Source organism: Arthrobacter sp. fls2-241-R2A-172, from assembly GCF_030208885.1.
GTDB lineage: Bacteria > Actinomycetota > Actinomycetes > Actinomycetales > Micrococcaceae > Arthrobacter.
Genome location: NZ_JARVTB010000007.1, coordinates 1 through 87,548, shown reverse-complemented (window position 1 = coordinate 87,548; position 87,548 = coordinate 1). Strand labels below are relative to the sequence as shown.

General features: G+C 63.4%; 91 protein-coding genes, 1 tRNA gene and 1 rRNA gene. 42 read left to right on the top strand and 51 right to left on the bottom strand.

The window, feature by feature from the left end:
• The coding region (locus tag QRM57_RS12815) for a CLIPPER-2 domain-containing protein (RefSeq protein ID WP_502868647.1) at positions 1–3,216 on the bottom strand (3,216 nt) is incomplete at its 3' end.
• Positions 3,217–3,470: 254 nt separating this feature from the next.
• Positions 3,471–5,108 (bottom strand): sigma-70 family RNA polymerase sigma factor, encoded by a 1,638-nt coding sequence (locus QRM57_RS12810; protein WP_284986896.1) that lies wholly within the window; start codon positions 5,106–5,108, stop codon positions 3,471–3,473.
• A 181-nt stretch (positions 5,109–5,289) separates the two neighbouring features.
• Here QRM57_RS12810 and QRM57_RS12805 point away from each other — a divergent pair, with 181 nt between their 5' ends.
• Together QRM57_RS12805 and QRM57_RS12800 are read left to right on the top strand one after the other, a co-directional pair.
• The gene (locus QRM57_RS12805; RefSeq protein WP_284986895.1) at positions 5,290–5,841 is read left to right on the top strand and encodes a hypothetical protein; all 552 of its coding nucleotides are present in this window, start codon (positions 5,290–5,292) and stop codon (positions 5,839–5,841) included.
• A 64-nt stretch (positions 5,842–5,905) separates the two neighbouring features.
• On the top strand, positions 5,906–6,505 hold the full coding sequence (locus QRM57_RS12800) for a hypothetical protein (RefSeq protein ID WP_284986894.1): 600 nt from the start codon (positions 5,906–5,908) through the stop codon (positions 6,503–6,505).
• Between the two features lie 4 nt (positions 6,506–6,509).
• On the opposite strand, the gene QRM57_RS12795 is transcribed toward QRM57_RS12800, so the two are convergent.
• The 4 genes from QRM57_RS12795 to QRM57_RS12780 all read right to left on the bottom strand — a co-directional run bounded on the left by QRM57_RS12795 (position 6,510) and on the right by QRM57_RS12780 (position 10,928).
• Entirely contained in the window at positions 6,510–6,866 is a 357-nt protein-coding gene (locus tag QRM57_RS12795; RefSeq protein ID WP_235520283.1) for a GNAT family N-acetyltransferase, read from the bottom strand.
• Positions 6,863–8,224: an acyltransferase family protein gene (locus QRM57_RS12790; RefSeq protein WP_284986893.1), complete on the bottom strand. Its 1,362-nt coding sequence runs from the start codon at positions 8,222–8,224 to the stop codon at positions 6,863–6,865. Before QRM57_RS12790 ends, QRM57_RS12795 begins: the two co-directional genes overlap by 4 nt.
• An 83-nt stretch (positions 8,225–8,307) precedes the next feature.
• Complete coding sequence (locus QRM57_RS12785) at positions 8,308–9,516, bottom strand: amidohydrolase (protein WP_284986892.1); 1,209 nt, start codon at positions 9,514–9,516, stop codon at positions 8,308–8,310.
• Entirely contained in the window at positions 9,513–10,928 is a 1,416-nt protein-coding gene (locus QRM57_RS12780; protein WP_257370253.1) for an MFS transporter, read from the bottom strand. Before QRM57_RS12780 ends, QRM57_RS12785 begins: the two co-directional genes overlap by 4 nt.
• Positions 10,929–11,040: 112 nt before the next feature.
• Between QRM57_RS12780 and QRM57_RS12775 the strand changes: the two genes are divergently transcribed.
• Entirely contained in the window at positions 11,041–12,090 is a 1,050-nt protein-coding gene (locus tag QRM57_RS12775) for an Lrp/AsnC family transcriptional regulator (protein ID WP_284986891.1), read from the top strand.
• Between the two features lie 2 nt (positions 12,091–12,092).
• Positions 12,093–12,512 (top strand): VOC family protein, encoded by a 420-nt coding sequence (locus QRM57_RS12770; RefSeq protein WP_284986890.1) that lies wholly within the window; start codon positions 12,093–12,095, stop codon positions 12,510–12,512.
• A gap of 73 nt (positions 12,513–12,585) precedes the next feature.
• On the opposite strand, the gene QRM57_RS12765 is transcribed toward QRM57_RS12770, so the two are convergent.
• Genes QRM57_RS12765 through QRM57_RS12755 form a run of 3 tightly spaced genes read right to left on the bottom strand, consistent with a single transcriptional unit; the run spans position 12,586 to position 15,359 of the window.
• The gene (locus QRM57_RS12765) at positions 12,586–12,978 is read right to left on the bottom strand and encodes a DUF1304 domain-containing protein (protein WP_284986889.1); all 393 of its coding nucleotides are present in this window, start codon (positions 12,976–12,978) and stop codon (positions 12,586–12,588) included.
• Between the two features lie 39 nt (positions 12,979–13,017).
• Positions 13,018–13,893, bottom strand: coding sequence for a class II fructose-bisphosphate aldolase (locus QRM57_RS12760; protein ID WP_284986888.1), 876 nt, complete (start codon positions 13,891–13,893; stop codon positions 13,018–13,020).
• Positions 13,893–15,359: a GntP family transporter gene (locus QRM57_RS12755; RefSeq protein ID WP_284986887.1), complete on the bottom strand. Its 1,467-nt coding sequence runs from the start codon at positions 15,357–15,359 to the stop codon at positions 13,893–13,895. The genes QRM57_RS12760 and QRM57_RS12755 overlap by 1 nt, the downstream gene beginning before the upstream one ends.
• A 5-nt stretch (positions 15,360–15,364) precedes the next feature.
• Here QRM57_RS12755 and QRM57_RS20985 point away from each other — a divergent pair, with 5 nt between their 5' ends.
• Entirely contained in the window at positions 15,365–15,496 is a 132-nt protein-coding gene (locus tag QRM57_RS20985; protein WP_350309846.1) for a hypothetical protein, read from the top strand.
• Here QRM57_RS20985 and QRM57_RS12750 read toward each other — a convergent pair.
• Both QRM57_RS12750 and QRM57_RS12745 read right to left on the bottom strand, forming a co-directional pair.
• On the bottom strand, positions 15,462–16,364 hold the full coding sequence (locus QRM57_RS12750; RefSeq protein ID WP_284986886.1) for an NAD(P)-dependent oxidoreductase: 903 nt from the start codon (positions 16,362–16,364) through the stop codon (positions 15,462–15,464). The two genes, QRM57_RS20985 and QRM57_RS12750, sit on opposite strands and share 35 nt — an antisense overlap.
• A 25-nt stretch (positions 16,365–16,389) precedes the next feature.
• On the bottom strand, positions 16,390–17,871 hold the full coding sequence (locus QRM57_RS12745) for a four-carbon acid sugar kinase family protein (RefSeq protein WP_284986885.1): 1,482 nt from the start codon (positions 17,869–17,871) through the stop codon (positions 16,390–16,392).
• A 131-nt stretch (positions 17,872–18,002) separates the two neighbouring features.
• Here QRM57_RS12745 and QRM57_RS12740 point away from each other — a divergent pair, with 131 nt between their 5' ends.
• The 4 genes from QRM57_RS12740 to QRM57_RS12725 all read left to right on the top strand — a co-directional run bounded on the left by QRM57_RS12740 (position 18,003) and on the right by QRM57_RS12725 (position 20,646).
• Positions 18,003–18,800: an alpha/beta fold hydrolase gene (locus tag QRM57_RS12740; protein ID WP_284986884.1), complete on the top strand. Its 798-nt coding sequence runs from the start codon at positions 18,003–18,005 to the stop codon at positions 18,798–18,800.
• A gap of 77 nt (positions 18,801–18,877) precedes the next feature.
• The gene (locus QRM57_RS12735; protein WP_257370262.1) at positions 18,878–19,579 is read left to right on the top strand and encodes a FadR/GntR family transcriptional regulator; all 702 of its coding nucleotides are present in this window, start codon (positions 18,878–18,880) and stop codon (positions 19,577–19,579) included.
• Positions 19,580–19,663: 84 nt separating this feature from the next.
• Positions 19,664–20,266, top strand: a complete 603-nt coding sequence (locus QRM57_RS12730) for a nucleotidyltransferase domain-containing protein (protein ID WP_284986883.1) — start codon at positions 19,664–19,666, stop codon at positions 20,264–20,266.
• Positions 20,267–20,484: 218 nt separating this feature from the next.
• Positions 20,485–20,646 (top strand): hypothetical protein, encoded by a 162-nt coding sequence (locus tag QRM57_RS12725; RefSeq protein WP_284986882.1) that lies wholly within the window; start codon positions 20,485–20,487, stop codon positions 20,644–20,646.
• Positions 20,647–20,653: 7 nt separating this feature from the next.
• On the opposite strand, the gene QRM57_RS12720 is transcribed toward QRM57_RS12725, so the two are convergent.
• Positions 20,654–21,577, bottom strand: a complete 924-nt coding sequence (locus tag QRM57_RS12720; protein ID WP_284986881.1) for an AraC family transcriptional regulator — start codon at positions 21,575–21,577, stop codon at positions 20,654–20,656.
• A gap of 205 nt (positions 21,578–21,782) precedes the next feature.
• On the opposite strand from QRM57_RS12720, the gene QRM57_RS12715 reads away from it, so the two are divergent.
• The 7 genes from QRM57_RS12715 to QRM57_RS12685 all read left to right on the top strand — a co-directional run bounded on the left by QRM57_RS12715 (position 21,783) and on the right by QRM57_RS12685 (position 29,959).
• Positions 21,783–21,932: a hypothetical protein gene (locus QRM57_RS12715; protein ID WP_257370268.1), complete on the top strand. Its 150-nt coding sequence runs from the start codon at positions 21,783–21,785 to the stop codon at positions 21,930–21,932.
• 121 nt (positions 21,933–22,053) lie between these two features.
• Positions 22,054–22,842, top strand: a complete 789-nt coding sequence (locus QRM57_RS12710; RefSeq protein WP_284986880.1) for an SDR family oxidoreductase — start codon at positions 22,054–22,056, stop codon at positions 22,840–22,842.
• 36 nt (positions 22,843–22,878) lie between these two features.
• Positions 22,879–24,117 carry a styrene monooxygenase/indole monooxygenase family protein gene (locus QRM57_RS12705; protein WP_284986879.1) on the top strand — a complete coding sequence of 413 codons (1,239 nt, stop codon included), beginning with the start codon at positions 22,879–22,881 and terminating at the stop codon, positions 24,115–24,117.
• A gap of 27 nt (positions 24,118–24,144) precedes the next feature.
• Positions 24,145–25,872, top strand: coding sequence for a flavin reductase (locus QRM57_RS12700; RefSeq protein WP_284986878.1), 1,728 nt, complete (start codon positions 24,145–24,147; stop codon positions 25,870–25,872).
• Positions 25,873–25,897: 25 nt separating this feature from the next.
• Positions 25,898–27,502: a phytoene desaturase family protein gene (locus QRM57_RS12695; protein ID WP_284986877.1), complete on the top strand. Its 1,605-nt coding sequence runs from the start codon at positions 25,898–25,900 to the stop codon at positions 27,500–27,502.
• 7 nt (positions 27,503–27,509) lie between these two features.
• Positions 27,510–28,286, top strand: coding sequence for a cyclase family protein (locus tag QRM57_RS12690; protein ID WP_284986876.1), 777 nt, complete (start codon positions 27,510–27,512; stop codon positions 28,284–28,286).
• The gene (locus tag QRM57_RS12685) at positions 28,283–29,959 is read left to right on the top strand and encodes a thiamine pyrophosphate-binding protein (RefSeq protein WP_284986875.1); all 1,677 of its coding nucleotides are present in this window, start codon (positions 28,283–28,285) and stop codon (positions 29,957–29,959) included. Before QRM57_RS12690 ends, QRM57_RS12685 begins: the two co-directional genes overlap by 4 nt.
• Positions 29,960–30,039: 80 nt before the next feature.
• Here the strand turns inward: QRM57_RS12685 and QRM57_RS12680 are convergent, their stop codons facing one another.
• A complete protein-coding gene (locus QRM57_RS12680; protein ID WP_284986874.1) occupies positions 30,040–30,471 on the bottom strand; it encodes a universal stress protein in 432 nt (143 codons plus the stop codon).
• Positions 30,472–30,629: 158 nt separating this feature from the next.
• Between QRM57_RS12680 and QRM57_RS12675 the strand changes: the two genes are divergently transcribed.
• Together QRM57_RS12675 and QRM57_RS12670 are read left to right on the top strand one after the other, a co-directional pair.
• Positions 30,630–31,436, top strand: a complete 807-nt coding sequence (locus tag QRM57_RS12675) for an SDR family oxidoreductase (RefSeq protein ID WP_284986873.1) — start codon at positions 30,630–30,632, stop codon at positions 31,434–31,436.
• 103 nt (positions 31,437–31,539) lie between these two features.
• Positions 31,540–31,749, top strand: a complete 210-nt coding sequence (locus QRM57_RS12670; protein WP_211710990.1) for a dodecin — start codon at positions 31,540–31,542, stop codon at positions 31,747–31,749.
• Between the two features lie 51 nt (positions 31,750–31,800).
• On the opposite strand, the gene QRM57_RS12665 is transcribed toward QRM57_RS12670, so the two are convergent.
• Positions 31,801–32,679: a helix-turn-helix transcriptional regulator gene (locus tag QRM57_RS12665; RefSeq protein ID WP_284986872.1), complete on the bottom strand. Its 879-nt coding sequence runs from the start codon at positions 32,677–32,679 to the stop codon at positions 31,801–31,803.
• 186 nt (positions 32,680–32,865) lie between these two features.
• Between QRM57_RS12665 and QRM57_RS12660 the strand changes: the two genes are divergently transcribed.
• From QRM57_RS12660 to QRM57_RS12640, 5 genes are read left to right on the top strand one after another with little or no spacing between them, the layout of a single operon-like run.
• Positions 32,866–33,687, top strand: coding sequence for an aldo/keto reductase (locus tag QRM57_RS12660; RefSeq protein WP_284986871.1), 822 nt, complete (start codon positions 32,866–32,868; stop codon positions 33,685–33,687).
• 31 nt (positions 33,688–33,718) lie between these two features.
• The gene (locus QRM57_RS12655; protein ID WP_284986870.1) at positions 33,719–34,690 is read left to right on the top strand and encodes an aldo/keto reductase; all 972 of its coding nucleotides are present in this window, start codon (positions 33,719–33,721) and stop codon (positions 34,688–34,690) included.
• Positions 34,687–35,718, top strand: a complete 1,032-nt coding sequence (locus tag QRM57_RS12650; RefSeq protein WP_284986869.1) for an NAD-dependent epimerase/dehydratase family protein — start codon at positions 34,687–34,689, stop codon at positions 35,716–35,718. The genes QRM57_RS12655 and QRM57_RS12650 overlap by 4 nt, the downstream gene beginning before the upstream one ends.
• 15 nt (positions 35,719–35,733) lie before the next feature.
• Positions 35,734–36,564, top strand: a complete 831-nt coding sequence (locus QRM57_RS12645; protein ID WP_284986868.1) for an aldo/keto reductase — start codon at positions 35,734–35,736, stop codon at positions 36,562–36,564.
• A gap of 2 nt (positions 36,565–36,566) precedes the next feature.
• Positions 36,567–37,610: a lactonase family protein gene (locus tag QRM57_RS12640; protein ID WP_284986867.1), complete on the top strand. Its 1,044-nt coding sequence runs from the start codon at positions 36,567–36,569 to the stop codon at positions 37,608–37,610.
• 72 nt (positions 37,611–37,682) lie between these two features.
• Here QRM57_RS12640 and QRM57_RS12635 read toward each other — a convergent pair whose 3' ends face one another.
• From QRM57_RS12635 to QRM57_RS12620, 4 genes are all read right to left on the bottom strand, one after another.
• Complete coding sequence (locus QRM57_RS12635; RefSeq protein WP_257370284.1) at positions 37,683–37,913, bottom strand: hypothetical protein; 231 nt, start codon at positions 37,911–37,913, stop codon at positions 37,683–37,685.
• Positions 37,910–38,107, bottom strand: a complete 198-nt coding sequence (locus QRM57_RS12630) for a hypothetical protein (protein WP_235520313.1) — start codon at positions 38,105–38,107, stop codon at positions 37,910–37,912. The genes QRM57_RS12635 and QRM57_RS12630 overlap by 4 nt, the downstream gene beginning before the upstream one ends.
• 148 nt (positions 38,108–38,255) lie before the next feature.
• Entirely contained in the window at positions 38,256–39,230 is a 975-nt protein-coding gene (locus tag QRM57_RS12625) for a hypothetical protein (RefSeq protein WP_284986866.1), read from the bottom strand.
• A gap of 59 nt (positions 39,231–39,289) precedes the next feature.
• A complete protein-coding gene (locus tag QRM57_RS12620; RefSeq protein ID WP_284986865.1) occupies positions 39,290–39,799 on the bottom strand; it encodes an RNA polymerase sigma factor in 510 nt (169 codons plus the stop codon).
• A 118-nt stretch (positions 39,800–39,917) separates the two neighbouring features.
• Here QRM57_RS12620 and QRM57_RS12615 point away from each other — a divergent pair, with 118 nt between their 5' ends.
• Positions 39,918–40,895, top strand: coding sequence for a serine hydrolase domain-containing protein (locus QRM57_RS12615; protein WP_284986864.1), 978 nt, complete (start codon positions 39,918–39,920; stop codon positions 40,893–40,895).
• Here QRM57_RS12615 and QRM57_RS12610 read toward each other — a convergent pair.
• The 8 genes from QRM57_RS12610 to QRM57_RS12575 are packed head-to-tail and all read right to left on the bottom strand — an operon-like array spanning position 40,892 to position 47,067.
• The gene (locus QRM57_RS12610; RefSeq protein ID WP_284986863.1) at positions 40,892–41,935 is read right to left on the bottom strand and encodes a HoxN/HupN/NixA family nickel/cobalt transporter; all 1,044 of its coding nucleotides are present in this window, start codon (positions 41,933–41,935) and stop codon (positions 40,892–40,894) included. The genes QRM57_RS12615 and QRM57_RS12610 overlap by 4 nt on opposite strands.
• A complete protein-coding gene (locus QRM57_RS12605) occupies positions 41,935–42,879 on the bottom strand; it encodes an urease accessory protein UreD (RefSeq protein WP_284986862.1) in 945 nt (314 codons plus the stop codon). The genes QRM57_RS12610 and QRM57_RS12605 overlap by 1 nt, the downstream gene beginning before the upstream one ends.
• Entirely contained in the window at positions 42,876–43,493 is a 618-nt protein-coding gene (gene ureG, locus QRM57_RS12600) for an urease accessory protein UreG (protein WP_284986861.1), read from the bottom strand. The genes QRM57_RS12605 and ureG overlap by 4 nt, the downstream gene beginning before the upstream one ends.
• 21 nt (positions 43,494–43,514) lie before the next feature.
• Complete coding sequence (locus tag QRM57_RS12595; protein ID WP_284986860.1) at positions 43,515–44,195, bottom strand: urease accessory protein UreF; 681 nt, start codon at positions 44,193–44,195, stop codon at positions 43,515–43,517.
• The gene (gene ureE, locus QRM57_RS12590; protein WP_284986859.1) at positions 44,176–44,652 is read right to left on the bottom strand and encodes an urease accessory protein UreE; all 477 of its coding nucleotides are present in this window, start codon (positions 44,650–44,652) and stop codon (positions 44,176–44,178) included. Before ureE ends, QRM57_RS12595 begins: the two co-directional genes overlap by 20 nt.
• A 7-nt stretch (positions 44,653–44,659) precedes the next feature.
• On the bottom strand, positions 44,660–46,390 hold the full coding sequence (gene ureC, locus QRM57_RS12585) for an urease subunit alpha (protein WP_284986858.1): 1,731 nt from the start codon (positions 46,388–46,390) through the stop codon (positions 44,660–44,662).
• Positions 46,387–46,755, bottom strand: coding sequence for an urease subunit beta (locus QRM57_RS12580; protein ID WP_257370294.1), 369 nt, complete (start codon positions 46,753–46,755; stop codon positions 46,387–46,389). The genes ureC and QRM57_RS12580 overlap by 4 nt, the downstream gene beginning before the upstream one ends.
• A gap of 9 nt (positions 46,756–46,764) precedes the next feature.
• The gene (locus tag QRM57_RS12575) at positions 46,765–47,067 is read right to left on the bottom strand and encodes an urease subunit gamma (protein WP_235520323.1); all 303 of its coding nucleotides are present in this window, start codon (positions 47,065–47,067) and stop codon (positions 46,765–46,767) included.
• Positions 47,068–47,266: 199 nt separating this feature from the next.
• On the opposite strand from QRM57_RS12575, the gene QRM57_RS12570 reads away from it, so the two are divergent.
• On the top strand, positions 47,267–47,788 hold the full coding sequence (locus QRM57_RS12570; protein ID WP_284986857.1) for a flavin reductase family protein: 522 nt from the start codon (positions 47,267–47,269) through the stop codon (positions 47,786–47,788).
• Here the strand turns inward: QRM57_RS12570 and QRM57_RS12565 are convergent.
• The gene (locus QRM57_RS12565) at positions 47,785–48,885 is read right to left on the bottom strand and encodes a D-TA family PLP-dependent enzyme (RefSeq protein WP_284986856.1); all 1,101 of its coding nucleotides are present in this window, start codon (positions 48,883–48,885) and stop codon (positions 47,785–47,787) included. The genes QRM57_RS12570 and QRM57_RS12565 overlap by 4 nt on opposite strands.
• A gap of 168 nt (positions 48,886–49,053) precedes the next feature.
• Here QRM57_RS12565 and QRM57_RS12560 point away from each other — a divergent pair, with 168 nt between their 5' ends.
• Positions 49,054–49,428 carry a hypothetical protein gene (locus QRM57_RS12560; protein ID WP_284986855.1) on the top strand — a complete coding sequence of 125 codons (375 nt, stop codon included), beginning with the start codon at positions 49,054–49,056 and terminating at the stop codon, positions 49,426–49,428.
• A 59-nt stretch (positions 49,429–49,487) separates the two neighbouring features.
• Positions 49,488–50,132, top strand: coding sequence for a class I SAM-dependent methyltransferase (locus tag QRM57_RS12555; protein WP_284986854.1), 645 nt, complete (start codon positions 49,488–49,490; stop codon positions 50,130–50,132).
• Between the two features lie 70 nt (positions 50,133–50,202).
• Here the strand turns inward: QRM57_RS12555 and QRM57_RS12550 are convergent.
• Positions 50,203–50,275: transfer RNA gene (locus QRM57_RS12550), tRNA-Lys, on the bottom strand.
• A gap of 134 nt (positions 50,276–50,409) precedes the next feature.
• Here QRM57_RS12550 and QRM57_RS12545 point away from each other — a divergent pair.
• The gene (locus QRM57_RS12545; RefSeq protein WP_235520328.1) at positions 50,410–51,069 is read left to right on the top strand and encodes a hypothetical protein; all 660 of its coding nucleotides are present in this window, start codon (positions 50,410–50,412) and stop codon (positions 51,067–51,069) included.
• Between the two features lie 231 nt (positions 51,070–51,300).
• Here the strand turns inward: QRM57_RS12545 and QRM57_RS12540 are convergent, their stop codons facing one another.
• Positions 51,301–52,038 (bottom strand): hypothetical protein, encoded by a 738-nt coding sequence (locus QRM57_RS12540; RefSeq protein ID WP_284986853.1) that lies wholly within the window; start codon positions 52,036–52,038, stop codon positions 51,301–51,303.
• A gap of 198 nt (positions 52,039–52,236) precedes the next feature.
• On the opposite strand from QRM57_RS12540, the gene QRM57_RS12535 reads away from it, so the two are divergent.
• Both QRM57_RS12535 and QRM57_RS12530 read left to right on the top strand, forming a co-directional pair.
• Positions 52,237–52,854: a DUF47 domain-containing protein gene (locus tag QRM57_RS12535; RefSeq protein WP_257370300.1), complete on the top strand. Its 618-nt coding sequence runs from the start codon at positions 52,237–52,239 to the stop codon at positions 52,852–52,854.
• A 1-nt stretch (position 52,855) separates the two neighbouring features.
• Positions 52,856–53,878 carry an inorganic phosphate transporter gene (locus QRM57_RS12530; protein ID WP_284986852.1) on the top strand — a complete coding sequence of 341 codons (1,023 nt, stop codon included), beginning with the start codon at positions 52,856–52,858 and terminating at the stop codon, positions 53,876–53,878.
• 95 nt (positions 53,879–53,973) lie between these two features.
• Here QRM57_RS12530 and pstB read toward each other — a convergent pair whose 3' ends face one another.
• From pstB to pstS, 4 genes are all read right to left on the bottom strand, one after another.
• Positions 53,974–54,753 (bottom strand): phosphate ABC transporter ATP-binding protein PstB, encoded by a 780-nt coding sequence (pstB, locus tag QRM57_RS12525; RefSeq protein WP_235520333.1) that lies wholly within the window; start codon positions 54,751–54,753, stop codon positions 53,974–53,976.
• Positions 54,754–54,815: 62 nt separating this feature from the next.
• Positions 54,816–55,919 carry a phosphate ABC transporter permease PstA gene (gene pstA, locus QRM57_RS12520; RefSeq protein ID WP_257370302.1) on the bottom strand — a complete coding sequence of 368 codons (1,104 nt, stop codon included), beginning with the start codon at positions 55,917–55,919 and terminating at the stop codon, positions 54,816–54,818.
• Positions 55,920–56,852 (bottom strand): phosphate ABC transporter permease subunit PstC, encoded by a 933-nt coding sequence (gene pstC, locus QRM57_RS12515; protein ID WP_235520335.1) that lies wholly within the window; start codon positions 56,850–56,852, stop codon positions 55,920–55,922. It lies immediately after the preceding gene.
• A gap of 138 nt (positions 56,853–56,990) precedes the next feature.
• Complete coding sequence (pstS, locus tag QRM57_RS12510) at positions 56,991–58,112, bottom strand: phosphate ABC transporter substrate-binding protein PstS (protein ID WP_235520336.1); 1,122 nt, start codon at positions 58,110–58,112, stop codon at positions 56,991–56,993.
• Between the two features lie 237 nt (positions 58,113–58,349).
• Here pstS and QRM57_RS12505 point away from each other — a divergent pair, with 237 nt between their 5' ends.
• The 5 genes from QRM57_RS12505 to disA all read left to right on the top strand — a co-directional run bounded on the left by QRM57_RS12505 (position 58,350) and on the right by disA (position 64,292).
• Entirely contained in the window at positions 58,350–59,477 is a 1,128-nt protein-coding gene (locus QRM57_RS12505; RefSeq protein ID WP_284986851.1) for an FUSC family protein, read from the top strand.
• A gap of 47 nt (positions 59,478–59,524) precedes the next feature.
• Positions 59,525–60,907: a DNA repair protein RadA gene (gene radA / locus QRM57_RS12500; protein WP_235520338.1), complete on the top strand. Its 1,383-nt coding sequence runs from the start codon at positions 59,525–59,527 to the stop codon at positions 60,905–60,907.
• A gap of 83 nt (positions 60,908–60,990) precedes the next feature.
• Positions 60,991–62,223 (top strand): glycoside hydrolase family 26 protein, encoded by a 1,233-nt coding sequence (locus QRM57_RS12495; protein ID WP_284986850.1) that lies wholly within the window; start codon positions 60,991–60,993, stop codon positions 62,221–62,223.
• Between the two features lie 86 nt (positions 62,224–62,309).
• Positions 62,310–62,933: a Pr6Pr family membrane protein gene (locus QRM57_RS12490; protein WP_257370305.1), complete on the top strand. Its 624-nt coding sequence runs from the start codon at positions 62,310–62,312 to the stop codon at positions 62,931–62,933.
• A 282-nt stretch (positions 62,934–63,215) separates the two neighbouring features.
• A complete protein-coding gene (gene disA, locus QRM57_RS12485) occupies positions 63,216–64,292 on the top strand; it encodes a DNA integrity scanning diadenylate cyclase DisA (RefSeq protein ID WP_235520341.1) in 1,077 nt (358 codons plus the stop codon).
• Between the two features lie 40 nt (positions 64,293–64,332).
• Here the strand turns inward: disA and QRM57_RS12480 are convergent, their stop codons facing one another.
• Complete coding sequence (locus tag QRM57_RS12480) at positions 64,333–65,040, bottom strand: hypothetical protein (RefSeq protein ID WP_284986849.1); 708 nt, start codon at positions 65,038–65,040, stop codon at positions 64,333–64,335.
• A 136-nt stretch (positions 65,041–65,176) separates the two neighbouring features.
• On the opposite strand from QRM57_RS12480, the gene QRM57_RS12475 reads away from it, so the two are divergent.
• The 3 genes from QRM57_RS12475 (at position 65,177) to QRM57_RS12465 (ending at position 68,522) form a co-directional block, all read left to right on the top strand.
• Positions 65,177–66,127 (top strand): iron-sulfur binding domain-containing protein, encoded by a 951-nt coding sequence (locus tag QRM57_RS12475; RefSeq protein WP_284986848.1) that lies wholly within the window; start codon positions 65,177–65,179, stop codon positions 66,125–66,127.
• Positions 66,128–66,150: 23 nt separating this feature from the next.
• Entirely contained in the window at positions 66,151–66,633 is a 483-nt protein-coding gene (locus QRM57_RS12470; RefSeq protein ID WP_284986847.1) for a hypothetical protein, read from the top strand.
• Between the two features lie 497 nt (positions 66,634–67,130).
• Positions 67,131–68,522, top strand: coding sequence for a cation:dicarboxylate symporter family transporter (locus QRM57_RS12465; RefSeq protein WP_235520345.1), 1,392 nt, complete (start codon positions 67,131–67,133; stop codon positions 68,520–68,522).
• On the opposite strand, the gene QRM57_RS12460 is transcribed toward QRM57_RS12465, so the two are convergent.
• A complete protein-coding gene (locus QRM57_RS12460; protein ID WP_284986846.1) occupies positions 68,476–69,270 on the bottom strand; it encodes an AraC family transcriptional regulator in 795 nt (264 codons plus the stop codon). The genes QRM57_RS12465 and QRM57_RS12460 overlap by 47 nt on opposite strands.
• A gap of 85 nt (positions 69,271–69,355) precedes the next feature.
• On the opposite strand from QRM57_RS12460, the gene QRM57_RS12455 reads away from it, so the two are divergent.
• Positions 69,356–69,868, top strand: a complete 513-nt coding sequence (locus QRM57_RS12455) for a VOC family protein (protein ID WP_284986845.1) — start codon at positions 69,356–69,358, stop codon at positions 69,866–69,868.
• A 19-nt stretch (positions 69,869–69,887) separates the two neighbouring features.
• Here QRM57_RS12455 and QRM57_RS12450 read toward each other — a convergent pair whose 3' ends face one another.
• The 15 genes from QRM57_RS12450 to lysS form a co-directional block, all read right to left on the bottom strand.
• Positions 69,888–70,250 (bottom strand): VOC family protein, encoded by a 363-nt coding sequence (locus QRM57_RS12450; RefSeq protein ID WP_235520348.1) that lies wholly within the window; start codon positions 70,248–70,250, stop codon positions 69,888–69,890.
• A gap of 3 nt (positions 70,251–70,253) precedes the next feature.
• Entirely contained in the window at positions 70,254–70,514 is a 261-nt protein-coding gene (locus tag QRM57_RS12445) for a DUF4235 domain-containing protein (protein WP_257370313.1), read from the bottom strand.
• Between the two features lie 87 nt (positions 70,515–70,601).
• Entirely contained in the window at positions 70,602–70,778 is a 177-nt protein-coding gene (locus tag QRM57_RS12440) for a CsbD family protein (RefSeq protein WP_018780110.1), read from the bottom strand.
• A gap of 89 nt (positions 70,779–70,867) precedes the next feature.
• Positions 70,868–71,551 carry a dihydroxyacetone kinase phosphoryl donor subunit DhaM gene (gene dhaM / locus QRM57_RS12435; RefSeq protein ID WP_284986844.1) on the bottom strand — a complete coding sequence of 228 codons (684 nt, stop codon included), beginning with the start codon at positions 71,549–71,551 and terminating at the stop codon, positions 70,868–70,870.
• Positions 71,548–72,201: a dihydroxyacetone kinase subunit DhaL gene (gene dhaL / locus QRM57_RS12430; protein ID WP_284986843.1), complete on the bottom strand. Its 654-nt coding sequence runs from the start codon at positions 72,199–72,201 to the stop codon at positions 71,548–71,550. Before dhaL ends, dhaM begins: the two co-directional genes overlap by 4 nt.
• Positions 72,202–72,203: 2 nt before the next feature.
• Positions 72,204–73,205: a dihydroxyacetone kinase subunit DhaK gene (gene dhaK, locus QRM57_RS12425; RefSeq protein ID WP_284986842.1), complete on the bottom strand. Its 1,002-nt coding sequence runs from the start codon at positions 73,203–73,205 to the stop codon at positions 72,204–72,206.
• A 148-nt stretch (positions 73,206–73,353) separates the two neighbouring features.
• The gene (locus QRM57_RS12420) at positions 73,354–73,530 is read right to left on the bottom strand and encodes a hypothetical protein (protein WP_284986841.1); all 177 of its coding nucleotides are present in this window, start codon (positions 73,528–73,530) and stop codon (positions 73,354–73,356) included.
• A gap of 27 nt (positions 73,531–73,557) precedes the next feature.
• Positions 73,558–75,006: an FAD-binding oxidoreductase gene (locus QRM57_RS12415; RefSeq protein WP_284986840.1), complete on the bottom strand. Its 1,449-nt coding sequence runs from the start codon at positions 75,004–75,006 to the stop codon at positions 73,558–73,560.
• Between the two features lie 160 nt (positions 75,007–75,166).
• Positions 75,167–75,676 carry an amino-acid N-acetyltransferase gene (locus tag QRM57_RS12410; RefSeq protein WP_257370319.1) on the bottom strand — a complete coding sequence of 170 codons (510 nt, stop codon included), beginning with the start codon at positions 75,674–75,676 and terminating at the stop codon, positions 75,167–75,169.
• Positions 75,677–75,836: 160 nt separating this feature from the next.
• Entirely contained in the window at positions 75,837–77,954 is a 2,118-nt protein-coding gene (locus QRM57_RS12405) for a S9 family peptidase (protein WP_284986839.1), read from the bottom strand.
• Between the two features lie 50 nt (positions 77,955–78,004).
• Entirely contained in the window at positions 78,005–79,213 is a 1,209-nt protein-coding gene (locus QRM57_RS12400; protein WP_284986838.1) for a glycosyltransferase, read from the bottom strand.
• A 148-nt stretch (positions 79,214–79,361) separates the two neighbouring features.
• On the bottom strand, positions 79,362–81,854 hold the full coding sequence (locus QRM57_RS12395; protein WP_284986837.1) for an ATP-dependent Clp protease ATP-binding subunit: 2,493 nt from the start codon (positions 81,852–81,854) through the stop codon (positions 79,362–79,364).
• A gap of 370 nt (positions 81,855–82,224) precedes the next feature.
• Positions 82,225–82,551, bottom strand: coding sequence for a histone-like nucleoid-structuring protein Lsr2 (locus QRM57_RS12390; RefSeq protein ID WP_211711044.1), 327 nt, complete (start codon positions 82,549–82,551; stop codon positions 82,225–82,227).
• Between the two features lie 129 nt (positions 82,552–82,680).
• Positions 82,681–82,854, bottom strand: coding sequence for a hypothetical protein (locus QRM57_RS12385; protein ID WP_235520368.1), 174 nt, complete (start codon positions 82,852–82,854; stop codon positions 82,681–82,683).
• A 2-nt stretch (positions 82,855–82,856) separates the two neighbouring features.
• Positions 82,857–84,386 (bottom strand): lysine--tRNA ligase, encoded by a 1,530-nt coding sequence (gene lysS, locus QRM57_RS12380; RefSeq protein WP_284986836.1) that lies wholly within the window; start codon positions 84,384–84,386, stop codon positions 82,857–82,859.
• A gap of 75 nt (positions 84,387–84,461) precedes the next feature.
• Here lysS and QRM57_RS12375 point away from each other — a divergent pair, with 75 nt between their 5' ends.
• The 3 genes from QRM57_RS12375 to QRM57_RS12365 all read left to right on the top strand — a co-directional run bounded on the left by QRM57_RS12375 (position 84,462) and on the right by QRM57_RS12365 (position 87,118).
• Positions 84,462–85,358, top strand: a complete 897-nt coding sequence (locus QRM57_RS12375; protein ID WP_284986835.1) for an alpha/beta fold hydrolase — start codon at positions 84,462–84,464, stop codon at positions 85,356–85,358.
• Positions 85,359–85,367: 9 nt separating this feature from the next.
• Complete coding sequence (locus tag QRM57_RS12370; protein ID WP_284986834.1) at positions 85,368–86,222, top strand: alpha/beta fold hydrolase; 855 nt, start codon at positions 85,368–85,370, stop codon at positions 86,220–86,222.
• Between the two features lie 62 nt (positions 86,223–86,284).
• Positions 86,285–87,118 (top strand): alpha/beta fold hydrolase, encoded by an 834-nt coding sequence (locus QRM57_RS12365; protein WP_257370329.1) that lies wholly within the window; start codon positions 86,285–86,287, stop codon positions 87,116–87,118.
• A gap of 117 nt (positions 87,119–87,235) precedes the next feature.
• Here the strand turns inward: QRM57_RS12365 and rrf are convergent.
• A 5S ribosomal RNA gene (gene rrf / locus QRM57_RS12360) occupies positions 87,236–87,352 on the bottom strand.
• Positions 87,353–87,548 lie beyond the last annotated feature (196 nt).

Here is an 87,548-nt window from a genome sequence, read left to right as displayed (position 1 = left end):
CGTAGCCGTCACCGATTGGCCCGGAAGCAGTTCGCCCGCAGCACCCGGCCAGGTGTAGGTCAAAGCCGACAGACCTGCCAGCGGGTCATCAATGACGACGCCGGTGAGCTTCACGTTGCCCGTGTTCGTGGACGTGAACGTGTAGGTGATCTTGTCACCCACAACAGACGGGTTCTGGATTGCGGACGCGTCAGCGGACTTGCTGAACTTCATGGCCGGAGCCGGGGTCAACGGGGTATCCGTGGTTCCCGGAGGAGGCGTTACGGACGGTCCTGATGGCGGTGTGCCGGTTGTGGTTGCCGCATTGGCGACGTGACCGGCGTCGATGTCGGCCTGGGTGATGGCGTACGTTGCCGTAGCGGTCACGGTTTGGCCGGGAAGCAGCTCGCCCGGGGTGCCGGGCCAGGTGTAAACCAGCGGCGAAAGCCCAACCAAGGGGTCGTTGATGGACACGTTGCTCAACGGGACATTGCCGCTGTTCTTCGAGGTGAAGGTGTAGGTGATCAGGTCGCCAACAACAGACGGATCCTGGATAGCCGAAGCATCAGCGGACTTGCTGAACTGCATGGCCGGAGTTGACGTCAGCGGCGTATCGGTGGTTCCAGGAGGAGGAGTCACCGGAGGGCCAGTGGGCGGCGTACCCGTGGTCGTTGCAGAGTTTGCGACGTGGCCGGCCGTAATGTCGGCCTGCGTGATGGCGTACGTTGCCGTGGCCGTTACGGTCTGGCCGGGAAGCAACTCGCCGGGAGTGCCGGGCCAGGTGTAGGTCAGAGCCGACAGCCCAGCCAACGGATCGTTGATGGAGACGTTGGTCAGTGGAACGTTGCCGGTGTTCTTCGAGGTGAAGGTGTAGGTGATCTTGTCACCAACAACCGACGGCGACTGGATAGCCGAAGCGTCAGCAGTCTTGCTGAACTCCATGGCCGGAGCCGGAGTCAGCGGGGTGTCCGTACCAGCCGGGGGCGGGGTTACCGCGGGGCCCGTGGGCGGAGTACCAGTGGTAGTCGCCGTGTTGGCGACATGGCCGGCATTGATGTCGGCCTGCGTGATGGCGTACGTTGCCGTAGCTGTGACGGTCTGTCCGGGCAGGAGGGTTCCTGCGACACCCGGCCAGGTGTACGTCAAAGCAGACAGGCCAGCCAACGGGTCGTTGATGGAAACGTTGCTCAGGGACACATTGCCGCTGTTCTTCGCGGTAAAGGTGTAGGTGATCTTGTCACCCACAACCGACGGCGACTGGATGGCCGAAGCGTCAGCGGACTTGCTGAACTCCATGGCCGGAGCCGGGGTCAGCGGGGTATCGGTACCTGCAGGCGGCGGGGTAACAGGAGGACCTGTCGGAGGATTACCCGTGGTGGTGGCAAGGTTGGCTACGTGTCCGGCATCGATGTCGGCCTGCGTGATGGCATATGTAGCCATTGCGGTCACGGTTTCACCCGGCAGCAAGGTGCCAGGAGTTCCCGGCCACGTGTAGGCGAGCGGGGACAGTCCAGCCAGGGGGTCGTTGATGGTGACACCCGTCAGCGGTACGTTGCCCGTGTTCTTCGATGTGAAGGTATAGGTGATCTTGTCGCCAACAACCGCCGGTGAGTTGATAGCCGAAGCGTCAGCGGACTTGGTCAATGCCAGTTCCGGTGCCGGTACGGCCGTATTGGTGAGAACACAACTGATGTCGGCGCCAGCAACCGGCACCAGGGAGTAAGCGCCATTTACGACGGCGCCGGTGGGCAAGCCTGCCTGGAGTCCGTTGGCGTCAACACAGCTGATCACCTTGCTGTAGCCGGACAGGTTGGTTCCGGACTCCGTCAGGTAGTACGTTGCACCTGCGTCAGCGACGTATTTTCCGGTAACACCCGTACCCGCAGTAACAGTGGATCCCGTACCCGACGTCGTCGCATTGGCAGTGTTGCTGACAACAGGTCCCGTCGCGGATCCGGTACGGATTTCAGTGGTGAACTGGTCCGAATCCATCAGGCGGGTGGCGTCCAGCGCCTTGCTCAGTTGCAGGCGCGGGGCCTTGACCACCAGGGTGGCATCTGCCGGAGGGTTCAGATTGGTGACGATGTTGGCCGGACCATTGACGTAGGTGCCCTCGGCCGCAGCCGTGACGTCCACGGTGATGGTGCACGAAGCCATGGCGTCAGCCAGGTCGCCGCCGGTTACGGCGAGGATGTCACTGCCTGCAGCGGCGGTCCGAATAAACGGGTTGGTTCCCGCGGCCTGGACACAAGTGCCGCCAATGTTCGGCGCGTTTGCGATTTTCAGCCCGGCAGGAAGGGTATCCGTGACGGACCAGTCGGTCTTTGCCTTGACGTCATCGGTGTTGGTGACCGTGAGCGTCAACGTGGAGGTTCCACCGGGCCCAATGAGCGCGGGAGAGAACGACTTGTCCAGTTGCGGGGTAACGTCCACGATCTGGGGAAGGTCGAAAGCGACGTCGTTGCCCGAGCCACTGGTGGCTTCGTTGCGCACTTCCAGGCCCAGCGAAGGAGTCGTGCCTTGCGGGACCTGGTAGGCCCCGGACTGCAGTTTGGTGATTTCGGTGACTCCACCGTTGGTGGTGTTGGTTCCACAGGGATCCAGCCCGGTACCCAGGACAAGTGGTGTGCCGTTGACGAGGAGGCTGAATGTCTCCTTGGCGTGGGCGGCGTGACAGTTGACCTGCGCAAAGTAGGCCGAAACAGCGTAGTAGTGGCCCGCAATGGCCGGGATCGTGTTGGACTTCGTGCGGAATTCTGTTCCAGCCGTGATCCTGCCGTTGCTTGCGTTGGTGTACTCAGACAGGACCTGGTTTTTGGCGGCCTCTGCTGCTGTCATTCCCTGCGCAAGGCCCAGTTTGACGGCCATGTCACGAATCTGTCCCCAGCCATCAGGCTGGTTATTGACACAGCCAGCGTCCGACGTGGGCAGTGGGGTGGATGAATTCAGGATCCACCCGTCGCACTGCCCGCCAGCTGGCGTGTACGGGGTATCAGCCGTGTACGTTTCATTGGCCGCCTTCGCCCCGCCCGTGTAATTGAGGAGGCTGATGGCGCCGCCGGTGGCGTCTTGGTTGGAGAAGTCCTCCGTGTAGACCGGAGTTCCTGGTTGGGTAATTCCCGGCGACCCCGGGACAGTCGCCAAGGAGGGCGGGGCCAAAGCGCCACCTACCCCCAATGACATCACTGCTGTAGCGACGACAGCCGCCAGCAGTTTCTGTGGACGTGTGTGTTTCATGGGTTCTCTTGTTTTCTTTCGGTCACATGGGGCGCCGGCCCTAGGAGGGCTTCGACGTCCCGTTTGGGCTACTCACCAGTAGTCCAGTACGCGCAATAGACGATTCGTGTCGCTGAAAGCCCAGGCTGTTCAGCGGGGACCCCGATACGCGGTGACCCAAACGCCTAGTGGAGGTTGCCGTCAGTTCGTGACGCGAAAAACAAGAGAATTTTTAGAAAGTTTTTTGAACCGCTCAGATGCTCGGCCAGGGACGCTTATCCGTACTGGTTCGCAAACGTCTTGGTGACGATATTCTGCCCGCCAAAAAGGTAGTTCAGTGTTCCGCTGTTGGCCTTCGCAGGCATGGACACTCCCAGCTTGAACGCGAGACTCCCGCGGTCAAGGGAGTCAGTGGTGCATCGGATCCGACGCATCGTGGTATCGGTGGCGGCGCATGTCCATCCCGCCGGAGCCAACGTACTGCCTGCCACGAACGTCGACTGATCCGGCAACGCAAAGACAGCCTCGGCCGACGTCGGAGTTCCGTCGCCTTGGAGGGAGAACGCCACCCGAAGCTCCCTGCCTGTTGGGGTGGAACCAACAACGGCACTGAACGTCGCATCAACCGTTTGGCTCGGAGACGCCGCCGGAGCGGATGCTGCGGGCGCCGTCGTCGAAAACACCGTACCGGAGCCCACCACAACGGCACCCCGCGAGGGTGTCGCCGCCGAGGGAACCCCGACGGCGGGTGGTTCCGGCGCTGCTGCCACAGGCAGGTCCGATTCGGGAACCGGTTCTGGGTCCTCCGCTGCGGCGCTGGGCTCAACAGGCGGCCTTGCCGACTCAAGCGGAGCTGCCGACTCCTGTCCTGGAGGAACAGTGGCAACTGCCTGGTTTTCAACTGTCGATTGTGAACCGGTATTCATCTGCAACAACCAGACAAGGAGTCCGGCCAGCGCGACTGCTCCCAAGACAATCGACGCCGTCAGCTGCCATGCTTTGCTGATCCCACGGAGTCCCGCCGTGGAAGCATTGCCCGGCACTGCGGTGCTGCCGGCACCCGAAGATGCAGTCCCGGACATTGCTCCGGCTCCGATAGCGGCAATGGCACCAGGTGTGAAGGCCAGCCCAGTGAACAGCGGGAACAGGATGGCACGCATGCCGCCTTGGACATCGTTGAGTTCAATCAGCAGGGCGGTGCACTTGGCACAACTATCCAGGTGGGCCGCGACCTTTTCCTGCGAAGTGCGCTTCAGCGCATTCCGGGCATACTTACCCAGCTGGCTGGCGTACTCATCACAGGCCCGGTCAACTGTCTGGCTGATGTGGTGCTGCAAGTAGGCCTGCCGAAGGCCCTCCCTGGCCCGGATAGCCAAGGACGAAACGCCATTTGGCGTGAGCCCGACGAAGGGCGCGGCCTGCGAGGGTTTCAACCCCTCGATATCCAAGTGCCACAGCACGGCCTGCCAGCGCTCAGGCAGCGATTTGAACGCCTTCGCCATGATGGTGGACTCGAGAGCGCCGATGACGGGGTCATCATCCAGCACCGGAGAATCGAGAATGGCGTCATCCGCCGCGGTTGGCATCCGGCGGGCCTTGCGATTCCTGTCGTGGGCAGTGCGCCGCACCACGGTCAAAAGGTACGAACGGAAGAACTCCTTTGGGCCCTTGCCTTCCTTCAACAGCTGGAAGATGGCGGCGAATGACTCGGCAACAACGTCATCGGCGTCACTTGGGTTGTCAGTCTGTGCACGGGCAACGTACTGGGCAACTTTCAGGTGCCGTTGATAGAGCACATCGAAGGCCTCCGTGACGCCTTGCCGCACCAACGAGATGATCTGGGGATCACTGCCTGAGGCCTCTGCGGAAGTCAGGGACGCCCCTCCGGCCCCACCCGCTAATACTTGATCCATAAACAATAGTGTGCCATCACAAGCTGTGTGACTTGAATCGGCGACCGCTGCCCTGTAGAGAACTTGGTTTTTCGCATCACGATCCGGGCCCTCGCATTACTTGTTAGGCGAGAACTTCCCATCCCCAGAAGCCAAGCGAGGATCCATGGTCGTCAGGCGCCCACGCCCTTTCCTGAAATTAATGCGTGCCACCCACAAGAACCTGCTCGAACAACAGAACGAGATTGTCCGGTCTTTGCCCACCAATCGTTCAGGGCCGTTGGCCCGGAAGAAGAACGCGGGGCATGTCGCCCTCGTCTACGGAGCGGACCGGCCAGTGGCCATACCCGGCGATACCGTTATCTTTACGGCTTGGATCACCAACGACTCCACAAGTCACGTCCGGGATATCACACTGGTGCCAAGGTCCTTCACAAATGAGGGGATGGAGATGCTGGCATACACGTCGGCGCCGGTGGAACGGGACCTTTGCATCGGACTCCTGGCCCCGGGCCAGTCAGTCATGCGCAGTTTTTCCTATTTGGTGACGGAATCCGATCACGTTCACGGCGGCAGCATCATCAGTGCCATGCAGGTGCGCGGTACGTGCCGCGGCCTCGCAGTGCTCGATGAGCACGATGCCATCGTCTCCCTCAGCGGGACGCGAAAGGACTGGCCTTTTGGGCCCACAGGATACCAAGCCCCCGCCCGGACCTCCGGATACCAACCCCAGGCCCACCTTGCCGGGGCCTAGCTCCGAGCTATACCGTGGCTAGGGCAGGAGGCAATCAAAAAGCAGTAAGCAGGGGGAATTCCGCGTGCCGGAGACGATTGCACGCCGGACCATCTATGACCAATTCATGGTGGCCCTGGGTGATGGGTATTGTCCTGAGGAAATGGCCGAGCTACTGGGGCTTCCGATTGCCACTGTTTCGCTTTGGCTGTCACGGCTCGGGAACCTGGCGTCTGACTTTGCCGCCAGCGCCGACGCCCCGCCGCCGCAGGCTGCAACTCCCGACACCCTCCCAAGTCTGACCTTGGTCTACACGCCGGATGTCCTGGAGGCGTGCGCGGGCCAAGTGGTAACTTTCACCGCGAACATCCTTAACGATGACGTAGAGACGCTGCTGGAAACCAGCCTGCTTCCGGGACGCCCCCTCGAGGCCACAACTGAGGTAGGCGCCGTCATCTTCGCCGCCATCACGTCACCTTTCGACATGGGCGACCTCCCCGCGGGCGGCATGAGCTCCATCTCGTTCAGCCACAAAGTCTCCGAGCATGAGGCCCGCAGCGGAGGGGAACTTGTGAGCCGCCTTTCCGTCAGAGCCACGAGCACCGGAAGCAACGCCGAAGTCACCGACCAATGCTGTGCCCGTGTGAAGCTCAGTTCAGGCGGTTACATCAGGGCGGCCGGCTAACCCGCTACTCGTTGTCGGGCTCGCCGGTGGGCGGCTCTGCAGGCCAATCGACATCCTGTTCGTAACCTTCGTGCTTCTTCAGGTAGGCCGCGATATAGGGGCAGTGCGGAATGATGCGTTTGCCGGACGCCACTACGTCGTCCAAGGCAAAGTGGGCGAGCACTTTGGCCAAGCCCTGTCCGTTGAAGCCGGGCTTGGTTTCGGTGTGAATGAAATCGATGTGGCCGGGCCTGTCGAGGAACTGGGAGATCACCGCCAGCTCGCCGTCTACGTGAAGCTCATAGCGGTGAAATTTGTCGTTGCGCACCGTAGTGACGCCAGCGCGGAACGACTCTGCCAGTGAATCCGTGTACTCGGTCATGGTTCGAGATTGGCACTTAAATCAGGCGCTGGCAACGTGGGCGCCTGGGCCTCACTCCTTTCCGTAGCGTTTGCTTCCGGCTCGGCCTGCTGCGGCGTCGGAACCCTGCCCAGCAGCAGGACAGCGAGCGCGAAGCAGGCTGCTCCCCCACCCAGGAGGGAAAGCGTCAGGCCGTTGAAAGCGGCATCAGCGACCGGCACGAAAACCACGACGGCGGCCGTCACCACAGCGACACGTGAGGGACCACGCGCGTGGCTGGCCGCCGTCGGACGTTCCTCAAGCCGACCGAAAAGCCACACGACCGGGACGAGCAACGTGACGACCGCGGCGAAGACGGGAATCCGCGCCCACCACCAGTCGGAAGTGCTGGCGTCGGGTATCGGCAGGTCCGTCAGCAACAGCAGGCCCGAGAATCCCACCAGCAGCGGAAGATGCCACAAGTAGATGGTCATGGACCTGCGGCCGGCGAGCGCCATTACGGTTTGGACCCATCGGGCACTGGCGACCCACCGCACGGCCGGCTGGAGCAGCTGGAGCGTTGCTGTTTGGGAGATGCCCAAGAGAAGCAAACAGAGGTTGGGTGGGTTGATGTTCACCACCATGTTTCCCGGATAAACAGCCACGCCGGTGACGAGACCCAGCAGGAGGTTGCTGGTCACGACTGCGCCCACGAGCCACGTGCGGCTGCGTCGCTTAAAGAAGCCGTCGGCCATCAGGAAACCCAATTGCTGGACGGCGCACCAAACGAAAATCATGTTGGTGAACGCGAGCACGGGAATGGCTCCGCGGAGGGAATCCACAGTGATAATCGCTGCCACCAGGACACCGAAAACAACGAACGGCGACTTTTGATGCAACCGGGCCATCAGCGGAATGCTCAGTTGCGCGGTCAGGAATGCCGCAAGGAACCACAGAGGCATCGCGGCGCCAGCGGTCATGAGCTGAATGACCTGGGGATGTACCCCCATGAGCAACGCCACCCATAGACCGCCCCACATCAGTGCAAGCAAGGCCATGGCGGGGCGCACCAGGCGCAGGAGCCGGAGCTGCGCGAAGTCGAAGCCCGTTCCCCCGCGGGCCACAAGCCGCCGCCACGACTGAAGCCCGGTCACCCCGCCCATCACGAAGAACAACGGAACAATCATGAGGAGCCAGAGCACTGGCGTGAACCAGCTTTGGTCCATGAGGACGTTATGCGTCTCAACCGTGCCGTCTTTGTGCAGGACAGGACTGACCATCATGCAGTGCGCGGCAACAACCAAGAGCAGGCAGGTGAAACGGACAAGGTCGATCGCCGGATCCCGCCGCACAGCCTCATACAGGCCGGTGGCAGGGTGTGTTTGCCTGGCTCTATCCATGGCTCTCCCTACGAGCGCACCGCGCGCTGCCTCCATTGTCCGCCCGCTTAGGACAGGGGGCCAGCAGGCGTGCCGCTTGAGCCCTACCCGGGTGTCTTATGCAGCAGGCGCTTCCGCTGCTCCGCGTCCATGGCCGCAGCGCACGCCGCAGCGGCCATGCCGAACGATCCATCAAGGACCGCCTTGTCGGCGCCCGCAGAGGCGCCGAATGCTGCGAACTCGGCCGTGTGGTGCACAGCGCCCCGGACGTCGTAGCCCACTATGGGGTGAATGGATGGCACCCTTTGGGAGACGTTGCCCATGTCTGTGGAAGCTACAGGGTCGGTGTTGAACACTACGTCCCTTCCCGTGGCCTTCATTGCTTCCTGGTACGCCCCGGACAGGAACGGATCCTGCTGCAGTTCTGCGTAGTCGTTGCCTTGGGAGTTCAGTTGCAGGGTGCAGCCGCTCGCGTGCGCACCGGCTTCGAGGCAGCGCCGGACCTTGTCCTGGATGAGGCGCAATTGCCCAATACCGGGTGCCCGCATTTCCACACTTGCCCGGGAGCGCTCCGGAATGACGTTGACGGCGCTGCCACCCTCGGTGACGATCAGCGACACGATCGAGCCAACGGGCAGCTGCTGCCGGGCCAAGGCAATGGCCAACTGCGCCACCACCAGCGCGTCCAACGCGTTGACGCCCTCGGACGGCGCTGCTGCGGCGTGCGCCGGGCGGCCTTCGAAGACGACGTCCCACATGGACATGGCCAATGACGAGCCGCCCACCACATCCGCTGCGCCGGCGTGGACCATCATGGCCAGTGAGACGTCGTCGAGGAAGCCCGCCTCGATCAGGTCCACCTTTCCCCCGGTGGTCTCTTCCGCCGGAGTTCCCAGGACCTTGACGGTGATGTCCAGCTCTTTGGCCACAGCGGCCAGAGCCAACGCTGCGCCCACCGCGCAGGCCGCGTTGACGTTGTGACCACAGGCGTGCCCAATATCGGGCAACGCATCGTATTCAACGCAGAGTGCTACCACCAGTTGACCGCATCCTAAGCGCGCGCTGAACGCGGTGGGCTGTTCCGGCTGTTGTTCGTCGAAGGTGAACCCGGCCTTTCGGAGCACCCGCTTGACCCGTTTGACCGCACGGAATTCCTGGCCACCCAGTTCCGGGTCGGCGTGGATGGCGTGGCTAAGGTCCAGAATGTCCGGTTTCCATCGCTGGACTTCGCGCTCCACTACAGCCTGGACGTCGGCCAGGGAGGCGGGCACGACGGCGGACCGTGCAGTTTCGCTGTCCAGCCCGGCGGTCATGCCGTCACCTCGGCGGCCTGTCGCTTCGGGTACCGGGCACTGGCCCCTGCGGCGATCAGTGCCGCCACGGCGAGGGCTCCCCAGATGGTCAGCAAACCGGTTTCGGTGATCCGTCCGTTGGCCACAGAGGCGGACGACAACAGCTTGACCACTGCTGCGCCCACGGCGATGCCGACTGACAACGCCAACTCGTTGAGTCCGGCGGCTGTTGACGTTTCTTCCAAGGGCACTCCTTCCACGGACAGCGAGCGGGTGCCCGCTTGGTACATGCCCAGGCTGAGGTTGAACATGGCAAAGCCGACGCAGTATCCGGCGAACGAGTCGTGCGCGAACATCATGACCAGGAACCCTCCAGCCAGCAGAACGCCGGCAAAGACCAACGTGGGCCGCTCTCCGAACTTCCGCAGCGCCCGTGCCGTCAAAAGGGACGCAACCAAGGAAAGTACGGATGCCAGGGCAAGGACAATCGCGATCATCAGCGGACTGAGAGCGAACCCGTACCCTGTTTTGTCCGGGTTGGAGTGCAGGAAGATGCCGTTAGTGCCGAAGTAGCTGATAGAAGCGAAGCCGAAGAAGAACGTTGCCACGGAAATGGCGCGGATCCGCGGCGTGGCCAGCATTCGGAGGTCCATGAACCGCCCACCGGCGGCACTGCCGTAGTCTCGCTTGACCCAGAAGGCCAGCAGGATAAGCCCCAACAAGCCAGCCCCAAGGGTGCGGGCGTCCAGCCAACCCCATTCAGGCGCCATGGAGAGCGCCACCACGAAGCCGATCAGCCCCATTGCGCAAGCCAGCAACGGCGCAAGGGCCATTCCCTCACGGGTCGGGACTCCGGCGTCGGGCAGCAGGAACGAGCAAACAAAGGCGATGACCGCGAATGGCACCGCCACCCAGAATCCGAGTGTTGGGTTGGTGACACCAACGATTCCGGCCAGCAGTCCGCCGGCTCCCACCATGATCATGAGCATGCCGATCATGACACTGACGCCAGTGCGTATGTGGGCGGGGCTGGTGACTCGAAGGATACCCATCATGAGCGGGATGAAGCCCACCACGCAGGTCAACATCACTACACCTAAGGTCACCGTCCATAGCGTCGGCCACAACGCCATCTGCAAAACACCGACCGTCACTACACCCGTGGACCAGCGGAGTATGAGTCGGTAGCCGTAGCTGTCGCCGAGCCTTGAAATGATGGGCGTGAGGACGGCAAAGCTCACATTTGAGATGAGGAAGATGCCGTTGATGGTGGGATCATCAATCTCGAAGACCGGTCCCAGTGCGGGCAGGATGGGGTTTAGATACCCCTGGGTGACACCGCTGAGCGATTCAATGAGAGCCATCGCCAGGATCATGCCTGCGATGGTTTTGCGCGTAGTGGCCGCTGCCGGTGGTGCTGTCTTGCTTGCCATGAGCTTCCTAGGGTCCTGGGCGGATTCGCCGGTGGTGATGCGAGTCACAACGCTATGGCTGTCAGTTATGCTGACGTTCAAATTGTTTGAAACCCACACGAGGAAGTGCGTATTGAACGAATCGGCCATAGTTTCCGAGCTGGACCTCGAAATCGTGAATGCCCTCCAGATCAATCCGCGGGCGGAATGGAGCCGGATTGCGGATGCCCTGGGCCTGTCCGGCCCTACTGTGGCGAGGCGTTGGAAGGCGCTGGCCGAACAAGGACTGGCATGGATCACGCCGTCTCCGGGACAGCGCTACCTCAGTGCCGGATGGTCCGCTTTCATCCAGCTCTCGTCTCTGCCCGGCGAAAGCGAAGCCCTGATACAGAGGCTGTGTGAGGTGCCGGCGTTCGGCACCGTTTCCATGGTCACAGGCTCCCACGATGTCTTCATGGATTGCTTTGCGTCCAGCCACGAGGAACTTATGGACATCGTGACCGGAGCCTTTCCTGTGCTGCCTGGCCTCACCCATCGGGAGGTCGTCTTCGTCACCAAGCTTTACCGGCAGGCCTCGGAATGGCGCAGTGGAACACTTGAACCCGCACGCGCGCGGCTGGTCTCAGCTGAAGCCAAGACAGCACCGGCAAGCTACTCGCCGGATCACCTGGACGCCTCGTTGCTTGAGGAACTGGCCAACGACGGACGTGCCTCATGGGCTGAACTGGGAGAAGCCTGCAACGTCTCGCCGCAAACTGCCCGACGCCGCGTGGAACGCTTTCTGGCGTCCGGCTACATCACGCTGAGGTGCGATGCGTCCACTGCGGCGAACCGGGGCCTACGGGAAGTGACGCTTATGCTCAATGTTCCGGCACAGTACGTGGAGGACGTTGGCCGCTACTTCGCTGCACAGACGAACTGCAGGCTCAGCGCCCAGGTGCTCGGTTCGCACAACCTGGTGGTCACGTTGTGGGTCCGGGACTACCTGGAGGCACAGGCATTTGAGCGCGAATTGGCCGAGCGGGCACCAGGCAGCACGGTGATCTCCCGGCAAGCGGTAGTCCGGACATACAAGCGCCTTGGCCATGTCCTCGACGAATCCGGGCGAAGCCTCAGGGTTGTGCCGTTGCCGCTCTGGAGAGAAGGGTCTGGACGGGCTACGGAAACACCGGCAGGATCATAGCCATGACTACCTCTATTTTCGTGAATTTGCCTGTCAGCGACCTCGAGGCTTCCAAGTCCTTCTACACAGCACTTGGCTATTCCATCAACCCCAACTTCACAGATGACACTGCTGCCTGCGTTGTCTTCAGCGACACCATCTACGCCATGCTCCTGACGCACGCCAAGTTCAGCGAGTTCACCAAGCAGCCCATCGCGGACACCAAGAATTCGACGGCGGCCATTGTCGCCATTTCAGCCGAGAGCCGCGAAGATGTAGATGCTTTGGCGAACAAGGCCCTCGAGGCCGGCGGATCAGAGACTTATGACGCCCAGGATCTCGGATTCATGTACAGCAGGGCCTTCCGCGACCTCGATGGCCACCACTGGGAGGTGCTGTGGATGGATGACGCCGCAGCCCAGGCCGGTCCCCCGGAGCACTGATTTCAACACGCACGTCGCGGCACCGCTGTTCCGTCGTTGCCCAACAGCGGAACAGCGGGCCACCAACGGTGTTCTAGCCGAGCGTCACGGCCAACACGCCCAGGACGACGGCGAGCAGCGGCGTAATGCCTTGGGTGGTGGCTGCGCGGAGGTACTTTTTCCCGCTGGCCGCGAGGACCAGCGCTGCCAGGAGCATCGACCCACAGCTGCTGAACACGAGGGTCCAACCTACCTGTGGAGCCCCGGCCCAGACTGCGATGATGCCGATCAACGCGCCTATGGCCAGGAAGAGGTTGTAGAACCCCTGGTTGTAGGCGAGCGGCTTGGTGGTCTCGGCGTCGGCCTGCGAGGTGAGGCTGAAGCGTTTCCACGTGGATGGCTTGGTCCAGGTGATGGACTCCATGGTGAAGATAAATACGTGAAGCAAAGCCGCAATCAGGGCGAAAATCAGGGAGGCCAGAATCATGGTCTGATCCTAGCCTCCCGTGTTGTTGGGACCGGGCCGTCAGGCGCTCAGCAGCTCCAGCGTGGCGCCCGCGAATGAGCCCGCAGTGCCGTTCCAACGCGCCAACAAACCCTGGAGATTCTCGCCATCTGCCCGGTATGCCGCGGTTTCCGCCTCAAGCGTAGACAGGATGCCGGTGCGTAGTTCAGTGTTGAAGTTCACCTTGCCGACCCGCAGCGAGGGAGCTTTGGCGAGCTCGTCCGCCGGGATGCCCGAAGCGCCGTGCAGTACCAACGGGACGCCGGTCTTCGAGGCAACGTCCTGCAGTACATCCCAACGAATATTGGGCTCACCCTTGTACTTGCCGTGCACATTTCCCACCGCGATGGCCAGCAACTGCGCACCCGTCCGCTCCACGAAGTCGGCCACCTGCGCGGGGTTGGTGAGCCCCTCAACCGGAGTACCGGCGTCGTGCGTTTCACGGGCGGTACCGAATGCCCTGTCCTCATCGCCGGCCAGCCCGCCCAGTTCCGCTTCGATCACGACGTCGGTGCGTCCGGAAGCGTCCAGCGCGGCACGGACTTTGCGGACCAGGGCAATGTTGTCCTCGAACGGCAACGACGAACCATCGGCCAGGACGGCGTCCGCACCGGCGGCCACGGAATCGCGGATGACCTTGAGATCCGAAGCGTGGTCCAGCTGGACGGACACCGGGACGCTTGCGGAGTCCGCCAGGCCGCGGAGGGCTTTGATCAGGCGGAGTCCGTTGGGAGTGGAAGCCGTCTTGGGCGCAACCAGCAGGATGACGCCCAGCCGCGCTTCCTCGGCAGCCGAAACCACGGCCAGGGCGGTGGTGAAGTCGTAGCACGTGAAGGCCGGAACTGCGGAGCGGGAGGCCAGTGCAGAGGCGACCATTGAGTCCAGGAAAGCGCGCATCAGTGGCCCAGGCCTCCCACCAGGATCCAGGCCACGTAGGTGAGGACAAAGCCGGCCAAGCCAAGGATGGTGGTGAGGACGGTCCAGGTCTTCAGGCCGTCGGACACTGTGAGGCCGTAGTAGCGGATGACTGTCCAGAAGCCTGCGTCGGTCACGTGTGACAGGCCCAGTGCGCCGAAGCCGATGGCGATCACGATCACTGCGATCTGGGCGGGCGTGTAGCCGCCTTCCATGACGGCGGACGTGAGCAGGCCGGTGGTGGTCACAATAGCTACGGTTGCCGAACCCTGGGCGGCGCGAAGCGCCAGGGAGATGATGAAGCCGAGCACAATCACCGGCAGGCCAAGGCTGTCCAGCGTATGGGACAGCGCGGCACCGATACCCGAGGTGCGGAGGACTTCACCGAACACGCCACCGGCTGCAACCACCATGAGGATGGAGGCGATGGGAGGCAGCGCGCCTTCGAAGATCTCACCGGTTTCCTTGAGCGACCAGTTGCGGCGAACAGCCAGCAGGAAGAAGGAAAGGGCCACGGCCACGAGGAGCGCAAAGAACGGGTTGCCGATGAACGAGGCCACCCCGTACCAGTAGTTGTCCTTGGCGATGGTGAGGGTGCCAACGGTACCGAGGAGGATCTGCACAATCGGGGCGGCGATCAGGAACATGATCAGTCCGGGGCGCGGCGGAGCGATGGCGCGGGCGCCGGGGCCGTCGTGGCCGATGCGGACCAGTGAATCGGAGCCGAATTCTTCAACCTGGGCTTTGACGCCGGGAAGGAGCTCGTAGTCCTTGCGGTTCATGATGCTGGCAACCCAGTAGGACAGGAAACCGAGCGGCACGCAGATGATCAAGGAAATCATGGTGATGAGGCCGATGTCGGCTCCGAAGACACCCGCGCCCGCAACGATGCCCGGGTGCGGTGGGACGGCTACGTGGATGGAGAGCATGATGCCGGCCATCGGGAGGCCGAACTTAACGGGGTGGACCTTGGCGATCTTCGCGAAGGCGTAAACGATGGGCACCAGGACGATCACGCCCACTTCGAAGAAGACCGGGATGGCAACCAGGAAGCCGACGGCGGTCAACGCCACCGCAACGCGCTTGGCCCCGAGCTTCTCAGTGAAGTGGGTTGCCAGAGACTGCACGCCGCCCGAGACTTCGATCATCCGGCCAAGGATGGCGCCGAGGGCAATCAACAAAGCGACCTTGCCCATAGTGCTGCCCACACCGTTGGTGACCACGGTGAAGATGTCCTTCAGCGGAATCTGCGCGGCGACAGCCACCAGGATGCTCACTGCGAGGAGGGCTACGAAAGCCTGGATCTTGAAGCGGATGATCAGCACCAAGAGCAGTGCAATGCCTGCAGCTGCGATGGTCAGCAAGAGGGGTGTTCCCAGCTCCACTGCGGGTTTGATGGCGGGGGCATCGGCCGCCCGAACCATCAGCGAGTTAACGAGGGGGTTCATTGGGGGTGTCTCCTTTGACAAACCAGTCTGGAGAGAAGACCGGCGGGAGGTGGCGACGACGGCGGAGGGGGGACCGCCGTCGTCGCGGGTTATCTGGGGTGGTTAGGCGGTGCGCTTGGTGGGCGCGACAACCTTGATGACGGCGGAGTCGTCTGCGGCGGCGAGGCCCTGGGCCTGGCCGAGCAAGTAGAGCTGTTCAGCAGCTGCGGCAACCGGTGCGGCCAGACCTGCGGCGCGGGTTGCTTTGCCCACGATGCCCATGTCCTTGACGAAAATGTCCAGGCGGCTAAGGACCTCGGCTCCGTCCTCCGTGTAGGCCTCGAGGATGCGCGGGCCGCGGTTGGAGAGCATGAAGGAACCGGCGGCGCCGGCTTCGAGTGCGGCCAGGGTCTTGGCCTGGTCCAGTCCGAGGGAATCGGCGAGTGCCATGGCCTCGGCGGCGGCCGCGATGTGCACTCCGCAGAGGAGCTGGTTGACGGTCTTGAGTGCCTGTCCGTCGCCGGGCTTGTCGCCGACGATGCTCAGGGTGGAAGCCAGCAGTTCCAAGGCGGGCCGGGCCTTTTCGAGTGCCTCGGGCTCTGCACCGACGACGATCAGCAGGTCGCCTTCGCCTGCGCGCTTAGGGCCGCCGGACAGTGGAGCGTCCACCAGGGCCACGCCGTATTCAGCGAGCTTGGCAACGGTGGCCGGGATGGCTTCGGTGCCAACGGTGCTGCCGAGGATCACGACGGCGCCCGGCTTCAGTACCGACGCAACGCCGTTCTCGCCAAAGAGGACATCGTTGAGCTGCTCGCCGTTGCGGACTGCAAGGAGCAGGGCGTCGGCGTCCTGGGACGCTTCGCGGGCCGAGGCGAAGGTCTTGATGCCGGCGGCTGCGGCAAGTTCCAGGCGGGGCTCGGCGATGTCGAAGCCGTGGACGGTCAGCTCGGACGCGAGGCGGGTGGCCATAGGCAGGCCCATGGCGCCGAGGCCCAGGACGGTGACGGTGTAGTTGCTGCTGGTCATGGTGTTCTCCATTGAAATTTTGCTGTTAGAAGGTGGCGCTGAGCTTGCGGGTGACCTGGGTCAGGGATTGGTCGTCGCCGACGTTGCCGGCAAAGACGATGTACGGGATGCCCTTCGCGGGACCATCCACCGGCTCCCAGAGCGAGACGATGCCCGGAAGCATGGGCCCTCGGACGATTGCGTGGCGGATTTCCAAGCCGTGCGCCGCGACGTCCGAGGACGTGATGCCGCCCTTGGCAATAACGAACCGCGGCGGGAACGTTTTGAGCGTGCGGTTCACCACGGCCACGACGGCGGCGGAGACGGTGCGGGCGATCTTCAGGCTCGCCGCGGCGTCGTCGGTCTTGATGAGGAGGCGGCTGGTGTGGACGATCACGTCGCCTTCGCGAAGAGCGCTGACGACGTCGGACACGACGGTTCCGATGTAGGCATCGGCCTCCGCACCGAGCAGCCGCTCTACATCGATTTCGATGGTCCGCGCCGAGCTGTGCTCTGCGGTGAGGTTGTTCAGTTGGCGGGTGGTGACGCCCACATGGGAGCCCACAACGATCAAGCCGCCTGCAGTAGAGGGAGTGTTGCCGGCGTAGGCTTCCTCGGCGGTGAGGGCCGTGCGGATCTCCTGGCCAATCCGGCCACGGACGAACGGCGGACCAACGCGGTAGAGGAGCTTCTTGCCGCGTCGTTCTGCTTCTTCCAGGCCCAAGGCCAAGGCACGGAAGTCGTTCTCGGTGACGATGTCGGCCACGATCGGGGTGGAGTTGGTGGCAGACTCCAAGGCGTCGGCGATGGCCTTCGCGGAAATGGCGGGGTCCTGGGCAGAGGCACCGGCGCGGATGGTGTTCAGGTCCAGGACGATCACTCTTTCTGCAGCGAAGCGGCCCTGCGACTTCTCCTCCACATACTTGGCCATCTCCGAGTTGGCGAAGCCGAAGCTTGCGTCCTTGGCGAATTCCGTCTCCGCCACCGGGGTGAGCGATCCGGCATCGCCGCGCATGTAGTGCACACCGCCGATGGTGACCCGGCCGGCGTCGGGGAAGGCCGGAACGATGACTACGCCGTCGGTTGCTTCACCGGTTTCAGCGGCGACGGTAGCGGCGATGACGTCGGGCTCCAACGGGTAATGGCCGCGGAGGGTGGAGTCGCTGCGGCTGACGAAGCCGAGCTTCACACCGGCCGGTCCGGCCGCGGCCAATGCATTGCGCACGACCTCTTCGTTACGGGATGCGGCTTCGGCGGGGTCCAGGCTGCGGGTGTTGGTGAGGACGTAGACGGCAGGCTTGGTGTTGTTTTTACTGATGCGGGTGAAGGCCCACGTGAAGTCCTGGACATCCCAGCGGGTGAGGACCGCGAGGTCTGCGACGGACTGCGTGCCGGTGGGGTCGTCGTCGAGGACCACCAGGATCTTCGGGGCAACGGCGGAGGACGCTGCAACGGCGTCGGCCACGAGCTGCGCGGGGATCTGAACTTCCGCCGGGAAAGCGGCCAGAACGTCGGCTTCAAAAGTCACTGTGCACTCCATCGTGGGAAATCTCTGTTGCTGTTTGGCGAATGTAAGATGTCAGACATCTAACATTTGAATGCCAGTGTGACACACAGCTCTTCCCTGCGCAAGATGCCCTGCATCACTAGGCTGGGGCCATGGCTGACAGTGCGGTTCCGCTCCCCTTCGTGGACGTTCGCACGCCTGCCGACACCGGCGATCACGTGCCGGCAGTACTGATCCACGGCTGGGCATCCAGTTCGTCGTACTGGGAACCGCTGGTGGAGAAACTGCTCGACGGCGGCCGGTCGGCGTGGATTCTGGATCTCCCCGGGTACCACCCGGGTGAGGATTTGTCCGGCTTCGATTGGACACTGGACTCGGCTGCGGAATCCGTTGCGGCGGCCATCAAGAAGCGCTGCGGCAAGCCGGTGCATTTGGTAGGGCACTCCATGGGCGGAAGCGTCGCCCTGACGGTTGCGGCCAACTATCCGGAGCTGGTGGCGACTGTTGCGTTGGTGGGAATGGTGCCAGCGCCGCCAAATGAGGGATTCAGGGCCATGCTGGTGTCCCAGTTGGAACAAGGATTCTTCGATGCGGCCACCAAGGCGAAGCTCATGAAAGCCTGGTACGGGCCACTGACCCACCAAGAGATGGCAACGCTGGGCAAAGGCTTCGACGTACCCTTCCCGGTGCTGTCCGCCAGCGCACTGGCGGCGATATCCGGCGTCGAACCGTCAGTACCCGGGCGCGTCCAGGCGCCCTTGCTGGTCATCGCCGGAACCGGGGACCGGGTACGGTCCATCGACCAGATGCGTGACTTCGTGGCCGCAGGCCGCAACCGGCAGCTGAAGGCCATTGCCGATGCGGGTCACAACGCGCACAGGGAACGGCCGGATGAGTGCGCCCAAGCGTTACAGGAGTTTTGGAATACGAGCTGGCAGCCGCCAGCGTAAGATGTCTGACATCCATCCGGTCCCGCGGGAAAGCCCACAGGGAGCCGGGCGGAGCGAAGGACAGGAAACGGGGAAATATGGCACGCAAGTCGCTGGTCGGCGTCGTAGCTGATGAGTTGCTGGACCGCATTGTGGCGGGCGAATTCCCGCCCGGAACGGTGGTCCCGGGCGAGCTGGAACTCAGCGCCAAGCATGAGGTGAGCCGCATGACCGTGCGTGAAGCCATGAAGACCCTTGAAGCGCAGCGGATCCTCAGCGTGGAGCGAGGCCGTGGCACGTTCGTGAATCCCTTGAATCAGTGGGCCTCACTCGAAGCTGTCTTGCGCGCAGCTTCCGAAGGAACCAAGGACGCCGCGGCTGCCATCCAGCTGATCGAGCTTCGTCGGATGCTCGAGACCGGCGCTTGCGAGCTGGCCGCCGAACGGATTTCGGACGATGAACTCGCGGCCCTCAGGGAGCACGTGGAAAAGATGCAATCCGCACACGAAGTCAACGACCTCGCCGGATTTGTGGAAGCCGACCTCGCCTTCCATGACGTGATCCTCCATGCTTCCGGCAACGTGTTTGTGGCCGTCCTGTTCGAACCCCTGCACCGTGTCCTTGAAGCCCGACGCACGGAAACCTCGGCATTCCCCGAAATCCAGGAACACGCAATCGGGCACCACCGGAAGATAGCCGCCGCCCTGTCCTCCCGGGATCCGCATGAAGCCCGGCTCGCCATGGACGCCCACATGCAGCAGACCCTGGACGACCTGAAGACGTACGTACTGGAGGCGTAGCCGTTCCGCGCGGCCGGTGTCTACTATTGTGCATATAAGTGCACAATAGTAGACCCGAAGGCTGTTATGAGGCTGCAAAATCCATTGAGTGCCATCAGCCCGACGCTCGATATGAGCGTGCTGTACGTTCTCGCACGTGCGGACGCAGAGTTTACTGCGCCCACCATCAACACCCTGCTGCCCGAAGGCGGCTCGCTGGCAGGAGTTCGCAAGGCCCTGACAAGGCTCGTGGAGCAAGGCATTGTCGCGGACAAAGTTGCCGGGCGAACACATACATACAGGCTCAACCGCGAACATCTGCTCGCTGGGGCTGTTCTTGTACTGGCGTCGGCGAGGGATCGGCTCTACGAAAGAATTCGCCACGCTATCGACCTGTGGGAATTCAAGCCAACCGTCGTCACAATCTTTGGTTCGGCTGCACGTAAAGACATGCGGAATGAAAGTGATATCGACCTGTTTATTGGCCTCTCCGATGAAACGGATGACGTACTGGCGCAAACGTGCGTTGCCGAACTCGCCCGAAACGTCAGCATCTGGACCGGAAACGATGCCCGTCCCCTTGTATACCGGGCATCGGAAATCGCGCCAGCGCCGATCTTCGATTCCATCGTCACCGAGGGGCACACCGTCTACGGAGACACGAATTGGCTGGGTCGCAGGCTGCGCGAAGCAAAGGCCGCGTCCTGAAGACGTCGACGGGGAATGACAGCATCCGCAGGGGTCGCCTGGGCAAAGCCCTACAGTTCCAGCGCGTTGCCATGGATGCGCTGGATCTCGTGGACGAACATCGCGAGGTAGCCGATGCCGTGGTGACTCTCTGTGTGCACGCGGGCATCGCTGCTTCAGATGCAATCTGCATAGCGGGTCTCGGCCGCTTCTCCCAAGGTCAAGACCATAATGATGCCGTGAACCTGCTGAAGTCCGTGGACGGCAATGCAGCGAGGCACCTCGCGGCGCTCCTGCACATGAAGACCCGCGCAGGGTATGGGTTTGACCCGGTGACACCTGACCAGTTGAAGAGGGCGACCCGGGCAATGGACACGCTCATCGAACGAGCCAAAGCTTAGCGCCAACTCAGCGGCGCAGGCTCTCCGACGGCAACTCGCCGAAAGTCTTAAGGTACAGCGCCGAGAACCGCCCCTGGTGCGTGAATCCGCAGAGCTCCGCCACCGCCGTGACGCTCTGCTCGCGGGGGTCGGCTTCGAGCAGCATCTCCCGCGCCCGGTCCAGCCGGATAGAACGCAGCAGCTCCGAGGGCGTAGCGCCGGTCTCCGCCCTGAGCGCGGTCTGCAGGGTCCGGACGGACACGCCCAGGCATTCCGCAATGTCCGGGACGGTGAGTTCTTCGAAGGCGTGGCGCTCCAGTAGCTCACGGCACTCACGCACCAGCCTGCTCTCGGCTTCGGGATCGCGGACGTCGTCACCTGGGCGTTCCATGGCCATCAGCAAACGCGACACCATGCTGTCCGTCAGGAGCCCCTGGACAAACACAGGAGCGGCACTAGCCGGCCGGCTGATCATATCGTCGTGAAGTTCGACGACGGCCCTCAGGAAGGCGCGACCCGCCCCACCGCTAAGGTCCATACCGTACCCCAGGTCCACGGCCCCATCGCCGTACAACTGCCCGGCGACGCGCTCCAAGGCCGGGCGGCGCACATAGACGATCAGGTGCGGGCTGCCACCGTCCCAGCTCATGGAGAACGGCTCATCGATCGGAGGGACGCTGGCCATAGTGGGACTGGACTCCACAATGGTGGACCCCACCTGCATGGTCGCATGGCCCGCCAACGGAATCTGCACAAGGTGGAAATCCTGCAAGCCCTCGGGGTCGATTCGGACGTCCGCGCCGTAATCCAGGAACTCGATTCCAACATCGGCCCGATGAAGGGACCGCAACTTCATGTCCACGGCGGATGTCCTGGTCCGCGGCGCCAGCTCGTGGCTGCAGAACAGTTCGGCAATCTTCGCGTGGGCTTCGTCCACGTCCTTGGTGGCCATTGTCGGTCGTCCCCGCAGAACGTCCCGGGGAAGAATCCTCACCATCCGCCACCTACTTCACAGGGTTTTTTGCAGCTTTCGCCTTTCGGATGATCCCCGCGCCATGTGGATATTCCGGAGTGCAGCGGCTGTCTAGAGTCGCTTTTAGGACAAGTATGACCCAGCTCACAGCACCGAAACAACGCTCGAAAGGCAGGTGGGGAAAGTGAAGAACATCAAGCTCGTACACGATCGTCGCGAAGAGCGGGACGTGAACCACTTTGACTTGTGGGCCGCGGAACTCCTGGCAAGGGAAGCGCGGCTGACATCGGCGGCGTGGGTGGGCTGGCACGAGGAAGAGGACGAGCCTGCGTAATCCGGATGATGCCTGCGCCTAACGGATATTCACGCGGCCACGCGCTACCTAGAGTCGCAACCAGAACAAATATGACGCACGTCATAATTCCGCAACAATCCACCAAGGAAAGGCTCAAGCCATGTCAGCACTGAAGGGCAGGACGGCAATCGTCACCGGGGGCGTCACCAAGGTAGGCCAGGGAGTGGTTACCGCGTTGCGGGATGCCGGCGCCACCGTGGTGGTTGCGGACATAGCGTCCGACGGCGGAATGGTCACCAAGGAGCTCGGCGAAAGTATCCACTACTCCCACACGGACATCACGGACGACGCCGCCGTCACGGAACTCGTAGAGAACACTGTCAGGGAGCACGGAGGCCTGGACATCCTGGTAAACCTCGCCTGCACCTACAAGGACGACGGCGCATCCTCCGGCAGGGCCGACTGGCTCGAAGCCCTCAACGTCAACCTGGTGAGCGCGGTAATGGCGGCCAACACGGCCCGGCCTCACCTGGCAAAATCCGGGCACGGAGCCATCATCAACTTCACCTCCATCTCCAGCTCCGTAGCCCAGACCGGCCGCTGGCTGTACCCGGCCAGCAAGGCAGCCTTGGTCCAGATCACCCGCAGCATGGCCGTGGACTTTGCGGCCGACGGCATCAGGGTGAACTCCGTCAGCCCGGGCTGGGTATGGAGCAACATCATGGACTCCCTGAGCAACGGCAGCCTGGAAAAGACGGACTCCGTCGCGGCCCCGTTCCACGCACTGGGGCGGGTCGGCCGTCCGCACGAGGTGGGCGACGTCGTCGCCTTCCTTGCAAGCGACCAGGCCAGTTTCGTGACGGGAGCCGATTGGGCGGTCGACGGCGGCTACTCCGCTTTGGGGCCCGAACGCGCCGAAGAGACCATCCCGCTGCTCGCAGCCAACTGACAACAGCGATCCGAACCAACAGAAGAGGACACCACCATGACGCAACGCCACATCACCATCGTCGGTGCCGGCCAGTCCGGGCTGCAGCTGGGCATCGGCCTGCTGGACGCCGGTTTCCAGGTCACCACGATTTCCAACCGCACACCCGAAGAAATCCGGGACGGCAAAGTCGCTTCCAGCCAGTGCATCTTCCATGACGCCTTGGAAAATGAGCGGGCGCTGGGGCTGGATTTCTGGCCGGACGCACCCACCGTGGACGGGATCTCATTCACCATCCCCCACCCCGAGGTGCCTGGCGAGAAGGCCATCAGCTGGGCCTCCCGCCTGGACAATCACGCCAAGTCGATCGACCAACGGGTGAAGTTCCCGCGCTTCATGGAAGAGTTCGTGGCGCGCGGCGGCGAGCTGGTCTTCGAAGATGCGGGGGTTGACGAGCTGGAAAGGTACACGCTGAACTCGGACCTGGTGATCGTGGCCGCCGGCAAGGGCGAGATCGCGCAGCTCTTCACCCGCGACGCCGAACGCAGCACCTATGACGCACCGCAGCGGGCGTTGGCCTTGACCTACGTGAAGGGCCTGACACCACGGGAAGACTACTCGGCAGTGTCGTTCAACCTCATCCCCGGTGTTGGGGAGTACTTCGTTTTCCCTGCACTCACCACCACCGGCCCTTGCGAAATCATGGTTTTCGAGGGCGTCCCCGGCGGCCCGATGGACACGTGGAAAGGCCTGACGCCTGAGGAGCACCTGGCGAACTCCAAGAACATCCTGCAGACTTTCCTGCCGTGGGAAGCCGAGCGCGCCACGGACGTGGAACTCACGGATCCCAACGGCATCCTCCAAGGCCGATTCGCGCCCACGGTCCGGCACCCGATCGCCACGCTCCCGAGCGGTCGGCAGGTACTGGGCCTGGCCGACGTCGTGGTTCTCAACGATCCCATCACGGGCCAGGGGTCCAACAACGCCAGCAAGTGCGCGGCGTCGTACCTGGACAGCATCGTCCAGCACAGTGGCGCCTTCGACGCCGGGTTCATGCAGGCCACGTTCGAGCGCTATTGGGATTACGCCCAGCACGTTGCACACTGGACCAATGCGCTCCTGGCCCCGCCACCGCCGCACGTCCTGGAGCTTCTGGGCGCGGCCAACCAGGAACCCGCCATCGCCCACCGGTTCGCGAACGGCTTCAACCATCCACCGGAATTCCAGGAGTGGTTCATGTACCCCGACAAGGCAGCCGGCTACCTCGCCGAACTCGCCACCGCCAAAGTTTTGTAGCATACCCCTGCCAGCAAGGATTCAACCATGCGAAAAATAGCAATCGTCGGGGCCGGCGAATCCGGCGCCCAACTGGCCCTTGGCCTGCAACGGGCCGGCTATGAAGTGACGCTGCTGTCCGACCGCTCGGCCGCGCAGATCCGCACGGGCAAGGTCATGTCCAGCCAGTGCATGTTCTCCACGGCCCTCGACGCCGAAGCGCAGATGGGCACGGCGCTCACGGAATTTTATGATTCGGGGGCCGTCCCTGGCATCAGGTCGATCCGGCTACACGTCGGGGCCGAACAAGCCATTGAATGGGAGGCACCCCTGGATGGGCCCGCCCGTTCCATCGACCAGCGGATCAAGAGCGCCCTGTGGATCGAGACGTTCGTTGCCAACGGCGGTGACTTCCGGATCGAGAAAGTCACCCCGCGCATGCTGGAAGAACTCGCCCGGGATTACGAGCTGGTCATTGTGAGCACAGGCAAGGGCGAAATCGGCCAAATCTTTCCGCGGGACAAGGCAAAGTCGCCCTTCGATCGCCCACAGCGGGTCTTGGCCCTGAACTACGTCACGTCTTCCGACAGCATGGACACCCACGGAGACGCCATCCGCATGTCCATGGCCCCCGGCATCGGCGAGTTCTTTACGTTCCCGGGCCTGACCGTCTCCGGCCCCTGCCGCATGATGGTTTTCGAAGGCGTGGTGGGCGGCCCCATGGACTGCTGGACCGACGTCGGAAGCCCTGAAGAGCAGCTGGAACGCTCCCTGCAGATCCTGCGTGAACACTTCCCGCATGAGGCCGAAAATTTCGCCAACGCGCAACTGACCGATAGCGGGGCCACGCTCCTGGGGCGCATCACGCCGACCGTGCGGTCCGCCGTCGGGGAACTCGGGAACGGGGACCTGGTGTTCGGCCTGGGCGACGCCGTGGTCCTCAACGATCCCCTCACCGGGCAGGGCTCCAACAATGCAACCCTGGCCGCAAAGTACTACCTTGATTCGATCGTCCGCCGGGGCCAGCAGCCCTTTGACCGCGCATGGATGGAGCGCACTTTCGATGAGTTCTGGCGCGGATGGGGCCAATGGGCGGTGGAGTGGACCAACGATCTGCTCAAGCCACGCAGGGACCACCAGAAAACACTTCTGGCAGAGGCCGCCGAGCACCCCGCACTGGCGGCAGGAATTGTGGCCGGCTTCGACGACCCCCGAACCTCATACCCCTGGTGGTTCGACCCCACGGCCGCCGCGGACTTCATGCAAGCCCGGAAGGAGGACGATACCTCCGCCTTCGACCTCCGCGATTTCCGGGGCGCCTTGGGCCAGTACGCCACGGGCGTTACCGTGGTGACCACTGTTGCCGCCGACGGCAGGAAGGTAGGCATGACCGCGAACTCCTTCACGTCAGTCTCCATGGAACCCCCGCTGGTGCTGTGGTGCCCCAGCAAGCGGGCGCCCAGTCTGGGCGACTTTGAGGATGCCACGCACTTCGCCATCAACATCCTCGCCAGCGACCAGCACGTCCTGTCCCGCCAGTTCGCAACGCCCGCCACGGACAAGTTCGCGGGGACGGAAACCACCGAGGGCATCGCCGGTGTGCCGCTCCTCAACGGTGCCGTCGCTACGTTCCAATGCAGGACAGTCTCCCGGCATGACGCCGGTGACCACGTCATCTATGTGGGTGAAGTGGAGAGTTACAACCACGACGGCGGCGCTCCCCTGGTGTTCCATGCCGGCAAGTACCACGCAACAGCCAACCACCCGGATTTCTGACACCTCCTGAAAGGAGCGGTTCCGTATGAACGATCCCGTTGACGTCGCCATCATTGGTTCGGGCATCAACTCCCTGGTCGCCGCGGCCGAACTTGCCCTGGACGGGAAGCGCGTGTGTGTCATCGAGCGCTCGGACCGGCTGGGTGGTTTCATCGACTCATCCGAGCGGACCCTTCCGGGTTTCATCCACGACACTTTCTCCTCCTGGCATCCCCTGTTCGTTTCCGGCGGCGCTTACGCAACCTTGGGCAAGGAACTGCAGGCCAGGGGCTTGGAGTACTGCAACACCACCGGGCCCGTGACGGCGAGCGTAGCGACGGACCCGGCCACCGGAGCCCACCGCGTGGTCATTGCGCACAGGGATCCAGCGGAAACGGCCGCAGCATTCAAGGTCGCCTCGGACCAGGCTGCGTACTCGGCCATGCTGGATGACTTGGGCAGCAACGCCGGCACGGTCTTCGGAGCCTTCGGCGCGGAGCTGCGTTCCTTCAAGGAGGTCGCGAAGATCGCCTTCGGGACCTTGCGGCGGGGCCGGCTGGCAGGGACTGAAGCCTTCCTCAGGGACTCGGTGATGAGCGGACGGAACTACGTCCGCAGCCGTTTTGATGGCTGGGAAACCGACCAGTTGTGGTCGCCATGGCTCCTCCACGCAGGGCTCGGCCCGGACCAGGCGACCGGCGGCGTCATGTTGCCGGTGATGGCCATGAGCATGCACGGCTTTGGACTTCCGGTGGTCAAGGGCGGTGCTTCGCGGTTTGTTGCGGCGTTCGAGTCGCTCCTGAAGGACAACGGAGTGCAGATCATGCTGGGTACTGAGGCAGAAGAGGTCCTTGTCGGAGCAGGGTCGGTTAAGGGTGTTCGGACCTCGAATGGCGTGGTCCCCGCCGGGACCGTCCTGGCGAACGTTTCACCGCAGGCCCTCTACACCCAACTCCTCCGCCGGCCGCCTGCCGCCGCTGCCGCGGCGGCTGAAAAGTACCAGAACGGCCGCGGAGCCATGCAGATCCACCTCGCCCTCGACAAACCTGTGGAGTGGCTGGACGCGCGCCTGAACAAGGTTCCCTTGGTGCATCTCAGCAATGGCTCGGACAGCACGGGAATCGCTTGCGCCCAAGCCGAAGCCGGACTGCTGCCCGCTGAACCTACGGTGGTGGTGGGCCAGCAATGCGTGTTGGATCCGTCGCGGGCACCGGAAGGCAAGGCGACGCTGTGGCTGCAGTTGCAGGAAGTGCCATTCAGTCCCGTGGGTGACGCAGCGGGGCAACTCGCAACGGCCGATGGCTGGACGGACGAGCTGAAGCAGGCCTACCTGGACCGTGTTCTTGACCGGCTGGAACCGTTCGCGCCCGGGACCCGTGACACCGTCCTCGCCTCGGACATCCTGGCACCCACGGACCTGGCCGCTACCAACCCCAACGCAGTCAAGGGCGACCCCTACGGCGGATCGGCCGAGCTGTTCCAGAACCTTTTGTGGCGGCCCTTCCCCGCGGCGGCAGGACATCAAACCGCCGTCGAAGGTCTCTGGCATATTGGAGCGTCCACCCACCCCGGGCCGGGACTGTCGGGCGGCTCAGGGCACTTGGTGGCACAAAAATTGATCAAAAAAGCACTGAAACCACGCAAGCGATAGGAGAACAATGTCTGTTCTGGCCGGGCTCACTGCAGCCCTTTCGAATGGCTCGGTGGAAATCATCGACCTCACCACCCCGCTCAGCTCCGAAACCCCCATCCTGAACCTGCCGCAACCGTTCGCGAATACGGTTGGGCTGTCCGTCTCGCCAGTGAGTAATTTCGACGACGCCGGTCCGGCCTGGGCATGGAACGACGTCACCGTTGGCGAGCATGCGGGGACGCACCTGGATGCTCCCGTCCACTGGATCACCGGCAAGGACGGTAAATCCGTGGACCAGATCGAACCCCACCGCCTGATTGGGCCCATCGCGGTGATCGACAAGACAGCGGAGGTCGCTGCCAACCCCGATTTCCTGCTGGAACCTGAACACTTCGAGCAATGGCAGGAAGAGCATGGCGCGTTCCCGGAGAACTGCTGGATCGTTTTCCGCACCGGATGGTCGGCCCGGGGCGCCGACGCTGCGGCTTTCGTCAACGCGGACGACGCCGGACCGCACACTCCGGGGGTGTCTGCGGCAGGTGCCAAGTGGCTGGCCGGCAACGCCTCACTCAGTGGCTTCGGGGTGGAGACGGTGGGCATCGACGCAGGTCAGGCAGGTGCACTGGATCCGATGTTCCCTGTCCACTCGTTCCTCCTCGGAGCAGACAAGTACGGGGTAACGTCCCTTCGCAACGTGGATCGCCTGCCGGTCACAGGGGCCACCATGGTTGTTGCCCCGCTGCCGATCGTCGGCGGCACAGGCAGCCCGAGCCGCGTGTACGCCTTGGTGGAGCGCGCATGAGTGAGCAGGTGAGGGTTTCCACGCTCGTTGGGCGGATGCTGGCGAAGCTCGGCGTCGGGCATGTCTTTGGAGTAGTGGGCAGCGGCAATTTCGATGTGACCAGCACGCTCATGGAGGCCGGAGTCCCGTTCACTGCAGCCCGGCACGAGGGCGGCGCGGCAACCATGGCGGACGCCTACACGCGAATGTCGGGCAAGGTTGGCGTGGTGACGACGCACCAGGGCTGTGGCCTCACGAACGCCATCACCGGCGTTGGCGAGGCGGCCAAGAGCCGCACCCCCATGATCGTGCTCACTGCAGATACCCAGGCCGCCGCGATCCGATCGAACTTCAAGATCGACCAGGATGCCCTGGCCCGCAGCGTCGGGGCAGTCGCGGAACGGATCCACTCCCCCGCCACCGCCGTCGCGGACACCGTCCGGGCTTTCCGCACTGCTGTGAATGAGCGCCGCACGGTGGTCCTGAGCTTGCCGCTGGACATCCAAAGTGGAGCCGCCGGAGACGAGGTGGATGCCGTCGTCGTACCTCAACCGCTGAAGGTGCGGCCGGACGCCGCCGGAGTTGAACAACTGGCGACGCTGATCGCCGCGGCGGAACGCCCGGTCTTTGTTGCCGGACGTGGTGGGCGCGGCGCCCGGGAGGAAATCCTGGAGTTGGCCCGGCATGCCGGCGCGTTGGTGGCGACGTCGGCGGTAGCCAACGGCCTGTTCAACGGCGATTCCCACAACCTCGGAATTTCGGGTGGGTTCTCTTCGCCGCTGACAGCAGAGCTGATCAGCGGCGCGGATCTGATCGTGGGCTGGGGTTGCGCGCTGAACATGTGGACAATGCGCCATGGGCGGTTGATTTCTGCCGATGCGAAAGTGGTGCAGGTCGACGTCGAAGATGCTGCGCTGGGCGCCAACCGGCCCATCACGCTGGGAGTACTCGGCGATTCCGCGCTCACTGCCTCCGACGCCCTGGCGGCGCTCAAGCAAGCACAGCCCGAGCCGGCCGAAAAGTACCGCACCGAAGCCAACGCCTTGGCCATCAAACAGGGTGCGCGGTGGCGCGATGTCGCCACCGAAGACCTCTCCACCGCCACGTCCATTGATCCGCGCGTGCTGACCCGCGAACTCGATTCCATGCTCCCAACAGAGCGGGTAGTGGCCGTGGACTCCGGAAACTTCATGGGTTATCCCAGCCAGTACCTGGCGGTGCCGGACGAGTTTGGTTTCTGCTTCACGCAAGCGTTCCAAGCCATCGGGCTGGGGCTGTACACGGCGATCGGCGCGGCTGTTGCCCAACCGCACCGGCTGCCGGTCCTGGGGGCCGGCGATGGCGGTTTCCTGATGGGCATCAGCGAACTGGAGACAGCAGTCCGGATGAAGCTGCCGCTGGTGTGCATCGTCTATAACGACGCCGCCTATGGGGCCGAAGTGCACCACTTTGCGTCAGAACATTCGCCGGAGGACCTGTCCAGCGTGGTGTTCCCGGACACGGATATCGCCGCGATTGCACGCGGCTTCGGGGCTCACGGAGTCACCGTCAGGACCGAAGCGGACCTGGACGCCGTGCGCCCTTGGATCGCAGCCTACGAAGCCGGGACCCAGGACCGGCCACTGGTCATCGACGCAAAGATCGCCTCAGACGGCGGCTCGTGGTGGCTGGCGGAGGCATTCCAAGGGCACTAGCGTCCGGGCTGTCCACGCGGGTACAGAAGAGGCCGTTTTGAACACTCAAAACGGCCTCTTCTACTGCTTACATGGGCGGGTTATGCGTCCACGTCCGTGTTCACGATGTACACGTCGCACGGAGCACCGTGTGCCACGCTGTTGGCGATGCTGCCCAGGACGCGTCCCAAGCCCTTCATGCGCTTGTTTCCCACCACGATCAGCGAGGCACCATTGGTCTCGGCGTAGTTGATCAGGGCGTTGGCCGGCGTGCCGCGTGCAGCGAAGTACTTGACGTTAGCGGCAGGAATGTCCAGCTCCTCGGAGACCTTGCGGGCAACGTATTCTGCCGAGTCCGCCGAAGAGACAGTGATGCGGTCGCTCCCGCTGCCGAATTCTTCGATGCGGTCGTCGGAGAAGCCGCTGATCACGTGCAGTTCGGCACCGAGCGCGGTGGCGAGCTTCGCTGCTGCCACTGCCGCCCGTTTGGCCGTTTCGCTGTTATCGACGCCGACCACAATTACTTCTGACATGAGTACTCCTGGTTCAGGGGATTTACTGGGTGCTGCTGCTAGAAATCTACACTCCATCCGTATCCGCCGGGGCAAGTACAGGCATACGGTGTTTACGGCGCGGCTGGTCCGGGTAGGGATAGGTCATCGGAACGATCACACGACCGAAGGGCAGGACCATGAGCGACGCACCATTTTCCCCGCAGACCGCCATCGTCACGGGATCGGATTCAGGCATCGGACGGGCTACCGCGGTGGCTTTGGCCCAGGCCGGCATGGATGTAGGGATTACCTGGCATTCGGACCAGCAGGGCGCCGAAGAAACCGCGGGGGAAGTCCGCGCACTGGGCCGCAAAGCCGTCGTCCAACAGTTGGACACCACGGACATCCGCGCAACGGCAGCCGCCATCGGGAAGCTGGCCGATGAGCTCGGCGGCGTCGACGTCTTCGTCAACAACTCCGGCACCGGCGACGGCACCAAGTTCCTGGAGCTCGACTACGACACCTGGATATCCACCCTGGACACCAACCTCAACGGCGCATTCGTTGCCATGCAGACTGCGGCTAAACGCATGGTCAAGGCTGGTCGCGGCGGACGCATCATCGCGGTGACCAGCGTGCACGAGTTCCAACCCCGGGTGGGAGCCTCGGCCTATGACGCCTCCAAGCATGGCCTGGGTGGACTGATTAAGACCATGGCCTTGGAACTGGCCGAGCATGGGATCACAGCGAACAACGTCGCGCCCGGCGAAATTGCGACCCCCATGACGGGGCAAACCGACCAGGACCCGGAGCAGGAGGAACGGCCCGGAGTACCGCTGGGACGGCCAGGAGATGCCAGGGAGATCGCCGCAGTCATCGCGTTCTTGGCGTCCCCGGCAGCCAGTTACGTCAATGGCGCATCGTGGCCTGTGGACGGCGGAATGCTGCAGATGGGACCGCAGGCGGGATCGCACATCACCAGCAACGACTGGCGGGAAAGCTAGGCCCCGGCAAGCTCTGGCCGCCCGGAGGCCAGTGGGCTAGTCTGCTTGGACGGCCTGCCTGGCGGGCCGGATTCAAGATTCAGGAACGACGATGAGGAGCACCATGGCTGGCCACACATATAGCGTTTCCGAAATTGTAGGAACTTCCAGCGAAGGCGTTGACGACGCGATCAAGAACGGCATCGCCACCGCATCCCAGACCCTGCGCAACCTGGACTGGTTTGAGGTCAAGGAGATCCGCGGTCACCTCGAGGACGGCGCAGTGGCCGACTGGCAGGTCACCATCAAGCTTGGTTTCCGCCTGGAGCGCTGAAACGCTCTGCGAGATGACAGTTAATGCCGATGTTTCGGAGGAACATTGGCATTAACTGTCATCTCGGCGCGCAGGCTCGGGCACCTGCGAGGCAGTGCCCACGTCGCCGAAGTTGAGCAACGTCAAAGCGTCCGACGACGGTGAACCGGCCTTCGCCGAATACACCCTTAGCAGCTGGTCGGGGTCGTCCGGGAGACTGAGGGTTTCAAAGTTCAGTTCCAGGTCCCCCACCACGGGGTGGTGCAGCCGGACTGCGCCGGCGGACCTGGTGGCCACACGGTGACCGGCCCACCATTGGCGGAAGTGTTCGCTGTGCACGGCAAGTTCACCCACCAGCTGGTTGGTTTGGGGATCGTTGGGATGCCTGCCGACGTCCATCCGCAGAGCTCCGACGGCTTCGGCGGCTACCGTTTTCCAGTCCCTGAACAGGCTCCCCGCTGCTGGATCCAGAATGATCCACCGAGTCAGGTTGCGTTCGGGTGCGGGCAGCGCGGAGAAATCGGTGAAGAGCAGGTGCGCCATCCGGTTGGCGGCCAAGACGTCCGCCCGCCTGCCCAGCAGCATTGCAGGAACATCGCCGACGGCGTCCAGGAGTTGCCGCAACGCCGGACGCACCTTTTGCACCGGGCCCGGGTTGCCGGAGGAGCTGGCACAGTGTTCCAGCAGGTCCATCATGTGTGCCTGCTCCCCCGCGTCAAGGCGGAGCGCCCGTGCGACGGACTCCAGGACTGCCTTGGAGGGGTGGATGTTGCGGCCCTGTTCCAGCCGCGTGTAGTAGTCGGTGCTGACGCCCGAGAGCCTGGCCACCTCTTCACGGCGGAGTCCGGGGACACGGCGGGAACCGCCCGACTCCTGCGTCCCGGCGTCGTCGGGTGAGAGGCGGGCACGCATGACTTTGAGGAATTTACCGAACTCCGCGCTTTGACCCATCCGTCCATTCTGCCGTTCCGGGTGCTTGAAAGACCACCATTTTGGGTAGGACTACCAGACCTAGGAAAAACAGGATCAGGCAGGATTGCTGACTCAGCCCCCAAAACTGCATAGGCTCAGTATCGAGCCCCCGAAAACGCTTTCTGGAGTGTCACCACCCAAACCATCCAGTCGAAGGAGACCGTCATGCCAGAGCTGACATTGAACAACGGCGTCACCATCCCACAGCTGGGATTTGGTGTATTCCAAGTGCCTGCGGATGAAACGCAGAAGGTGGTGGAAGATGCATTGGAGGCCGGCTACCGCCACATCGACACCGCGGCCGCGTACCGCAACGAGGCCGGAGTCGGCGCGGCCGTCGCGGCCTCGGGGATTCCCCGCGAGGAACTTTTCATCACCACCAAGCTCCGCAACGGCGAGCAAGGCGAGGCTTACGACGCGTTCCAGCGCAGCAGGGACGCACTGGGCCTGGAGGTCATAGACCTCTACCTGATCCACTGGCCCGTCCCGTCACAGGGACTTTACACGCAGGCATGGAAGGAGATGGAGAAGCTGTATCAGGACAAGCAGATCCGGGCGATAGGCGTCTCGAACTTCCTCTCCGACCATCTGGACACCCTCCTCCGGGAAACAGAGGTGGTGCCTGCCGTCAACCAAATCGAACTCCACCCCACGTATCAGCAGGGTGATCTGGCGAACAAGTGCCGCGATCTGAGCATCGCCGTCGAGGCTTACAGTCCGCTGGGACAGGGCAAGGACTTGAACGCCGAGCAGGTGGCGTTGGTGGCGGCGGCGCACGGCACCACTCCTGCCCAGGTGATCCTGGCCTGGCACCTGGCCCAAGGGACCATCGTGATCCCGAAGTCCGCTGACTCCACCCGCATGCGCGAGAACTTCGGCGCGGCAGACCTCACCCTGACCGAATCGGAATTGGCAGCAATCACCGCACTGGAGGCGGGCGCCCGCATCGGCTCCGATCCCGCCGTCGCCGCTTTCACCCAAATGTAGCCACTCAACGAGACAAAAGGACCCCGCAGCTATGCAGTACACCCACTTGGGCCGCTCCGGCCTGAAAGTTTCACGTCTCTGCCTGGGCACCATGAACTTCGGTCCGCAAACCGACGAAGCGACCGCCCACTCGATCATGGATTCCGCACTGGATTCCGGCATCAACTTCTTTGACACCGCCAACGTCTACGGCGGAGCCGAGCACCGCGGCTGGACCGAGGAAATCATTGGCCGCTGGTTCGCGAAGGGCGGCGAGCGCCGCGAACGGACCGTCCTGGCCACCAAGTTGTACGGCACCATGACAGACCGCCCCAACGAGTCCAAGCTGTCCGCGCTGAACATTCGCCGGGCGCTGGACGCAAGCCTGAAACGGCTTCAGACGGATTACATCGACATCTACCAGTTCCACCACATCGACCGCGATACGCCCTGGGACGAGATCTGGCAGGCGATCGAAGTTGGAGTCCAGCAGGGCAAGATCCTCTACTCGGGCAGCAGCAACTTCGCGGGCTGGCACATCGCGCAGGCCCAAGAGGCCGCGCGCCGGCGGAACTACACCGGACTGGTCAGCGAGCAGTCCATCTACAACCTGTTCAAGCGCGAACTGGAGCTGGAAGTCATCCCGGCCGCGCAGCAATATGGCCTTGGCCTGATCCCCTGGTCACCGTTGCAGGGTGGCTTGCTGGGCGGTGTGCTGAAGAAGGAAGAGCAGGGTGTGCGCCGCACAGAGGGCCGTGCGCTTGAAACCCTCAAGAAGCATGAGGACCAGATCCGCCTGTACGAGGATTTCGCGGACGAGCTCGGCCACGCCCCTGGCGACGTAGCACTGGCCTGGTTGCTCCACCAGCCCGCCGTGACGGCACCGATCGTGGGGCCCCGCACGCAGGAACAGTTGGACGCCGCCATCCGGGCAATGGATGTAACGCTGAACGAGGACGCGCTCAAGCGGCTCGATGACATCTTCCCGGGCCACCGTCCCGCCCCTGAGGACTACGCCTGGTGAGCAGCCCCCTCATAAACAGTCTCGGCCAAACTGCGGATACGGTCGCACCACGGAACATCCTGTTCATCGGTGGGACCGGGGTCATCAGTGCGTCAGCGGCTGAACGCGCCGTCGCACTGGGCCACCGGCTGACCATCCTCAACAGGGGACGGTCAGCCGGCCGGCCGGTCCCTGATGGCGCTGAGGTGCTGCATGCCGACATCCGCGATCCCCGTGCTGTGCGTGAGGTACTTCAGGGAAGGGAGTTCGACGCCGTTGCGGACTTTATCTCCTACACCCCGGACCAGGCGCTGGCCGGCGTGGAGATGTTCCGCAGGCGGACGGGGCAGTATGTATTCATCAGTTCCGCTTCGGCGTACCAGAAGCCGCCCACCACACTGCCCATCAGGGAATCGACGCCCTTAAAGAACCCGTTCTGGCAATACTCGCGGGACAAGATCGCCTGCGAGGAAGTGCTGTTCGAGGCGTACCGCGAGCAGGACTTCCCGCTGACGGTGGTGCGGCCTTCTCATACCTATGACCGGACCAAAATTGCCATGGTGGGTGGCTGGACGGATATCCACCGTATGCGTGCGGGGATGCCGGTCATGGTCCATGGTGATGGCACCTCGCTGTGGACTGTGACCCACAGCCGCGATTTCGCCAAGGCCTTCGTGGGCCTCCTTGGACGGCCACAGGCTGTTGGCGAAAGTTACACCATCACCTCCGACGAGTACCTGCCGTGGAACCAGATCTACCGCTTGTTTGCACGGGCGGCCGGGGTTCCGGAGCCCGTGCTTTTCCACGTATCCTCCGAAACCATAGCCGCCCACAGCCCGGAGCTGGGGCCCAATCTGCAGGGCGACCGCTCCCACTCCGTGGTTTTCGACAACTCCAAGATCAAAGCCCTCGTTCCGGACTATCGGGCAACAATCCCCTTCGCGGACGGTGCAAGGGAGATCGTGGCGTGGCATGATCAGCATCCTGAGCTTCAAGTGGTGAACGAGGACTACATGGAGCTCAGCGATCGGCTCCATGAGGCTCTATGAAAGGAACAGACGGCCATGACATTTGCCCCGCTCATCGAGCTCAACGACGGCAACAGGATTCCCCAACTGGGACTGGGCACGTGGCCCCTGAATGACGCACAGGTGGCGGATGCCGTTGTGGAGGCTGTATCCCGCGGCTATCGCCATATCGATACCGCCGTGAAGTATGGCAATGAGAAGGGCGTGGGCAACGGCATCCGGGCCTGCGGGGTGGACCGCGGGGACCTCTTCATCACCACCAAGCTGGACGGGGAATTCCAAGGTTCCGGCAAGGCCGTTGCTGGTCTGGACGGCTCGTTGGAACGCCTGGGGTTGGACTACGTGGACCTGCTCCTCATCCACTGGCCGCTCCCCCGCCGCGACGAATTCGTCTCCACGTGGAAGACCTTCGAGGAACTCCGGGCGTCCGGCAAAGCACGCTCCATCGGGGTTTCCAACTTCAAGCCCGCGCACCTGGACCGCCTTTTCCGGGAAACGGACGTGGTTCCCGCCGTCAACCAGATCCAGGTCAGCCCTTCCATTCCCCGGCCCGCCGCACGGGCTTTCAACGAACGCCACGGCATCATCACCGAGTCCTACAGTCCATTGGGGGCCAGCAGCGAGTTGTTGAACGCCCCTGTCCTGGCTGCGGTTGGCGAGAAACACGGAAAGAGCCCGGGCCAGATTGTGCTTCGCTGGCACGTGCAGCAGGGCCTGGTTGCCATTCCCAAGACCGCCAACCCGGAACGGATGAAGGAGAACCTGGAGGTGTTCGACTTCGAGCTGGACCAGGATGACCTCAGCAAACTGCAAACACTCGACGCCGGCCCGGACGCGGGCGTCGACTCGGACGTTCAGGGGCACTGACCATGGAAACAGCAGAAACACTCATCTGGACCGGCTCCTACACTGCCGACAGGAACGGAAACGGGAAGGGCATCACAGCCCTTTCCGCCGATGACAACGGCCAGCTAACCTCGGTCGGTCTGGCCATCGAGGCAAACTCGCCGTCGTTCCTTGCGCTGCACCCCACGCTCCCGGTGCTCTACGCCGTGGCGGAGGAGGGCAAGACTGTGCAGGCCTATCGCAGGACGGGTGCCGCTGAGCTGGAGGCTTTCGGTGAACCGTGGCCCGCGGGCGAGGCCACGTGCCACGTCGCTGCGGATCCCCAAGGCCGTTTCATCGTGGCCACCTGCTGGGGCGACGGCCAGGTCATCCTGTACGAACTGGACGACGACGGCGCCATCACCTCGCGCACCAGCGCGGAAGCCGCCGTCGATCCCCACACCGCAGTGGCTCCGGAGCCGGGCCGGCCCAGCCGCGCCCATTCGAGCCTGATGCTTCCCGATGGCCGCGTCATGACCACTGACCTTGGACATGACCTGGTGCGCATCTGGAAGTACACGGTGGGTGAGGGACTGGTGATCGATCATCAAGTGGTCCTGCCGGAAGGATCCGGCCCCCGGCACATGGCCCGCCACCACGGCGGCACAGTGTTCGTGGATACGGAGTACTCGGTGGAAGTGGCCGCACTCCGTATGCAGCCCGATGGCACGTACGAGCTGACTGCAATGGTTCCGGCAAGCGCAAACGGTGCCCAGGAGGGCGACGCGGGAGCTGAAATCGCCCTGTCTCCGGACGGCCGCTTCGCCTACGTTGGCGTCCGCGGAACCAACCGCATCTGCGTGCTTGCGGTCTCCGAGGACGGCACCGAAATCGAACCCCTGGCGGACGCGCCGTGTGGTGGCGAATGGCCGCGCCACCACTTGGTCCGGGAAGGCTGGCTGTACGTCGCGAACGAAGGTTCCGACGACGTCGTGAGCTTCAGGCTCCACCCGGAAACGGGACTGCCGGGTGGCCCGGTGGGCCGGGTAGAGACGGGTTCTCCCAGCGTCCTTGTCCCGGCGGGTTAACTGACACCGAGATGGCACTTGATGACAATCATCCGCTCAGACATTGTCATCATGTGCCATCCCGGCGAGTTTTCAGGCGGTCCAGACCTCGACGTCGTCCGTGCCGCAGATGAGTTTGCGGCCCGTCGGTTCGAGGACGACCCAGAGCAACTCCTGGTGCTTGGAAACGTCGTCGACGCGACCTACACCTGCGCCCCACGCGACATCGTAAATCCACACGGGATCACCGGCGCTGAGCTCAGACCATTCCGCCGACGGGACGTGGCGGTAATCGGCGGGCCTGTTCAGGATGGTGCTGGTCATGCCGGGACTTCAGCCGTGGATCGCCGCCGCCAAACCGTGGGCGTGCCCTGGTAGGACGGAAGAACACTGCCCTCTGCGAAGACCTGGACTGCTTCCGGGTCGGAGTCCGGGCTCCACAGGCCCGACGCCGGGCAGTGGGAACCGGTAGGCATGACGCGGGTGGCTCGTTCGCGCAGGAGGGCGATGCTCTTCATCGTTGAAACTCATCCTTGGGTAGTTCGGGGGATTTTGTGAAGCAGATCTCCTCAACCCTATGAAACTCAAGCGATGATCGTTATGGACAAATGAATAACGTTCTCCTGCGGCACAGTGCTTTTGCACAGGAACCGCCATGGGGCCCGCCTACTTGTAGCTCAGGCTAAGAAAAAGTGCCTTCAGCTGCGCGTATTGCGTGGTCTTCATCCAGGCTTTGGCTGCCTCTGGAGTGGCGAAGGCCGGCTGCTTGGCGGGGTCGAAGATCGCGTAGGCACTCATGATTCCGTTGGGCACACGGACCTGATTGATACCTGAGCCCGTTTCCCCGGATTGCATCTCTGAGGCCAGGCGGACATCCATGATGTATGTGGGCGTCTGATCCAGTTCCGCGGTCGAAGGCGTTTCTCCCGGGTGAACCATCATGGCCGCCTGATGGGCAAAGAAGCCGAACTGCACGGGATCACTGGCTGAGGTTGTGGAAACCACTCCAGGTACTGTGGTGCGGTCGTAGACGGTTCGCTTCACCCAGCCGCCCGTCCCATCCGCGTAGTTTCCGTTGAACACGCGCGCTACCTCGGCCCCAGCGGCATCGAAAACAGTCACAATGCGTGAGGCTTCCGCGGTCCCGGGCGGATCGTACGGTCCCTGTTCCGCCCGGACACTCCAGCCCACCGGGTACGTGAAGGACAGGTGCCCGTCCGGGAAGGTGAAGGTCTGGCTCGTGGGAACCTGCACCGGCGGGACCACCGGAGCGGTTGTCGGTGCAGCAGGCACGGTGGGGGTCGGCGCCTGGGTGGTTGTGGGCGTCGGGCTTGCCGTGGGCGTTGCGGACGGCGTCGCCGTAGGAGTCGGCGTTGCGGACGCACTGGGTGTGGGGGTCGCCTCCGTCGACGTCACCGTGTTCGCGGGCGCCGGGGTTGAGGTCACGGTCCCGAAATTCGCTGCGACAAGCACCCCGGCGGTGACGGCGGCTGCGCCGAGCAGGAGCCCGCCGGCGATCTGGGCCTTGCGCCGCCGTCGGTTTTCCAGGGACGTGACCCCGGCCAGTGGGCTGCTGTCGCTGTACACAGTGGATCCCGACAGGATCTTGTGCAGGGCTTCTTCGCCGTTCGGTTCCGTCACTGGATCGATAGTGAGCGGGTCAATAGCTGAAATTTGGTTCTTGATCGGATCCATTGTCTTCAGACCCCCATCTTCTCTGTAGTCGGGTCGGCCCCTGCAGGCATCTGCTTCCGGAAGGCCGCGCGTGCCCGGTGGAGACGGACTTTCGCTGCTGATTCACTGCACTGCAGCACAGCGGCGATGTCGGCGATCCCCAGGTCGTCCCAGTAGGCCAGCTGCAATATGTCACGGTCCTTCTCGCGAAGGCGGTCCATCGCTTCCTGAACGGCAACGTTTTCCGAGTTGTCGCCAAACCGCTGGACCGCCGTCGTGCGCAATTTCTCCTGCAGCGCCTGCCGCCTGTCGCGGCTGCGGTACGCGTTGCCCACCAGGTTGCGGGCAATGGTCAACAAGTAGGCGAGGTCCGGGCGTGAGTCGTCCACCCATTTTTGCCACACGACGCGGAATACATCCGCTGCTATCTCCTCCGCCACATGCGACGATTCAACGCGTCGGCAAACGAACTTGTAGACGGATGGATAGCTGTCATTGTGAATGGCGATGAATGCCAATTCGCGCTCGGAAAGCACGATTTCCCCCTGAATATAGAACCCGGACCTGCAGGATACTTGGTTAGTTTCCGGCCCGGTCGCCATGGTTACACGCGGCGAAGAGTTTTTGCTGTGATCCCTGCGATAGTTTCGAGTCATGGTGAAAACAGGAGCGTCAGTTGAGTGGGCGCGTCAGCAGGTAGACCTCGGCCGCGTGCCGCTTGCGGTTCTGGGGATCGCGTCCAGCAACGGGATTGAGGACGTCGTAGCATTCGGGTCCGACGGCGGCCGGCAAGCGACCGTCGACGACCACTTCGCGCTGTTCTCCGTTTCAAAGCCCATCAGTGCCCTGGCCGTCATGCGCCAGGTCGAGTTGGGAAAGCTATCGCTGGGCAATGCGCTCTCGACGGCGGTTCCGGGTTTCGGCGCCGGCCGCACCGACACCGTAACGCTGGAGCACCTGCTCAGTCACCGGTCCGGGATCACCGACCCGGAGCTCGACGACGGTGTCCCCCTCCGCGACGCCCTCACCTCGGCGGGCCAGACCTTCTACGCGGGATCCTTGGTCCAGTACTGCAACATCGCTTTCGAGGGTGCAGCAGCCATGGCCGAGTGGGCTGATGGGCGTCCTTTTGAGGAGCAGGTCCTGTCCCTGGCAGCCGACACCGGCGCAAGCGGCCTCACTTTCAGCACGGACTGCAACCCACATACGGTGCACGGAACCGAGGCGGAGGGACTGAACGCCGAGGCCATGTTCCAGCAAAGGCATCCGGGGGCGGGACTCTTCGGAACAGCGACGGACCTGCTCAATCTCGGAACGGAGTTGCTCAGGGATTCCGGCAAGGCCGTCCAACCAGCCACCCTGGCAGCCATGCGCCGGCCTCGGACCACGGAGCTTTCACACATCACCACCCGGCCCAAACCTCTTCGCCACACCGGTCTGGGATTCCAATTGCCGGCCAACGAGTCCGAGTTGATCGCACGGGGGATCTACGGCCACCCCGGTTGGTCAGGAACGGAGTGGTGGATGTTCCCTGAGCAGGATCGCTGCGTGGTGTTCCTGACGAATGTCCTGGACACCCCGGACCTGGGCGTGGACACCACAGCGTTGTTCAACGCAGTGGCAGCTTCCTAGTCCCTGCGGGCAACCCGTCCCCGCCATGCGGACACAGCCCACACCATGGCGAACAATGCCACGAGGATCAGGCCCGCGTCGCCGAGGTCCACTTCGCCGAGCCACGAAGTCAGCGGGTCCTCCAGCCCAAAAGCGGCATTGGCGAACCCGCCAAGTGTGACTACGGAGATGAACAGGGCCGACACAGCCGAGATACCTGTTATCAGCGCATTGAAACCGAGCTTGCGCTGAGGATTGTTGATCGCGGATTTGTACATCTTCATCATGGCCACGCCGTTGGCGGAATCGCACAGGGTCATGGCTGCGGTGAACGCTAGCGGCAGCGCCATCAAGGCGAGCGGCGATACTCCGGCGAGTGACGCCGTCGTGGTTATCACCAGCAGCCCGATGGTGGTGGCGGTATCGAAGCCCAGCCCGAACAGGAAACCGATCACATATATGTTTCGTGGCCGCTCCACCTTGGACAGTGGTTTGGCCAGCAGCCGGGCGACGAAGCCTTTCGCTTCGAGGTCTTCGTGGCGGACCTCACCGCCGGCCTGCACGTCCCGGTACAGCTTGGTGGCGCGCACGAAGGCCGAGCCGTTGAAGAGGCCCATCGCCAGCAGGAACAGCCCCGAGACGCCGCTCCCGATCAAGCCCAGCACCTTGTTGCCTGTGGTGCCGTCCTCCATGAACTGCCCCACCAGCGTGGCTCCCGCCACCACCAGCAATCCGGCCAGCACCACCACCGAGCTGTGGCCCAGGCTGAACGCGAAACCCACGCTCACGGGGTCCTTATGCTGGGCGACGAACTTCCGGGTGGAATTGTCGATCGCAGCGATATGGTCCCAGTCGTAACTGTGCTTAATGCCCGCCACGTACGCGGTGACCACCAGACCCAGCGCCAACGGTTGGGCACCGCCGGCGGCGCCGGCCAGCAGAAGAATGACGGCGGCGGCATGCAACGCGGCTACGGCACCGAAGGTGAACAGCAATCGGGTCCGCAGGGAAAGGTTCTCGCGCTCCCGGTACATGGTGGCGAACTCAGTCAGCGCGGTCATCAGTACTTCCTCAGGTTCAAAGGCGCCTGGCCGAACCAACGTTCCCGCAGAACGCTGGTGCAGGCACCCAGTAAATTGTTGAGTTCCCCAGTGCTGTTCGACAACGATCGCAGCACGAGACCGGTGCTTCCGGCAAGGGTCTGCGTCAACGAAACACCCGTATAGGCGTCAAAGTCACTAGCCAAGTGGCTCAGTTCGTCAGCAAGTTCCTGGCCCACCCGTGGGTCCACCACCACCAACGAGCCCAGATGACTGAAACCCTCCATGAACCCCATCCCACTGACGTCGTTTACAGGCGGGCGGATCAAAAGGTTGTCCAGCGCCAACAACGCCGGCCCGGCGTCGTCCTCGATCCAGATCTCGTTGCGGAGCCGCACCTCTTCATACTTGAAGGCAGCACCGTCCGGCGACCATCCCGGCGTGACGACCTCCGCCATGACAAGGCACGACGACGGGTGGAGACTGATACGCGAATTCTGCCGGTAGCTGGCCTCCCGGTAGGCGATCAACTGGTCGGGCACCAGCTCCAACCGAGCGCCCTCCCCCAGCCTGATGTTCATGCGCTGCTCAGCAAAGGACCCCGGAGTCCGGTAAATCTTGGTAGCCGACTGCGTGGTGAGCAGCAGGTCCGCCCCATCCTCTACCTCCACGTCAATGAGGAACAGATCCGCCCCCAGATACGCCCCACCCGGATTGACCATGACGTAGCAAACCTGCCCACTTTGATCCAAGTAATGCGCCCGAAGCACCCGCAAAGCCCCCTCATGGAACTGCCGCGCAGCAACAGACCGTCCGTTCCGCACGGCGATCTGTAACCGGAGTTCACCCCTTGGCGACGTGACCGCCGAGGTGGGTGAGCCGGATTTTTGGGCCGCGGCGTGGCGGGCATCGCGAAGCGGGCACGGCCCAAAATCCGGCGAAGCCGCCGTCGCGATGCGGCTCATTGCGCCAAGTCGAGCATCAAGACATCCCGCCGGATCCAGCTCAGGACGTTTTCGAGCCCTTCGTCAGTTTTCAGGTTGGTGAAGCAGAACGGTTTGTTGCCGCGGAACTCCTTGGAGTCCCGCTCCATGATGGCCAGGTCCGCCCCGACGTGGGGTGCGAGGTCTGTTTTGTTGATGATGAAGAGGTCGGACTTGATCATGCCTTGCCCGGCTTTGCGGGGGATCTTCTCGCCCTGGGCGACGTCGATGATGTAGATGGAGAAGTCCACGAGTTCGGGGCTGAAGGTGGCGGAGAGGTTGTCGCCGCCGGACTCTACGAAGATGACCTGCAGGTCGGGGTGGCGTGCCTTCAGTTCTTCGATGGCCGCGGTGTTCATGGAGGTGTCATCGCGGATGGCGGTGTGCGGGCATCCGCCGGTTTCGACGCCAATGATCCGGTCTTCGGGGAGGATACCGTTGGCGGCGAGGATTTTGGCGTCTTCGATGGTGTAGATGTCGTTGGTGATGGCAGCCATGGAGATGTTTCCGCTCATGTGCCGGGTGATGCGTTCCACGAGTTGGGTCTTGCCTGCTCCGACGGGTCCGCCTACACCGATCCTGATGGGTTCTGTCATGTGTTCTTTCCTTTGCATCAGTTAGCTCATGAACATGCGGGCACGTTGCCGTTCGTGCCGCATTTGTGAAATTTCAAGTCCGGGGCTCACAGCCCCAAAGTCGTCCCAGCACAGCTGTGCTACAACCTTGATGGCGGTAGCGACGGCGTCGTGCGCGTCCCGAAGTACCCGCTGCCCGGCGTTCTGCCCGAGCGGTATGGCGCGTACCGCGTTCTGCGTCAGGGAAGTGACGGTGGCAAAGAGGTAGGCCGACAGCGCCTCCTCGAAGGGCACCCCCAGCGACCGGGCAATCACACCGAAGGCCAAGGGCTGGTGTCCCGATGCGCGGCCGTCGCGGACCAACTCCCGGTAGGCCTCCAACCCCGTGGACGGGAACACCTCGCCGCCGATCTCCAGGAGGCGGCCGCCCATCTTCAGGGAAGCTTCCCGCACCTCCCGGGCCAGCAACTGCCCGGACAACACGCGGTCCAACAATCCAACATCCACCCCTTCGTAAAGGAAGCGGACAGCCAAGCCATCGGAATAACTCAGCTGCTGCCCCACAAAGGCACCCAGCCAGGTACCAAATGAGCCCTCATCACCCACAAGGCCGCGCTCAATGTAGCCCTCAAACCCCAAGGAGTGGGCAAACGCCCCTGTAGGTAGCGCCGAGTCAGTCAGCTGTTGAAGAGCCAGCTGATAGCTAGTGCGAGTGCTCAGCATGGCGGAACGGCACCGGCATGACCCGCTCTTGCCTGTCGTAGGGGACGCCGACGCTCTTCACATAGTCTTCGACCGTGTGGTCGTACTGGCACACCATGACTTCGGCCCCGTACTCGGACGACGCATCAAAGAACTGCGCCTGCAGGTGCCGGTTGCCAAGCGAATGTGCCACCACTCCCATCTCATGGATGCTGCGGGGCGCGATCACCAGGACGTCGGTGGGCAGCACGGAGATGACAATCAGGTTGGTGTCTTCGATGGCCAGGATGTCGCCGTCGCGCAGGTCCCCTGTTCCCGAGGGAAGCCGGATGCCGAGCTCCTTGCCGTGATCGGTGGTGACGCGCTGGATGCGCTTGACCAGCAGGCTGCTGGGGAGCACCACCTTTTCCTTGTGGTGACCCTCGTAGGCGTCGCCCGGTAATTCGTGCAGGTTCCCGAGGATTCTTTCGATGATCATGGATGTCCTAGAAGAGGAAGTAGCGCTGCGCCATGGGCAGCACGTCGGACGGCTGGGAGGTGACTTCTTCGCCGTCGACCGTCACTTGGTACGTTTCGGGGTCGACGGCGATGTCCGGGGTTTCGCCGTTGTGCTTCAGGTCCGCTTTGGTGAGGTTGCGGATGCCGGAAACGGGTTTGATGATGCGTTCGAGGCCGAGCTCGTCCGGCACACCAGCCTCGATGGCTGCCTTGGAGAGGAAGGTGATGGAGGACTGTTGCAGGGCCTTGCCGTACGTGGCGAACATGGGCCGCATAGTGCGGGGCTGCGGGGTCGGGATGGAGCCGTTTGAATCTCCCATGAGAGCGTAGGCGATCTGGCCACCCTTGATGACTACTTCCGGCTTCACGCCGAAGAACGCCGGATCCCAGAGGACCAGATCGGCGAACTTACCCGGTTCCACCGAACCGATGGTGTCCGCCATGCCCTGCGCGATGGCCGGGTTGATCGTGTACTTGGCGACGTACCGCTTGAGCCGGAAGTTGTCGCTGTCAGGCGAGCCATGGGAGGCGCCCGACGGATCATGGAGAACTCCCCGTTGGCGCTTCATGGCGTCAGCTACCTGCCACGTGCGGGTGACCACTTCGCCCACCCGTCCCATGGCCTGGGAGTCGGATGAGGTGATCGCGAAAATACCGAGGTCGTGGAGCACGTCTTCGGCGGCGATCGTTTCCGCACGGATGCGGGAATCGGCGAAGGCCACGTCTTCGGGAATGTCCGGGTTGAGGTGGTGGCACACCATGAGCATGTCCAGGTGCTCTTCGATGGTGTTCTTCGTGTACGGGAGCGTGGGGTTGGTGGACGCGGGAAGGACGTTGGGCAGTCCGGCAATCTTGATGATGTCCGGCGCATGCCCTCCCCCGGCGCCTTCGGTATGGAAAGTGTGGATAACGCGGCCGTCGATTGCCGCGATGGTGTCTTCCACGAAGCCGCACTCGTTCAGGGTGTCGGTGTGGATGGCCACCTGGACGTCATATTCATCGGCCACACGCAGGGACATATCTATGGACGACGTAGTGGATCCCCAGTCCTCATGGACTTTGAGCCCGACGGCGCCTGCGCGGATCTGCTCGGCGAGGGGCTCGACGGCGGACGCGTGGCCCTTGCCGAACAGGCCGATGTTGACCGGAAGCCCCTCGACGGCCTGAAGCATCCGCGAGATGTGCCAGGCGCCGGGCGTGATGGTGGTGGCCTTGGTCCCTTCAGCCGGACCGGTGCCCCCGCCTACCATCGTCGTGATGCCGTTGCACAGGGCCGTGGGCACTTGCTCCGGGGAAATGAAGTGGATGTGCGTGTCGATGCCGCCGGCAGTGAGGATCTTCCTCTCTCCGGCGATGATCTCCGTGCTGGCCCCAATGACGATGTCCACGCCGTCGGTGATCTGGGGGTTGCCGGCTTTGCCGATCTTGAAGATGTGCCCGTCCTTGAGGGCTACGTCCGCCTTGTAGATGCCGGTGTAGTCCAGGACGATCACGTTGGTGATGACGGTGTCCGGAATGTCTTCGGAGCGGGTCAATTGTCCGTTCTGGCCCATGCCGTCACGGATTACCTTGCCGCCCCCAAAGACCACTTCTTCGCCGTAGAGGGTGTAATCCTTTTCGATTTCGAGGAACAACTCCGTGTCAGCCAACCGAATGGCGTCGCCCGTCGTCGGGCCGTAAAGCTCGGCGTACTGCCGGCGGGGAATTTCGAAGCTCACTGGTGGTCCCTTTCCGCTGCGACGCCCGGGCGGGCTGACCCCTCAACCCCGGTTCCGCCGTCGAGCTTTCCGTTCACTGCGTTGCTGAGGCCGAAGACTTCGCGGGCCCCGGCGATCTCGATCAGCTGGACAGTCTTCCTGTCTCCCGGCTCGAAGCGCGCCGCCGTGCCTGCTGGAATGTCCAGGCGGCGGCCGTAGGCGGCTTTGCGGTCGAATTCCAGGGCGCGGTTCGCCTCTGCAAAGTGGTAATGCGAACCAATCTGGACGGGCCTGTCGCCGCGGTTGACGACTTCGACGGCGATTGCCTCGCGGCCGCTGTTGCACGCAATGGAGCCTGGCTGGAGCCTGTATTCACCGGGGATCATGAGGGCCGCCTATCGGATGGGGTTGTGCACGGTGACGAGCTTGGTGCCGTCAGGGAAGGTGGCCTCGATCTGGACGTCATGGATCATTTCCGGCACGCCTTCCATCACGTCTTCGCGGCGGAGAAGGGTAGTGCCGTAGCTCATGAGCTCAGCTACGGTCTTGCCGTCCCGGGCGCCTTCGATGAGCTCGTAACTGATGATCGCCACAGCTTCGGGATAGTTGAGCTTGAGCCCGCGTCCTTGGCGGCGCCGGGCAAGGTCGGCGGCCACTACGATCATGAGTTTCTCTTGCTCACGGGGCAAAAGATGCATCGGCTCTCCTGGAACTGGGCATGGGCTATGAAGTTGAAACCAGCCTAGGGAGCGCAGGTTTCGGTCAGGTTACCAAATGGTCTCACCCGCTGGTCGAATCTACAGGAATTGACCTCAACTTAAGTTGAGGTCCTAGCATCAGTTCCGGTGCGCGCACAAAATCCAGCGCCATCCCGGCCAGTTCCCCAGAGGTGTTTGAATGAGCGGTTCCCTACCCGTGCCATCCCCGCGAGTCAGCGAGCTCTTCAAGAGTGCGTTCCGCGGCCATCCGGCAGGCGTTGCAATAGTTACCGCTACCGGACCCGACGGCGCGGTAGGGCTCACTGCATCATCGGTGGCATCGGTTGCGGTCGATCCGCCGACCCTGGCGTTCTCTGTCACCAGCGGGCGATCCGCTTCCGTCATTGCGGCAGCCCAGACGATCGTGGTGCACCTGGTAAGCGCCGACCAGTTGGACCTCGTCCGGACTTTCGCCGACCCGGCAGCTCCACGTTTCACCGAAAGCATGGACTGGGAGGTGCTGCCCACGGGTGAGCCCCTGCTCAGGGAGGCCCAATGGGCGCTGCGCTGCGATATCGTCCACCGGGCAGCCCTGGGCAGTTCCGTGCTCCTGGCCGCGGAGGTCCTCGATATCAGGCCCAATGCTTCCAGTTCCGCTCCGTTGGTCTACCACAACCGCGAATTCCACACGCTGGTCCAGGGTATTCCGGCTGTGGCCTAGTTGTTTCGCCCGCGGGCTGCCACACTCCAGGTGTCCACCACCGTTCCATTGCGGACCACGGTGACCTCATCCACCAAGTTCATGGCCAGGCACACGTGGTTTGGGATGACCCGAAGCCTGGTACCCAATGCAGGGAGTTCGGCAGAATCCGGCCACACAACTGTGGCGTGATGCTCCGAAAGTGCGGTGACCCGGGCTTCCGGATATTCAGGCAGCCGAGCGTACCCGGTGGCCCAATCCGGGCGGTCGCTGCCCAATATTTTGCTGCCGGCATCCACCACAACGCGTCGCACGTTTCCACCCGTGGCCTCGTGGCGGCTGACGACGGTGGCGGCTACCGTCAGGGCGATGTCCTCCCATTTGCAGCGTTCCAGTTCCAGTTGCTGCGCGTCGCCGAACACGTAGACGCCCGGACGGAGCTCCGTCGCTACCGTTTCCCCGGCGATGAGCGCCGTCGGGGTCGATCCCCCGCTGATGGTGGTCACCTCGAAGCCCGCCTCGGTCAACGCCGTCGCGGCCCGGCCCAGTGCATCGTTTTCGTTGCTCGCGGCACCGGTGGGCATTCCCGGTTTGTAGCTGTGGCCAGGGAACGTGAACACGCCCGCCACCGTCAGGCCCGCTCCAGCAGCGGCACGGGCTACGTCCGCTGCTTCGCCAGGGAGCACGCCGCTGCGGTGATGCCCACTGTCGATTTCGACGAGCACCTCAATCCGCCCCGCGTCCGCGCCCATCTGGTGACCCATCGCCGTCGCGCTTTCCGCAGAATCCACGCCCACAGCGATCCGGCCTGAGGCCGCGAGCGCCCTCAGGCGTTCAGCGCGTGGCGCGTCCACCCAGAGCGGGTAGGCGATGAAAATGTCCCTCACCCCGTCCGCCGCGAAGACCTCGGCCTCGCCGATGGTGGCGACCGTGATCCCCTCAGCCCCGGCGGCCAACTGCTTGCGGGCGATCTCCAGGGTCTTGTGCGTCTTCACGTGCGGGCGAAGCCGCAGACCCCGGCTGAGCATGTTCGACGCCATGCGCTCTATGTTCCGGTCAAGGACATCGGCGTCGATCAGGACTGCAGGAGTAACCACTTCGGCGGGGATCACGTTCATGCCTAAAACACTAACGCCCGCGGCGCGGACTGCCTGCCCGGCATGTTCGACGGCGGCCGGCAGGGTTCGCTTGGCACGTCACACATCGCTCATCCCCTTGCAACGCGCCTGCAACAAAGATGCGTAAGGCTGGGGGCATACGGACGGCGACAGTTGAAGGGAGCGCACATGACTATCGCGAACAGGGACCTTTTCCAGGCGTTGAAGACACAGGCCAGCCTGGCCCAGGCCTTCGGCGCAATGCCGGGAACTGCCGAAGCAGCCCACGCACTGAACGCAGGCGAGTATGTCGAGGCCTGGCACAACGGCCGCCTCTACCATCGGGGAACCGTGGTCAAGACGGTGGCCGGAACAGAACTCTTCTGGCTTCAGGATGAGACCGGAAGCCGACGGCTGCTGGACATGGAATCCATGGAGATCGTGACCGTTGACGAACCTGTCGGGGCAGCCACGGCGCAGGAACCGGAGCCCGGCCCGACCGCCACGGTCACACCTATCTCCGCATTTCCCATGTTCCACGACGGAACGCAGCAGATCGCCTAATTGCCTGCCCTCGCGGCACACTACGTTTGCGCAGGTGAGGGCCTCGATAGGCTGTGCCCATGTCACGCGGAACCGTCAGATCTGCCTATGGTGCACGCGCCAAGGAGTACACCGAGCTTTTCGGGACCATCGACAACACCCATCCCGCTGATCAGGCGTTGATTGCGGCCTGGGCTCACGGGCTCGACGGCAAAGTGATCGACGCTGGGTGCGGGCCCGGGCAATGGACCAACTTCCTTCATGCCCTTGGGGTTGACGCGGAGGGTGTGGACATCGTCCCGGAATTTATCGAATCCGCCAGGCAGCACTATCCAAACACCGCATTCCGTGTGGGGTCGCTGGAACAACTTCAGGTCCCGGACCAGTCTTTGGCGGGCATCCTTGCCTGGTACTCCCTGATCCACACCAGCCCGGACGACATCCCCACCGTGTTGGCGGAGTTCGCCCGCTGCCTTGCACCCGGAGGCAGTCTCTTGATGGGCTTCTTCGAAGGCGAAACTGTCGAAAAGTTCCCGCACGCGGTGATGCCCGCCTACTTCTGGCCCGTCGCGGAGATGGGGAAGTGCCTCGACAGAGCCGGATTCCTGGTAACCAGCTCAAACTTCAGGAAAGACCCAGACGCGCGCCCCCACGCGTCGATCATCGCCACCCCACACCCGGTCCCGCACTGGTTCCCTGAGCACACCGTTGTCCGGCGGGACTGACGAATTACCGAGGGCTCTTGAGGCAAACAAACAGGCCGGAGACTCAAGGTCTCCGGCCTGTCTTGGAGGGTGGGCCCTGTGGGGATCGAACCCACGACCCACGGATTAAAAGTCCGATGCTCTACCAACTGAGCTAAAGGCCCCTCCAGCTGTAGAAACAGCCATGAATACTGTACCCCAACGTCAAGGCAGACGAGGAACTCAAGGTGACGTGCGCCGTCGAGCGTCCAGGCAACCGTTACTCGACCCCGCCAGAGCACAGGAGTACGGTGAACTCATGAGCGAACAGCCAGAACCGCGAGCGTACGGCGGAGCAAACCGGCATCACAAGCCGAAGCCCTTCGCGCCCATCGATTTCGAACCGTTCGCTGGTGGCGCCGACCCCGCGCGGGTTTCGGAGGCTGCGCATCTCGCTGCCCAGGCGCTGGTCAAGCGCGGACGCGACAGCGACGACCCCAAAGTAACCCGCCGCTTGGTTAAGCTCGCGGACGAGCAGGGCCTCGAGGCTATCGCAGAGATGTGGGCCGAGAGCCCGGCGCGAAGCCTCCCCGGCGCGCTGTGGCGGCTCTACGCCCTTCGCGCCGCCACCATCCAAAACCCGGAGCGGATCTCCGTCTACTTCCGGGCCGGACGCGACACCGCGCAGGTTTCCAACGTCGTAGCGGGCGCCGCGGAGCCGCCTGGCGCAGACGAAATGAAGACCATGGCTGACGCCATTTTGTCCGGCGCGTTCGACGGCGAGTTCGACGTCGCGCTGGAACGTTCCGCCGCTTTCTGCCGCGTGGTGGCGCTCGGCCAGGCGACCCTCGCCGACGGCGCAGAGCACAGCAACGAAGGCCACGCCAGTAAGCTCACGCGCAATTCGCACCAGCTCGTCAAAACGGCCGAGGACCTTGAGCATGCGGCCAATGCATGGCGCCTGGGTGAGCTCGACTAGGCAGCAGCAGGGGCGAAACGTACCCACGTCGGGCGCGGACTGTCAATGTTGACTTAGCCCGCCCAACGGTGAAAACTAAAACTGGTGTCGAACCGCGAAACCCCCGGGCTTCAACATATAGCCGCTTCGAGCGGCCTACCGCCGAGAGGCGTATCCGGTTCGGCACCATTTTTATGCCCGGTTGCAGAATGCCCGGGCCAGCACTGGGCCGGACCGGGCAAACGCGCCAAGCTACTTCAGGGTGACCGTGGTTTTGGCCTGTTCCTTCTTGTCGTGATCCAGCTTGCCGTCCGCCGCCGCAGGAGTCATGGTGGCCGAGATCTCAGCCTCCTTGCCGGGCGTGTAGCCGAAGTTCTCGGCGATGTTGAAGGATTCGCCCGGTTTCAATACGAACGGGTCCTTTTCCTTGAGCTTCATGCCTGAGCTGCTCAGTCCGTACTTCTTGAAGCCATCGCTGCTGGAGTCGGACGGCATGCCACCGAGGTACTTCCAGTCCGCGTACTTGGCACTGGGAGTGACCAGCGAGTGGCTCAAGGGGATGTCAGCGGATGATGTGTTGGTGACCACGTAGTTCACGTAGACGATCGGCGCACCCTTCTTCAGCAGGTTTTCCTTGGTTTCCTTGTCCAGGAACATGCTGTCCCTGGAGGCTACATCCGTGGCCACCTGGTAGATGTCGACGCTGAAGCTGTCGCCCTTCATGCTGCCAAGCTTGTCGCCCTTGTCCGTGATCGGGAGGGCCCAGGCCGCTGCCTTGTACGAGCCCGAGGATGCTGCAGCCCCGTCGGAACCTGCCGAGGCGGAGGCGGAGGCGGAGGAGGACGGAGCCGCTGAGGCGGCCGAAGAGGAGGACGACGACGGTTCGGAACCACCCGACGTCGTGCTGGTGGCAGTAGCTCCACAGGCGGTCAAGGCGAGCAATCCCGCCGCCGCAAGGCTGGTGATCTTCACAGTGTTATTGATGCGCACGATTCCCCCATTGAGTGGATAAATTCATTGACGCGCCAAGTCTTGCATGGATGAAAGGGGCGCGGCGATGGGGAGCTCTGCCCTTCGGGGCCGGGGCGCTCACCAAGCAGGCGCGCGGGACCGGTAAAGTTGGGGACGAAACGGGCTGCGTCAAGTCAAGCCGTCCGCCGCCCTATCCGTCCCCAGCCCGGAAGCGACATGAAGCTGCGCCTTTTCCCCCAGGAACCCGCCGGACTCGTACTGCTCGCGCAGATGGCCAGTGTCATCGTGGCCGCCACCGGGACGCTCTCAGAAATCCTCGGAGCCCAAGCCAGCGAACACCAGCGCCTCGCCGAAGAACTGCACGAGCACGAGTCCAAGTCCCTGGACCTGCACTTCGCCCTCCTGACTCACATGCGCACCAGCTTCGTGAATCCGCTCCCCCGCGAGGACATGTACACCCTCTCCCGCCACCTCAACGAGGCGATGGAGAAGCTTGACGCCGCCGGAGACCTGGTGTCCCTCTACAAACTGGACCGGCTGCCCAAGCGTGCCGCAGACCAACTGGAAATCATCAGCCGCCAAGCCGAGCTCACCGTGGACGCCATGCGGAAGCTTGAAGACCTGGACGAGCTGGAGGACTACTGGATCGAGATCCTCCGCCTGGCCAAGCGCGCGGAACGGACCCACCGGATCTGGGTCGCCGAGATGCTCAAGGACATGAAATCGGCGCAGTACGCACGGCACCGGGACATCGCCAACCAGCTGGTGGAAGTAACCAAGGACATGCGGAAGGTCGCCACCCAGGTAGGCAGCATCATCGTCAAGGAATCCTGACGTGACCATCGTCTTCCTTGTCCTTGTGGTGGGGCTCGCCTCAGGGTTCGCGTTCCTCAACGGTTTCCGCGATGTCTCCAACGCGGTGGCCCTGTCCACCCGGACCCGCGCCCTCACGCCATCCATCGCCGTGCTTTTAGCGGCAATCTTCAACTTTGTGGGCGCCATGCTGAGCGGCACCTTCATCCTCGCCTTCACGCAATCGTGGATCACGTTGCCTGCAGGCCCCGGCGGCCTGACCATGCTCGCTTCAGCGCTGGCAGCCTCTATCTTGTGGGGAATCTACGCGTGGTGGAAGGGCGTTCCCCTGTCCTCCACGAACTCGCTGGTGGGCGGCCTGATCGGTGCCGGCAGCGCAAGCATCCTGGTGGGCGAAAGCTCGATCGGCGGGGTGGACGGCGTCGTGCTGACCCAAGTGGTCCTGCCCCTGGTACTGTCCCCGTTGATAGCCTTTGGGGCGGCCTACCTGCTGGTGTGGCCGGTCACCTGGGCTGCCCGCTATACACAACCCAATGTGGTGAACAGGCGTTTCCGGCGCGCACAGGCCGTCTCCACCGCAGCAGTCGCCTTCGGCCACGGCCTCCAGGACGGGCAGCGCACAGCAGCGGTCATTCTCCTGGCAATGGTGGCCGCGGGGTTGTCAGGCGGGGACAACGTGCCGCTGTGGATCCTGCTGCTCACGGCCGTCATGCTCACCGCGGGAACGATGTTGGGCGGCTGGAGGATCTCGCACACCCTGGGCCATAAGCTCATCCGGATAGATCCCCTGCGTGGATTCGTGGCCCAGACCCTCACGTCCGTCATGCTCTTCATCGGTGCGATCGGCTTCCAGCTGCCGCTCTCCACCACCCACACCTTGACGGCGTCCGTCCTCGGTTCGGGGATCAACCAGCGCTTCCACACCGTCAACCGCCGGCTGGTGCGGAGGATCCTCCTGCTGTGGGTGGCAACCCCGGTAGTGACCGCCGTCGTCGCCTTCATCCTCGAATTGGCGTTCTCCCCCCTCGCTAAACTGCCCAACTAGGGCAAGAAAAAACGACGGCGGCCGTACCCCCAAGGCGACGGCCGCCGTCGTTATGTGCCGGCTCCCCCCATAGACGCCGGAACCCTACCTCCCGCTTATCCGAAGCGCCCGGAGACGTAGTCTTCCGTGGCCTTCTGGGCCGGGTTGTTGAAGATGCTGGTGGTGTCAGCGAACTCGATCAGCTTGCCGGGCTTGCCGGTGCCGGCGATGTTGAAGAACGCGGTCTTGTCCGAAACGCGGGCGGCCTGCTGCATGTTGTGGGTCACGATCACCACGGTGTACTGGTCCTTGAGCTCGTTGATGAGGTCCTCAACGGCCAGGGTGGAAATGGGGTCCAGTGCGGAGCAGGGCTCGTCCATGAGGATCACCTGGGGTTCAACGGCGATGGCACGGGCGATGCAGAGGCGCTGCTGCTGGCCGCCGGAGAGGCCGGAACCGGGCTTGTCCAGGCGGTCCTTGACCTCATTCCACAGGTTGGCACCCACCAAGGACTTCTCCACCAGGGCATCAGCTGCGCCCTTGGAGATCTTCTTGTTGTTCAGCTTCACGCCGGCCAGCACGTTGTCGCGGATGGACATGGTGGGGAACGGGTTGGGCCGCTGGAAAACCATGCCTACCTGGGTGCGGACAGTGACCGGGTCAACACCGGGGCCGTAGAGGTTGTCCCCGTCCAGCAGGACCTCGCCCTCGACGCGTGCGCCGGGAAGGACCTCGTGCATGCGGTTCAGCGTGCGGAGGAAAGTGGACTTGCCGCAACCGGACGGGCCGATGAAGGCCGTGACGGACTTGGCTTCGATGTTGATGTTGACGTCCTCAACGGCCAGGAAATTGCCGTAGTAGACATTCAGGTCTTTGACGTCGATGCGCTTAGACATGGTGTTCCTTTGTTCCTTGGGGGTTCTGGAAGTGTAAACGTGGCCTGAAGGGCCAGGCCCGGCTAGCGTCCTGTTTTCGGAGCGAAGATGCGGGCGATGAGGCGGGCTCCGAGGTTCAGGAGCATCACCAGGATGATCAGCACCAGCGCGGCTCCCCATGCACGCTGGTCCGAGGGGCCAGGGTTGGACGGCGACGTCGGGTTGAGGATCTGCGTGTAAATGAACGTGGGCAGCGAGGCCATCCAGCCGCCAAACACGTTGTTGTTGATGGTGGTGGCAAAGCCTGCGGTCACCAGGATCGGCGCGGTTTCGCCGATAACGCGTGCGATCGCCAAGGTGACGCCCGACGCAATGCCGGAGATCGCCGTCGGAATGACCACCTTGGTGATGGTGCGCCATTTACGGACGCCCAGCGCGTAGGAGGCCTCGCGAAGTTCGTTAGGGACGATCTTCAGCATTTCCTCACTGGAGCGGACCACCACCGGGATCATCAGGACGGAAAGCGCGACGGCGGCTACCGCACCGGTCTTGGTGCCGGGGCCGACGATAGCGAAGAAGAACGCTGCCGCGAAGAGGCCGGCCACGATCGACGGGATGCCTGTCATGACATCCACGAAGAACGTGATGGCGCGGGCCAGCGGACGGTCGTTGCCGTATTCCACCAGGTAGATGGAGGTCAGCAGGCCCACAGGCACGGAAATGACCGTGGCAAGAAGCGTGATCTGGATGGTGCCAAGCAGGGCGTGGTAAATACCGCCGAGGACGGGCGCACCGTCTTCCGCTGCTTTGTTGTCGAAGGCGCCGGTGACACCGTTCATGGAGGTGCCCAGGAAGCCTGGGGTGATGAGGCCCGGGATGCCGTTGACCAGCACGGTCCAGATCACCGAAATCAGCGGCAGGAGCGCGATCAGGAAGGCCCCGACAACCAGGCAGGTGGCGAGCCGGTCCTTGGCTTTGCGGGCGCCTTCAACGGCTCCGCTCCAGGAAACGAGGCCCACTGCGAACAGGATCGCGGAGACCAGGCCCCAGCCGAAGGCGTTGAACCCGATGAGCGCCAGAATGGCCGCACCCACGACGAGCGCGACGGCCAGCACAATGTAGGGCGCGGACTTGGGCAGTTGGCCCTTGGTGAGCGCGGAGCGTTTACGGACTGCTGTGGCGGTCATTTAGTTGGCTCCCGAGAATTCTTTGTGCCGGGTGATGATCCAGCGGGCGATCATGTTCACGCCCAGCGTGATAACGAACAGCACCAGGCCGGCGGCGATCAGCGTATTGACCTTGAGGCCGCTGGCTTCGGGGAAGTTCAGGGCGATCTCGGCGGCGATGGTCTGGTTGCCGGACTGGATGAGGCTGGCGGTCAGGACGCCGGAGGACAGCACCAGGGCAACAGCCATGGTCTCTCCCAGTGCGCGGCCGAGGCCCAGCATGATCGCGCTGACGATGCCCGGGCGACCGAAGGGCAGCACGGCCATCTTGATCATTTCCCAGCGGGTTGCTCCCAGTGCGAGCGCTGCTTCTTCGTGCAGCTTGGGGGTCTGCAGGAAGATTTCGCGGGACAGGGAGGTGATGATGGGGAGGACCATGACGGACAGGACGATGCCTGCGGTCAGGATGGTCTTGCCGGTTGCGGATGCCGGACCCGCGAAGATCGGGATCCAGCCGAGGTTGTTGGCCAGCCAGTCATACGCCGGAGAGATTTCCTTGGCCAGGAAGGCTGCACCCCATGCGCCGTAGACGACGGAGGGGATGGCTGCGAGGAGGTCCACCACATAGCCGAGGCCGGAAGCGAGCCGGCGTGGGGCGTAGTGCGAGATGAACAGGGCCACGCCGATCGCTACCGGAGTGGCGATGACGAGGGCGATCACGGCCGCGATGAGCGTGCCCACCACGATCGGGGCGATGTAGGCGAAGAAGCCGTGGCCGCCCTGGATGCTCTCGGGAGGTGCGGTCAACGCAGGGATCGCCTGCACCACAAGGAACAACGCGACTCCGAAGAGAACCGCGAGAATCAGGCACCCTGCGGCCATGGCGGCCCCGGAGAAAACCTTGTCCCCGGCGCGTCCTGCGCCTTGGGAGGTTGTCAGGGAGTTGGTGGTCACTTCACGATCCTTCAGTCTGGAGTGAACTGGTCTTACATGGCTAAGTTCCCTGCCCCGGTCCGGTGCCGCGGTGGCCACCGGAGTGCGGGACAGGGAACTTCAGTGTTCAGCCGGGTTCAGCAAACCCGCCGGGAAACCTTAGGCCTTGGCCTTGATGGTTTCGATAGCGGCCTTGGCCTTGTCCTGCAGCGTCTTGGAGAGCGGTGCGGACTTTGCGGCGTCAGCTGCGGTCTTCTGTCCTTCGTCGGAAACGACGTAGGTTTCGAAGGCCTTGACCAGATCGGCAACTGCCTTGGTCTCGTAGGTGGTGCAGACAACGTGGTACGAGACGAGGACTACGGGGTAGGCGCCCGCTGCGGTGGTCTTGCGGTCCAGCTTGATGGCGACGTCGTTGGCGGCGCGGCCGTCAACAGGCTTGCCGGCTTCGACAGCCTTGGCGGCAGCGTCTGCGGAGATCTTGACGAACTCTTCGCCGACCTTGATGGAAGCGGTACCGAGCTTGCCGGAAACAGCGGAGTCGTCAGCGTAGGTCACGGCGCCGGGGGTGTCGGTGACGGTCTTGACGACGCCGGAGGTGCCCTTGGCGTTTTCGCCCTTCAGGGATGCGGGCCATACGCCGGCAGCCTTGTCGGTCCAGACCTCGGGAGCTGCAGCTGCCAGGTAGTCGGTGAAGTTGCTGGTGGTGCCGGAGTCGTCAGAGCGGTTCACCGGGGTGACTTTGAGGTCCGGGAGCGTAACGCCTGCGTTGAGGGCGGCGATTGCGGGGTCGTTCCAGTTGGCGATTTCGCCGCGGAAGAGTTTGGCGACCGTAGCGGCGTCGAGCTTCAGTTCCTTGACGTTGGGAATGTTGAAGGCGACGGCGATCGGGGAGATGTAGACGGGGAGGTTGATGGCACCCTCGGGGCCGCACTTGGCCTTGGAGGCAGCAAGCTCGTCGTCCTTCAGGTAGGCGTCCGAGCCGGCGAACTGTGCCGAGCCGTCGATGATCGCCTTGCGGCCTGCGCCGGAGCCATCCGGTGAGTACTGCACGGTGGCGCCCTGGTTTGCGGTTGCGAAGCCGGCCTTCCAGGCGTCCATGGCTGCGCCGGTGGAGGAGGCGCCAATGCCGGTCAGGGTGCCGGTGACCTTGGTTCCGGAGGCTGCCGACTGGGTGCCGGCCGGAGTGCCCGTTGCGTTGTCTGAACCGCAAGCAGTGAGCGCGAGAGCGCCGGCTGCGATGACCGCGATTGCCGCGTTGCGGCCGAAGTGAGTTGCCTTCACTTGGATGTGCCCCTTCCAGGGATTCTTCGATGCGGGCCGAACGGAGATTTCGGCGTGCGCGAGCTGTGGACCTTTTTGTTCCTTTACTGAAGGTAAGGAGCGCAGGTAACGGGACCTGTGGTGGAAGGTGAACAGGAGATGAACGACGGCGGACCATTGGGTGATGTGGCGCGCGCCACCTTGAGCGTCGCCCGGGTTGCCGTCGTTGCGGATGCCAGGACAAATAGACTGGAGCACATGGCTGCCGCGAAGGGATTTTCTGCAAGCAAGAGGTTTCTGCGCGCCAGGGTCCGGACCGGCTTGGTTCGCAGCCGGAGTTCGTTGACACCGGCCATCCAAATGACAGTGTGCGCCGTTGGTGCCTACGCCTTTGCCGAATACGTGCTGGGCCACCAGGGTCCCCTGTTTGCTGCCACGTCGTCCCTGATTGCCTTGGGCTTCTCCCGGGACCCCCGCCTGCGCCGGGTTATCGAGGTGGGCCTTGGCTGCACCCTCGGGATCGTTGTTGGCGACTTGCTGCTCCACTGGCTGGGCGCTGGGATCTGGCAGGCCGCCGTCGTTCTTCTCTTCTCCATCCTGTTGGCCAGGTTCCTGGACAGCGGCACCATCTTCACTACCCAACTGGGGCTGCAGTCGTTGTTGGTGGTGCTGCTTCCGGCTCCGGCCGGCGGGCCGTTCACGCGCAGCATTGATGCTGTGGTGGGTGGCGTGTGTGCGCTGCTGGTGACCATCCTGGTGCCCAAGGATCCGCGCAGGGAGCCGCGCAAGGACGTCCAACAGATCCTGCACGAGCTCGCCGAAGTGTTGCGGGAATGCGCCAAGGCCATGATCGAGAGCGACTCCACCATGGCCTGGCACGCCCTGATCCGCGGTCGCAATTGCCAACCGCTGGTGGACAGGATGCGGCAGACCCTGCGTGCTTCCGGCGAGGTAGCCACACTTGCTCCCGCACACCGGAGGCATCGCGACGAACTGGCAAGCCTGGAACATTCGTTGGAGTACATCGATCTGGCCTTGCGCAACAGCCGTGTGTTCGCGCGACGCCTGACCAGTGCCATCAACCACGCGGCACTCTCCGACGAAGCGATCGACAGCATCTCCGAGGTCCTGCAGGAAACCGCGGCCGCAATAGACGAGATGACCATCGGGCTCGCCGAACAAAGCGAGGGTACCCGGCGGGTCCATCTGCGTCGCGCCCGGAACGACCTCAGTGACATCGCCGCCCGGCTCCACCCGAAGATGCTCGACGTCCAACGGCTCGAGGGCGAGACCGTGGTCATGCTGTTCCGCCCTCTCATGGTGGACCTGCTGGAGGCCAGCGGAATGGAACCGGAAGAGGCACGGACGGTCCTCCCACCGCTGTAGCTCCTCCTGGGCCAATAGTGTCGGCCCCCGCCACTACGCTTGGACCCATGGCTTCAAAGACTTCCCGCGCATCAAAGACCCCCGCCTACAAGTGCGCCGAATGCGGCTGGACGGCCATCAAATGGGTGGGCCGCTGCGGCGAATGCCAGGCATGGGGAACCGTGGAGGAATACGGCGCCACAGTGGCACGTACGACGGCGGCCGCCACCGTCCTGGAACCGGCCCGCCGTATCGCTGAGGTTGATGGAACAACCGCCGCGTTCCTGCCTACCGGGGTGGACGAACTCGACCGCGTACTCGGTGGAGGGCTTGTGCCAGGCGCTGTCATCCTCCTGGCCGGGGAACCCGGCGTCGGAAAGTCCACGCTGCTGCTGGACGTCGCGGCAAAGTTCGCGCGCACGGGCCAGGACGTCCTGTACGTCACCGGCGAGGAGTCTGCCGCTCAGGTGAAGCTGCGCGCCGAACGGATTGACGCCGTCGCGCACACCCTCTACCTCTCAGCTGAGACGGATCTGGGACAGGCCCTTGGCCAGGTGGAAAAGCTTGAGCCGAAGCTGCTCATTGTCGACTCAGTCCAGACGCTCAGCAGTGCAGACGTGGAGGGCAGCGCGGGCGGTGTGTCACAGGTACGTGAGGTAGCTGCCTCGATCATCGCCGCTGCCAAACGACGAAACATGACAACCCTTTTGGTGGGCCACGTGACCAAGGAAGGCACCATCGCCGGGCCGCGCCTGCTGGAGCACTTGGTGGATGTGGTGTGCCAGTTCGAAGGCGAGCGCCACTCCCGCCTTCGCCTGCTGCGGGCGGTCAAAAACCGCTATGGTGCCACGGACGATGTCGGCTGCTTCGACCTCAACGAGTCCGGCATTGAAGGCCTGGCGGACCCAAGCGGGCTTTTCGTGTCGCGCACGCGTGAACCGGTGTCCGGCACGTGCATCACGGTGACCATGGAGGGCCGGCGCCCCTTGCTCGCCGAGGTGCAATCGCTCCTTGCGGAGAGCCCCAATTCCCAGCCCCGGCGCGCAACGAGTGGGCTGGAGAGCTCACGGGTGGCCATGCTGCTGGCGGTCCTTCAACAGCGGGCCGGGTGCATGCTGCACAAGGATGACTCCTACGTTGCCACCGTGGGCGGGGTGAAGCTGACGGAACCGGCCACTGACCTGGCGGTGGCGTTGGCTGTTGCCTCGGCGAAGTCGCGGAAGGCACTCCCCCAGAGACTCATCGCTTTCGGCGAAGTCGGGCTGGCCGGCGAGGTCCGTCCTGTTCCCGGAATCAACCAGCGCATCCAGGAGGCACACCGTCTCGGATTCACCCACGCGATCGTTCCGGCAAGCCCGGCGGGGGCAGGTGTGATTCCCGAGGGCTTCTCTGTGCGCGAGGTGGGCCACTTGGCAGAGGCGTTGGAGTTGCTGATTACTCAGGCATCATGATTGAGCTGCGGACCGCGGATCCCTAGGATAGGACGAAAGCGCAGCTCAGGAAGGCTCGGTGTTTGTTTTTGGGGGAGCAACCAGTGGAAGACAGCGCGTCCCGCAAGGAGAACCGCGCCGAGCTGTTGAGGGCGTTCACGTTGCCGGCGGTGATTGGCTTGGCGGTACTCGGTATAGCCGGGGTTAACTTCGCCAACTCACTGTCCCAGCGGGAGGCAGCTGCAACGCCGTCGGCCGCGGCCTGCGAAGTCACTCCGCGAAGCGAACTGGCCCCGGCGAACGGGACGTTGTTTGGCGTCAATCTGGATTACCATTCCAAGTCCTTGGCGACATTCGCCAAAGACCTGGGCCACAGACCCGCCGTCAGTGTTTCATTCACCGGCTTTCCGTTGACACCCAAGGATGAAGAAGACCTCCAGAAGGCCGTTGAGCAGATCCACGCAGACGGCCGCATGATGCTCCTGACGCTGGAGCCTGCCCAGGGCTTGAACGCCGTCACCGATGACACAGCCACGGCCTTGGCCAAGGACTTGGCGCGGTTCAACAAGGAGGGCGTCCCGGTCATCGTCCGGTTCGCGCACGAGATGAACGGCTCCTGGTACGCGTGGTCGCAGCAGCCCCAAAAATACGTGGCCGCGTTTCAGACGCTTGCCAAGGCAGTACATAGGGACGCGCCCGGTTCAGCCATGATGTGGGCACCCAACTACGGCGGCGGTTACCCCTTCGCCGGGGGCCAGTTCGAGGCCAAGCCGGGGACCCCGGAATTCGCTGCCTTGGACACTAACGGCGACGGCGCACTGACGATGAACGATGACGCGTATTCGCCCTATTACCCGGGTGATGAGGCCGTGGACTGGGTGGGCATGTCGCTGTACCACTGGGGCAACAAATATCCGTGGGGTGAGAACGAACTCCCTGAGCCCAACAAATTCACGCAGCAGCTCACGGGAACATATTCCGGCGCCAACGGTGACGACACGCTGCTGCCCGATTTCTACAACGTCTACGGCGTCCAGCACGGCAAGCCGGTAGCCATCCCTGAAACGGCGGCGCTCTTCGCTCCGTCGGCCGGAGGGGAACAGGAACTGGCCATCAAGGAGGCCTGGTGGAACCAGGTCTTCAGCCCTGCAACCCATCAGCAGTTCCCCTTGCTGAAGATGATCAACTGGTTCGAATGGGACAAGCAGGAAATCGAGGTCAAGGGCCGCGTTGACTGGACTATTTCCAACACGCCGGCCGTGCGGGAAGCCTTCACAGCTGCGTTGCCGGAATGGTTCCAGTACGGCCCGGACCAGCCCTGCCAGGCCAAGCCGTAGGGAGGCGGGCCCTACGAGCCGCTGATCCGTTAACCCTTCCGGGGTGTCGTTCCTTATCCGGCTGGACGGTAGGCAAGGATTGGTCCATGACAAAGCGGAATGTGCTTATTGGGGGACGCTTCTTCTTTGGCCTTTTGACCTTGGTGGCTGTTGGTGCGCAGCTGACGGTTCATGTGGGCTTGGGGTACGACGTCTGGAATTTCTTTTCCTACTTCACCAACCTGTCCAACATCTTCGCGGCACTTGTGCTGCTGATCAGCGGGTACAGGGTCCTGGTCCGGAAACGGCCTAGCGAGGCTGACGACGTCACGCGCGGCACGGCCACGATCGCCATGGCCGTGGTGGGCTTGGTGTTCGGTGCTCTTCTGGCCGGGGAGGACCTCGGATCCCTGCTGCCATGGGTTAATTTCGTGGTGCACTACCTGATGCCCGTGGTGATGGTGGCGGACTGGCTCTTCCAGCCGCCGAGGACCACCCTCCGGCCGAAGCACATCTGGTATTGGCTGCTGTACCCCATTGGGTACCTGGCCTACAGCCTGATCCGGGGAGCTTTGGTCAATTGGTACCCGTACTGGTTCATTGATCCTGCCCGGGCCGGTGGTTGGGGTGGCGTCGTGATCTTCGCGCTGGCCATTTCCGTGGGTTTCCTCGTGGTGAGCCTGGCGATGATGTGGCTGGGCAACAAGATGAAGCGGCAAGTGGATTACTGAGTGGATTGGCCCGCGCGTAATTAACTACACCAACTTGTTATATCCGCCCACGTCAACGGGCTGCTTTCCCAAAGTGGGCCCCGCCGCAGAGCCGAATGTAGCCTCTTCCGCGGCTGCCCGAACATAACGAAATGACCCACTTTGGGGCTTGCTGGTGCGGTTAATGGCGTCCGGAAGCCCTATCATGGTGCTAGTCGTCAAAGGGGCATTTCTTCGCGTGTCCCCTGATGCCGGATTCAGCTTGTTTGTAAGCCGAGGCTTGCACCTTCGAAGGGAAACCCCATGGCCCGGAGCCCGGAAGAGTCGCTCAAGGCGACCCTGGCCAGAGTCGCACCCGGAACTCCGTTACGTGATGGCCTTGAGCGCATCCTTCGTGGACGTACCGGCGCCTTGATTGTGCTCGGATCGGACAGGACCATCGACTCCATCTGTTCCGGCGGATTCGATATCGGCATCGACTTCTCCCCCACACGTTTGCGCGAGCTCGCCAAGATGGACGGCGCCATCATCTGCGACAAGGATGCCAGTAACATCGTCCGGGCCGCAGTGCAGCTTGTTCCGGATTCCAGCATCGAAACCCAGGAATCCGGCACCAGGCATCGCACCGCCGAACGCGTGGCCATCCAAACCGGTGTCCCCGTCATTTCCGTCAGCCAGTCCATGCAGATCATCGCCCTGTACGTGAACGGGTTGCGCCACGTGCTGGAAGGTTCCGAGAAGGTCCTGGCCCGCGCCAACCAGGCCCTTGCTACGCTGGAACGCTACAGCGCCAGGCTGGACCAGGTCACCAGCTCGCTTTCGGCCTTGGAGATCGAGGCCCTGGTCACCGTCAGGGACGTTGCCGTGACGCTGCAGCGGCAGGAGATGGTCCGTCGCATCTCCGAAGAAATCGCCCAGTACGTCCTGGAACTTGGTGAGGATGGACGCCTGTTGTCCCTCCAGGTAGAGGAGCTCACGGTAGGCCGCGGCCCTGGCAGCGAAGTCATTATCCGCGACTACTCGGACCCGGACGCCACCCCGGAGCAGATCGAAGAAGCCGTCCAGGCCCTCCTCAACCTTGGGCCCACGGAGCTGATCGACCTCAGCCGCATCGCCCACATCATCGGTTTCGCCGGCGGCGTGGAACAGTTGGATGCGGTGGTCCAGCCCCGCGGATACCGCCTGCTGTCCGGGCTCAAGTCCGTGCCCAAGGCTGTGGCCGACCGCCTGGTGGACTATTTCGGTGGCCTGCAGAACCTCATGGCTGCAACCATCGACGACCTGATGACTGTGGACGGCATCGGCGACCAGCGCGCCCGCACGGTCCGCGAGGGCTTGAGCCGCATGGCCGAAGCCAGCCTGCTGGACCGTTTCCTCTAAAGGCGACTGCCGCCGTCGAACGTTACTGGCGTGGAACCGCTTAGTTCAGCTGGAAGGTGGCCTTGGGGCTCGCCTTGTTTCCGAGCCTCGCCTCGAAGGTGTAGTAAGCGCCCCCGGCGCCGGGTTTGGCGTTGATCGCCGCGCAGCCTTCCAACGTCCGGTTGCGCTGCCACGGGAAGTTGGCGACTTCACTCTTGCCGGGCTGGATGGTCTTGATGAGGTCCACGCCGCCTGTCTGGCAGTCCTTGGAGGAGAAGATGCGGTCCGCTCCGCTCATCACCAGGTATTCCATCTGCGACGTTCCGACGTTGACCTCGCACGGAGCGGCGCCGCCGTTGGTGATGGTCATGGTCAGGAGCGGCATTTCCTCGGCACCATAGGCAGGTTTATCGGTTTTCGCGGCCACGGTCATGAGGTTGAAGTCGCACACCGGCGTTGCGGATGCCGAGGGCGCTGGCGTTCCCGACGGTGCGGTCCCCTGCGTCGGCGCCTGCGTGGTGTCAGGAGACGCGACGGCTTGCGGTTCGGACTTTCCGGAGAGGGATCCGGTGATCGCAACAATGCCGCCCACCAGCAGCACGATCACCAGCAGCAGGGCGCCAAAAACAACCTGTCGACGACGGCGGTACACGGCAGGGCTCGGCCGGCGACGGTTTGTGGAGGTACTTTGTGGTGACGAACCGCGGGCAGCACTTTTCGCCGGCGCTGATGAGCGCGCGGTGGACGGCGGCTTACCCTTGGTGGACATGGTTCTAGGCTAGGCTCGCAGCGCCCGGGGTTCCTAACCTCCACGCCGCTGGCGCGCAATCCAAGGCTGTGTGACGTCGGCCATGCGACTGCGCCGGGGTCGCTCCGGGCCGGAATCCACTAGAGTTGTGGGCAGTATGACACTTCCCGACACCCTCCAGCTGGCCTCGCTCCACAACGCCTTGGCCCAGTGGTTCGAGGACACGGCAAGGGACCTCCCGTGGCGTGAACCCGACTGCAGCGCGTGGGGAATCCTGGTCAGCGAAGTCATGCTCCAACAGACCCCCGTGGTCCGCGTCCTTCCGGTGTGGTTCGACTGGATGGAACGCTGGCCCACACCGGCCCACCTCGCCAACGAGCCGTCCGGAGAAGCCGTGCGCCATTGGGGCCGCCTCGGTTATCCGCGCCGGGCATTGCGGCTGCACGCGGCCGCCGTCGCCATCCGGGATCAGCACGGCGGTTCGGTGCCCGACAACTACGACGAGCTCCTGGGGCTCCCCGGCGTCGGCAGTTACACGGCCGCTGCCGTCGCAGCCTTTGCCTTTGGCCGCCGGGAGACCGTAGTAGACACCAACATCCGCCGCGTCCACGCACGGCTCTTCGCCGGGAGCGCCCTTCCGGCGCCAACGCTGACCGCCGCGGAGATGCGACTGGCCGAGTCGCTGCTCCCCCTCGATCCGGAACTGTCCGTGCGCTGGAACGCTTCCGTCATGGAGCTCGGCGCCATGGTCTGCACCGCACGCAGCCCCAAGTGCGCCGACTGTCCCGTCCGCGCAAGCTGTGCCTGGCTCGCCGCCGGTGAGCCGCCGCCGTCGTACACGCCCAAGGGCCAATCCTGGCACGGCACCGACCGACAGGTCCGCGGAGCCGTGATGGCGGTGCTCCGTGAGGCTGCCACACCTGTCCCGCGTGAGATGTTCGAACAGGCGCCCGCCGACCTCGGCTTCGCGCCCTCGGGCATCGGCATTCCACTCGCAGCGTTGCACCGCCTCAACTCGGCGCCCGAACAGTTGGAGCGCGCCTTGGACGGCCTGCTGACCGATGGTCTTGCGGAAATGCACGACGGCGGCTTGCGGCTACCGGCGTAGGGCATCGGGCCCTACCCTGAAGCATGGGCAGAATTGGGTTGGCCTTGACGCTTGCGTGTACTGCGGGATTGCTGGCCGCGTGTTATCCGGAGCCTGTGGCGTGCCCGGCCATTGCGCGGGCTACCGGGGTGTCCGTGACCGTGGCCGCCTCCTATGCGGGCGACGTCGGTTCTCTTCGACTGAAGGCCTGCCAGGACGGTAGCTGCACGGAGAAGGAGCTGGTTCTGCAGCCGGGCTCAGCTGCCGTCGACCAGGGCTGCTCGCCGGAGGGTGTCTGCTCAGCGACGTCCTCCCCTGACGGTACCCTGCAGGGCTTCATGGAGTTGCCGGCGCTATCCGAAGCGCCCATGGATGCGACGGTGAGCGGCACATCCATTTCCGGTGACGCCTTGCCAATGCGTACCCTGACGTTCACTCCGAGGGGCGACTTCCCGTTCGGCGAACAGTGCGGGCGGATTATTTCGGCGGCGGTGGTCCTTGATGCGGCGGGGCTACGGCAGGGGTAGAAGTATCGAACGGCGCCGTTCCTCTAGCGATTTGATTTAGCCAGCGGTATTCTCGTGCCATTCCGCCCGAGTCGCCGCCGGGCCTGCCCCTGCCGGCACCTGCGTCACAGTGTCCTTCGCGGCCCACCGGAAGGATGCCGGGTACCGCACACCCCTCTCGCTGGCAGAATGTGATGCCTGGATGGAGGCACTGCTGGACAGCGCCTGGATATCCCAGGCATACCGCTGCAGGTGCGCGACGGGAGCAGCCGGGGAGGGAGTGGTGTCCTACAGGGTCTTCCTCGACGCAGCGCATAAGCCGGTCCCGAAGCCTGCGGAGGTTGCGGCGGAGGGCTACCGACCCTTATCCCCGGTCAATTTCGCATCGTGAAAACTTGATTCCGATATTAAACACAGAGCGCCTCTGGAATTAGCAATCCGGAAACAAGGCACTCATAGCGTCTTGTGTGATCCCGGCCGTGACCCTGCACGGCCCCATGCACAGATAGGCGCACTCCTTGAAGATCCATGCACCTGAAACAGCCTCAACTCCGGCTGCGAAGAAGCCCTTATACAAATCCTTGTTCTTCCAAATCCTGATGGCGGTGGTAGCGGGAATCGTCATCGGGTACCTGTGGCCCAACATCGGGTCCGCGCTTCGCCCGCTGGGCGATGGCTTCATCCAACTCATCAAGATGATCATCGCGCCGCTGATTTTCCTGGTCATCGTCACTGGGATCTCAGCCGTGGGAGACGTAAGAGCCGTCGGTCGGGTGGGCGTGAAGGCCCTGGTCTACTTCACCGCCGCTACACTCTTCGCGCTTGCTTTTGGGCTGGTAGTGGCCAACGTCGTGCAGCCGGGCGCCGGTCTGAACATTGACCCCGCGTCCTTGTCCGAGGATGCCGTGAACGCCAAAACCACCACGGCCCCACCCAAGGATGCCGGACAGTTCCTGCTGGGCATCATCCCCACAAGCGTGGTGGGGGCATTTGCCTCAAACTCACTCTTGCAGGTGCTGTGCTTCGCCGTCTTCTTTGGAGCAGCAATCGTGGTGGTGGGGCGGGAGAAATGCAAGCCGGTCATTGACATCATGGAAACCACGTTGGAAATCTTCTTCAGGATCATGGCCTGGGTCATGCGGGTGGCTCCAGTGGGTGCGTTTGGCGCCATGGCCTTCATCATCGGCCAATACGGGCTCAGCTCCCTGAGCACCTACGCCCTCCTGGTGGCAGCATGCTACGGCTCTGCCCTGATCTTCATCGGCTTGTTGTTTGTGGTGGCCTGGGCCTACCCTCGTGTCCCCCTGTGGCAGTTCATCAAATACTCGCGCGAAGAGTTCATGCTGGCGTTGGGCACGGCGTCCACCGAATCCGTCCTCCCTCGCATCATGACCAAGCTGACCAACGCCGGCTGCTCCCGGGCAACCACGGGGCTGGTGGTTCCCACCGGATACTCTTTCAACCTCGACGGCGCGGCACTCTACCTGTCGATCTCCCTCCTCTTCCTCGCACAGGCCTTCGGGCACAACCTGGATCTGGGTCAGCAACTGGCCGCACTGGGCATTCTCATGCTGACCTCCAAGGGCATGGCCGGTGTCCCGGGATCAGCCTTCCTGGCCCTTTCGGCCACCGCTGGAGCCCTGGGAATCTTCCCGGTGGCAGGCGTGGCACTCCTGCTGGGGGCCGACCGGCTCATGGACTCCATGCGGGTTGTGGTCAACCTGCTTGGCAACTGCGTCGCCACTTTTGTGGTCTCCAAATGGGAGGGTCAATTCGATCGCGAGGCAATGCTGGCAGCTTTCCGCGGGGAGACCACGACCCCAGAGGAAGGGGACACAGTCACCGAACCGACTGTGCCAACGCTCAGCAGTCCGCAGCCCCGGCTGACCGCCGGTACGAACTCGGCGTGAAGCCCAGGAACTTCCGGAAGTCGTTGGTCAGGTGCGCATGGTCCGCATAGCCAAGTTCGACGGCGATCACCGCAAGGTCCGCTGTTGGATCGGACCGGGTGCGTTCGGCCGCGTCCTGCAGCCTTCGGCGACGGATGAGGGCGGAGGGACTCAACCCGATGTATTTTTTCGCGATCCGTTGCAACGTTCGCGGGGACACCGCAAGAAGCGATGCCGCATCTTCGATCCGGACCACCTCGGGGTCGGTCGCGATGATGTCCATCATCCGGTTTGCGAGCAGCGCCTCTTCGGACACAGCAACGTCCAGCGAAACCAGCCACGCAACAAACGCATCCACTGCCCGTCCCCGGTAAGCACCGCCGTCGTGCGTTTCCATGGCCGCTGAAACGGCGGTGTGGAGGTTATGCAGGTCCAGTGCGAGACCTGTGTCGCGGAGGGTCTCCGGAGCATCGCTGAACAGCGGAACTGCGGCCGGTCGGAGCAGGGCTCCCACTGCCCATCCCTTGCCGCTCAGGTCACGGTAAGCGGCGCGGGTGGTGGGGCCGGAGAATTCAACCACATCACCTTGCACCACCAGATTGGAGGTGGGGTAGGCGATCAGGTGTTGCCGGGACGATCGGCCAGGTTCGATGTCCCACTCGGGGATCCAGAACCACTGGACAAGATGCGCCACCGGCTCCGGCGCAGGAAGCCGGTGGAAGGTGGGCAGCCGGGCGGGATAGAGGATGCCTTTGAACGAATCCGTCATTGGAGCCTTCCCGGAACCCAACCCCTCGCGAACCCGTCGCGAATCTCCAAGCGCTGGCCCCTACCAGGCACGTAGCGTCATATCCATGACAGATACTACAAGCACAGAAGCCGCCACCGCCGCCAACGGCGAGCACACCACGCACGGCGTCCCGAAAGGGTTGACCAGCCTCACGCCGTTCCTTGCGGTGTCCAACGCCAAGGAAGCGATCGCGTTCTACCGGGACGTGTTCGGCGCCAGGGTAGTGGGCGAAACCGAGATGGGCGGGGTGGTGGTCCACGCGGAGCTCGACTTCGGAAACGGCCACCTGCAACTCGGCGAGCCCAACCCCGAATACCACTTGGTCCCGTCGCCCGAGGGCGAGGACGACTGCTATTCCCTGGGACTCTACTGCTCCGATGCAGACGCTCTGGTCCGCAAAGCGGAACAAGCCGGCGCCACCATCAGGGAGCCGTTGAGCACTTTCGTTTCCGGCGATCGCTACGCAAGCCTCCGGGACCCCTTCGGCGTCCGGTGGTCCATCATGACCCGCGTCGAGGACCTCTCAGAGGAGGAAAGCAACCGTCGCGTCGAAGAGTGGGCGGCGCAGCAGGGCTAGGCCCAAAAAAGGGCCGACCCTAGCTCAGGCAGAGGCAGAAGGGGTGTCCGGCAGGATCAAGGAACACCCTGAACGTCTCGCCTGGCTGGTGGTCGGCCTTGCTGGCGCCGATGGCAAGGACTTCTTCTTCAGCCTTGTCCAGGTTGTCCACCACGACGTCAAAGTGCATCTGCTGCGGGATTGTCTGGCCCGGCCAGACGGGCGCCTGGTACACATCAACCTGCTGGAAGGAGATGCAGTTGCTGCCGTCCTCCGGGCGCACGTCGTACCAGTCGCCGTTCTCGTTGGAAACGTGCCATCCGAGCAATTCCGCGTAGAAGGCTGCGAGCGCTGCCGCGTCGGGGCAGTCGATGACAACGCTGGGGTGTTTGGCAATAGCCATGTTCTAGACCTCGTCTGCTGTTTTCTTCATGCGGGCCAGGGCGCTCTTGGTGCCCCGTTGGGTAAGTACGTGAACAACTGCGCCAACACCGGCGGAGACCACGGCGAAGACCAGGACGCCCGGCAGGGAGTCGTTCAGGTCCGTTCCGTCCTTCGGGGCGGGCTTGCCGGTCTTCTTCTCCCAGAGGCCTTCCAAAGTCTTGTTCGCGATGGCACCTGCGCCGAGGCTGACAGCAATGCCGAACAGTTTTACCAGAATGTTCACGAAGATCCTCCGTTAAATAGCGCCTCGAAGCGAGGCCTCCCACAGCAAGACAGGGCCGCTGCAACCGCAGCGGCCCTGTCCACATTCCTAGTCCTTCTTGAAGGCGTCCTTCACCTTCTCGCCTGCGCCCTTGAGGTCGGCTTTGACCTGGTCGCCCTTGCCCTCAGCTTCGAGGCCTTTGTCGTCCGTCAGCTTGCCGGCAGCTTCCTTGGCCTTGCCGCCGAGCTTCTCGCCGGCATTCTCCATCTTGTCGTCAGCACCCATGTCGCACCTCTTTCTTCGTAGGAACCTTGTACCTCTACAACATCACTAATCAGCATACTTAGCAATATCTTGGTCCAAAAACCGGAGAATCAGAGCTCCCCAAACCCTTCCTCCACAAGCCGACGCACGTATCCCACCGCCTTCGCAGCGTCCTTCCCACGGGCCTCGACGTGGAGCGTCGTACCCTGGCCCGCGGCGAGCGCCATCAGCGCCATGATGGACATGCCGTCGACGCCGTTGACGGTCACCTCGGCGTCCATGCCCGACAAACCGCCTGCGATCTTTGCCGCGGGACGTGCGTGCATTCCCAAGGGGTTGATGAGCTCGAAGTCGCCGCTAGCGTCCGGCGCCCCCGTATGCGGGGTTTCGTCGGGCCTTTCCGTTCCGCCGCCAAAACGTACCGCCTCAGCTGCTTTGAGCACATCCTCGACGCCGGCACCTCCCTGGGCAGCGACGGCCGCCGCCACAAGGCCCTCCACCAGAGGGGCATCGGCAAGCCGAACGGCCTCAGGAGCGCTGGCGAACTCCATCGCCGACTCAGCGGTCATCACCGCCGAACCCAAATCGGTCAACACCACCACTCCGTCGCCTCCGGAATCAACCAAGGACTGCTCGACGGCGGCAAGCACCTTCTCCAGGCTGGTACCGATCCGGTCGTCGTCCGTTCCCCCGGCGGCGACCAGTTCGACGTCGGGTGCCATCTGGGCGGCGAGTTCAACTGCTCCTTCAGCGATCTTGCTGCTGTGCGAAACCACCACGATTCCCACCGTCATGCGTCGCCGGTTCCCGTGCCGTTGCTGGCAGCTGTTGCGGCTGCCCGCAGGAGCAGCGCTGTTGATGCGGCACCGGGGTCGCGGTGCCCGGCGCTGCGCTCCCCCAGATAACTGGCCCGACCCTTCCGGGCCACCAGTTCGTCCGTGGATTCGGCTCCGGCCTGGGCGGCTTCAGCGGCGGCGTCCAGGACCTCCCTTGGGTCTTTGCCTGCGGCCGCTGCCTTTTGTGCGGCTTCGACAGCTGGAGTCCAGGCGTCGATCATGGTTTTGTCTCCGGGTTCCGCCTTGCCGCGGGCCACTACGCCGTCCCGCGCTGCGGCGAGCGCCGCGGCCAGGGCTTCAGCATCCACATCCGCCAGATCGCCCAGCGAGGTGGCCGCGCGCAGGTACGCCGTTCCATAGAGCGGTCCGGCCGCACCACCCACCTTTGACATGAGGGTCATCGCCGCCACCTTGAGTGCCGCACCCGGCGTCTCCGGTGGGCCTTCCTCCAGTTTGGCAACAACCGCCTGGAAACCCCGGTCCATGTTTTCGCCGTGGTCAGAGTCGCCGATTGCGCGATCCAGTTCGATCAGTTCCGTGCGGTGCCGGGCCATGGAGTCGGCGGAGAGTTTCAGCCATTCCACGGCCCAGTCGACGCCCAATCCCATGCTCAGGCACCCCACCGCAGGGCTGCCGTGTGGACGGGCGCGTCCCAGAGCCTGGTCATCTCGTCGTCCAGGCGCAGCACGGATACTGAACAGCCCTGCATCTCAAGCGAAGTCACGTAGTTTCCCACCAGCGAGCGCTCCACCGTGGCGCCCCGTTCGGCGAGGACCTGCGCGGCCCGGCGGTACACGATATACAACTCACTCTGCGGGGTTCCGCCCATGCCGTTGACGAACAACAGGACCTGGTCACCTGAAGCGATCCCCAAATCCTCCAGAACGGGTTCCAGCAGCCGGTCCGTGATGGCGTCGGCGCTTTCCATGGGGATCCTGTGCCTGCCCGGTTCGCCGTGGATGCCGATTCCGATTTCAATTTCGTCATCGGCCAACTCAAAGCTCGGCGTCCCCGCGTGCGGCACAGTGCAGCCGGACAGGGCCACGCCCATGGTCCGCACGTTGGCCACAACACGTTCGGCCATCGCTGTGACAGCGTCAAGGTCATCCCCGCGCTGGGCGGACGCGCCGGCGATCTTTTCCACCAGGACGGTTCCACCCACTCCGCGGCGTCCTGCCGTGTACAGCGAGTCTTCCACGGCGACGTCGTCGTTCACCAGCACCGAACGGACGCGAACGCCTTCAGCCTGGGCCATTTCCGCAGCGGTTTCGAAGTTCAGCACGTCACCGGTGTAGTTCTTCACGATGTGGACGACGCCGGCACCCGAGTCCACCGCGACAGTCGCCGGAATGATCTGGTCGGGTGTGGGAGAGGTAAAGACCGCGCCGGGCACAGCGGCGTCGAGCATTCCGAGTCCCACAAAGCCTGCGTGAAGGGGTTCGTGCCCGCTGCCTCCGCCGGACACCAGGGCAACTTTGCCCGCTACCGGCGCTGCCTTCCGGACAACGAATTTGGGGTCGGGATGGACGTCCACGATGTCGGCATGGGCCATGCCAAAACCTTCGACGGACTCGTCCACCACGGCGCGTGGATCATTGATGAGCTTTTTCATTGGATGCTCCTGGGCGTGCTGTGGCTGGTGCTCTGACCCTACTACCGGCGGGCGGGCCCACGGTAGGTCCCGAGGCGAAGGGACGGCAGTTAAATGGTGGAAGGGGCAGCCCTTCGACCGCCCCTCCACCTGCTCTTTTGTTCACGGGTCAGTCATCGGCACCCGGCGCCGCAATCAACCCGGACTCACTCCGGGGACGGACCTCGGGCCAGAAGGCCGAGTAGAGGTCCGGATCCGGATGGCGTTCCCCGGCCCAGGACTCCCCGCTTGGCAACAATCCATACGGGATGTCGATCTGGAATGCGGAGAAGTCAGGAAAAATCACCCGATGGTCCATTGCCGTCCCAGCTCCCTAGTTGTTCAGCACGGCGTCGCCGCCGGCAGTCACAACATCTTCAAGCAGCACTGTCTGGTCGATCACCGGAAGCCCCACAACGTGTCCAAAACTGAACATGTTCTTCGGGTCAAGCTGGGCCTTCGCCTTCCGGAGCCGTTCGCGGACAGTGGGACCCCAGGGCCGCTCCCTGTCCTCGGCGTCGACGAAGTGGCCGTGCAGGTTAACAAAAGTCCCGCCGCTGGAGGCGTCGCGCAGGTCCTCGCGTACGGCGTCGAACACTACGGGAAGCAGCTCCACCAGAGGAGGGACAGCCATGCCAGCCATGAAGAAGCTGAACGCGGCGTCGCGCGCCCCAACGGTATCCTCGCCGTCGGCGCTCTTGGCCAAGGCGCCGCCGAGCAACCGCACCTCCGCCATCAGCACCGGGCTCTCCACTCCTGGTCCGAAGTGGCGCAGGATCGCGCTCTTCGCTCCGCCGTCCAAACGGTCCAGCAGGAAGCCACGCTCGCGCACGGGCACAGGCTGGTCCGGGTCCTGGTGGATACTGTCCAGCTGGGTGGAGTCCAGGGGGCCGGTCCCATCCATCATGAAAGGCGCACTCCGTCGCATCGGCTCCAGCAATTGCGTTGCCACGGCCGCGTCGCCCTGGTATGCGTAACGCAGATGCACGACGAACTTGCCCCGCAAAGGTTCGGGAATCATCTCCATGTCCGGGAGGCGCAGGAAAGCCAACGACGCCGACGCCTCCTGGGGCAGCGACGGAACCCATTCGCTGAACTGCTGGAGGACCGCCGGGGCATGCTCACCGTCGAAGTACAGCCCACCGGCGAAGAGGTCAGTGCCCGGGAACAAGTGGAATTCCAGGGCCGTGACAATGCCAAGGTTTCCCTTGCCTCCGCGCAGGAGATAGAAAAGCTCCGAATTCTCGTCCTTGGTTACCCGTCGGTGCGTGCCGTCAGCAGTGACGATCTCGAAGGCGATCACATGGTCCGATGCGAACCCGTACTTTCGACCCATGATCGGCAAGCCGCCGCCCAACGTGTAACCCACCACGCCGACGTCGGTGGTGGAACCGCAGAGCCCCATGAGCCCGAATGTGGATGCCAGTTCCACGACGGCCTTCCAGCGGACGCCCGCGCCAACGCGGGCCGTCCGTTCGACGGGATCGATACTGAGCTCCAGCATTCGACGGGTGCTGATGAGCAGGCCGCCCTCAATGGCGTTGGTGGCTCCGTGGCCGGTGGATTGGACGGAGACGGGCATTCCGCGTTCTCCGGCCCAGCGGATCGCTGCCGAAACGTCCTCTGCGTCGAGGGCGCCGAAGGCAACATCCGGCTGGTGCTGAGTGGACAAATTGAAGGCCGCTACTTCGGCGGCGAAGCCTGGATCGGCTGGCGTGAACACGGGACCGCGCACGCTGAGTTGGAGTTGTGAAACATCTGGAGTGGAGGCGTGGGACTGCATGATCTTCTCTCAAATTGACCGATGTGGCGGAAGCTTCCCCAGCAAGCCGTAATCAGTTTATCCATCAACTTTAGATAAGAGAAGAGGTTTAAATCACCCATAATCGGGCAGGGCCCAGCCACACGTCGGAGCTGGGGTCTAAAAGGGGTTTGGGCGCAGGTTAAAGCTGCTTGATCATGCGCGTATTGCCCAGGGTGTTGGGCTTCACGCGGGCAAGGTCCAGGAACTCGGCCACGCCTTCGTCATGCGAGCGCAGGAGTTCCGAATACACCTGCGGATCAACGGCCGACTGGTCCGCCATGACTTCAAAGCCGTGGCGCTTGAAGAAGTCCACCTCGAACGTCAGGCAGAACACCCGGCTCACGCCCAGCGCCTTTGCCTCTTCCAGCAGGTTCTCCACCAGGACATGGCCCACGCCGCGGCCCCGCCAGGAGTCGGCCGCGGCCAGCGTACGGATCTCGGCCAGGTCCTCCCACATCACGTGCAAGGCGCCGCAGCCAATGACCTCGCCTGTGTTGGATTCGGCAATCCGGAATTCCTGCAGGCTCTCGTAGTACGCCACTGTCTCCTTGGCCATGAGGATCCGCTCCTCAGCCAAAGGAGCCACGAGCCTTTTGATCGCCGCTACGTCACTGGTGCGGGCAGGGCGAAGGCTGAAGGTCGAATCCACTCCCCCATACTAGCGAGGCAAACAGATGCGGGCCGCCGGCGCCGCGTATGACGGAGTGCGGGCACGACGGCGACGACCGGGACATTTGTATAGCGTGCGTCTAAGCGAGGAACGAGCGAGCACGCGGCAAGTGTCCCGGTTGTCGCACGGAAGGAATCGCCTAGACCCCCAGTTCCTCAGGCAACTCCACGTCCTCGCCCAGAAGCTGCTTGGCCAGGAAATGCTCCACAACCCCGTACCAAACCTTGGCGTGCTGCGGCTGGAGCACCCAGTGGTTCTCGTCCGGGAAGTAGAGGAAACGGTGCGGGCTCTGGCCGTTGTCGTCAGCAGGCAGCTGCGAAGAGGACAGGAGCTCGTACCAGAGCCGAAGGCCTTCCCCGATCGGCACCCGGTAGTCCTTGTCGCCGTGGATCAGCAGCATGGGCGTCTTGATGTTGCCGACATTCAGGTGCGGCGAGTTCTGTATCGCCATCTCAGCCGTCATTTCCTTCAACCAGTACTGGGCCGCGTCCGTGGTGGGGCCGAACTGGTCCAGCGCCCACAGGCTGGCGTGGGTGACGATCGCCTTGAACCGGTCCGTCTGGCCAGCCACCCAGTTGGCCATGTAACCACCGAAGGATCCGCCCATCGCTGCTGTCCGCGACTCGTCGATGTCCGGCCGCTCCACCACAGCATCGGTGATGGCCATGAGATCCGTGAACGGCTTCTTGCCCCACTCGCCCCAGCCGCGCTGGATGAACTCCTGCCCGTAGCCGGTGGAAAGCGCGGGATCCGGGAGCAGGACGGCATAGCCCTTGGCGACCAGCAGCCACGGGTTCCAACGCCAGGTCCAGGCGTTCCAGGAGCCGAGGGGTCCGCCGTGGATCCAGAGCAGGAGCGGGGCAGGAGCATCCGCGGAGGCGCCTTCGGGCAGTGCAAGATAGGCGGGCACGCGGGCACCGTCTTCCGCGGTGGTCTCGACCCGCTCCAAGCGGCCCCTGTAGACCGGTCGCTCCGCCGGCGCAGGCAGGCGTACCACCGCACCGGTGGCCAGGTCGATCCGCACCGCTTCGGCCGGGAACTCGTAGGAACTCCGCAGCGCGTACGCGGTAGCCCCGTCAGGTGAGACCACGACGTCGGAATAGGCTGCGGAGTCCATCGTCACGCGTGTGACGCCACCGTCAGCGACGCCAATACGGAAAACCGGCGACGCGCCGTCGTCGTCCGCTTTCGCGAGTATGGCGCTGGCGTCGGGGAGCCAGGCGAGCGCGGTGGCCCAGCGGTCCCAGTGGTGCGCCAGCGGCTCCAATTCCGTGGTCTCGCCATTGGCTACGTTGAGCAGGTGCAGTTTCACTTGTGGAGCCTGAGTGGGCGTTGTGTCGCTTTCGCTTTCAACCACCAGCGTGCGGCCGTCTGGGCTGACGGGTCCCGGGAAGTAGCTCATGCCCTCGTGGTCCAGGAGGACTTTGACGTTGCCGGTAGCGACGTCGACGGCGGCGAGCACCTCGCGGCTGTCGGCTTTCGCGAGCGCCTTGGTGAGGCTGGTGTAGATGGTCTTGCCGTCTGGGCTCACTACTGACTTGGCCTCGCGCAGCGAACCGCCGACGCCGGGCGTCAGGTTGCGGAGTTTGAGCGACGGCGCGGCGTCAACGGTGGAGGGCTTGCCAGGCTCTTTGTCCTCGCCCTGTTCCACCGCGAAGAGCCGCGGCTCGGCCGGGCCCAGGTCGGCGTCCCAGTAGCGGACGGGGTAGCCGCTGTGCAGGATCGCCGACACCTTGTTGTCCTTGCGGGCCTTACGGCGCGCCTCGTCATTTTCCTCATCGGAGGATCCGGCCAGGACCTCCGCGGTGATGAATGTGGCGTCCACGTCTTTAGCGGCCATCACGGAATTGATACCGCCGGAGCGGGAGTGCACCACGCGGGCCTCACCGCCGTCGGCGGGCAACAGCCACAGCGCACTGACGGGGTCAGCGTCCGGGTTGTCCGGGTCCGGGCGCGCCGACGTGAAGTAGAGGTCGCCGGTGGAGGCGAAGACTGCCCCGGCTTCGCCCTTGGAACTGCGGGTGATCCGGCGTGCCGGCCGCTGGCCCGTCGGGTCGATCTCCCAAAGGGCGGTAGCGAACTCGGTTCCCTTGCCGTTGAGCGTTGTCACTGTGGTGACCAGTCGCGTTCCGTCCGGACTAAGGGAGAGGCCACCGACCCGCGGGATGGAGAGGTAGTGGTCAAGATCGTGGAAAGGAGTTTCGGGCTGGTGGCCCGGGGCGTGAATGTCAGCTGAGTCCATGATCTGATTCAACATGGAGTGTGGTCCCAATCACAGAGTGGTTCACTCACAGTGAAACAGTACTTTCAGATATTCCGCAATGCCTCGACCACGGCGGCGGTGCCGTCTTCCGTCGCCAGTGCGGTGGCTACGCTCTTGGCGCGGCGGGCGTACGACGGCGTGGTGCTGGCTTCGCGTATCGCCTCGCCCAGGCGCTCCGGAGTCAGCTTCTTATAGGGCACCGGCTCCGGCCCGGCTCCAAGCGATGCAACTTTGGACGCCCACAACGGTTGGTCCGTGTATACAGGAACAGCCACCGTCGGAACGCCAGCCCGCAGACCGGCAGCGGTGGTTCCAGCGCCCGCATGGTGAACCACAACCGACATACGGGGAAAAAGCCACTCATGCGGAACACTCCCGACGCCGATTGCGTCATCCCCCAGGTAACCCTCAACGCCTTGGACGACGGCCCTTGCGCCGGCACGACGGGTAGCGTCCAGGATAAAGCCAGGATCGATGTCGGCGCTGCTGCCGAATCCGACGAAAACCGGAGGCGGGCCATCCGCAAGGAAGTCCACGAGGTCTGCGGCTGGTTGCCAGCCAGGGTTTTCAGCCGGCCACCAGTACCCTGCCATCACTAAGCACGGGTGCCAATCGTCCGGCCTGGGCAGTACCGATGGGCTGATGCCGTAAAGCACTGTTGCCTGAGCTTTCCTTCGGCGACGCTCCCCGGCCGCGCGGCTTTCCTTGCGCAGGCCCAGTTCCCTGCGCAAGCGGGCGCTGGGACCGTCATATGGAGCTGGCCCAGCAGAAGCACGCTCCCCTATGATCCTGTTTCCCACGGGGCCGAGGCTCCGGGCCGAGTTCATCAGGACAGGAGGGTAGGCCGCGCTTGGCTCAGTGGGCTGCAGATGGGCACCGATCGCCGGAATGCCGAGGGCCTCTGCGACGTCGTAGGCGTACGGCGCCACCGAATTGGCCAGGATCACGTCCGCGCCGGCCTCCGCTGCAGCCAACGTCCCTGTCGCCGCATTGTCCATGTACTCGCCGAGCTTCTTCCAGAAGGAGACCACATTTCCGGCTGATGCCTTGGCACCAGGCGCGGGATGTTTGATCAGCTCAGCAAGGTTTCCCGGCAGTGGCCTGAACTCGCACCCTGATTCCACCACCAAAGGCGCGTAGGCCGGGTTGGCGGCTATGGCGACCTCGTAGCCTACGCCCTGCAGGCGATGCCCGAGGCCGGCCATCGGAACCACGTCTCCTCGCGTGCCTGGCGCCACCATGAGTACGCGCATGTTTGTCCCCCTGGAGTCTTTTCCATCGAATGAGCCTGAAACCCACCTTAGGGCCAACATGTGTGCAAAAACCCGGAGGACGGCGGACAACAGAACCCCGCCCACTCCTTTCGGAATGGACGGGGTCCTTTGCGTCGTTGCCTCTGCCTTAAACGGTCGGAGCGATCTCCGGAATGCGCGGCTTGGCGTTGCCTTCAAACGTGAACTTCGCGTCGTCGCCTTCGCCCTCGACGTCAACCACAACGATGTCGCCGGGGTGGATGTCGCCGAACAGGATCTTCTCGGACAGCTGGTCCTCGATTTCGCGCTGGATGGTGCGGCGCAGCGGCCGGGCACCCATCGCGGGATCGTAACCACGCGTGGCCAGGAGAACCTTGGCGGCGGGCGTGAGCTCGATGCCCATGTCCTTGTCCTTGAGGCGGCGCTCCAGGCGGGTCACGAACAGGTCCACGATCTCGATGATCTCGTCCTGCGTCAGCTGCGGGAACACCACGACGTCGTCAACACGGTTGAGGAACTCGGGGCGGAAGTGCTGCTTCAGCTCTTCCGTAACCCGGGCGCGCATCCGGTTGTAGCCGGTCTGGGTGTCCGTGCCGGACTGGAAGCCCGTGGCCACGCTCTTGGAGATGTCGCGGGTACCAAGGTTGGTGGTCATGATGATCACGGTGTTCTTGAAGTCCACCACGCGGCCCTGGGAGTCGGTCAAACGGCCGTCTTCCAGAATCTGCAGGAGCGAGTTGAACAGGTCCGCGTGGGCCTTCTCAACTTCATCGAACAGGACGACGGAGAACGGACGCCTGCGGACCTTTTCGGTCAGCTGACCACCCTCTTCGTAGCCGACGTAGCCCGGAGGAGCACCGAAGAGACGCGAAACCGTGTGCTTCTCGGAGTACTCGGACATGTCCAGCGTGATGAGCGCGTCCTCTTCACCGAACAGGAACTCGGCAAGTGCCTTGGCGAGCTCGGTCTTTCCGACGCCCGTGGGGCCGGCGAAGATGAACGAGCCACCTGGGCGCTTGGGGTCCTTGAGGCCTGCACGGGTACGGCGGATAGCCTGCGACAGGGCCTTGATGGCCTCGTCCTGGCCCACAACGCGCTTGTGAAGCTCGTCTTCCATCTTGAGCAGGCGCGAGGACTCTTCCTCGGTGAGCTTGAAGACCGGGATGCCGGTGGAGTTCGCAAGAACTTCAGCGATCAGGTCCTCGTCAACTTCGGAAATGTCGTCCATGCCGCCGGACTTCCAGTTGCGCTCCTTCTCCGCGCGTTCGGCAATGAGCTTCTGCTCCTTGTCACGCAGCGAGGCAGCACCCTCGAAGTCCTGGGCGTCGATGGCGGATTCCTTCTCCATCTTCACGTCTGCAATGCGCTCGTCCATGGCCTTGAGCTCCGGCGGAGCGGTCATGCGGCGGATGCGCAGGCGGGCGCCGGCTTCATCGATAAGGTCAATCGCCTTGTCCGGCAGGAAGCGGTCCGAGATGTAGCGTTCGGCCAGCTGAGCGGCCGATGCCAGGGCACCATCGGTGATCGTTACGCGGTGGTGTGCCTCGTACCGGTCGCGAAGGCCCTTGAGGATCTCGATCGCGTGCGCAACGGAAGGTTCCTTGACCTGGATCGGCTGGAAACGACGCTCGAGGGCGGCGTCCTTCTCGATGTGCTTGCGGTACTCGTCCAGCGTGGTGGCACCGATGGTCTGGAGTTCACCACGGGCAAGCATGGGCTTGAGGATGGACGCAGCATCAATGGCGCCTTCAGCAGCACCCGCTCCGACGAGGGTGTGGATCTCGTCAATGAAGAGGATGATGTCGCCGCGGGTGCGGATTTCCTTGAGGACCTTCTTCAGGCGCTCTTCGAAGTCACCGCGGTAGCGGGAACCGGCAACCAGCGAACCGAGGTCAAGCGTGTACAGCTGCTTGTCCTTGATGGTTTCGGGGACATCGCCTCGGACGATCGCCTGGGCGAGGCCTTCGACGACGGCGGTCTTACCAACGCCGGGCTCACCGATCAGGACCGGGTTGTTCTTGGTACGGCGGGAGAGGACCTGCATGACGCGTTCCATCTCCTGCTCGCGGCCGATCACGGGATCGAGCTTGTTCTCGCGGGCAGCCTGGGTCAGGTTGCGTCCGAACTGGTCAAGCACCACCGAACCGGCGGGGGTACCTTCCGGCTGGCCCTGGCCGGAACCGCTGCCGGCGGTTTCCTTGCCCTGGTAGCCGGAGAGCAGCTGGATGACCTGCTGGCGGACCCTGTTGAGGTCTGCGCCCAGCTTCACCAGCACCTGTGCGGCCACGCCTTCGCCTTCGCGAATGAGGCCGAGCAGGATGTGCTCAGTACCGATGTAGTTGTGGCCGAGCTGCAGTGCTTCGCGGAGCGAGAGCTCAAGCACCTTCTTGGCACGCGGCGTGAAGGGGATGTGACCGGATGGGGCCTGCTGGCCCTGACCGATGATCTCCTGCACCTGCTCGCGAACACCATCGAGCGAAATGCTCAGGGACTCGAGCGCTTTGGCTGCGACGCCTTCACCCTCGTGGATCAGACCCAAGAGGATGTGCTCGGTACCGATGTAATTGTGGTTGAGCATCCTTGCCTCTTCTTGGGCAAGGACGACCACGCGACGGGCACGGTCCGTAAATCTCTCAAACATTTCGCCACACTCCTAGCTACGACGTACTTTGATGCTACGTGCCGGAGCAACACTTTTGGGGCGTGTTCGCCACAGGGGAAACATGACGGGGTTGCGGAATAAAACAGGCCCTTCCCCCTTGACCCGGGGCGTCCTGCGGTGGGATGCTGCCAAACCGCTTCCAGGTCCTGCCTGCTGCCAGGGCCGCAAGGTATTCATTAGCAGTATCAGGCATCGCGTTGCCAGCCGATTAGCCGCTCAAATCCCCGGTCACTCGGCCGGCTGGTGATTCACAGAATATTCCATGGTTCGGAGCGCCCGGCACTTGCACATACTGCCTCTTAAAACATCAATGCCCCGGCAGTAGCTGCCGGGGCGTTGAAGCGATGAATCAGGAATTGGCCTTTTGGTACGCTTCCTGAATTTCAGCCTGAATACGTCCGCGACTGTTCACCGTGTAACCGTTATCACGGGCCCACTGCCTGATCTGTGCGGAATCCTGGCTGCGTGCCGCTGTTGCACGCCCGCGGGTGGCGCGGCCGGACGACGTCTTCCTGGCCTTGGCCACGTACGGTTCCAGGGCCTTCCGAAGCGAAGCAGCGTTTGCGGTGGACAAGTCCATCTCGTAACTGACGCCATCAAGGCCGAAGCGGACAGTTTCATCCGCGGCCCCTTCATCCAGGTCATCGACGAGGATGATTTTTACTTTCTGTGCCATGAGTTGCCTCTCTTTTGGAGGGTTGGATAATCAGAAATTCCCCGGATTCCTTTGTTGATTATCGTTCACCGCAAGCACGCACGTCAAAGCACAAATGGATTCATCCATGAAGGGAACCCATTTAGCGGGCTATTTAGTGGCAGGGCCTTCGGATGCCGGGCCAATATTCTTCGAATTCGCTTCCGCCTGGGCGCGGGCTTCCGCCTGACGCTCCGATTTGTCCGCATTGAAGATTGACTTCATGGCAAACCAAAAGATCAACCCAACAACAACCGACGGCGCCAGGACTGCGATGTACTCCATGATCAGTGTCCTTCGGGCTTCAACAGGGGGAACAGGATGGTCTCGCGGATGCCGGCACCGGTGAACAGCATCACCAGGCGGTCAATACCGAGTCCGATGCCGCCCATGGGCGGGGCACCGTATTCGAGGGCGCGGAGGAAGTCCTCGTCCAGTTGCATGGCTTCGTCATCGCCTGCCGCCGAACGCCGTGACTGCTCCGTCAGCCGCTCACGCTGGATGACAGGGTCAATGAGTTCCGAGAATGCCGTTCCGCGTTCCATGCCGCCAATGATCAAGTCCCAGGCCTCGATGAGCCGGCCGTCTTCGCGGTGCGGGCGGGCCAGCGGCTGCGCGGAGGGCGGGTAGTCGTACACGAACGTGGGGTTCAGCAAGGTGGGTTCGACGATCTCGCCGAACAACTCAACCACGATCTTCTCGGCGTCCCATTTGGGGTCCACCTTGACCTCGTGCTTTGCTGCGATGGCAAGCAGCTCATCCACAGTGGTGTCCGGCGTAATTTCAACGCCCACTGCTTCGGAGAGACCCGGGTACACCGAAATCCAAGCCCATTCGCCGTCGAGGTTGATCTCACCGGCGTCGGTCTGGATGGTGCGCGTGCCAACGACGTCGGCGACGTTGAGGATGATTTCCTTCATGCGCTCGGCCATGACGAACTGGTCTGCCCAGGCCTCGTAGCATTCAAGCGTGGTGAATTCGGGGCTGTGGGTGGAGTCCACGCCTTCGTTGCGGAAGACGCGCCCCATGTCGTAGACGCGGTCAATGCCGCCAACGACGGCCCGCTTCAGGAACAGCTCGGTGGCAATGCGCAGGGTCATCTTCTGGTCGAACGCGTTCATGTGCGTTTCGAACGGACGGGCTGTGGCGCCGCCATGGACCAGCTGCAGGATGGGGGTCTCCACCTCCACATAGCCGTGACGGTCCAGCGTGTCCCGGACCGAGCGCGTGATGGCGGCCCTCTTGTAGACCATTTCGCGGGCTTCATCGCGCACCATGAGGTCCACGTAGCGTTGGCGAACGCGGGTTTCCTCGTTGAGTTCCGCGTGCAGGACCGGGAGCGGTCGCAGCGCCTTTGAGGCCATCGACCAGGAATCTGCCATCACGGAAAGTTCGCCGCGGCGTGAGGAAATGACCTCACCCTTGATGAAGACGTGGTCGCCCAGGTCAACCAGGGCCTTCCAGTCCGCAAGCGCTTCCTCGCCGACGTTGGCCAGGCTCAGCATCGCCTGCAGCCGGACGCCCTTGCCGTCCACGCCGCCTTCCTGGATCGTGGCGAAGCACAACTTGCCGGTGTTGCGGATGAACACGACACGACCGGTGACGCCCACGGTGTCGCCCGTGGTCTCGTCGGCCTGGAGGTGCGCATATTTTTCGCGGATTTCGCTGAGGGAGTGGGTTCGCTCAACCCCCACCGGATAGGCCTCCGTGCCGCGCTCGATCAGCTTGGCGCGCTTCTCCATGCGGATGCGCATTTGCTCGCTGGCATCGATGGGTTCTGCGGAGGTGTTCGGGGCTGGGGTGTTTGCGGAAGTCACAGTCCTTAAGTTTACCGTTGATTACGGCTCTTCACTTCCGGGCCCTGGGATCCGCCCAACGAATAGACTCAGGCTGTGGAGACATGGACGGTTGAAACGAACGACGGCGGTGGGCAGCTTGAGGTGCACACCTTCCGGCCAGCGTCGGCTGCGGCGATTCCGGGGTCGAAGGCACCTGCTGAACCAGCCGGCGTCGTACTTGTCCATGGCACTTTGGTGACCGATTCCCTTTACTGGCCGTTCGCGCGGACTCTCAGCGTGATGCTCGGGCGCCCTGTCCACGTTTACAACCGCCGTGGCCGCGGGCATTCCGCTCCACAGCCACCGGACTATTCGGTGGAGACGGAGATAGCGGACCTCCAGGCGGTCATGGAGAAGAGCGGTTCCGATGATGTTGTAGCGCACAGCTATGGCGGATTCGTGGCGCTGCAAGCCGCCCGGCGCTTCAGCATCCATCGCCTGGTGACCTACGACGCCGCAGTGTCCCTGTCCGGCAACCTCAGCAGCAGATGGCGGCCAGAGCTCGAGGAAGCAGTAACGGCCGGGCAGCTGGATCAAGCCTGGGCGCACCTGGTGCAGGGCCTTGGAACGGCCGGGCCCATCTCGTACCTGCCCATGGGGGCGCTGCGGACGCTCAGCGTATTGTCCGCGCGAACCCGCTTGGGGCTGGAAATGCGTACCCTGCTGCCCACTGCTGTTACCGAGATGCGCGCGGTACTGGACGCCGATGCGCACCTTGACGACTTCCTGAAGTTCTCTACCCCGACGCTCATGCTCAGCGGCGGCTGGAGCCCCGCGTACTTCGCCGAGACCGGGCGCATGCTCAGTGGCGCCGTGCCGGCGATCGAGTTCGCCATAGTCCCACTGCAATTCCACGAAGGTCCCCTGCGTCCGGGCCGTCGGCTCGCCGCCCGCGTCGCCCGGTTCCTGGCGGCAACCCATAATGTCGGTCAGCGCACTGTCGCGCCCTAGGATGTTTCGGTGAGGGAACAGAGCATCAGGACGCACGACGGCGGCGGACTCGCCTTGTACACGTACGGCGCGGAAGACGCGCCCGGTGAACGCCGGGTGATTGTTATCGGCGGAGCGTTCCTCACAGCCCTGATCTACCGGCCCTTTTCGATCGCCCTGGCCAAAGGACTCGGTCCTGGCTGGGCCGTGGACGTCTACGACCGACGCGGCCGGGGCAAGTCGACAGAGCAACCGCACGGCTACTCCATGGCCACCGAAATTGCCGATGTCCGCACCATCATGGACGCTACTGGCGCGCGCAATATCCTTGGCCACAGCCTGGGCGGATCCGTTGCCCTCAACGCTGCACAGGCCTTCGCCGGCACCCGTCACGAACCGGACAAACTGGCGGTCTATGACGCCGCCGTGAATATCGACGGGAGCATGGACACGGACTGGCTGGAAGGATTCGCTGATGCCGTCAACAAAGGCGAAGTAGGCCGGGCGCTGGCCCGGATGAAGCGTGGAATGAACCAGGGAACCGCCCTTGCGAAGGTTCCTGAGCCAGTCCTGGCGGGGTTGATGGCCATCGTCTCGCACACCAAAGTCAACCAGCTGTTCCGTGACCTCATGCCAACAGGCGTCGGCGAACTGAAGGCAGCGTTCGAAGCCGCCGACACACCCCGGGACTTCTCCGTGTTGCCATCCACGACTCACTTCATGGTGGGAAAGAAGAGTCCGAAGTTCTACAAGGTCGCTGCGTCACGCTTGAACAGGGCGGTGCCGGGCAGCACTTTGGAAGTCTCCCCGAAAGGATTCCACGGGTCCGTTCCGGCAGCCGTCAAGGAACTTGTGTCGGATATCTCCGAGTACTTCACGCGCTGACGGTTTTCCACATACGGACAGGCATAGTGCCTGCTTTCAGGTGGCTCGGTTAGGCTCAATTCATGACGCGCGACATCATCATGACCCCAGACGGCGGACACCTCGAAGTACTAACCACCGGTGGTGAGCTGACTTCGGCAGGATCCGGCGTGGTAGTTGTTCCGGCCTCCATGGTTACCGCTTCCGATTACACCCGGTTTGCCCAGAAATTGAGCGAAGCCCTGGGCAGGCCCGTGCACACGTTCAACCGTCGCGGACGCGGTGACTCGTCACCGCAAGCCGAAGACTACACATTGGAAGCCGACATCCGGGACCTGGAGGCGGTCATGAAACACACCTCCAGCACGGACGTCTTTGGACACAGCTTCGGTGGAGCCGTAGCACTCCACGCAGCGCGGACGCTTCCGGTGGAAAGGTTGGCTGTCTATGACCCGGCCGTTTCCGTCAACCACAGCGTCAAGGCCGAATGGGCACCGGAATATGAACGCGCAGCTGCGGCCGGGGACTACGATCGAGCCCTCGCCGTACTGATCAAGGGAGTGGAAACGGAAGGCGCTCTCGGGCGCATGCCCCTGTCCATGCTGACCCTGGCCAACAAGCTGACAGCAGGCACGCCCATGGGCAAACAGATGCGCGAGCTCATGACCAGCGGCGTGCGGGAAATCAAAGCCGTCATCGCTGCGGACATGCCAGCTGAGCCGTTCCTGGAACTCCCCTTGGAAACGCTGATCGTAGTGGGCGAAAAGAGCCCTGCCTACTTCGGTGTTGCCTGCGGCCAAATCCACGACGTCCTGTCAGGGTCGAGTTACACCATACTCGCCGGCTTCGGGCACGATGGCCCCAACAAAGCGCCGGACAAGCTGATCTCGGAGTTGTCGGAGTTCTTCTCCGGCTAACCCTCACCCCCTGGTGCCGGCTCGGACAACCTTCGCGGCTGGCGCTGGGGTGTTTGGTGGTTAAATGTGGGAGACCCCCCGACCCGTGTGGGTTGGGGGGTCTCGACCTTAATGGTTGTCCGGCGGTGTCCTACTCTCCCACACCCTCCCGGGTGCAGTACCATCGGCGCTGTGGGTCTTAGCTTCCGGGTTCGGAATGGGACCGGGCGTTTCCCCCACGCTATGACCGCCGTAACCTTGTTACCCGTCCCAACCCCCGTGTGTGGGGGTGGGTGGGAAGACTGTGGTTACAACTGTGGTGCTTGGTTGTTATTTAGTTGTTTGTTCCCGGGGTTGTTGTTCGGGAACCACATAGTGGACGCGTGCAGTGTGTTGTGTGTGGTGTAAGTTGTTGGCCTATTAGTACCGGTCAGCTTCACGAGTCTTTAGT

Coding starts and splice junctions, on each gene's coding strand:
- QRM57_RS12810 (WP_284986896.1), bottom strand. CDS start 5,108: ATGGATCAAGTATTAGCGGGTGGGGCCGGAGGGGCGTCCCTGACTTCC.
- QRM57_RS12805 (WP_284986895.1), top strand. CDS start 5,290: ATGCGTGCCACCCACAAGAACCTGCTCGAACAACAGAACGAGATTGTC.
- QRM57_RS12795 (WP_235520283.1), bottom strand. CDS start 6,866: ATGACCGAGTACACGGATTCACTGGCAGAGTCGTTCCGCGCTGGCGTC.
- QRM57_RS12790 (WP_284986893.1), bottom strand. CDS start 8,224: ATGGATAGAGCCAGGCAAACACACCCTGCCACCGGCCTGTATGAGGCT.
- QRM57_RS12785 (WP_284986892.1), bottom strand. CDS start 9,516: ATGACCGCCGGGCTGGACAGCGAAACTGCACGGTCCGCCGTCGTGCCC.
- QRM57_RS12780 (WP_257370253.1), bottom strand. CDS start 10,928: ATGGCAAGCAAGACAGCACCACCGGCAGCGGCCACTACGCGCAAAACC.
- QRM57_RS12770 (WP_284986890.1), top strand. CDS start 12,093: ATGACTACCTCTATTTTCGTGAATTTGCCTGTCAGCGACCTCGAGGCT.
- QRM57_RS12765 (WP_284986889.1), bottom strand. CDS start 12,978: ATGATTCTGGCCTCCCTGATTTTCGCCCTGATTGCGGCTTTGCTTCAC.
- QRM57_RS12760 (WP_284986888.1), bottom strand. CDS start 13,893: ATGCGCGCTTTCCTGGACTCAATGGTCGCCTCTGCACTGGCCTCCCGC.
- QRM57_RS12755 (WP_284986887.1), bottom strand. CDS start 15,359: ATGAACCCCCTCGTTAACTCGCTGATGGTTCGGGCGGCCGATGCCCCC.
- QRM57_RS12750 (WP_284986886.1), bottom strand. CDS start 16,364: ATGACCAGCAGCAACTACACCGTCACCGTCCTGGGCCTCGGCGCCATG.
- QRM57_RS12740 (WP_284986884.1), top strand. CDS start 18,003: ATGGCTGACAGTGCGGTTCCGCTCCCCTTCGTGGACGTTCGCACGCCT.
- QRM57_RS12735 (WP_257370262.1), top strand. CDS start 18,878: ATGGCACGCAAGTCGCTGGTCGGCGTCGTAGCTGATGAGTTGCTGGAC.
- QRM57_RS12720 (WP_284986881.1), bottom strand. CDS start 21,577: ATGGCCACCAAGGACGTGGACGAAGCCCACGCGAAGATTGCCGAACTG.
- QRM57_RS12710 (WP_284986880.1), top strand. CDS start 22,054: ATGTCAGCACTGAAGGGCAGGACGGCAATCGTCACCGGGGGCGTCACC.
- QRM57_RS12705 (WP_284986879.1), top strand. CDS start 22,879: ATGACGCAACGCCACATCACCATCGTCGGTGCCGGCCAGTCCGGGCTG.
- QRM57_RS12700 (WP_284986878.1), top strand. CDS start 24,145: ATGCGAAAAATAGCAATCGTCGGGGCCGGCGAATCCGGCGCCCAACTG.
- QRM57_RS12695 (WP_284986877.1), top strand. CDS start 25,898: ATGAACGATCCCGTTGACGTCGCCATCATTGGTTCGGGCATCAACTCC.
- QRM57_RS12690 (WP_284986876.1), top strand. CDS start 27,510: ATGTCTGTTCTGGCCGGGCTCACTGCAGCCCTTTCGAATGGCTCGGTG.
- QRM57_RS12685 (WP_284986875.1), top strand. CDS start 28,283: ATGAGTGAGCAGGTGAGGGTTTCCACGCTCGTTGGGCGGATGCTGGCG.
- QRM57_RS12680 (WP_284986874.1), bottom strand. CDS start 30,471: ATGTCAGAAGTAATTGTGGTCGGCGTCGATAACAGCGAAACGGCCAAA.
- QRM57_RS12675 (WP_284986873.1), top strand. CDS start 30,630: ATGAGCGACGCACCATTTTCCCCGCAGACCGCCATCGTCACGGGATCG.
- QRM57_RS12670 (WP_211710990.1), top strand. CDS start 31,540: ATGGCTGGCCACACATATAGCGTTTCCGAAATTGTAGGAACTTCCAGC.
- QRM57_RS12665 (WP_284986872.1), bottom strand. CDS start 32,679: ATGGGTCAAAGCGCGGAGTTCGGTAAATTCCTCAAAGTCATGCGTGCC.
- QRM57_RS12660 (WP_284986871.1), top strand. CDS start 32,866: ATGCCAGAGCTGACATTGAACAACGGCGTCACCATCCCACAGCTGGGA.
- QRM57_RS12655 (WP_284986870.1), top strand. CDS start 33,719: ATGCAGTACACCCACTTGGGCCGCTCCGGCCTGAAAGTTTCACGTCTC.
- QRM57_RS12645 (WP_284986868.1), top strand. CDS start 35,734: ATGACATTTGCCCCGCTCATCGAGCTCAACGACGGCAACAGGATTCCC.
- QRM57_RS12640 (WP_284986867.1), top strand. CDS start 36,567: ATGGAAACAGCAGAAACACTCATCTGGACCGGCTCCTACACTGCCGAC.
- QRM57_RS12635 (WP_257370284.1), bottom strand. CDS start 37,913: ATGACCAGCACCATCCTGAACAGGCCCGCCGATTACCGCCACGTCCCG.
- QRM57_RS12630 (WP_235520313.1), bottom strand. CDS start 38,107: ATGAAGAGCATCGCCCTCCTGCGCGAACGAGCCACCCGCGTCATGCCT.
- QRM57_RS12615 (WP_284986864.1), top strand. CDS start 39,918: ATGGTGAAAACAGGAGCGTCAGTTGAGTGGGCGCGTCAGCAGGTAGAC.
- QRM57_RS12610 (WP_284986863.1), bottom strand. CDS start 41,935: ATGACCGCGCTGACTGAGTTCGCCACCATGTACCGGGAGCGCGAGAAC.
- QRM57_RS12605 (WP_284986862.1), bottom strand. CDS start 42,879: ATGAGCCGCATCGCGACGGCGGCTTCGCCGGATTTTGGGCCGTGCCCG.
- ureG (WP_284986861.1), bottom strand. CDS start 43,493: ATGACAGAACCCATCAGGATCGGTGTAGGCGGACCCGTCGGAGCAGGC.
- QRM57_RS12595 (WP_284986860.1), bottom strand. CDS start 44,195: ATGCTGAGCACTCGCACTAGCTATCAGCTGGCTCTTCAACAGCTGACT.
- ureE (WP_284986859.1), bottom strand. CDS start 44,652: ATGATCATCGAAAGAATCCTCGGGAACCTGCACGAATTACCGGGCGAC.
- QRM57_RS12580 (WP_257370294.1), bottom strand. CDS start 46,755: ATGATCCCCGGTGAATACAGGCTCCAGCCAGGCTCCATTGCGTGCAAC.
- QRM57_RS12575 (WP_235520323.1), bottom strand. CDS start 47,067: ATGCATCTTTTGCCCCGTGAGCAAGAGAAACTCATGATCGTAGTGGCC.
- QRM57_RS12570 (WP_284986857.1), top strand. CDS start 47,267: ATGAGCGGTTCCCTACCCGTGCCATCCCCGCGAGTCAGCGAGCTCTTC.
- QRM57_RS12565 (WP_284986856.1), bottom strand. CDS start 48,885: ATGAACGTGATCCCCGCCGAAGTGGTTACTCCTGCAGTCCTGATCGAC.
- QRM57_RS12560 (WP_284986855.1), top strand. CDS start 49,054: ATGACTATCGCGAACAGGGACCTTTTCCAGGCGTTGAAGACACAGGCC.
- QRM57_RS12555 (WP_284986854.1), top strand. CDS start 49,488: ATGTCACGCGGAACCGTCAGATCTGCCTATGGTGCACGCGCCAAGGAG.
- QRM57_RS12545 (WP_235520328.1), top strand. CDS start 50,410: ATGAGCGAACAGCCAGAACCGCGAGCGTACGGCGGAGCAAACCGGCAT.
- QRM57_RS12535 (WP_257370300.1), top strand. CDS start 52,237: ATGAAGCTGCGCCTTTTCCCCCAGGAACCCGCCGGACTCGTACTGCTC.
- pstB (WP_235520333.1), bottom strand. CDS start 54,753: ATGTCTAAGCGCATCGACGTCAAAGACCTGAATGTCTACTACGGCAAT.
- pstA (WP_257370302.1), bottom strand. CDS start 55,919: ATGACCGCCACAGCAGTCCGTAAACGCTCCGCGCTCACCAAGGGCCAA.
- QRM57_RS12505 (WP_284986851.1), top strand. CDS start 58,350: ATGGCTGCCGCGAAGGGATTTTCTGCAAGCAAGAGGTTTCTGCGCGCC.
- radA (WP_235520338.1), top strand. CDS start 59,525: ATGGCTTCAAAGACTTCCCGCGCATCAAAGACCCCCGCCTACAAGTGC.
- QRM57_RS12490 (WP_257370305.1), top strand. CDS start 62,310: ATGACAAAGCGGAATGTGCTTATTGGGGGACGCTTCTTCTTTGGCCTT.
- disA (WP_235520341.1), top strand. CDS start 63,216: ATGGCCCGGAGCCCGGAAGAGTCGCTCAAGGCGACCCTGGCCAGAGTC.
- QRM57_RS12480 (WP_284986849.1), bottom strand. CDS start 65,040: ATGTCCACCAAGGGTAAGCCGCCGTCCACCGCGCGCTCATCAGCGCCG.
- QRM57_RS12475 (WP_284986848.1), top strand. CDS start 65,177: ATGACACTTCCCGACACCCTCCAGCTGGCCTCGCTCCACAACGCCTTG.
- QRM57_RS12470 (WP_284986847.1), top strand. CDS start 66,151: ATGGGCAGAATTGGGTTGGCCTTGACGCTTGCGTGTACTGCGGGATTG.
- QRM57_RS12460 (WP_284986846.1), bottom strand. CDS start 69,270: ATGACGGATTCGTTCAAAGGCATCCTCTATCCCGCCCGGCTGCCCACC.
- QRM57_RS12455 (WP_284986845.1), top strand. CDS start 69,356: ATGACAGATACTACAAGCACAGAAGCCGCCACCGCCGCCAACGGCGAG.
- QRM57_RS12450 (WP_235520348.1), bottom strand. CDS start 70,250: ATGGCTATTGCCAAACACCCCAGCGTTGTCATCGACTGCCCCGACGCG.
- QRM57_RS12440 (WP_018780110.1), bottom strand. CDS start 70,778: ATGGGTGCTGACGACAAGATGGAGAATGCCGGCGAGAAGCTCGGCGGC.
- dhaM (WP_284986844.1), bottom strand. CDS start 71,551: ATGACGGTGGGAATCGTGGTGGTTTCGCACAGCAGCAAGATCGCTGAA.
- dhaL (WP_284986843.1), bottom strand. CDS start 72,201: ATGGGATTGGGCGTCGACTGGGCCGTGGAATGGCTGAAACTCTCCGCC.
- dhaK (WP_284986842.1), bottom strand. CDS start 73,205: ATGAAAAAGCTCATCAATGATCCACGCGCCGTGGTGGACGAGTCCGTC.
- QRM57_RS12415 (WP_284986840.1), bottom strand. CDS start 75,006: ATGCAGTCCCACGCCTCCACTCCAGATGTTTCACAACTCCAACTCAGC.
- QRM57_RS12405 (WP_284986839.1), bottom strand. CDS start 77,954: ATGTTGAATCAGATCATGGACTCAGCTGACATTCACGCCCCGGGCCAC.
- QRM57_RS12400 (WP_284986838.1), bottom strand. CDS start 79,213: ATGCGCGTACTCATGGTGGCGCCAGGCACGCGAGGAGACGTGGTTCCG.
- QRM57_RS12395 (WP_284986837.1), bottom strand. CDS start 81,854: ATGTTTGAGAGATTTACGGACCGTGCCCGTCGCGTGGTCGTCCTTGCC.
- QRM57_RS12390 (WP_211711044.1), bottom strand. CDS start 82,551: ATGGCACAGAAAGTAAAAATCATCCTCGTCGATGACCTGGATGAAGGG.
- QRM57_RS12385 (WP_235520368.1), bottom strand. CDS start 82,854: ATGGAGTACATCGCAGTCCTGGCGCCGTCGGTTGTTGTTGGGTTGATC.
- QRM57_RS12365 (WP_257370329.1), top strand. CDS start 86,285: ATGACGCGCGACATCATCATGACCCCAGACGGCGGACACCTCGAAGTA.